Source organism: Psychrobacter sp. SWN149 (genome assembly GCF_015864565.1).
Classification (GTDB): Bacteria; Pseudomonadota; Gammaproteobacteria; order Pseudomonadales; family Moraxellaceae; genus Psychrobacter.
In genome coordinates this window covers 1-115343 of sequence record NZ_JADYWX010000003.1, presented here as the reverse complement: position 1 = coordinate 115343, position 115343 = coordinate 1, and the positions used below count along the sequence as shown (strand labels likewise).

Sequence of the window (115343 nt, the reverse complement as noted above, 5' to 3'; positions counted from 1 at the left end):
CTTTTAGACGTCAGCAATGGCTATTTGTGAATATTCAACACGTCCTAGTCATGCTATCATAACGCCACTTTACATCGTATTCTCCTTTATGTGCAGCAGCTGTTGCACTTTTTAGAGCAGTCATAAAACAACAAACCATCAAAGAGGGTAGTTATGTCGACACAGAATCAGGCAACTCGTACCGAAAAAGACACCATGGGCAACGTGGAAGTCCCAGCTGACGCTTATTGGGGTGCGCAAACCCAGCGTAGCCGCGAAAACTTCAAAATCGGTGGCGAGACTTTGCCACGTCCGATGATTGAAGCAATGGCACTGGTCAAAAAAGCTGCTGCGATTACTAATGCAAGCCTTGAGCGTATCGAAGATGACAAGCGCGATTTAATCGTACAAGCTGCTGATGAAATCATTAATGGTGGTCTAACGGATCAGTTCCCATTGGTTGTATGGCAGACGGGTTCTGGTACGCAGTCAAACATGAACATGAACGAAGTGTTGGCCAACCGTGCCAACGAAATCGCTGGTTCTGAGCGCGGCAGCTACACGCCCATTCATCCAAATGACCATGTAAACCATGCACAGTCTACCAACGACAGTTTCCCAACAGCGATTCGTGTGGCTGCTGCTCGTCAAATCAATAGCTTATTGATCCCTGCAGTAAAAGCACTACGCGACACATTAGCGGCTAAAGCTAAAGAATTCGATAGCATCGTAAAAATTGGTCGTACGCATTTACAAGATGCTACTCCATTAACGTTAGGTCAAGAGTTCAGCGGCTATGTTAGCCAACTGGATCACTCATTGGTACGTATTGATAATGCGTTGCAAGGTCTATATGAATTGCCACTAGGTGGTACTGCAGTTGGTACTGGTCTAAACGCTCATCCTGATTATGCCGTAACAGCGGCTGAGCAGTTAGCGACTTTGACTGGCTTGCCATTCGTAACCTCACCGAACAAATTCGAAGCACTAGCGGCTCGTGATGCAGAAGTATTTGCGTCAGGCGCACTAAAAACGCTAGCAGCTAGCTTGAACAAAATCGCTAACGACGTACGTTGGTTGGCATCAGGTCCTCGTTGTGGTCTAGGCGAATTGACGATTCCTGAGAACGAGCCAGGCTCTTCTATCATGCCGGGTAAAGTTAACCCAACTCAGTCAGAAGCATTGACGATGGTTGTCGCTCAAGTCATGGGTAACGATGTAACGATCAGCATGGCTGGCGCATCAGGTAACTTTGAGCTAAACGTGTATAAGCCAGTTATCGCGTTCAACTTATTGCAATCTATCAAACTATTGGGTGATGGCTGCAACAGCTTTAATGAAAACTGTGCCGTTGGTATTGAGCCAGTAAAAGATAAAATCGATGACTTCCTGCACAACTCATTGATGCTAGTGACTGCATTGAACCGTCATGTCGGTTATGAAAACGCTGCGAAAATCGCTAAAACTGCTTATAAAGAAAACAAAACATTGAAGCAAGTTGCGGTTGAGTTAGAGCTATTAACTGAAGCTCAGTTTGATGAGTGGGTCATTCCTGCTGATATGGTAAATCCTAAGTAAGCAGCAGACCAAATAGTGACCTGCTACAGTGTCAGACATTGCTTAATGTACGATAAGTACCATTTGCACTCGTCTTTCTGGTAGCAGCGTCATATTTGTTCCACTTAGAATTTATAAATAAAAAAGACGATAACCTAAATTGGAGTAAACAATGATTACCCATGTACCTGATATGACTTTTAAAACTCGTGTTCGTGATGACTCTATTGGAGGAGACAACCCGTTCACATGGTATGATCTAACCACAGATGAGTTATTTGCCAATAAAAAAGTAGTTGTGTTTTCTCTACCAGGTGCGTTTACGCCAACTTGTTCGACCAGCCATCTCCCTCGTTATGAAGCGCTTTATAATGAGTTTAAGGCATTAGGTATAGATGAAGTAGTTTGCATTTCTGTCAATGATGCGTTTGTCATGTACCAATGGGGTCTAAAGCAAAACCGTGAAAACGTTTTCTTACTTCCTGATGGTAATGGTGAGTTCACTCGTAAAATGGGCATGCTTGTTGATAAGAGTAATGTTGGCTTTGGTATGCGCTCATGGCGTTATTCGATGGTTGTCGACAATAAAGAAGTTAAAAAAGTGTTTAAGGAAGCTGATTTTGGTGACAACTGTCCAATAGACCCATTTGAAGTATCAGATGCAGACACTATGTTAGCGTATTTAAAAAGTAATGCTTAGATTCTATTGAGAAGTTAGAAATAAAAAAGACCTTGTCACGTTATGTGGCAAGGTCTTTTTTTGTTCATGCTTCAGTAGCTAGTTCTAGCTTTGCACTTTTATCTATTAATATATATGAGGCGATAGTCATATCCTACAACCCGATTAATGTTTCTAAGTATATGATATAAATGCTAGTATCCTAGAAAGGCTGATTATTACACCAATAAGGAATTAAGATGGCTAAAACTGATCGTATAGAAATACAATGTCCTCAATGTGGGCATAATGAGTTTGAGTATCCAGAGAACTTACAAGATAATGATTTTGTTAAGTGCAATAATTGTCACTTTGAAATCATGTTAGCTGATTTAAAAGAAGTAGGTTTTGAGCAGGCGAAAGATGTAGCCATACCTGAAGCGAAAGCAGAAGCTGAGAAAATATTCAAAAATTTATTTAAGGGCTTCAAATGAGCAAATTTGAAGTTTTAAGTCTAATTATCTCTATTTTAGCAGCAATAATTTCAACTATTTCCTTAGTTCGTACAAGAGAGCTAGCTAAGGAACAATTAGAGCTTGAAAAAGTAACAGCGGAGTTGTCTAGGCTTCAAATAGAAAGTATTACTGAGCAAAAAACAGAAAAAACGAAGCCTAAGTTTAATGTGAGCCTGACTAAGTTAGGAAAGGCTTATAATTTCTATATTTCTAATACAGGACAAGGTAGTGGATATAATGTTAATTTTGAATTGATTGACTGCGAAGACAGTCCTCTATTTACCTCCGAGCTAATGGAAATATTTCCTTATCAAGAAATGAAACCGAGTTCAAGAATTAAGCTCTTAGCCTCCCTACATATGAATAGTCCTAGCAAATATCAATCTAGAATAAGTTGGGAAGACGAAAGTGGAAAAAAGCATGATGAGATATTTTGGACTTCTCTATAGTAATTACTATTATGCACTTCTTTCAAATTAATTTTCCTTACATACAAGTTTGAATCAGCACATAAATTTTGCATTAATACTAATTCAGAATAGCGTAGAGTGAGGACCAGGCACATGTTGCAAGAGCTATATATTTTATCGGTGCGCTAGGCGCACCCTACAATTAAAGTTGTAAAAAAAGACCTTACTACATTACGCAGTAAGGTCTTTTTTTTATCAAAAATCTAATCTTAACTAGAACTTATAAAGCAAACCAAGCGTGGTCGTTGACTCAGTACGTGAGTCGACCATTGGGCTATCGTATTGCTCATTTGGTACATAGCTTAGGCTTTGATTGGCAAACCCTGCCCAGCGCTTATTGAAATCATAGTTGGCACTGATGTTCACATAAGGGTTCAAGCTTGAGTTGGATTTATAAGCGGCAACGCCTGTTTCTGCCGACTCTTTTTCACTGACGCCATAATAGTATTCGTTGTAGTCAGCATCATGATACTCAAAACCAATGCTTGGATAGACGGTGAGCTTGTCGTTGGTGATTCTGGCAAGATACGTCAAGCGAGCCGTGTTACCGCCGCTACGATCGAGCACGTCTGTACCTATCTGCGCGCGAAAGCCACCAATAGGGGTGCGGCGTTGATAGCTCAGACCTGCCTCTGCTGATGCCTTACGCTCATCAAGCCCTTGAAGCGCACCATTGGCATCATCAGGATCGAACTCAGAACCCGCAAGCTTGGCATAGGCAGACAACTGATTGACGCCATCATTGATCGCATAGACACCGGCTTGAGCACCGCGCAGATAAACTCGATTGTTGTCATAAAATGCCCCTGGCAGCACACGCACTTCAGTGTTGTCTTCAAGATCGTAGGCTGAGTTGACTGCCATGACATTGACCCCAACACTGAACTCAGCGTCCTTGTCAGTCGGTAAGTTTTCATTAAAAAGTGCGGCGTTAGACAAGCTAGCGACACTAAATAGAGCAGTAGCGGTTAACGCACTAAACATAGTACGTGTAGTGATGTTAGGGAGCGCGGCAAGATTTAACATAATTGGGTCTCGTGAGTGAGTATAGATAACTGAGTGAGGCGATTGGGAAAAACGTGTTCAAAATAGGAAGTAATAAAACGAATCAGTATGCGGTTTTCGGCAGCTATATAGCAATGATAGATAACTATGAGCATTTACTCAATGGCTTTTAGTACTTGTAGGATTTGCTGATGAATATCTTGCCACCACCAGACAAAGCCAATGCTGATAAGCAGCGTCACAATCCAAGGCAGTAGCTGCCAAATAAAAGAGGCTTTCTTCAGTGCTTTGGGTTTAATACTACTATTATGAGCCGCGCTATTATCTAACGATGAATGGATATCAGTCACGCTGTTGGCAGTATCACGATGCGTATTTGGAGTATTCAGATCATGGTCGTTAAACGCAGTATCTTGCTCGGTTGAATTGGTACCAAGGTGAGGCGACTGGTCATTATGTTCGGCATCATAATGCCCTTGATTGTTAAGTTGATCGCTATACTGGCCACTATATTGACTACTATACTGATAGCTGGTTTGATAAGGATTGAAATTACGCTGCTGAATCGCCGCGTTTTGCAGAGCAACGGCTAGACGCTGACGGTAACCAATCGCAAAAGCCAAGGCAATCACGAGCCCAGTGATTGCGCCGCCGATATGACCGGCATTATCAATCCCTGGTACAGCAAAACCATAAACCAAGTTAATGCCCATGATGAATATCAGGCTTTTGAGATTCAGCACCATGCCATTGACCGATATCTTGAATAGTGCCGCGATTAATAATGCTGCGCCAATACCCATGATGCCGCCTGACGCGCCAGCTGATATACCAGGCTGTCCGGTACCTGCGATGATATCCTGCCACGTAACATAGCTGTTGAGTAAGTTACCACCGATTGCCGCCAGTAAAAATAACGCCAAAAACTTGGCTGAGCCAAACATCGGCTCGGCAATCTGCCCAAAAAAATACATCGCAAAGCCATTAAACAATAAGTGCATGAGACCAATGTGCAAAAACGCACTGCTGACCAATCGCCAAGGTTGCTCCTGCATGGTGTAAGGCAATGCATTCGCGCCCCAGTTTAGCAGCGACTCCGTTGAGGGATTATTGGCATCGACGCCTGTCAGTATCTGCATGATGAATAACCCAATAAAACTGGCTAATAGCAGGGTAGTGATAGGGGCTGTCTTTAATAATTGTTGAATGGTCATAAAAGCGAGATATCATTAGAATGTTATCAATACAGTATAAAGGGTATGGTCAGATAATGTCATACATCTGCATGACATTATGAGTTAAGGAGTAGTGTTCTTGATAGTTTTTTTAATGACAGTCTTAACGATGAGTAACGTTGAGGTTCTCATAAGTACCTTTTATCAAGATGTCCTCTTTGACCTTATTGATATCGGTATGTCCGCAGAAGGCCATCGATATATCACACTCTTTATAGAGGATCTCAAGCGCACGGCGTACCCCATCTTCACCATAAGCGCCCAGTCCATATAGGAAGGCGCGACCAATCATGGTGCCTTTTGCTCCCAGTGCCATGGCTTTTAGCACATCTTGACCAGAGCGAATACCACTGTCTAACCACACCTCGATATCGCTATCCTCAGCCTGGACGGCTTGTACAATGTCCGACAGCGCAGAGATAGAGGAGGGCGCGCCATCTAATTGACGCCCGCCATGGTTAGAGACCACCAAGGCATCGGCACCGCTACGGGCAGCCATGATGGCATCTTCAGGATCCATAATACCTTTGACAATGAGCTTACCGCCCCACATGTCTTTGATACGTGCGACATCATCCCAGCTCAACCGTGGATCAAATTGCTCCTCTGTCCACGAGCTCAATGAGGACAAATCCTTAACGCCTTTGGCATGACCGACGATATTACCAAAGCTGCGGCGTTTGGTGCCGAGCATATTCATGCACCATTGCGGCTTGGTCATTAGGTTGATGATGTTGGTCAGCGTTGGCTTAGGCGGTGCAGATAAGCCATTTTTGATGTCCTTATGGCGTTGGCCCATGACCTGCAAGTCGGCAGTAAGGATGAGCGCAGAACAATTGGCGTCTTTTGCCCGTTGAATCAGATTGGCCATATAGTCTTGATCGCGCATCACATACAGCTGAAACCAAAATGGCGCACTGGTATGGGTGGCAACATCTTCGATAGAGCAGATGCTCATGGTTGATAGCGAGAAGGGTACGCCGAATTTTTCAGCTGCTCGCGCCGCATGAATCTCGCCATCTGCCCACATCATACCAGTAAATCCAGTGGGGGCAATGGCGACTGGCATCTTGACAGATTCACCAATCATTTGTGTCGCCAGACTGCGATTGTCCATATCGACCAATACCCGCTGTCGCAGTTTGATACGGTCAAAGTCGGTTTCGTTACTGCGATAGGTGGTCTCAGTCCATGAGCCTGAATCGACATAATCATAAAACATACGCGGCACTTTACGCTCAGCGACACGGCGTAAGTCTTCAATTTCTGTGATATTTTTTAAGACAGGTTTTAATGCTTCCATGATTTGTCACCACCTCGTCATTGTAATAGGACATCTTTATTATATAGTCGAACCACTCTTAAAGTGTTAGGGCGTTAGACTCGCTTAGCCTACGACTGTAGTACTTGCGCTCGTCTGCCTTGTACTATTTTTAACATTGATTGACTATAAGGTTGATATTATTGAGTGAGCAGCTGCTGCAAATCCATGACCGAAAACGGATAGTTTAAGCGCTTTGAGGGTGTCAAAATCACAGGAATGGTCGTGGCAAATGCCATCATCAGCGTCTCATCAAAGTCTGCAATATCGACTTTTTGATAGCTAATCGGTTGTACCGCCTGAAACTGGGTGATTATTTGCTCAGCGATGTCACATAAATGACAGCCTGATGTGCCCAGTAGCCACCAATGCTTGCTATTCTCAGTGGTGCCGAGGCTGGCATTGGTTGCAATAATCTGTGCCCGTAGTGCATCTATATTATTATCATCGTGCATGACTATTCTCTCATCTTAATATTCTCTTATATCAAAATTCTTTTATTCCGATATCTGCTTAATATCCGTCCCAAAGCGCTTGGTGTCAATAGGTATTGATTCACCACTGATCGCAGATCTTGCTCTCAACGTACTTTAACGAATTCTGGGCTTATTACATCATAAAGAAGTGGGGTAAATAATGACAGCGATTGTGAGATTAGGTAAGATGACCTGCTGTTGGTGATTACTGATGACGGGCTTAGGGTCACGGATTCACACTTGCCAACAGGTCACCTATTTTAGCTTATTACTTTTTAACCAATCGGATATCGCGCATGACAAGTTTTGGCACATTCATCAAACGACTGTTATTAGCACTTATGTTGTTGGTCGTCGCCTTCCATATATTGGTCGTTGGACTGCTATTGATTTGGAAAACGCAGCCGATTAATAACAGCATGTTTATGTTGACCCATCGCCTCACAGGCGGCACGGTCACGCAGACGTGGGCTGAGTACGATGCTATCGCCAAGTCTGCTAAGCAAGCGGCGATTGTGAGTGAGGATTCGACGTTTAGTCAGCATAATGGCTTTGATTTTAAAGGTATTCAGGCGGCACAAAAGAAAAATGAGGAATCGGGAAAAAAGTCTGCTGGTGGCTCAACGATTACCCAACAATTGGCAAAAAACTTGTTTTTGACCTCGCATCGCTCTTATGTGCGTAAAGCGGAAGAGGCAGTGATTACCGTGATGATTGAGACGCTGTGGGACAAGCAGCGCATCATGACCGCTTATCTCAATGTGGCCGAGTTTGGTAACGGTATCTATGGGATCGATGCAGCGGCGCACCACTATTTTGACAAGTCTGCGGCCAATCTGAATCGAGATGAGTCAGCACTACTGATTGCGATGCTGACCAATCCCAAGTACTACCAAGACAATCAAGGCGACAAAGCCCTACGTAACAAGCAGCGCATTATCAAAAAACGCATGAAAAACGCGGTATTGCCGCAAGCGTCTTAGGGCGTCCTGCTATGCCATACCCGTTTAGATAGATGATGAAATATAAGATGATGGTGTATCGATAACGCAAAAGGAGTAGTGAGGTGATAGAGATGACTAACAATCAGAATAATAATGACGATACTAATGAGATGATTGATATGAATAGTGTTGATGACAGGGCTAACATCCTTATAGATGCTGACAGTAATACAGACAGCCCAATCGACATTCGAATCGACAGTCATCAGGTTAATTTGGCCGAAATCGACTGGCAACGCTCAGAAGATGGCAATTACTCGGCTAATAGCTATATCAATCGCGATTTGTCTTTATTGCAGTTTCACCTTCGTGTCTTAGCGCAAGCAGCCAGTCCTCGCCATCCACTGTTAGAGCGTTTGTTTTTCCTGATTATTTTTTCATCCAACCTCGATGAGTTTTTTGAGATTCGTGTTGCGGGTATCATGCAAAAGCTCAATATCGCTGATGTCTCCACTAGTGCTCATGGTATGCGCCCTAGCGAAGTGTTGAACGAGATATCTGCCATCACTCATGAGGCGATCAGTGAGCAGTATCGTATTTTGAATGAAGATATTCTGCCGGCCCTTGCACTTGAAGATATTCGCTACCTAAAACGCGAAGAGCTCAACGCGAAGCAGTCTGCATGGATGAAGCGTTATTTTACCGAGCAAGTATTGCCAGTATTGACACCGATCAGTATCGATCCGGCGCATCCGTTTCCTAGACTGGTCAATAAGAGCCTAAACTTCATCGCCACGTTGGAGGGCAAAGATGCCTTTGGACGTGATATTAATTTGGCGATTGTCCCTGCGCCTCGTAGTCTGCCGCGCGTGATCCGCCTGCCAGATGAGTTGACGGGTGGCAAAGAGCATCATGTCATGCTATCTGCGATCATTCATGAGCACATCGGTGAGTTGTTTCCTGGCATGAGTGTAACGGGTTGTCACCAATTTAGGCTGACGCGTAATGCCGATTTGGATTTGGCAGATGATGTTGAGGACATTGCCAAGGCATTAGAGGGCGAGCTTGAAAACCGCCGCTTCGGTGACAAAGTACGTCTAGAGGTCACTACCAATTGCCCTGCGCACATCAGTGACTACTTGCTCAATGAGTTTGAGCTGCATGCCAATCAGTTGTACCGTGTCAATGGTCCTGTCAATCTGACGCGCCTGTTGTTTGATTTTAATATTCCAAAGCTGCGCTATCAGCCATTTACACATATCTTGCCAAAAGCATTTCGCCGAGAAATGGACAAATCAGACAAGTCGACCAGTATGTTTGCTGCCATGCGCAAAAGCGACGTGCTGGTTCATCATCCTTTTCATTCATTTTCGCCCATTATTAATTTACTATGGCAGGCTGCCAGCGATCCTAAAGTCTTGGCAATCAAACAGACGTTATATCGCTCAGGTACCAATTCAGAAATCGTCAAGGCACTGGCTGCTGCTGCCCGCAATGGCAAAGAAGTCACGGCGGTTATCGAGCTGCGTGCGCGTTTCGATGAGGCGTCCAATATCGCTGTTGCCAACTATTTACAAGAGGCTGGTGCGGTCGTGGTTTATGGTATCGTGGGTTATAAAACTCATGCCAAGCTTATGTTGATCGTGCGCCGCGAGGACGACCGAATCCATCGTTACGTGCATCTGGGCACAGGTAACTATCATGCGGCCAATGCCAAGGTCTATACTGATTATGGTTTGTTTAGTGCAGATCCTGACATCTCAGAAGACGTTCATAAGATTTTCCAAGAGCTGACGGGCATGGGTAAGCCTGCCAACCTCAAAAAACTGCTACATGCGCCGTTTACACTGCACGAGAAGTTGATGAGCTTTATCGATGATGAAATCGCTCATGCCAAAGCAGGCAAGCGCGCTCATATTATTATTAAAGCCAACGCACTCACTGAGCGTCGCCTGATTGATAAGTTATATGATGCCTCGCAAGCAGGCGTCACCATTGAGCTGATACTACGCTCTATGTGTTGCTTACGTCCGCAAGTAAAAGGCCTGTCGGAAAACATCACGGTACGTTCTGTCATCGGGCGCTTCTTAGAGCATACGCGCATCTATTATTTCTACAATGGTGGCGATGAGCGTCTGTATTGTGGTAGTGCCGACTGGATGGATCGTAACTTATTCCACCGAGTAGAAGTGGCCTTCCCAATTGAAAACAAAAAACTGTTTAAACAGATTTACCAAGATGGGTTGCTCAATTACCTGAAAGACAATACGCAAGCGTGGGCACTCGATGGTACGGGCGTTTGGCAGCAGTTACAGCCAGCAGCAGGCGAGGAGTCACATGTTGCCCAAGAGTATTTATTAAAAACGATTAATCGTGTTGAAGAGTCTAGCTAACCTGCATCAGTGTTTTTAGCGAACGATTGACTATCTAACCAAGCACTGGTGAATACTGGTGCTTGGTTTTTTTGTGCTAACAAATTGCAAAAGTTACAAACTGTCTTGTAACCTCACATATATTCACACATTGATACGGCAGCACACTGGTACATGACGCAATATCCTACTTATAATTGATGTCACTACTAGCGTTGGTCAATACGAATCAGCTAACGCAGCAAGACTGACAAAACCAATTATAAAACTAGGAATGAGATCATGAGTACCACTAATAACGACACGTCAGATATCAAGAAAGCCGCTGAACAAGTAAATGGCCAAGAAGTCGAAAAAAATCTGAAAGAGAATAAAGACGTTGATGCCCCTGAGCAGCTTAGTGATGCTGAGCAGACCTCTTTTATTAACGATGAGCTACGCACAGATAAATAAGCATTCGAACGACATAACAAAAACGTAGAGTTAAAATACCTAACCAAACGCGTACAACTAATAATAATGCGAAGGAGACGCTATGACTATTAACGAACAGACAGACACTGAAGAAAAAGTGATGGTGGACGATCCAGCAGCTGTTGTGACAGAAAATCCGGAAGGCAGCTACGCGGGGCGTAAGCATAAGCCGGAAATAGATGGCCCTGAACAGGAATCACAAGAGACTGATGAAGTCTATGCCGATCCACGTAAACAAGAGAACCTCCCTGCTGGCGGTAAAGATGTCAGTGAATTGAACGCTTACGATCTAAGTCAAAAAAATAACTAACAGATGTTAGGGCGTGTTGAACATTCAAATATTAGGGCTGCTGATTGTTAAAATTGCACCAAACTAGGCGCAAACCGACGATAATGTCGAGACCTTAGCTAGGTTTGTAACAACGTTTTGGGTGATTTTAGCATCAGCCTTTCAGGGCAGTACTATTTTTTGCCAATCTATGGCGAAATTGTTTAACCTAGAATGACTAGGCTTCAAAAATTTCACTGCATATTGTCTAAAAAATAGTCACTGCCAGCACCACATTTGAATGTTCAACATGCCTTAATCGACAAAAAAAATATAAGGGTACTGTTATGAAGCCGTATGAAAATGCAGATAATGAGAGCGCAGAAAAATATACCACTACCAATAAAGGCACGGAGACATTTGAAGCTGGCATCGTAGGTTCAGAGCATGTGAATAAGAATGATGACCCTGCTCGCCAGCCTGACCGCCGTGACCAGCCAGGTAACGGTTTTGATGATAATATCAATGAAGAGACAGTTGGCAACGTATCGCCTAAAAGTAACGAAATTAATGATCTAAATCGTTATGCTACTGTTGATAATGCACAAAGTCGTACACTGAATACCGACCTAAAAGACTAACAAAATTCTTAATAGTAGACAGTAGAGCAACTCATTGATAATCAATCATGTCAGTTATTAACGACAATGAAAATAAAGTTCGACCAGACAGCAAGGAATGCCAATGAAGACGCAACAAGACAAAGATGACAGCACTGATTACAAACTAAAAGATTCGAACGACAATCATGGCATTGTACCTGATGATGCCTTGCAAAAAGTAAATCCAGCAGCGGCAGAAACAGCCACTGATGACCACGATCCGCATAATATTGCAAAAGACCACAAGCAGTATGACAGTACTTTAATGGAAGATGATAAGTAGGGTTTTAAATATGTTGATAGCGATTATATATAGTTATCAACAAAAAGGTACTGCGTTTGATAGAGGTTCTATACTCCTATCAAACGCAGTGCCTTTTTGTTGTCTTTACTATTTTTTTCTCTACTTCTCATAGCTAAAACAGCTATAAAAAGTAGTTATATACAAGATATAGAAAGCTTTTTTAGGCAGGTGTGCCGCTATGAAAGCGTAACTCAGTGTCAGGACTGCTTATCAAATCAGCCTCTACGTCTTTGAAGAACGCAACTCGTTCATCAATATTCTCGTCCGATAATGATTGAGCCAGCGCGAGATAATCCTCGAAATGACGGCTCTCTGATTTGAGCAGGTAGCGGTAGTATTTTGCCAGACGCTCATCATTGATGACCTCGGCCAATGCAGCAAAGCGCTCGCAAGAACGCGCTTCAATAAATGCCCCAATAATCAATACGTCGACCATCGCTGCAGGCTCATAAGTACGCTTGTGTTTTAGCATGCCTTTGGCGTAGCGACCAGCACCTAGATATGCCCAGTCTTGCCCGCGCTCATTCATGATACCTAGCACTTGCTCATAGTGCAGCATCTCCTCACGTACGAGCTGCGCCAACTTACGCTGCAAATCATAAGAAAACTCATAACGAAACATCAAGTTCATGGCAGTACCAGCGGCCTTTTTTTCGCAGTTGGCATGGTCTTGAATAATCATCGGCAGGTTTTCCATCGCAGCATCTACCCATGCTTGTGTGGTTCTAGCACCTAAGAAATTATAAACAGGGGATAAATCGACTTTGATAGGCGTGCGTAGATGCGTGATATCGATGCTGTCTTCTGTCGTATCGTCAGAATGGATAGTGTCTATTGATGATTGCATGAGGGAAGAATCTTGCTGATTTATAGTCATAGTTTAAAGGGGCTTTGTTTATGAATGAAGGTTTTATCATCGTTTGGAGGATTATATTACTTATATAATCATATGACAAAGGCAGTTGATAGGGCTTAGGTATGCGCGTCATCGACCTATGTGTTCAATAGATGGCTTTTGTTTCTAGTTGGCTGTATCGGCCTAACAAGTGGGCGTGAAGTTTGCTCGATCATATGCCAAATGGTGGTTATAGCGCCTAGCGCTTACGAGCTATACAGTATCATTATTATACAACCCCAACATTTACTTAATAAATGGCGATTCCTTGTTTATTTTATTATTTGATAGTAGGATAATATTTTACGCTCTAGGGCATCTGTCTTATGAGTAAGCATTATTGAGCAGTCGATAACCACTGTCTGATAGCAGAGAGTATATCAATTGCCAATAGGCTATCAAAATATAAGATGTATAAAAATGCCTTATATAAAGGCTGTTAAAGTTATTGCTACTATGCTGATTAGACACCATAAAATTGAACAGATACCATAAAAATAGCCGTCAAATAGTGTATACGTTACTATTATAACTTCGCTATGGTAGCAGTTGAACACTACGACACTTCACGAATAGATAAGGATCACAACATGGGCCAGTCTTCTAACGCCAATCGCATTCAAAAAGGCATCCTTGCCATCGACCAGCAGTTATATGACTTTATTGAAAATGAAGTGCTACCAAAGGTCGGTTTTGATTCAGACAAATATTGGTCAGGTTTTGAGAAGGTCATTAAAGAATTTACGCCGCGTAATAAAGCACTGCTTGCGACTCGTGACACCATTCAAGCACAAATTGATCAGTGGCATTTGGATAACCCTGCAAAAGAAGGCACTATCGATTACCCAGCCTATAAGGCATTTTTGCAAGAAATTGGCTATCTGTTACCAGAAGGCGAGGACTTTACGGTCACTACCGAAAACGTAGATGACGAGGTGGCTCTGATTGCAGGACCGCAGTTGGTTGTACCGGTACGTAATGCTCGCTATGCACTGAACGCGACCAATGCCCGTTGGGGTAGCTTATACGATGCCTTATATGGCACCGATGTCATCAGTAATGACAATGGTCAAGAGGCGACAGGTGGCTATAATCCGACTCGCGGTGCTGCGGTTGTGGCATATGCCAAAGCGTTTTTGGATGAGCATTTTGCACTAGCATCAGGGTCATACAATGATGTGACTGGCTTTAAAGTGGTCGATGGCAAGCTTGAGATCGTACAAGGCGATAGCAGCACCGCGCTAAAAGACAATAGCAAGTTTGTCGGTTTCGTTGGAGACGCTGAGCATCCTACGGGCGTACTACTAAAGAATAACGGCTTACATGCTGAGATTCAAATCGATAGCGACCATCCGGTAGGCAAAGACGATCCAGCCCATATCAAAGACGTCTTGCTTGAATCAGCCATGACAGCGATTCAAGATTGTGAAGACTCAGTGGCTGCGGTAGATGCAGAAGAAAAAGTAGAAGTCTATCGTAACTGGCTTGGCTTGATGAACAGCGATCTACAAGAAACCTTTGAAAAAGGTGGCAAAACGCGTACTCGTAAACAAAATCCAGACCGCGAATACACCACGCCAGATGGCGGCAAGCTGATTTTACCTGGCCGCTCGTTACTACTCATTCGTAACGTTGGTCACTTGATGCAAAACCCAGCAATTTTGGTGGATTTGGGTCATGGTCAAGAGCCAATATTTGAAGGCTTAATGGATGGTCTGATTACGCCGCTATTGACGCTTAATGATCTCAAAGGTAAAAACGAGCTATCGAACTCACGTAAAGGCTCAATGTATATCGTGAAGCCAAAAATGCATGGCCCTGAAGAAGTCAAAATTGCCAATGATTTGTTCAATGCTTCAGAAGATCTGCTAGGTCTAGAACGCAACGCACTCAAAATCGGCATCATGGACGAAGAGCGCCGCATGACGGTCAACCTAAAAGAGGCGATTCGCCAAGCAAAAGAGCGCGTTATCTTTATTAACACCGGCTTTTTGGATCGTACTGGTGATGAGATGCATACCAGCATGAATGCAGGCCCGTTCGTGCTAAAGGGTGAGATGAAATCGCAAGCATGGCAGCCCGCTTACGAGCAGTGGAACGTCGATATCGGTTTAGAGACAGGTCTGCAAGGCCGCGCCCAAATCGGCAAAGGCATGTGGGCAAAGCCGGACGAGATGAAAGAGATGATGGACACCAAAGCGGCGCATCCGAAGTCAGGTGCCAGTACCGCATGGGTACCTTCACCAACAGGGGCAACGCTGCATAGCATACACTATCATCAAGTCAATGTGGCTGACGTTCAGGACAATTTAAAATCACGCCAGCGCGCAAGCCTAGATGATATTTTGACCATTCCATTGGCAAAAAACACCAACTGGACGGATGAGGAAAAACAGCAAGAGCTTGACAATAATGCACAGGGTATCTTGGGTTACGTCGTGCGCTGGGTGAACCAAGGTGTTGGTTGCTCTAAAGTGCCTGATATCGACGACGTCGGTCTCATGGAGGATCGTGCAACGCTACGCATCTCTAGCCAGCATATCGCCAACTGGTTGCACCACAGCGTGGTGAGCGAGCAGCAAGTGATGGATACGATGAAACGTATGGCAAAGGTCGTTGATGAGCAAAATGCAGGCGATGATGAGTATCAACCGATGTCAGATGACTTAGACGGCTCTTATGCGTTTAAAGCAGCCTGCGATTTGGTCTTTAAAGGTCGCGAACAGCCTAGCGGTTACACTGAGCCATTGTTACATCAAGCGCGCTTAGATCTAAAGAAAAACGCTTAAAATGATAGATTGAGTATCATCTTTTAGGCAGACTTAAGCAAGTGAGCAAGATGATATATTATCCTATCTTGCTCGTTTGTGACTGTCATATGTAATAAAAATAAGACCATCAATATTTTATGAGCGCTATTTATTTCTATATAAATAGCGCTTTTTTTGGTTAATTACTGGATATTCGTTACTGCTATTTAAGATTGTCAGTAACGATATTAATCAATGTTTTCTGTATCTTATTGAGTCCATAGAAGTTTTTTTAGTGATTGCTCAAATATAATTGAATGTTAGTTATTCGATAATGGATGTATCGAAAAAGCAAAAAAACATGTTGCAAATTATGTCAAAGTTGTTATGCTTGTACTCGAAGTATGAGTTTGGTAACGGATGTTACGCAATGGATTGGTAAAGACGACAGATTACATGGCAGTTACGATATTAATCCCAGTTATGTAAATTATTGTTTTTCATCTTACTGTAATAAATATTCGCCACACTTGTTTCTGACTAATCTCGGTAGCCAGTTACACATTATATCTTTGAGGATTTGTGACGATACCATTATGGGCGCCAGCTAATAATAGCTTGCTCATTACTACAATTGTAAAGTGGAGATACCCCATGAAAAAACTACTTTTAGTTACAGCAATCGCAGCCCTATCTGTATCTGCAGCACAAGCAGCACCTACTATCTATGGTAAAGCTTTTTTAGCGGCTGACTATGTTAATGCTGAGTTTGATGGCCCTACTGGTAACATGTATGATGAAGATACAGTAGAGATTAACTCTCATGCTTCACGTATCGGCTTCAAAGGTTCTGAGGCGATGACTGCTAATACTGATGTTATCTATCGTTTAGAGTATGGCACTAGTCTTGATGGTGATAACGCTACTTTCAGTAACCGTGATACGTATCTTGGTATTAATAACAAGCAGTTCGGTGAGTTCCGTGTTGGTAAAAACCAATCAAGCCTAGCTCGTATTGACAACGTTGTTGTTAACCAAGGTTACTGGGATAACCTAGGTCAAAACAAAAATGAAGGCGAAGTAGTTGCAGCGCTAAACATGGCAGATAGTAACCGTATTGCAAGTTCAATCATTTGGACTGCACCAAAATACGACGGTCTACCATTACAACTGTCTGCAATGTATAGCTCTGATGATGCAAATAACAATGACAATGCAGGCTTCGGTGTAGCAATGTTGTTTGATCAAGGTACTGGCTTCACTGCTGGTGTTGCATACGACAAAGACCAAAACATCAATGGTGATATCATCCGTGGTACAGCGACTGTTGATCTAGGTAAGTACATGGCAGCTCCTGTTACTCTAGGCGCGCTATATCAAGTAGGCGATTATGATTACGGCTCTGAAAAAGAGAAAGGTCTAGTAATTAGCGCTCAAATGGGTCTAAACAACTTTGCTTATCCAGCTGCTGTATATGCACAGTACAACAATACTACCAATCTAGATGGTGATGATAACGCTGATTCAGATCAAATCGTTGTTGGTGGTAAATACATGTATAAAGACAACATAATTGCTCATGCCTATGCTGGCGTAAACAGTGCTGATAATGTTCCATACATGGGTACCAGAGGCGATGCTGATGTAGTGGTAGTTGGTACTGGTCTAGAATACTTATTCTAGTAACAACTAGCATTTGATTCTAAAAAAACTCACCCTTCGGGGTGAGTTTTTTGTTATGTAGCATTTTAATACTAAAAAAATGTTTATCACTGGCACGAAAAAATAAGAGTTTCAGCTAGTTTGCATTTTTGCCCTATATTTTATGGCGTATTTTTAGTAAAATCCTTCTTTACCAATTACCGACAGAGTACTATGACCAAGTTTATATTCGTGACCGGTGGGGTAGTGTCCTCACTAGGAAAAGGTATCACCGCAGCGTCTCTTGCAGCGGTCTTAGAAGCACGTGGCGTGACCGTCACGATGACCAAAATGGATCCGTATATCAACGTTGATCCAGGTACGATGAGCCCGTTTCAGCACGGTGAAGTGTTCGTCACCGAAGATGGCGCAGAGACCGATTTGGATTTGGGTTATTACGAGCGCTTTTTACGCCACTCAAAAATGAGTAAAAGTAATAACTTTACCAGTGGTCGTATCTATCAGAACGTTCTTAATAAAGAACGCCGCGGTGAGTATCTGGGCGGTACGGTACAGGTTATTCCGCATATTACGGATGAGATCAAAAGCAAAATTCTTGCCAGTGGTGAGGGCTATGATATTGCCATTATCGAAATTGGCGGTACGGTTGGTGACATCGAGTCACTGCCATTCATGGAAGCCGTACGTCAGATGCAAGTAGAGCTTGGCCGCAATAGAGCCATGCTCATGCATCTTACTTTAGTGCCTTATATTGCCAGTGCTGGTGAGACCAAAACCAAGCCAACACAGCATTCGGTAAAAGAGCTGCGCTCTATTGGTTTGCAGCCTGATATCTTAATCTGTCGCTCTGATCATCATATCTCACAAGACAACCGTCGTAAGATTGCGCTATTCACCAATGTCGAAGAGCGCGCGGTCATCATGTGTGAAGATGCACAAAGTATCTACCAAATACCGCGTACGCTACACGAGCAAGATCTTGATGATCTCGTCTGTGAGCGTTTCGGTCTTGATGTGCCAGAAGCGGACTTGAGCGATTGGGACAAAGTGGTTGAAGCACAGTTGAATCCGGAAGGAACAGTTACTGTTGCGATGGTCGGCAAATACGTTGAGTTGCCAGATGCTTATAAGTCAATCAATGAAGCATTACTACATGCTGGTATCACTCACAAGGTAGACGTCAAGATTGATTATATCGATGCGGAGCGTCTAGAGAGTGATGATAGCTTATTGGCACAGTTAAACAATGCCAATGCGGTATTAGTGCCAGGTGGTTTTGGCGAACGCGGCACGATGGGTAAGATCAAAGCCATTACTTATGCTCGTGAAAACAACGTGCCATATTTGGGCATTTGTCTCGGTATGCAGTTGGCTGTGATCGAGTATGCCCGTAATGTACTGAACATTAATGCCAACTCTTCTGAATTCGATCGCAAAACGGCCGAGCCTATCATTGGTCTTATCACCGAGTGGTTAGATGAGCGCGGTGAGCTACAGATTCGCAGTGATGATTCAGATCTTGGTGGCACCATGCGTTTAGGCGCACAGCAAGCTGAGCTAGTGTCTGGCAGCAAGCTTAGCCAAATCTATGGCGCAAACAATATCACTGAGCGTCATCGCCATCGCTATGAGATGAATAACCGCTATATCGAGCCGTTAGAGCAAGCAGGGATGACCATCTCTGGTTATTCTGCCAAGCAGCATTTGGTAGAGTCGGTTGAGATTTCTGAGCATCCATGGTTTGTGGCAGTGCAGTTCCATCCTGAATTTACCAGCTCGCCACGCGGTGGTCATCCATTGTTTAACAGCTTTGTAAAAGCGGCGAAAGATAACAGCCAAACTAAATAATCGCTCAGATGTAATGCGCAAGCATTATGACTATCAAAAAAGACTGATCTTCGGATCGGTCTTTTTTTGCTTAGTGTTAAATAATGGCAACTATTCTTTAATATACACGTTTACTATTGATATCTAATTACGCTTGCACACTTTTTTTAATCGGTCTATCGGTTACAATATGGGACAAAGATATTCATAACAAAATAGAGGATAATGGTTTAATGGAAAATTTACTGACCGCACAATCACACATCGCGCTTAACACACCAGATAATAAAACCATCAATATCGGCAATGACCAACCCTTTGTATTATTTGGTGGCATGAATGTTTTAGAGTCAAAAGAGTTAGCTTTTGAGATTGCTGAGCAATACGTAGATATTTGCCAACGTTTGGGTATCGACTATGTGTTTAAAGCCAGTTTTGATAAAGCCAATCGTTCAAGCTTGCACTCTTATCGAGGCCCGGGGTTAGAGAAAGGCATTGATTGGTTGGGTCAAATCAAAGAAAAATTCCAAGTACCAATTATTACGGATGTACATGAGCCGCATCAGGCAGCACCAGTCGCTGAAGTGGCCGATATTATTCAATTGCCTGCGTTTTTGTCACGTCAGACGGATTTGGTGCATGCAATGGCCAAAACGGACGCGATTATTAATATTAAAAAAGCACAGTTCTTGGCCCCTCATGAGATGCGTCATATCGTCAATAAATGCTTAGAGGGCGGCAATGACAAGCTGATATTGTGTGAGCGTGGTAGTGCCTTTGGTTATAATAACTTGGTCGTTGATATGCTGGGGTTTGACACCATGAAGCAAATGGATATCCCTGTATTTTTTGATGTGACGCATAGCTTACAACAGCCAGGTGGCCGTAGTGATAGTGCTGGTGGTCGCCGTGAGCAGATCACCACGCTGGCACGTGCTGGCATGGCAACAGGGATTGCAGGATTGTTTTTAGAGGCGCATCCAAGTCCAGAAACCGCCAAGTGTGATGGGCCTTGTGCGCTGCGTATGAGCCAACTAGAGCCATTCTTGCATCAGCTTAAGCAGCTTGATGACTTGGTCAAAGGTTTTGAGGTATTAGACACTCATTGAGACTAAAATTGATTGGAGGTTTTAATAATGGCTATTCAAATCGCTCAAGTCAGTATCGAAAATATCGATGACGAGGAAGGTCTAGATAGCGTCATGACTGCTCTGAAAAACATTTCAGGCGTGACGGCGATAGATCTCGATCCTATTCATGACATCGCCACGGTGAGTTATGAGGATACAGATACTAGTATCCATGCTTTAACCGCAGCGATTAGCATGGTGGATTATGTGACTCAGCCATTTCCGATTGATTCACCGAAAAACCTGCACCATGACGATTAGATCGTAGGCTCATTTGGATGAGTAATCATTTAAATGAGCCAAACCGTTAACACATAAATATAAGGAGCCTAATATGGCCAATCAAACACAGCTTATTAAAATCGACGGTATGACTTGCGGTGGCTGCATTGCCAGCGTGTATAGCGCAACGGCCGATATCGACGGCTTAGATGATATTAGTATCGAGCTGATAGACAATCAGGCAACGGTAACCTTTGATGATAGCAAAACCGATATTGAGGCAATTGTCTCTGCTATCGAGGATGCTGGTTTTGATGCGACTGTTGTCCAATCATAAGTATGGTTTTCCACTGAAAAAGACCAGCTATCTAGGCTGGTCTTTTTCATGATTGACGTTTTCAACAGACCCTAACCAGACCCTGCCATACCGAGTTTTATTTATGAACAATGCTACCCATACCAAAAATGACGATTCTTACCTTGTTGACACAGATATTGAGTCTAATACACCGCTTACGCCGCAGCGTGCACACCTGCAACTCGCCATTGACGGTATGAGTTGTCAGGCTTGCGCCTCACGAATCGAGAAGGTACTTAATAAAAAACCTGCAGTATATGAGGTGAGCGTAAACTTTGCTGGTGAGACCGCCAATGTGGATTATGATCCAGCGCAGACGACGCCAGAGCAAGTCACGGAATGGGTAAACAAAACGGGGTTTGTCGCTAATCTACAGGCAGCGGATCGCTTATTCGTACAGGCAAATGAAGACACGGCTACCCAATACCCATGGCGCTTGATTGGCCTATGGCTATGTTTGGTACCTTTCTTGGTTGGTATGGCAGGCATGCTGACAGGTTTTGGTATGGCGTGGATGCCACCCATCTGGATTCAGTTTGTTTTAGCCACGATTGTACAGTTTGGATTAGCGCTACCCTTCTATAAAAGCGCGTGGGCCTCTATCAAAGGTGGGCTTGCCAATATGGACGTACTGGTCGTCATTGGTACCCTAACAATATGGGCCTACTCGACCTATCTGTGGCTCACGCATGGTGATGGAACGTTAAACAGTCTGTTGCAAAGCGGTCACGTGGGCGGACACGATACTAGTAACAGCCCAGCCGTGTATTTTGAAGCAGGGGTGATGGTTATTGCTTTTGTGCGTACGGGTAAGTATCTTGAAGAACGTACCAAGAAACATAGCCTAAACAGTATTGATTTATTACTGTCATTGACGCCTGATCAAGTCGAGCAGCAGCAGCTAAATGGCGATTTTCATAATGTTGCACTGTCTGATGTGCAAGTCGGTGATATTTTGCGTGCTAAGCAAGGTAGCCGAGTAGCCACTGATGGTATGGTTATCGGTGGCAGTGGTTGGTGTGTGGAGAGTCATTTGACGGGGGAGTCAGTCCCACTCAAAAAAGAGCAGGGCGATGAGCTACTGGCAGGGGCATTGGTAGAGAACGGCAGTCTACTCTACCGTGTCAGTGCCAAAGGTAGTGATACAAAGCTTGGTGATATGGTACAAGCGCTGAGTGATGCGCAAGGATCAAAAGCCAATCTGGCGCGTCTCGCTGATAGGGTTACCGCTGTATTTGTTCCGATTGTGGTTGTCATTGCTTTGGTTACTTTTGGTTTGACATGGTGGCTAACTGGCATGGTTGATATCGCCTTAATGCATGCGGTATCGGTATTGGTCATTGCCTGTCCTTGCGCCCTTGGACTGGCAACGCCAGCAGCTATTATGGCTGGCATGGGTGTCGCCGCACGTCATGGCGTTTGGTTTAAGGATGCCCAAAGTTTAGAGGCCGCAGGAAACATTGATACGGTGGTACTCGACAAAACCGGAACATTAACCCTTGGTAAGCCGACCATCGTCGATCATGTCATGGTGGATAAATCACTTGCCGTAGATGATGTATTACAGATTGCGGCCAGTGTCGAGGCGCACGCCAGTCATCCACTAGCCACTGCTTTGGTCAACACTGCCCAAGATCGCCAGTTGTCTCTATTTGACGTGAGCGATATCAGTGTTATCAAGGGTGCAGGTATACAAGCAAAAATAGAAGGGCTTGGACTGATTAAAGTGGGTACGGCAGAATTTGCAAACCTAGTATTACCAAAATTTATGCCAAAAGCATGGCAAATTGCCAGTACCGTTGCGATTAGTATCAACGATGAACCACTAGGGGCTTTTGCTTTAGCGGACGATCTAAAGCCTGACACCCCTCAGGCTATTACCGCGCTACAAGATGCTGGAATTAATGTGATCTTGATGAGTGGTGATAAGCAGTCAGTGGTCAACCATGTGGCAGGGCAGCTAGGGATAGACAAAGCCTATGGCAAGATGAGTCCGCGTGATAAGGCGAGTCAAATAGCCTTATTGCAAACGGCTGGTCACAAAGTAGCGATGGCAGGAGATGGCGTGAATGATGCGCCAGCGATGGCCACTGCGGATGCGAGCTTTGCCATGTTTGAAGCGACAGACGTCGCACAGCATAGTGCTTCGGCCCGTTTGATGGGCGAATCGCTTATGCACATCGATGCTGCGCAAAAAATTGCTCAAGCCACGCTACGAAATATCAAGCAAAACCTATTCTTTGCTTTTATCTACAACTGTATTGGTATTCCACTTGCTGCGTTTGGTTTTTTGAATCCTATGATTGCCGCTGCTGCTATGGCACTCAGTTCTATTTCAGTCTTGATGAATGCCCTACGATTAACACGGTTTAAGACAAAGGTTGAGCTGAAAAATACAGTCTCGACCTCGCCTATTGATAGCGAGCCTTTGGTCAAAGTATAGATATCTCGTCTGCCATGTTATTCGATAAACCTAAACGAGGCATCTTTCGTGTATATCCCTTGTTTATATCCCTAGCTATGATTGTCTTTATGACTGCAAGTCAGTGTAAGATAAGGGAAGTTTGATAAAATATATGCTATGATGCCACACACTATAGCCAGTCATTGACCAGCCTAATAAACCTTTAATCACTATGTAAGCATCGTCATATGATAGAAAGGTTTGCAGGGGTTTTAAGGTCAGGTGCTATATGATATTTTGCTCTATCTTTTTTGTATGCTAGCTGCCGTTATCCATCTCACAAACTTGGCATGACCAAAGGAATTAACAGACATTATGTACGCTGAAGAAACCAACAACGTCACCGCAATTAAAGACATTCGCGCTCGTGAAATTTTAGACTCGCGCGGCAATCCAACCATCGAAGCCGATGTTATCTTAGCTGATGGCACTATCGGACGTGCTGCTGCACCAAGTGGCGCATCAACAGGCTCACGTGAAGCGCTTGAGCTACGTGATGGCGACAAAGCTCGCTATATGGGTAAAGGCGTCAAAAAAGCCGTCTCTAATGTCAATAGTCAGATTCGTAGCGCCTTGATGGATAGAGACGTGACTGAGCAGCAAGGCATTGATGACGCGATGATTGCGCTAGATGGTACCGAAAACAAAGGAAGCCTTGGTGCTAACGCCATGCTAGCCGTGTCACTGGCTACCGCTAAAGCGGCTGCTAAATCACAGAATCTGCCATTGCATCAGTATATTGCTAACTTGCGTAATCAGACGTCGTTGACCATGCCTGTGCCGATGATGAATATCTTGAACGGCGGCGAGCATGCGGACAATACCGTTGATATCCAAGAGTTCATGATTGAGCCAGTCGGTTTCACTAGCTTCTCAGAAGCACTACGTGCGGGTACCGAGATTTTCCACAGTTTAAAATCTGTATTGAAATCACAAGGTCTAAACACAGCCGTTGGTGATGAAGGTGGTTTTGCACCAAACCTACGTAGCAACGAAGAAGCCATCACGGTTATCATGCAAGCGATTGAGCAAGTCGGCTATAAAGCTGGCGAAGACATTCATCTTGCACTCGATTGTGCGGCTAGTGAGTTTTATAAAGACGGCCAATACATTTTGGCAGGCGAAGGCAATAAGTCTTTTGATAGCCAAGGATTTTCAGACTACTTAGTGGGGCTGGCACGTCAGTATCCTATTATCTCTATCGAAGATGGTCTTGATGAGTCGGATTGGGATGGTTGGAAATATCTGACCGAGCAGATTGGTGATACTGTCCAGTTGGTTGGTGATGATCTGTTTGTGACCAACCCTGCTATCTTGCAAGAAGGCATTGATAAGCATATTGCCAATGCGATTTTGATTAAGTTCAATCAAATTGGCACCTTGTCAGAAACCTTAGATGCGATCTATATGGCGAAGAAAAATGGTTATGCAACCATCATCTCGCATCGTTCAGGTGAAACGGAAGACAGCACCATTGCAGATTTGGCAGTGGGCACAGCAGCAGGCCAGATTAAAACAGGCTCGTTATGCCGCTCAGATCGTGTTGCCAAATATAACCAGTTGCTACGTATCGAACAGCAAGTACGTGCAAGCTACCGTGGCCGCCAAGAGTTTATTGGCTTACGTGGCTAATAGGCTCGTAGGATTTTCAATGTATAAAGTACGTTGAAAATCCTCAAGTCACAATCGTAATCACAATCAAAGCCAGGCACTAGATAAACGTTTATCTAGTGCCTAACTAGCTTAGACTCTTATCTCATTTTCTATGTTGTTTGGCGTTGTCCTCTTATGAAATATTTTAGCCAATTTATACTACTTGCTTTAGCCGTTGCCGTGCTCTTAGGGTTGCAATATCAGTACTGGTTGGGTGAAAATGGACGGTTTGAGCATCATAAATTGACGACTCAAATTGAAGAGCAACAACATTTGAATGACAATCAAGTGGCCGCAAACAACTTACTACGTACAGACGTCCAAGACTTGAAAAATGGACTAGAAGCGGTAGAAGAGCATGCCCGTCTAGACTTAGGTTTGATCAAGCCAAACGAAACTTTCGTCCAAGTATCTACTGCCCCAACGACACACAGTAGTCAGTAATTTTGATGACAGGTATCACTTACGATTACCTATCTCAAAACTATCTAGCATATCTATTTTTTCTCACTTTCATCCCCATATTTAACCACACCATCATGGGTTCAACCATGAATACGACATTATGAATACAACCCCTACTTTACACGCAATGATTGTGGCAGCTGGTCGCGGCAGCCGTTTTGGTGCGTCTATTGCCAAGCAGTATACGATGCTACAAGGCCAAACGCTACTACAGCATAGCGTGGCAAGACTGGGCACTAGCGCCTATATTGATAAATGTCTACTGGTGGTGGCAGCAGATGACAACACCGTGCAAACGCTGAATTTTTCAATGCCTATCCATTGTGCCATTGGCGGAGCAGAGCGTTGGCAGTCAGTACAGGCAGGTGTTGAGGCCATTATTCAGTCAGGTGCGGATGATTCAGATCTAGTGCTGATTCACGATGCGGCGCGTCCTGTTGTACCTAGCCGTGATATCGACAATGTCATTAGAGCCGCGATGCTAGAGCCTTATGGTGCTATCCTAGCAACCCCGGTGGCTGACACGCTAAAGACAGCATACACGCAGTCTATAGAGAAGGGTAGTGTCTACTATTATGCTGAGACTACGATTGATCGTAGCACGCTATGGCAAGCACAAACCCCGCAAGTATTTCGCCTAGCTCAGCTAAAAAAAGTGCTAGAGCATGTGTCCAAGCACCAACTCACTATTACAGATGAAGCCAGTGCGTTTGAACACTTAAAGCTACCAATAAAACTGGTGACTGGCAGCCGCCAAAATATTAAGCTTACTTATCCTGATGATGCTGATTTATTAGCCGCTATCCTCACTATTCAATCCTGAGCCCTTTCCATAATTTGTAATACTCTCTCTTATACTCGATTCGTCCTATAATCGATATCGTATATACTTGTCCTGTCATACTGCTCCTAAAATATGCTTTCAAGCATTTGTGAGCAAGACATTGCAATGTATTACTGATGCAAGAGCATTACCATCCATCTATGTCTTGTCTACAAATAGCTAAATGACCATCAGTACCTATTTATGAAAGCGTAGACACGTTCATTGTCAGTAAATTGACGAATAAAAGCCTTTCATCAGTGCACAAAGCCGCTGACCAAGAATAGGTTGCTTTGATGACGAAACTAACCTATGATGTAACTAACTTAATACAATTAATATAAAAACTTATAAAATCAATAATATATCAGGCTAGCTAGTTATCTAAGGTTGCCTCGTCTTTATGTTTTTTCTGAAGTGAGTATGATTGTTTTAGCAATGTTTATCGACAATGGGAGAGACTGATTGTCAACAATCAATGGTTCAACAAATCCAGTGACAACAAGTATGTATCAGCTTGTATATATAAGCCGAATTACTTCAACTGGTCTGTCAAGCCCTAGTACCCTGAATGATATCTCAGAAGGTGCACTTGAGCGTAACCGAGCCGATGATATTACAGGTATTCTTTGTTACGGCAATGGATACTTCTTACAGTGTGTGGAAGGATCAGAACAAGCGTTAACCAATCTTAAAAATAGATTGCTGGTCGATGAGCGACACAAAGAATTGAAGATTCTAGATTTTTCAGAAATTACGGAGCGCCGTTTTGCCAGTTGGTCGTTACGTTCTATTACGCTTGAGCGCTGGATGAACAAAGATTCTGAACTCAAAAAGCTAATGCCATTTAAGCCATATGCTTGGGAAGCCAATGAATGGCAGCAGTTTTTAGACATTTTGCAAAACTATTATGAAGCGCAAAACAAAGCAGGACACACTGATACGCCACCTGTCGAATATAGCACGCTAGGCGTCACTCTAAGTAAAGTGGTGGGTCAGCATCAAGCGTTCTTTTTGATTCAAACTGTACTAGGGTTGATGATAGCAGCGACGTTATTATGGCTGATGCTGTAACCAATCAATGATTTCCACAAAAATAATATAAATACGATGATAAGCTGCTAAAAGTACAGATAGCATGTTAAAAAGTCAGCATTTATTGCTGGCCTTTTTGTGGAGTAAACAATATAAATAGCGCAAACACACGCTATCATTATGATTTCAGAACAGACATAAAAAAACCCAATCATAATATATTATGATTGGGTTTTGGGTGGTGCAATTATCAGTCTAATCTCATGCTAAGCAAGAGTGCTAATAAGTGACGCCAAATAGTGGCGTCCCCAGGGGGATTCGAACCCCCGTTACCGCCGTGAAAGGGCAGTGTCCTAGGCCTCTAGACGATGGGGACTAGTTCTAACGCTTCAGCTGCTTTCACCTTTATGCTGAAGTGGTGCGTATTCTAATAGCCTCTGCGTTTTCTGTCAAGCCTTTTTCTACGTCTTTTTAAAATTAAATATCTTTTTTTGATGGCGCGGCGAGGATGCAAGTCATTTCGCTTTAAATGATATCGAATCCACAGAGAAGTACACGCGCTAATGGTCAAAGCAAGCAGCATATAGCCGATGATGGTTCCCCATAACTTAAGTTGTGGATCCATAACAAAGTCCCTCCTATGACGTCTTGATAGTGTTGGCTACCAAGGCAGGGTGAGCAACTTAAATCATCTGTAGAATATAACTGCGTGGACCAAAAGGATACTCTACCATTAGGGTGTTTGCTCAAGTCAGCTGAATGCATAACACCTAGAGTCTGATAAAATAATGCCATTTACTAGTCATAATACCAATCATATCCTTATTGATTGTTAGATCAAGATGTCAAAGTCATCAAGTATTACAAATAGCACTATTACGTATCATTGGCAACATAGGATATGTGATTTATTTACGATCGACATCATCATCCAATGCTTCTTTATCGTCTTCAGCGTGCATGGCATTGGCCAGCATAGGATAGTGATTGAGAATATAACAGAACAGCTCAGCCGTCTTTTGGGTGTCATACAGTGCTGAGTGAGCATTTTTACCATCAAAATCCAGTCCTGCAGCTTTACAAGCGCGTGCGAGCACCGTCTGGCCAAATGCTAGCGCCGAGAGTGTCACGGTATCAAACACCGAAAAATTGTGAAAAGGATTGTGGCTCTTACTATTGGTTCGTACTACTGCGGCATTCAAAAATGCCAAGTCAAAATGGGCGTTATGCCCAATTAGGACGCATTGACGGCAGTCCTCCTCACGTCGTACTTCTTTTAACCCCTTAAAAATACGGCGCAGTGCGGTCTTTTCGTCTTCGGCAATGGCTTTTCGCATCGGATTGTTGGGGTCGATGCCGGTAAAGGCTAGCGCACTTGGTTCTAGGTTTGCGCCTTCAAAAGGTTCAACATGAGCATTGAATGCCTCACCGGGATAAAACACACCATGCTCATCAAGTAGTACAGGAATACAAGCAATCTCTAGTAGCGCATCTGTCTGTGCGTTAAACCCTGCTGTTTCGACATCAACGACGACTGGCAGAAATTTACGAAAACGCTCTTTTAAGCGCATAGGTGCTTGTTCTCCTACCGCATCGCTTTCAGTAGCAGTATTCGTTACGACGTCGTGGGCTGTTTCTGTGTGGTTCAATGCGGCTTTTTCAGGCAATGTTGCTGTGTTTTGATGGGTCATATCAAGTTCAATCGCTTTTATCAGTCGTGCTGGCATATTAAATGGCAAATAAGCATCCTATGCTGACAGCCATGCCACTTGTTAAAAAGGACAGGCTGCCATCACAGGATAATGTTGAGGGTTACTGAATGGATGCTACGCTTTAAGGGACCAAGGTAACATCTCGCCTGCCATTAGTGGCGTCAGTGATGCACCATCGAAATAAGGATAGTCAGTCGGCACTTGCATAGGAGTATTGATGAGAGTGATGGTACTTTCATTGACTGGCAAGCCATAGAACTGGGCACCAAAACGGCTGGCAAAACCCTCTAGCTTGTCTATCTTGCCCACACTATCAAAGGCTGTTGCATATAATGGCAAGGCAGTAGCAGCGCTATAACAACCGGCACAACCACACGCCGCTTCTTTTTTATCCGTCGCGTGCGGAGCAGAGTCAGTACCTAAGAAGAACTTCGGATTGCCGCTGGTCGCCACATCTAATAGTACTTTTTGATGGCTTTCACGCTTTAAGATAGGTAAGCAATAAAAGTGCGGCTTGATACCACCAACCAGCAGATGATTGCGGTTAAACATCAAATGCTGCGGCGTGATGGTGGCAGCCACGTGGTTGCCCTGAGCCAATACAAAGTCTGCAGCGTCACTGGTGGTGATGTGTTCTACAACTATTTTTAGGGTAGGGAATTTGACGATAATTTGTGCGAGTACTTCGTCTAAAAAACGTTTTTCGCGATCAAAGATATCTATGTGGTCTTGCGTCACTTCACCATGTATCAGCAGTGGTAGATTATGCTTTTCTAATGCTTCAAATACATCGACACAGGCGTTGATATTGGTGACGCCATCTGCCGAGTTGGTGGTCGCGCCAGCAGGATATAGCTTGACGGCTTGCACAAGACCTGACAGTGCCGCCATTTCGATATCTTTGGCAGTGGTCTGATCGGTCAAGTATAAAGTCATACGTGGATCAAAGGCTGACTTGCGCTCAAGGCTCAAATCGCTGTCTGATAAATGCGCCATAATACGGGTGCGATAGGCAAGAGCGTCATCAACGTTCTTGACTGGTGGAACAAGGTTTGGCATGCAAATAACACGGTTAAAGCTGCTTGCTGCATGCGGTACGGTCGTACTCAAAGCTTGATCATCGCGCAGGTGAATGTGCCAATCATCTGGCTGAAGGATAATCAATTCTCTAATCGAATCAGTCATAGTGTCAAAGCGCTCTATATCGTCAAATAAAGGAAACAAAAGGGGATGGTGTTATGTGACCATCATAACAGATTTGCCCATCTGACTAAATATGTCGCTAAATATCTGTACATAATTGATGGGACACGATATCTCTCATCATGTTCATAGGCATCACTGCTTACATTGTTATCAATACTGATATTATAGGGTTATAAGTTGCAGGCTAAATGACAGTGACACAAAATAATTTCGTTCAGAATTTATAGCAAAACCTCAAGCCTTATGGCAGTTAGACTTTTGCCTATAGTAAATATGATGTACACTGAGCAAGTAACTGGCTTTCGATTTGATTTTAGCGCTTTTTTTTATACTACATTCTCATAATAGGAGTTATTCATGGCTCAACTTGATCCAAAAAACATCAATAAAATCGTATTGGCATATTCAGGTGGTCTTGATACCTCAATCATCGCTAAATGGCTCAAAGAGACTTATGATGCTGAAGTGATTACCTTTACTGCTGACATCGGTCAAGGCGAAGAAGTTGAGCCAGCACGAGCCAAAGCGCAGGCCATGGGTATCAAGCATATCCATATCGAAGATTTGCGCGAAGAGTTCGCTCGTGATTATGTCTTCCCTATGTTCCGTGCCAATGCTATCTATGAAGGTGAGTACTTACTTGGTACTTCTATCGCCCGCCCATTGATTGCCAAGCGTTTGGTTGAGATTGCAAAAGAACACAACGCCGATGCCATCAGTCATGGTGCGACTGGTAAAGGCAATGACCAAGTTCGTTTTGAGCTGGGTGCGGTTGCTTTGTCACCAGACGTAGTGACCATTGCGCCTTGGCGTGAGTGGGATCTATCAAGCCGTGAAAGCTTGATGAAATATGCCGAAGAGCATGACATTGCCATTGATTATGCGGGCAATAAGAAAAAATCGCCGTACTCAATGGATGCCAATCTACTGCATATCTCTTATGAAGGTGGCGTTTTAGAAGACCCGTATGCTGAAGCCGAAGACGACATGTGGCGCTGGTCAGTCAGCCCAGAACAAGCTCCTGACGAAGCACAGTACCTAGAGCTAGAATACGAAAAAGGCGACATCGTTGCTATTGATGGTGAGGTGCTTAAGCCTTTTGAGCTTATGATTAAGCTGAATGAGATTGGTGGCAAGCACGGTATCGGTCGTTTGGATATCGTTGAAAACCGTTACGTCGGTATGAAGTCACGTGGCTGCTACGAGACACCAGCGGGTACGATTATGCTAAAAGCGCATCGCGGTATTGAGTCGTTAACGCTTGACCGTGAAGCGGCACATCTAAAAGATGAGCTGATGCCACGCTACGCAAAAATCATTTATAACGGTTATTGGTTCAGCCCTGAGCGTATGATGCTACAGGCTTTAATTGACAAGTCACAAGAATATGTCAACGGTACGGTACGTTTAAAACTGTACAAAGGCAGCGTAAGCGTTGTGGGCCGTAAATCAGATGATTCATTGTTTGATGAAAAAATCGCGACTTTCGAAGATGATGCAGGCGCTTATGATCAAAAAGATGCTGAAGGCTTTATCCGTCTAAATGGTCTACGTTTGGCTATCGAAGCCAGCCGTGGGCGCGATTTGTCTAAGTAATCATTTAAGCGAATCATCGCTAAATAAAACTTAGATTGTATGCAAAAAAAAGAGGCGCTATATTCATAGCGCCTCTTTTTTTATGGCTGATAGAGAATTGTCAAAATAATTTCGCTAAAAATCACCATGTCGCGCGCGAATAGGTCTACTTTGTTTATTCTACTTTGGTATCAGTATCATCTACTCTGACGATAGCCACATCTTGTTGTTGACGATCCTCAATGGTGTCTTTATCGAAACTCTCTTGGTTTGCAATGAGGGCGTTATCAAGTTGTTGTGATTGATACTTAAAGGTAGCAAGCGCGCCCAGCACCCCAACGACCAATATGATGATGAGAATTACAGGGTTTTTCCAAAGGGGCGTGGATGCCTCATATTCAATGGGTTTTTCACTGGTTGTTGCTGGCGTATTGTCACTATTACCACCGATTAACCCCAAGCTTACGAGTGGTGGTTTGGGTGGATTGGTAGGTTCAGAGTTGATGCGTAGACGGTTACGGCTAAGATAGATATCAGAGATTTTTGCCAGCTGTAATAACCAGCGTTGATGTGGCAATGCAATAGCAGGCATCTCTGCAAAGACCAGCATGTCATTATGACGACCTTGCGGCAAGTTATCAGGTGAGCGGCCAATGGCTTTTAGATAGTTGCCCGTTGCCAATTGCATGTCTTGCGTAGGTTCATAATTCTCAGGTTTAAACCCAGTCAGCTCGTACCAGTGAGTATCAAAAATGGGCGGCGTGCTTGAGAGCTGCTCAGTATCTAGTAGCCTGCGCTCTGTGGTATCTTCTGACTCAATGTCCGAATGCTCGGATACTGGTTCGGCAGTCGTATCGTTAATGCCATCGCTGTTCTCCTTTTCTGCCTCAGTAGACAAGGCAGAATCTGTACTAAAACGTGCTGCTGATAAAAACTGTGGCTGCAGGGCAAACCACTTATTGATCTCATCGCTATCTAATTGGCTATATTCTGCCAAAATAGCCAATTCACGAAGCACAATCACGCATAAAGAGGTCAGTAATATTTGAACTTGCTGTGTCGTGGTACTCATTTGGGCGGCGATATGATCGCTCGCTTTGATAACACGGGCACTGTCATTGAATATGGCATCAGCCGCATCATGACGATGATATAGCGTCGCACTAATGGTCGCAAAGTTCATGGAATTGTACTGTCGTAGCTCCTTGACAGCACTACGGCCAAACAGCTTTTTGCTAATGGCTTGCCCCTGATGGCGCTGCTGGTAGGCAAGCAGTGCGCTCACAATCGCCTGTAGACTGGCATCCATTGCTAAGCGTGCTTGCGGTAATGATAATTGCGCGGCATCAGCCAAAAGAGACAGCATAGGCTGAGTATCATGATATAGAAAGTCATACATCGACACACGTGTCGGTGAAATAGTCGTCATAATCTGCTAGCATCAAAAAGTGTGCCCCTATATTACGGTGCCAAATGCCTTGATACAATCCCTTAATAATAGAAATTTCCAATCATTTTATGGATGACTTTGATAGTGACCTTATAAATACTTGAATAAATACCTGATAACTGGACACCTATATGACAAATAAGAAGACTCATGATACAGAGCTGGTGATTAATATCGCTGAGCAAACACTAACAATCTATCAACAACAGACCGAGGTTGGTCGATATACGGTATCTACGGCCAAAAACGGGATAGGGAGCTTACAAGACAGTGGCTGTACGCCGCTAGGCATGCATACCATCGCAGAAAAAATAGGCGGCAGTGAGCCGATGAATGCAGTGTTCATCGGTCGTGTGCCTACAGGTGAGATTTATGATGCAGATCTTGGCGCGTTACATCCTAAGCGTGATTGGATATTGAGCCGTATCCTTTGGCTGAGTGGCCTTGAAGATGGCTCAAATAAAGGATGTAATGAGCAAGGCGGCTGTGATACGTATCAGCGTTATATCTATATTCATGGTACGCCAGACACAGAACCGATGGGTATGCCGCTCTCACATGGCTGTATACGTATGCGCAACGAAGATATCGTGGCGCTATACGAGCAAGTAAAAGCAGGCATGCCAGTGACTATCGTGGCTGAATAAACAAACCATTAAAAGCAGCTGTTAATAAACATCACCAAAATATTGAGCTGTCTCTGAATTTGGCCAAGTGTTTTGCAGTCGGATCGTAGTCATGCTCCAGTGTGGCTGTGAACCAACCAGCACCATATAGCGCATGAGCATCTGTCGCTGACTTTAACTCATAGCATTGCTGATATCTACTGTCAGCACTGTGTTGCTCCAGTGCTATTTGTGCTTTTTTCAGGCGTTTTAGCCAGCGTGTGGTCTTCTTCTTAGTTTTTTTCTTACGTAATAAGGATGCTGAGAACTCACTGATATAAAGTAAATCTGTTAGATGATTACTTAACCTATATTCGGCTTGGTTGTCATCATCGGTTATATCGTCACTATCAAGCTCAGCGTCACTGCTTTCATCAGGTTCATTATCACTCTCAAAACACTTTTCGTACTCTTTAGAGAGGATTTTCTCTAGCTTATCGTGGGCTAGATGATCGGCTTTAGGTTCGATACTAGGATCGCTCATGGCAAAGGCAATCAGCTCTAGCAGAGTAAGCTGAAAGTCGTTGGCTCGTACGGCATCGATGGGAGTGACTTTGATAGCATCAATATCTGTGGCCCAGTCAACAGTAGGAGCGCCATAGGTTTGCAGCAGTGGCTCAACGTGTGAGACCACATGAGCAAGCTGACGATAGTCATCAAGCAACACAGCTGTCTGTTGCAGTATCGGTAGCCAGTCCGGATTAATCTCATCAGAAAAATCTGCGAATGCTTTTAAAGCCGCCAGCAAGCGCTTAATACCAGTATGCAACTGCAACACATGCTCGACCTCTGTGCTTCCAGCAACGATAGCGCTGCTATTCGGTAGTATCTGTAGTAGGCAGTTATGTACCGCTGCTCGTACAAAGGCTGGCATGCTACTGTCTTTACTTACTTGTAGTTGACTGAGGTTAGCACTGACGGCTGGACTGTGGTCTCGTCCATTGATCAGTAGGCCGCCGCGCTCGGCCTTGGTCACAGTAGATAAGCAAAGTTTATAGCGTTTGCACCATGTCTTGGCTGTCAAAAATAAAAAGTCCAAGTCTCCTGAGACCAGCTCAAACTCTATCTCTTGGATAGCTTCTCGTTGAGAATCGTCTGTACCGTGAATAATCTCTCCATAATCGTAAGCTACCTCAAGACAGTTATTGGGATCGTCATTATCATCTTCTATAAGCGACCGAGTGGTACGCTGTACATCAGTCACATACAGTCGGGTCAACTGCTTGGCCAGTTTTTTGAGCTTAAAATCAGCTAGGGCAGTGGCTATAGAAGTATCTTTATAAATAGTAAGATCAGGCATCAGCTCGTTATTATCGAGCATGTCCTGTACTTGCTCATTATCTAATACCGCATTATGCTCTAAGCGCGCAGCCAAACCATCGCCACCCGCTTTTATCGTCTGCACCCACGTCTCGCCTTCTTTGCGAATCCGCAGACCGATACCGGCCTGTGCCAGCTGCTGGTCAGGCGTATCGTAATAGTGTGCAGCCAGTTGGGTCACTTGTGAAGATTTGACTTTTGCTTGACGCATCAAACCCTTTAATCGCGACTCTGGTACCAAAAACTTCAGCTCTATCTCTTGCATATTAGCTCCTAATAATTCTGACTGATGGCTCTGATCAATGATTGTGATTAACCATTATTAGTCTACCATTCTCTGATTATTTAAACTGCAATAAAAAAGCCGCCCTACATGATGTAGGGCGGCTTTTGGTAATAATGATGTCGTTATTTATAACGAATCAATCATTTAATAGGAGTCTATTTGAACTGATCCATGGTGTTTTTACCACCACCAGCTTTCAGAGCGTTGTCACCAGAGAAAATCTCTTTGTGATCATCGCCAAGGTCAGAACCAGCCATTGCTTGGTGCTTAACACAAGCGATGCCTTCGCGGATTTCTTTACGTTGTACACCAGCTGCATAAGCAAGCATGCCTTCTTCACCGAAGTAGCCTTTAGCAAGCTCATGTACGCTAAGCGCCGTCGTGTGATAAGTAGGTAGCGTGATTAGATGATGGAATACACCTGCTTCACGTGAGGCATCTTTTTGGAAGTTTTTAGCCGCTTCATCAGCTGCTTTGTCCAAATCAGTACCATCATAATCAGCACTCATCAAATCATCTTTATTGTATGCAGAGATATCTTTGCCTTCAGTTTCCCACTGTGCGATAACTTGCTTACGGAAGTTAAGCGTCCAGTTGAATGATGGGCTGTTGTTGTATACAAGCTTCGCTTTTGGCTGCTGCTCTTTAATACGGTCAACCATCATTTTGATGTGTTCAACGTTTGGCGTTGGTGTTTCAATCCATAGTAGATCTGCACCGTTTTCTAGAGCCGTTACACAGTCGAGTACAACGCGGTCGATGTTGGTCTCTTCACGGAATTGATATAGACCGTTTTGCAAGCGAACAGGGCGTACTAGTTTGCCGTTGTGCTTAAGTAAGCTGTCGTTTTCGTTGGCATTTTCTAAAGTAACTTCTTCCATTTCGATGAAGTCGATGTATTTAGAAGCTAAATCGCCTGGCTCATTTGATACTGGGATTTTCTGAGTTAATGATGCGCCTTCAGAGTCAGTACGAGCAACGATGATGCCGTCTTCAACACCAAGCTCTAGGAATGCATAACGGATGGCGTTTAGCTTAGAGATGAAGTCTTCATGCGGTACAGTGACTTTACCTGCTTGGTGACCACATTGCTTAGCATCAGATACTTGGTTTTCAACCTGAATAGCACAAGCACCGGCTTCAATCATTTGCTTAGTCAATAGGTAAGTGGCTTCTTCGTTACCGAAACCTGCATCGATATCAGCAATGATTGGCACAACATGCGAATCAAAGTTTTCGATTTTAGCTTGGATTTCAGTCGTGTCTTGACCCGCTTCTTCAGCAGCGTTTAGCTCACGGAAGTAGTCGTTCAATACTTTAGCATCTGCTTGACGCAAGAACGTGTAGATTTCTTCGATTAGCTTAGGTACTGATGTTTTCTCATGCATTGATTGGTCAGGTAGAGGACCAAACTCAGAGCGCAATGCTGCAACCATCCAACCTGATAGATAGATGTACGTTTTAGCGGTAGTGCCAAAATATTTTTTCTTAGCATACATGGTTTGCTGTGCAACAAAACCATGCCAAGCACCTAGAGACTGTGTGTACTGAGACGTATCGTTATCATAGTCTTCCATATCTTGACGCATGATTTTTGCTGTATATTTTGCAATATCTAAACCAGTTTTGAAACGGTTTTGAGACATCATACGTGCCGCGTCGACTTCACTGATATTCTGCCAGTTGCCGTGTTTTTGCTTTAATTCACGTACTAGATCGATCGCTGATTTATATGCAGTTGACATCTATAGTCTCCTTGGTGGGGTGTAAAAATAAATTGAATGTTGAGATAATAATTTTATTTTGCTAAAGCATTTTATTAGACTAAAAATCGTCTGTTCATATTTGATATTGGCACTGTCGGTATCTTATATAGCGTAAATATGAGAGTACATAACCAATCTATGTCTTCTTTACCCTAAACAAACTTTGTGACGAATACAACAATATTACTGAACTTGGGAGTTGATAAATAACTGTTAAATTATCTCACTTATGTGTCTTTAAAGCGCTTTAGCATTTAGTAAATAGTGGTGTCATAATTGACCGTAAGAGATGTTACAATGACGATGCCAGCTAGCAGTATTTCATTGCTGATAATACATCCTAGTCTGCGACCAAATCCTACTGTTAAGCTGAATATGATCCGCTTATAAAACTCATATTTATCGTCTGCGTTACAATCTCTTTATGGGATTTACTATAACTGCCTTACCAAGATTTATCTAATTTATGATAGTTATCTTTGGTATTTCCATAGGTTATAAACTATATATAACAGTACCTTACATCGACTAAGATGAGTTATACTTAGTATATGTTCGAATAAGTTAGACAGAAATTAGTGAAAATAGGCTGTTATTGGTCGTCACTCGTCATAACAACACAGAAAATACCAAGCTTGTCGAGGTATTTACTTAAAGTCCAAGAGAATTACATATGAATTTGCAGCGGGTTGATTTAAATCTATTAGTCCATTTAGATGTGTTGTTACGGGAAAAAAACGTCACTCGTGCAGCTGAGCAGCTTGGTATCACCCAACCTGCTATGAGCAATATTTTGCGCCGTCTGCGCAAGTTGTTTAATGACCCTCTGTTGGTTCGCTCGTCTGAAGGCATGACGCCGACAGAGCGTGCGCTTGAGTTGCAGCCGCGTATTCGTGAGATATTGGCTGATTTGACGCAAGTGCTAGAGCCGCGCACTGAATTTAGACCTTATAGCACCTCGCGTGTATTTCGTATCATGACCTCAGACTATGCAGAAGCGACCCTAGTGCCTAAACTAGTGAAAGCATTGCGTTCTGAGGCACCCAATGTTATTTTGGATTTTTTGACGCCATCAGACGTCTCCTACCGTGATATGGAGCAGGGGCGCGTTGATCTGGCAATTAACCGCTTTAATGAGATACCACAGAGCTTTCATCAGGTGCTGGTATGGCGTGATACCTTTACGTGTTTGCTATCCTCTGACAGCCCTTACGCCAATCGGTTTAATTTAAAAAACTATCTGAAAGCGCAGCATGTTTGGGTATCAAAAACTGGTATGGGCGTGGGCTTTGGGGTCAATCCAGAAAAGTCAGGTGGGCTAGGATCTATCGATCAGGCATTGCAGCGCTTAGGACAAAAACGTCAAATCAGTGTCTTTACTCGTCATTATCAGATGCCAGCCATGCTTGCTGCCAACAAGGATTTGGTAGCAACGCTGCCAACCCGTGTGGCAAGAATGCAGGCCAATAACGACAGTATTAGGATGGAAGAGCCCCCATTCTTTATTCCTGAATTTGAGCTGACAATGGCGTGGTCCCCGTTATTGCAACATCATCCAGCCCATCGTTGGTTGCGCCAACTGATCATGCATGTGGCTCGTCAAATCGTTGACGAAGAAGAGAACCCACCGCAAGAGATACCTGTGATTAATCATTTGTTTTGATCTGATAAAAATGTCATAAAGCCCCTATGATTATTTATGGGCTACTGTATCCATGATGTACTATATTAGCCACTTCTAGTCATTCTTAACTAGAAAAGCCAACCTAAGCGTTGGTTTTTTTTGGTTTATTAAAACGTCCTATAGGTGGTGAACTTTGGCAAATGGTTAGCAGTTTTCATCCTAACTAACATTTAATTATCAGACTAAGGGCATGATCTAATATTTAGACATACTTAATCAAACAGTCACACTCTTAACATCTTCAACACACTTCACAATATATTGTAAAACTCTGAGTAAAATATCTTGTTATGATAATCGCAGTTAAACAATGGCCCATCGAAATATTGAACCGTACAAAAGGTTATTCGATGGAAGCTTATAATTTAATAAAAGCATTATGATATTAACGATACAAACAACAATATTAAATATATATAAAATCAAATAACAAGGACAATAACATGTCAGATATCACTACTATCAACCCAACCACGGGTGAAGAGATTAAACATTACGATTACATGAGCGTAGAAGAAGTTAATAAGATCGTTGATGCCTCACATGAGGCCTTTTTGGCATGGCGCACTGTGAGCCACGAAGAGCGTGGCCGAGCCATTAAATCTATCGGTGATAAACTGATTGAGCATAAGGAAGAGCTGGCTAAGCTGATGACTGAAGAGCGTGGTAAGTTATATAGCCAAAGCCTGCAAGAGATTGATCTGTGTAAAGCAATCTGTGACTATACGGCCGAAAACGGTATCGAAGCACTGGCTGACGATGTACGTGATATCGAAGGCATGAGAAAAGGATTGGTTAGCTATCAGCCTATCGGCATTATCTATGGTATGCAGCCTTGGAACTTCCCAGCGTATCAGGTATTCCGCTACACCATCGCCAACTTGATGGCAGGTAACAGTGTTTTGCTAAAACACGCATCTAACGTGACAGGCTCTGGTCTATTGATTGAAAAAATATTGCATGAGTCTGAACTACCAAATGATCTTTTCCGTACCATTATCATCGGTCACGACCAGTCAGAAGATTTAATCAACAACGATAAAGTACGCGGTGTAACGCTCACAGGTAGCGATAAAGCAGGTGTCATCGTCGGTCAACAAGCGGCAAAAGCCATCAAAAAAGCAGTATTAGAGCTTGGCTCAAATGATGCTTTTATCGTATTAGAAGATGCTGACTTAGACATAGCAGTAGAGACTTGTGCACAAGCACGCCTAATCAACAATGGTGAAACTTGTGTTGCCGCAAAACGCTTCATTGTAGTCGATAGTGTATATGATGAATTCCGCAAGCGTATCGTTGAGAAGTTTGCAGGTACGAAATCTGGTGATCCTATGGATGACAGCTCAGATATCGGTCCATTGGCTCGCAAAGATCTACAAGAACAGTTACACGAGCAAGTAGAGCAAAGCGTGGCCAAAGGCGCAACAATCGCGGTCGGTGGTAAAATTCCTGATAGTAAAGGCAGCTTTTATCCAGCTACTATTTTAGAGAACGTTGAGAAAGGTCAACCTGCCTATGATGATGAGTTATTTGGTCCTGTGGCTTCGCTCATTCGTGCAAAAGACCAAGACGATGCTTTACATATCGCTAACGACAGTCGCTATGGTTTAGGCGGTGCAATCTTCTCAAAAGATACAGACAAAGCGGTACGTCTAGCACGTGAAGAGTTTGATACTGGTATGGTCTATATCAATGGTTATGGTCTAGCCAATCCTGCATTGCCATTTGGCGGCGTCAAAAACTCAGGTTATGGCCGTGAGCATGGCGGTTTTGGTATCAAAGAGTTTGTAAACATCAAGGCCGTGCATGTCTTTTAATGGCGGTTGATATTGCTGTTAGATATTAATATGGTCGTCATTAGATGACCATTGAAAAAAAAACCCAGTCACTCGTTATGAGTTGACTGGGCTTTTTATTGCATTAAATAGAACGGTAAAACAGGCAATTTGATAAGCTGAAACTTCTAAGTGTTTATAAACAGCTGTAATGGCAAAGCTGGCAAGTAACTTGTCTTAATTTCGTTGCAGGTTTCATTGCTGACTTCATTACTAGTATCCAGTGACAATACTTTATTTGCTAATAGCAAAATTGTCCAAGGCAGCAATTTATGCTCAAGTTTTTGCACACGTACTTGTAAGCTATCAGCCGTCTCTGTTTGATTGATCTCTAACAGCGCTTGAGTCAAAACAGCACCCGCATCGAGCTCAGCAGTGACGACGTGAATACTACAGCCATGGTGACGCTCTCCTGCTTGTATCGCTCGCTGATGGGTATCAAGCCCCTTGTAAACAGGCAATAGAGAAGGGTGCAAGTTAATCATCGGTGCTGGCGCATTGTCGATAAATGCGCCACTTAGTACACGCATAAAACCGGCCAACACAATCAGATCAGGTTGCCATGCTGTCAGTTGCTCGCTGGCATGAGCTTCAAAAGTTTTGATGCCCATACGTTTGCCGTTAGCAACGTGTGATAGTACTGCGACTGGAATAGCAGCATCATTGGCACGAGTGATGGCATAAGCGTCATCACGATTGCTGATGACACCTACTATATCAATCGGTAGTGCGCCAGCTTGCATGGCATCGATCAATACTTGTAGATTACTACCACTACCGGATACCAGAACGGCGATACGTAATGGTTTGATAGGTTGGTTTGACGTATCAGATACCATTAACGGTACACCACTGCATCCGCTTCGCGTGTGACCATCTCACCCAAGTTCCATGCTTTTTCGCCAGCGTCATTCAATATGTTGATGGCTGCTTCAGCTTTGTCTTTAGGCACGACGATGACAAAACCGACGCCGCAGTTAAAGGTGCGGTACATCTCGCTTTGTTCGATGTTACCTTGGGTTTGTAGCCAAGTGAATAGCTCTGAGAACTGCCAGCTGGCTGTATCAATGCTTGCTGCTAGCGTTTCAGGTAGTACGCGAGGTAAGTTATCTGTTAAGCCGCCACCAGTGATATGCGACATGGCGTGCAGGGCTGAACTACCAAGGGTGTCTTGTAGCGCTTTAATGGCTTTAACATAGATGCGAGTAGGAGCCATTAGTGCGTCTTGGATAGGCTGACCGTCTAGCTGTTCATCGCTAGTCGTCACATCAATACCGCTGACCTCGATGACCTTACGTACCAATGAGTAACCGTTAGAGTGTGCGCCACTAGAAGCCAGTGCGATCAATACATCACCTTCTGCAACATTTTCACCAGTAACCACTTCTGCTTCTTCAACCACGCCGACACAAAATCCAGCTAGGTCATAGTCGTCGTCTTGATACATGCCTGGCATTTCAGCGGTTTCGCCGCCAATAAGGGCACAGTTAGCGAGCTTACAGCCATCGCCAATACCTGTCACGACAGTCGCTGCTACATCGACATCGAGCTTACCCGTTGCATAGTAATCTAAGAAAAATAATGGCTCTGCACCGCAAACCAACAAATCGTTGACGCACATGGCAACCAAGTCGATGCCGATCGTGTCATGACGATTGAGCTGTAAGGCCAATTTAAGCTTGGTGCCCACGCCATCAGTGCCCGAAACCAATAATGGAGATGTATAACCTGTTGGGATACGGCATAGTGCACCGAAACCGCCCAGTCCACCCACGACTTCAGGACGAGTAGTGGCTTTTGCCACGGACTTGATTCGCTGAACCAAAGCATCGCCTGCATCGATATCAACGCCGGCATCTTTGTAGCTTAAAGAAGGCTTGTTACTCATGGTCATCTCACAAATTTTATAGGGAATGAAGGTCTATCAGTAGAAAAGCTGGTCGGTTGTGTTAATTGCGCACATAGTGGGCGCATTATACCCAAAAACAGACCCTACTCGCAAAGCAACTTACGAATATTTGGCTGATATTTAGTGAAGACTTGCCTTAAGTGGCAAATAAGTTGCTTAGAAACAAAAAATGACGGATTTTTTGCCGTACTCTGCGATAATGAAACGCTAAATTTATCGTTAAATGTTGCCTAATATAGTTGTTTAAATATTCTTATTCGCTAAGTGTTAATTTAATAAAGCAGATTATCTACCAAGAAGAGCAATGGATACATTTTAGAGAGCGACGCATTTAATGAATCACTGATGACGATTGTGCTTTATTGTGTGGCAGATTTTTTATCTTGTATTAATTTCACCGCGGTATTTTTCTAAATCAGCTTAATCTAGGACTACTTGTCATGATCAAACAACCAATAGATATCTTTTTCCGGCGTTTATTTATTGTCGTTGCCTTAGTTGTGGCTCTGGTTTTACTATATTTGATGCTGCCTGTTATCGTGCCATTTGTCGTGGCGTTCATGCTGGCTTATCTATTCAACCCGTTGGTAAAGCGACTGTCAAAATATATCAAGCGTTGGATGGCGATTATCATTGTTTATGCCACCATTACCTTGGGAATGGCGTTATTACTCTGGTGGTTGGTACCAACATTGTGGCATCAGCTACAAGCCGCTTGGGATTATTTGCCCAAGATATTTAATTGGTACAACCAAGTGGTGCGTGATTGGCTGGTCAACAATACCCGTATTCGACTGCCTGAATTAGAATCCAAAGCCTTTTCAGAAACACTCGTTGACTATATGCAGACGAATTATGAGTTTGCTGATGCTAGCACTATGATGAGCCAAATACTGACTTCTAGTATGAATTTCATAAATAACGCAGGTCTCATTGTATTAGTGCCTATTCTGACCTTTTATTTCTTATTTAATTGGGATCAGCGTTTGAAGACATGGAAGATGGCAATACCCACTGCTTACTGCCAACAAGTCATTGAAATAGTCAAAGAGTGTGATTTGGCCTTGATGGCGTTTATCAAAGGTCAGTTTTTGGTGATGGTGTTACTGGGTGCTATCTATGCGATACAGCTGCAGCTCATTGGGTTAGAGCTTGGTCTGATCATTGGTATGGTAGCGGGCATTGCCAGCTTTGTCCCTTATTTAGGTTTCGGTATTGGGTTCATTGCGGCGATCATTGCCTGCTTATTTCAATTTGGATTGGATTGGACCTACCTGTCCTTGATTGTTGGTGCGTTTTTAGTAGGGCAAGCCGCAGAAGGTTATATTCTGCAGCCATTACTACTTGGTGATAAGATTGGCCTATCACCGCTATGGGTGATATTTGCCGTATTGGCAGGGGCCAGTTTATTGGGTTTCGTAGGAATGTTGATCGCGCTGCCGGTGTCCGCTGTGCTGAATGTATTGTTTCGCCATGCATATGCGTACTATCGTACGACTGACTTTTATAAAGGTCGTAAGCAGTTGTTACTGTTTGAAAATAAATAAATGCGCTAACGCCCAACATACCCAGATAGATAGAGTGCAGATAGGAATAATGCGGTGAGGGAGTAACGATTGACAAGGCTTAGTAGGTAAAAGACTTGTCAGTCATTTTGTAAATATGTTATATATAGGCGCAGTATCAATGGTATGCGCTATTACTGTGATATTTTTACGTATCCTAGTGACATCTTTGCTCATGCAGGTTTTAAAAAAAATATGGCTGCCATGTCCCTCATTTTAAGCTTCAGAATCTAAATGATGACATGCCCTTAAGTTGCAATAGATTTTATGCCCAGTAATACCGACGCTAGCTCATATTGATTTATTTTACTTTTATCTTTTTATTTTTATTGCAATACGCAAAACGAGTTGATGATTCATGGCAGAAGCACAGCTAAGTCTCAACCTAGACATTAAACATGATGCAAGTCTCAGCGACTTTGCAGGTCCCGGTTGGATGTCGATTATTGATGCAGTGCGGCAACTTCATGTCGGCCTGATTGGTCAGCTATACCTGTTCGGTAGTCCTGCGACGGGTAAGTCCCATCTGCTGTCTGCTATCTGTGAATCGTTTATTGAGATGGACAAATCTGCGATTTGTTTGTCCCTTAATGAGCTGATCCAAACCGATGTGCATGTACTATCGTCTTTAGAGAATTTTGATCTCATCGCGATTGACGATTTAGAGGTGCTTGAGCAAAGCAGCCAATGGCAAGAAGCATTGTTCCATCTGATCAATCGTAGCCGTGAAGGGCAGCGTCAACTGTTGTTTGCCGCCAATAAACCCGCCGATGATTTGCCTTTTCAGCTGAGGGATTTATTAACCCGTTTGGCACAAGCGCCCACTTTTAAAGTACCTACAGGTCACGATTTAGCAGATCGTCAGGCATTATTACAGTCTATCTTACGTCGTCGCGGTTGGCAGTTTGATGATCGAATCCTCAATCATTTGCTGACAGAAGGCCCTCACCGTATCGGTGCAATGATGGAAGTGCTCAATTATATCCAGCCGATGTTCTCTAACCTTGGACGTAGCAATATATCTAAAGCAGTGATTAGCGATGCGCTACGTACCATTGACGAACAAACATTGGCAGCAGAGCTTGCTGACATCGCTCAAGAGACACAAGTGGATAGCGATTCGGCTATTCAAGACCAACATACGATGCCACTTGATTTTTAATCTGTCGCGCTAGCTGTTTCTGTGTTGAGTTGAGTCAACGATATTAGGAATCTATTAGCAAGAACACGAATCCTTTCATCCAATATGCTTTTACTATTAACGGAATAATTTATGAAATCGAATGCTTCTTTGTTAAAAAAATTGACCATTGGATCATTGTTGGTCGGTGCTACTTCGGTCTCTATGATGTCACAAGCCGCAGTGACGTTATTGGTCGATGATCATATTAAAGTAACCGCTATCAATGGGCAGGAGGTTCAACAGAGCGCTTTTCAGCCATTGACAAAGACTTTCACTCTCGAGCCGGGTCAACACGCTATCACTGCTAAATATGACCGCTTGTACAACTTGGCTCGTGATGAGCATGACTATTTGCGTTCAGGTAATGTCAGTGTGACGGCACAATTGGCTGACAATCAAACCTATCGTTTGACGATGCCCGATCAGCCAGAAGATTATGAGACTGCTAGAGACTATGCTAAACAGCCAACGCTCGCCGTACAGCAAAACAATACCGTCATTGCTAGTCAGCAAGGTATGGCTGGCAACCAGAGTGGCTTGTTTTCAGGGTTGGGTAAAGCATTGGGCGGCGTATTCGGCGGTGCAGGTGATGCAGAACTACAAAACCAACGTGCGATTGCCGCTATAGGTCAGCCAGCAACTACTGCCTCAAGTAATACCAACATGGCATCAGCAGCACCTATCAAGCAGGTTACGAGTGTGAATGCCTCTACCAATACGTTAGATACCTTTATGCAGATTTGGCTACAAGCAACCCCTGCTGAACGTGAAAAAATGCGCCAATGGATGCAAAAGTAGATCAGAGGTCTATAAGATACTGATCATAAAAAAGCACCCAGTTGGGTGCTTTTTTATGATCTAGATTTTAGTAGTTACTTAGATTTACTGGCTTAGATAGATTTAACTGGTATTAACCTAAAAATGCGTTATACATCCACACTAGTTTTTCTTGTTCTTGTACATAGGCATCTACCAAGTCGGCTGATCCTTGATCTTCGCTTTCTGCAGCGAGCGATGATACTTGACGCTGCTCTGTAATTAATGATTGCAACCCAGTGACCACGCCTTTGACACAGCTTGTGCCGTCTTTGACGTTTTTGTCTTCACTGATGCTCGTGTGCTGAGTGAAATCACTATAAGCGTGAAGCGGCGTACCACCCAAAGTCAAGATACGTTCAGCAATTTCGTCGATTTGTAGTTGTAGTGACGTATATAGCTCTTCAAATTTTGGATGCAAAGTAAAAAAGTGCTCACCTTTTACGTTCCAATGGTAGCCACGTACATTTAAATAGAACACGTGATACGTTGATAATAGATTATTCAATTGTGCGATGACTTCGCTCATGTCTGCTTTTTCTAGACCGATCTGGTTAGTAGCGTTATTAGTATTACTCATAGTATTGTCCTTATAGTGTGAGTGTTATTATGCGAGATTGAATAAAGAAGCGTCGTAGCTGTAAATAAATCGAAGTCATAATTCACATCTTCTAATTGTGACCCTATTGGTATCAGCTGTCTTTCTTCTTTTGATGCTTATAATAATAGCAAACTATTATTAATAAGTTAATTTTAATAAATACAATTTTATGATTGGTTTTATAAAACTATAATTAGCTTTCTCTACCATTACTATCGATGATAGAGAAATGCTTACCTCTATTATGCTGGTGGCTGCAAGTTTTCAGGGTTCAGACCTTTAGAAGGAATCACTTCTAGTAAATGCTGACGTACTGTATCGATCGGGAATTTCTGTGCTTTCAGACGTTTAGGCACGATTTGACTGCCTTGTTGACCCTTTAGCTCAAACATCATAAAAATATAGTCGTCAGTCTCATCCCAGCTTTTGATAGCAGTCCATGGAATAACGGCTTGCTGCATGCTACCAGCTCGCATTTGCATACCGCGCATTTGCGAGTTTTTCATCATATCAGGCTGATTGCTTGGCATCGCCATGACGAGGCCATGTTTTTGTACGCCGAGCTTCATTTGGCGCATCTCATCTGGCATTTCTTGATCAGCCACTTGTTTTTCGAATTCTCTTTTTACGTACCACTTAAAACCTAAAGTACGAGCCAATAGATAAATCACCACACCAGCGAGCATCAACCAAAAGATGATGGTTGAGTAGCCTGTCACAAAGATAAGTCCTGCAATAGCAAGTACCACAACCACTGCCATGATGATCCATTCTTTATTCTTAAAGCTTGATAGACCAAAAGAGGGGCTGGCACTGGCAAACAATTCATACTGTGCTTGATGAAATTCAGCCTCAGTTATGTTTAAGGCGACAGGTTGGAGCGTATAAGGGTACAGGGCCATAAAGGTTTCTCAAATACTTAGATTAAAAGTGTTGGATTTAAATCGCCAAAGCGGAGCGGCAATGCTTTACTTGGCTGAAAGTAAAAAAAGGTATGCGCTTATCTTACCGAAAAGTATCCCTAAATGAAACATATAAGCCGTTCTGTGCACTGATAGAGGCGATATTAATGATTTTAATAAAGAGGGGCGAGGCTTGTGGGCGCGAGCTAAGCGTCCAGATAGGCATTTGAGGCCAATATAATGGACGACAGACAATGAAAGTCATCAATGAAAATGCAATCAGCAGAGGTCAAAACATGGCCAAATCTGCTGCGTCTTGGTATTATAGCGGCTACCAGACATATTGATGCAAAACATAGCGGTGCATGCGCTAGGTAATTATTAATAATATTTTTTAACCCTTTTACTCACCTTTAGTGTTACAGGCAACTATTATGATTGATGCAAAACTCTTACGCGGCGATTTAATCGACTTACAACAGCAACTGGCCACTCGTGGTTATGCACTTGACATGGATTTTTGGCAAACGGTTGAGTCAGAGCGTAAATCTTTGCAGATCACAACTGAAGAGTTACAGTCGCGCCGTAATGCGGGTGCTAAGCAAGTAGGCGCGCTAAAAAAATCAGGCGAAGACGCCAGTGAGCTATTGGCTGAGATGCAAAGTGTCAGCGGCGAGATTAAAGCGGCTGAAGATGAATTGCGCACTTTGCAAGAACGCATCACAAAAGCTGGCATGCAAATCCCTAATATTCCAGCAGCCGATGTGCCAGTGGGTACCTCAGAAGATGATAATGTAGAAGTGCGCAAGTGGGGCACGCCGCGTACGTTTGATTTTGAGATTCAAGATCACACTTATATTGGCGAGACACTTGGTATGCTAGACTTTGAAGCTGCGACCAAGCTGACTGGTAGTCGCTTTAACGTGCTAAAAGGACAGTTGGCTCAGATGCATCGCGCACTGATTCAATTTATGCTGAATACGCATACAATGAAGTACGGCTACCTTGAGACCTATGTGCCTTATATTGTGAATTCAGACAGCCTCAAAGGTACAGGGCAGCTGCCAAAGTTTGAAGATGATTTGTTTAAGCTAAAAAATCACACAAACAATGAGGACATGGACTTTTATCTCATTCCTACTGCTGAAGTGCCAATGACCAACTTGGTACGTGGCGAGCGTTTGGATATCAAAGAGCTACCATTGAAATTCACCGCGCATACGCCTTGTTTCCGTAGTGAAGCTGGCTCACATGGCCGTGATACTCGTGGCCTGATCCGTCAGCATCAGTTTGAAAAAGTTGAGATGGTCAATATTGCCACGGCTGAGCAGTCTGACGAATTGCTAGAGGCAATGACTGGACAGGCCGAATATATCTTGCAGCAGCTTAATCTGCCATACCGCACCGTTCAGTTATGTACGGGTGATATGGGCTTTGCCGCACAAAAGACTTATGACATCGAAGTATGGTTACCGAGCCAAGATACTTACCGTGAAATCTCAAGCTGCTCTAACTGCGGTGATTTCCAAGCGCGCCGCATGGGAACACGTGTCAAAGATGGCAAGCAAACCAGCCTAGTACACACGCTGAATGGTTCAGGTTTGGCAGTTGGTCGTACACTATTGGCAGTCATGGAAAACCATCAAAACGCAGATGGTAGCATCACGATTCCAGAAGTATTGCGTCCGTTTATGGGCGGTGCTGAGACTATTTCAGTTTAAATGGTTATTTTGCTGTAATGATTTACAACGTATTACTATGGGTATTTTGATAAAATTGATATAAGTTACTGTGAAATACTCATCGCTAAGCCATGCCATTTTTTGGCGTGACTTGCATCAAATATGTTAATATTGCACTTTGATTTTATAGCCAACACGGTAAGGGCGCATTTTGCGTCCTTATTTTATTACCCTTTGAGTAAACTCTCCTCTTATCAGCCATACCCCTCATTTGAATATTAGGACACTCTATGCCAGCTCCAATTAGCGAACGTAAATTAGCCAATGCCATTCGTGTACTGTCGTTTGACGCGGTACAAAAAGCCAACTCTGGACATCCAGGTGCTCCGATGGGCATGGCTGATATTGCTGAAGTTCTGTGGCGCAAGTTTTTGAAGCACAACCCAACCGATCCACAGTGGCACAACCGTGATCGCTTTGTATTATCGAATGGCCATGGCTCAATGCTTATTTACTCATTGCTGCATTTATCTGGTTATGACGTCAGCGTTGATGACCTAAAAGGTTTCCGCCAACTGCATTCAAAAACGCCAGGTCATCCTGAGCTTGGCTATACACCAGGTGTCGAGACAACTACTGGTCCACTAGGTCAAGGTATTGCTAACGCAGTCGGTTTTGCTATCGCTGAAAAAACCTTAGCCGCACAGTTCAATCGTGACGGCCATAACATCGTTGACCACAACACCTACGCATTCTTAGGCGATGGTTGCTTGATGGAAGGTATCAGTCATGAAGTTTGTTCATTGGCTGGCACGTTAGGTCTTGGCAAACTAGTATTCTTCTATGATGACAACGGTATCTCTATCGATGGTAATGTTGAAGGTTGGTTCACAGATGATACGCAAGGGCGTTTTGAGTCTTACGGCTGGCAAGTTATCAAAGTAGATGGTCATGATGCCGATGCGATTACTCAGGCAACTGAACAGGCGCTTAAAGAGACTGCTAAACCAAGTCTTCTGATTTGCAAAACTACAATTGGTGCTGGTAGCCCGAACAAGCAGGGTCTAGCAGCCAGTCATGGTGCACCACTAGGTGATGACGAAATCGCCTTGACTCGTGATGCGCTGTCTTGGAAGCACGCCCCATTTGAATTAGATGACAAAATCTATGAAGCGTGGGATGCTAAAGCCAAAGGCGATGTACAGCAAAAGAACTGGGAAGCGGACTTTGACGCTTATAAGAAAGCCTATCCTGAACTGGCGTCTGAGTTGTTACGCCGTTTAAATGGTGATTTGCCTGCTGATTTTGATAGCCAAGCACAAGATTATATTCAGCAAACGCAAGAAGCGGGCGGCGATGTTGCTAGCCGTAAAGCCAGTCAAAACGCTATCAATACCTTACAGCCATTATTACCAGAATTGCTAGGTGGTTCAGCGGATTTAGCTGGCTCGAACCTTACGCTATTCAAAGGCGCTAAAGGTATCGAAAAAGACGCTGACGGCAACTATATCTATTATGGTGTACGTGAGTTCGGCATGACTGCGATTGCCAATGGCATCGCATTGCATGGCGGCTTTATCCCTTACGTAGCGACGTTCCTAATGTTTATGGAATATGCTCGTAACGCGGTACGCATGGGCGCACTCATGAAGCAGCGCGTCATCCATGTCTATACGCATGACTCTATCGGTCTGGGTGAAGATGGCCCAACGCATCAGCCAGTTGAGCAGTTGACTAGCCTACGTACCACGCCAAATCTACGCACATGGCGTCCGTGTGATGCGACTGAGTCTGCAAGTGCTTGGGTAGAAGCAATCAAATCTGAAAACAACCCATCAGCATTGATCTTTAGCCGTCAGAGCTTGCCACATCAAGCACGTGATAGCGAGCAAGTAGTGAACATCACTAAAGGTGGTTATGTACTAGCGAAAGAGCAGGGCGAGCTACAAGCCATCATCATCGCTACTGGTTCAGAAGTTGGCCTTGCGATGGAAGCGTATGAGACATTGAGCGCAAATGGTGTTGGCGTCCGTGTGGTCTCTATGCCATGTGCTGAGATTTTCGTAGAGCAAGATGCTAGCTATCGTGAAGCGGTATTGCCTGCCAATATCCGTGCCCGCGTCGCTGTAGAAGCGGCGCATGTGGATTACTGGTATAAGTTTGTTGGTCTAGATGGCAAAGTCATCGGTATGACCACTTATGGTGAATCTGCCCCTGCAGATCAGTTATACAAAGAGTTTGGTATTACGACTGATGCTGTGGTTGAAGCGGTAAATAGTTTAGTGTAATAAACCTAACTTAGTTAGCGTTTAAAAAAAGAGTTGCCGGAGAAATCTGGTGGCTCTTTTTATGGTTTAATCTTTGGTTTTTCTTTTGGTCTGCTTTCATCAATATGGTTATTGGTAAAATAACTGATGCAATCAGTACTAAATTCTGTGCCTCAACATAATGATTTAGTGGTAAATTAGAATAGATTGATAGCTCACAAAGTCACATTTTACGTCTTGTGCAGCTCTCATATAAAAATAAATTATATGACTACAGAACTGGAAAAATTAGATGGATAGTATCGAGCTGGCAACAATTATCACATGGCTAAAACAGATTGGACTAAGCGAAGGCTTGATAGCAGCCTGCATAATCGGAATATTTGGACTATGCGGTATTCTCATTACTCAGAAATCTAAACGCAAAAGGGAGTATGAAGCCTTTTTGAGAATAAAGTTTGAGGAAGTGGCTTTTAGACTGGTTGATTTTGCAGCCATTATTCAGGAAATTCAATCCAAAAGTTTTTCAATCAATGGCGATGAAGCTTTAGCTGTGGATGAATTTTACAGAGAAGGTGGCAAGATAGAGATATTGATAGCTTTATATTTTCCAGAGCTTGAGAAAAAATATGAGTTGTTTTTAATTGCAGGTGGAAACCTGATAAATGCACAGCATGAATATGAAACCAATCCTAGCGATAGTACTTTAGAGGTACTTAAACAGTTTGATGAAGAGTATGATCGGGTTTATAAGAGTTTTTATAAACATATCAGATCATGTTCTTCTAATTATTCTAAGTCTTTAAAGCGTCGTAAGAGAGTGCTAATTAATTAAATTTAAAGAGTCTCATTAGTACGCCTAGTACATTCTATAACCATTCTAAAGATCGCTATTATGTCCCTAAAATCCACCTTCAAAGGTGTCCTAGGCGAAACTGTCATCAACGTCGCCATGTGGTTAAAACTAGAAAAAAACGTCTATCACCGATTAAACGGTATTACCTTGCCAAGAGACAATGGCGGCAGTACCCAAATCGATCATATCATCGTCTCTGTATACGGCATCTTTGTGATTGAGACCAAAAACTATAAAGGCTGGATATACGGTAGCGAGACACAAAGACAATGGACGCAATCATTCCCAAATGGAAGTAAATTCAAATTCCAGAACCCACTGCGCCAAAATTATCTACATATCAAAACGCTCGCAGATTTATTAGGATTGGAGCTGAACTACTTCCATTCTATGATTGCTTTCATCGGTGAGTGCGAGCTGAAAACCCGTGATGAGTTACCCGAACACGTATTGACAGGTGGTATGGTGTCTTATGTGAAGAAAAAGCAGGATGAAATACTGACTGAAGACGAGGTTAAGTCCATCGTTGAGCAGATTAATAGCAACAGATTTAGTAAGTCTTGGCGCACCAATCGAGAGCATAAAGCCTATCTAAAAGACAAGCATAGCCCCTCAAGCAAACAGCCTAGCGGTAACGCTACTGATAAACCAGTTGCTAAAATGGCAAATAAACTTGCAGCAGAGTCGATAGCAAAAGAGCCCGCGAAAAGAGCTACGCTGAAAAGCCGAGAAGTGCTGCAATGGTCTGGTCAGACTGAGATTGAATCTAGTGATTTACCTATTGACAGTCTGAATACTCAGCAGACAAACACACCACATGTCAGTATATCGCATGATGTTGCTGATAAAGTGTTTTTTACGCCGTTTGAGGTTATAGAGCCTGAGCCACAGGTGGAAGCACCTGCAATATTTGAGGCGACAAACCATACTGCTAATTTGGTCCAAGCGCCAACTTGCCCGAAATGTAACAGTGAAATGGTTGAACGCATTGCAAAAAAAGGCCTGAATCAAGGTCAGGCCTTTTACGGTTGTAGTCAATTTCCTAAGTGCCGAGGTGTAGTAAATATAGCTTAACCGTTAGTCACATTATCCATATATTTCTTCCAAGCGTAAACAAGCGACCAATCGACCGTCCCATTCGCGCAGTTGTGGCTCTATCTCGCTGCATTGCTGCTTGGCATATGGGCAGCGTTTGTGTAGGGCGCAGCCACTTGGTGGGTTGAGCGGACTTGGTAGCTCACCTTGTAGCGTCAAATCATTTTTATGGCCATTTACCGTTGGTGCAGCAGCCAATAGGGCGATGGTATATGGATGTTTTGGCGCATTATAAATCGCTTCTTTCGGCCCGTGCTCGACGGCCTGACCTAAATACATGACCATCACATCATCAGCGACGTGGCGCACGACCGATAGGTTATGCGAGATAAAAACGTAAGCGGTACGATATTCATCCTGCAAATCCATAAATAGATTTAGTACTTGCGCCTGAATGGATACATCGAGTGCGGAAGTCGGTTCATCAGCGACGACGATTTTAGGATTGAGCATCATGGCGCGGGCGAGGGCAATACGTTGGCGCTGACCACCCGAAAACATATGCGGATAACGACCAGCATGTTCGGGACGTAGACCAACATTTTTCATCATCTCGTTGATTTTGTCACGCTTTTCTTCTTTAGACAATTTGGTATGAATATCCAATGGCTCAGTCAACTGATAGCCGATAGTATGGCGCGGGTTCAAGCTGCCATAAGGGTTTTGGAAGACCATTTGAATTTCGGTACGTAAATCTTTGAGCGCCTTTCTACTATAGCCAGTGGTGCCTTCATCATTGATAAATAGCTCACCATGTGTAGGCGCTTCGATCAGCGTCAGCTGGCGGGCAAGGGTTGATTTACCGCAGCCTGACTCACCAACGACTGCCAATGTCTTCCCAGCTTCAAGCTCGAACGAGATACCATTGAGCGCTTTCACGTATGCTTTTGCTTTGCCCAGACCTTGTGATACTGGGTAGTGCTTGTGTAGGTTGTCTGCTTTTAAGACCACTTTGTTACTCATACTTGGGACTCCAAAGTAGCAGCGTGAGAGGGGCGAGAAGTAATATTAGAATCAATACAACGCACCTTGCCATTGGGCGTATCTAAAATAGGTGGCGGAACTTCGCAAGCGGGCTCCTTATACGGACAACGCGGAGACAATAGGCAACCACTTGGACGATCATATTGACTTGGTACGACCCCGGGCAAGCTGTTTAGACGGTCTTGACCGATAGCGAGCTCTGGGATGGCTTGTAGCAACGCCTCAGTATAAGGGTGAGCAGGATGTTGAAAAATCTCTGGCACAGTACTGGTTTCAACCACTTGTCCGGCATACATGACCGCGACATCACGTGAGTTCTGTGCGACCAGTCCCAAGTCATGAGTGATCAATACCATCGCCATTTGCTTTTCGCGTTGCAATCGGCTCAGCAAGTCCATGATTTGCGCTTGTACGGTGACATCCAGAGCCGTAGTCGGTTCATCAGCGATCAGTAGTTTTGGCTCACAAGCAATCGCCATCGCAATCATAACCCGTTGGCTCATACCACCTGATAGTTGATGCGGATATACCTTGAGACGATTCTTGGCATCGGGCATCTCAACCAACTCTAGCAGCTCTAATATGCGCGTCTGTACTGCTGCGCCTCGCAAACCAAGATGCTTGCGTAGTACTTCGCCCAGTTGCATCTCAACGGTGAAACTTGGATTTAGGCAAGACATCGCATTTTGAAAAATCATAGAGATGTCTTTACCAATGATGCCGCGCTTTTCTTTGGCTGGCATGCTAAGCATGTCTTTATTGTCAAACACCACTCGCTGTGCGCGCACGGTCGCAGAGGGTGGCAACAGTCCCATTAGCGCCATCATAGTGACGGATTTACCGGAGCCAGATTCACCGACGACGGCGATGACCTCACCTTGTGTAATCTTTAACGACACATCATCGACTGCACGAAAGGCGCGTATCCCTTGACCGAAAGTAACCGAAAGATTTTCAATATCTAATAGTAAGGGTGATTCTTTTTTTGATGCGCCATTCATAGAAGTATGGTTGATAGGGGTTTTAATTAATGGTTCAGTCATCTTAGGTCACCTGCTTTAATTTGGGATCTAGTGCATCGCGTAAGCCATCACCAGTCAAGTTAATCGACAGGGCAGCTAAGAAAATAGCGACACCCGGCCAAATAGCGAGCCAAACATTACTCTGAATATATTGGCGTGCCGTACCTAGCATCGCACCCCATTCAGCATCAGGTGGCTGTACGCCAAAGCCTAAGAAACCAATTGCACCTGCTTCCAAAATAGCAGAAGAGAAAATCATTGTTGCCTGTACGATAAGCGGTGCCATACAGTTGGGCAAAATGGTGATGAATAATAAACGCAGTACGCCAGCCCCCATTACTTGTGAGGCAATAAAGTATTCACGTTGTAGCTCTACCATTGCCGTAGCACGAGTCAAACGAATAAAAGGCGGCGTACAGACCAAAGCGATGGTAATAATCGTATTGGTCATAGAAGGCCCTAAGATGGCGGCAATGATGATGGCCAATAGTAAGCTCGGGTAAGACATCAAGATGTCATTGACCAGCATGACCGCTTTGCCCCAGACCTTTGGCCAAAATGCAGCACTAAGTCCTAGTGAAATACCAACGATCATCGCCAAAGTGGTGGCGCTTAGACCAATAAACAACGAATAACGCGCGCCATACATCACTCGAGACAAGGTATCCCGTCCAGCATCATCCGTGCCTAGCCAAAACATCGTATTACCACCATCCAAAAAGGCAGGGGGTAATTGCTCTTGACCGGTGAATAACTCATAAGGATCGTGAGGGGCAATAGCGGGCGCAAGTATGGCCACAAGCACCATCAGTGCCAGTACAATAAAACCAAGTACCGCGCCTTTGTTACGGCAGAACGTCGATAAAAATAGCTGCCAAGACGAGGGCGGCGTGAGAGCCGCCAGCTTAAGATCAGAGGGAACAACAGAAGGCTTCATGAGCATTTCCTACAGTGGCGAACGCGTTGCAAATATGTAGAGTCGCATTTCTAGCAATCATTTAAAATGTGCTAAAAAGTCACTCAGAATCATGCAATCGCTATTCGTCACTATTTATAATATGAGTATTTATCAACGTTAGATTAAGAAGTATGTCGAATACGTGGATTGATCAGACCATACAAAATATCAATAAATAAACTAACTAAAATCAGGGCAGTGGCGACCAATAAAATACCGTTTTGTACAATCGGATAATCACGAGTGAAAAACCCATCGAGTAGCCAATTACCAACACCTGGCCAACTAAAGATGGTCTCGGTGATAATCGCACCAGCGAGCAAGGTCGCCATCTGTAAGCCAACCACGGTAACTACAGTGATCAAAGCATTACGCATCACGTGCACCATAATCACGCGGTGTGGTGATAAGCCTTTGGCACGGGCTGTACGCACATAATCTTCATCCAGTACTTCTAGCATTGCTGAGCGCGTCATCCGTGCAATCATGGCAAGCGGAATAGTCGATAAGGCAATAGAGGGCAAGATAAAGTGTTTGACCACGTTCCAGAATGCACCAGGTTCGCCTGATGTGAGAGAGCCGAGTAGCCATGAGCCATATAATGGTTGCACATCTAAGAACTGCGCGACAGAGATCACCCCAGCGACAGGCAACAGGCCTAAATAGTGAGCAAATATTCCTGTGAGGATGGGCCCTAATAAATAGATAGGCATGGAATAACCTGCCAGCGCACCTGACATGAGGGTGTAATCAATCCAAGTGCCCCGTCGCAGCGCGGCAAAGATGCCTAAGCTCACGCCAATGATACTAGCAATCACAATGGCGCATAGTGCCAGCTCTAGGGTGGGTACAAAATGGGCAAAGAAATCTTGTAATACTGGGGTGCGAGTACGAAAAGACTCGCCAAAATCACCGGTCAATATACCAGTCAGATAATCCCAATATTGGGCGACAAGCGGTTTGTCTAAACCAAGTCTTTCTAATGCGCGAGCATGTAGTTCTGGATCGACCATACGTTCGCCCATCATGATCTCGACCGCATCTCCAGGCACGAGACGAATCAGAGTGAAGGTCGATAGGGTCAAGCCAAGGTAGACAGGAATGAGAATAGCGATTCGACGCAGAATATAAAGTAGCATGGGCTGCTCAATAGTTGTGATTCAATGATAAGAGAGGGTGCAATGATGAGGGTGTCCGTGACAATGCGTTTAATGCAGATGAATACGGCTGGTGCAGGAAGTCTGACCCAGCCGAATATAAATTAAACCATTATGTATGTCGTATCGGATCTAATCAGTGAGGATTATTCGACCTTCACACCATCGAAACGTATTGAGCCAAGCGGACTGATTTTGTAATCGACCACACTAGGTGCCGTGAATACTGTCACAACCGAATGCGCCATCGTTGTCCAAGGCAACTGCTCTTTGAATATCTGCTGCGCTTGTACATATTCGCTCACGCGCTCATCTTGATTGTTAATCTGACGGGCATTGGTGACTAAGCTGTCAAAGTCTTTATTACACCAGCGCGAGTAGTTGTTACCACCGACTGCGTCACATGATAGTAGCGAACCAAGCCAGTTGTCAGGATCTCCATTGTCACCTGTCCAACCCGCTAGAATCACATCAGGCTCGCCTTTCGCGGCGCGTTTTAGGTACTCACCCCATTCATAAGTCACAAGCTTGGTATTGATGCCAATTTTGGCCCAATCTGCTTGCAGCATTTCAGCCATGAGCTTGGCATTAGGGTTGTACGGTCGTTGCACTGGCATATACCATAAGTCGATGGCAAGGTTGTCCGCGCCCGCTTCTTTGATCAGGGCTTTTGCTTTTTCGACATCATAAGGCGCATCTTTAAGCGATTCGTCGTAACCCCACTGCGTTGGCGGCATTGGATTGGTGGCTTTTAACCCTTCGCTCTGATAAACCGCATTGATGATGGCATCTTTATTAATGGCCATGTCCAATGCTTGACGAACTTTAAGATCGCTCAATTTAGGTTTTTCGACGTTATAGCCGACGTAGCCGACGTTAAAGCCGGGTTGATCAAGTACCGTTGCCTTACCAGATTTTTTGACCGCTTCAATCTCAGCAGGCTTTGGATAGGCAGAGACATGACATTCGCCAGCTTGAACTTTTTGCGCGCGAACGGCTGAATCTTTTGTGATGACAAACACCAAGTTATCGATATGGATGTCGTCTTTGTTCCAATAGTCTGGGTTTTTGGTATAACGAATCTGTGCGTCTTTTTGATAAGAGGTAAAGACGAAAGGTCCGGTACCTACTGGCTTGGTATTAATATCAGCGGCATTACCATCCGCCATCAATTTGTTGGCATATTCAGCAGAGTCGATATAAGCAAAAGGCATCGCTAGGTTTTGTAGAAATGGGGCGTTGGTCTCGCTTAGCGTAACTTTTACCGTATAGTCATCCACTTTTTCGATGTTAGAGATGATGTCTGGCAGTCCCATGCCCACAGAATACGGGAATTCAGCAGGATAGGCTTTATTAAACTCAAACTCTGGGTTGGTGATACGCTCTAGCGTAAAGAGGATGTCGTCCGCATTAAAATCGCGAGTCGGAGTAAAGTAATCAGTCTTACCGAATTTGACCCCTTTACGTAGATTAAAGGTATAGGTTTTGCCATCTTCGCTGACATCCCAGCTCTCAGCCAACCCTGGCTGGATTTCGGTACCGGCTCTTTTGAACTCTACCAAGCCATTATAGATAGGGAAGGCGCTCGCATCAAAATCAGTCCCTGACGTATACTGTGCTGGATCAAAACCAGCAGGACTGCCTTCTGAACAATAAAGCAGCGTTTTGGCCGCTTTGGCATCTGAGCTGGCAGCAGAGTCGTCAGTGGTTTTATTGTCGCCACCACAGGCACTAACACCTAATATGAGCGTCGCTAACATCGTAAGTTTGAAGAATGATTTTTGCATGATTACGTTCCATGTAATGATAAGTAGTTGCCAATATAGTGAGGGTTATATATCCAATTCACGAGTATGGCTGGCGAGCTTTTGTTTCTCTGCAAATTAGTTATTTATATAAGGCTCTCGATAGTAAAGTCATATTGTGCTTTTGGTCATATGAGCTTCAATCTAGAGTGATAAATAACATCAATATAAATAAGCCGTTCAAATATACCTTGTTAAATAGCGATAAAGCAAGACATCTGTAAGCTAATTTTATAAAAAGTATGCCATATTGAAACATTTACGACTGAATATATTAGTTTTGCTTAACGTAAGTTAATTCGTTGATATATGCTGAGATTTTATCTATAGCTCCAAAACACATGGTGCTAAGTCACCTATGTTTTATTACATGAGTACAGAAAAATTACTAAACTAATGCTCATGCGACAGAAGCATGATTTTCTTTAATCATATCTGCCAATTTTTCGGCTATCATAATCGTCGGTGCATTGGTATTGGCGCTAATCAATGTTGGCATGATTGACGCATCGATGACTCGCAATCCACTCACGCCGCGCACTTTCAATTCTAAATCGACTACAGAGCGTTCGTCTGAGCCCATTCGGCAGGTACCTACAGGATGATAGATGGTGTCTGACTTGTTACGGATATAGCCGAGCATGCCGTCTTTTTCGATATAAGGGGCAGGGTAGTCTTCGGTGATATATTCGGCTATTGGCGACTCTTGCATGATGGCACGAGTACGTTCGGCACCCGCCACCATATACTCCACGTCTTTTGGATGTGATAGATAGTTTGGGTCAATCAGTACAGCATCAGATGGATTGGCAGAGTAAAGCCTGACCGTACCGCGGCTCTCAGGACGTAGATAGCAGCTGTGGCAAGAGACGGCATAGCCGCGTCTGAGGTCACGACCGTGTTCGATTACGCGAGATATGACAAAATGCAATTGGGTGTTTGGCCACTCTTGTGGGTCATCACCGACGCTGAAGAATGCACCGGCTTCGGCATAATTGCTCGACAGTAATCCCGTGCCGTCTTTTTTCCACTGGCGAATGCTTTTGGTCAAGGTTGAAATCGAGGCCATACCAATGCCGATGACATCAGTAGTGTTAACCTCGTAGTCAAAGACCACGTCTAAGTGATCTTGTAGATTGCCACCGACATCAGGGGCATCTACTACTACGTCAATACCATGCGCCTGCAAGTGCTCGGCGGGGCCGATACCTGATAGCATTAATACTTTGGGTGAGCCAAATGCGCCACCTGACAAGATGACTTCATGGTTTGCCATGACCGTATGCTCGACACCGTCTTTTTCATAGATCACGCCAGTGGCCTGTTTGTCTTCAATGATGACACGGTTGGCTTGCGCGTGGGTAATAACGGTTAGGTTCGGGCGGCTTTGTACTGGGTGTAGATAAGCGGCAGCGGCAGAGCAGCGTTGGCCTTGTTTTTCGCCATGGAAGTGCGTAACTTGATACAATCCTGTGCCGTCTTGCTTTTCGCTATTAAAATCTGTGTTGTGATCCAGACCATTGAGAACAGCAGCTTCTACGAAGGCTTTTGAGATGTCCCGTGGACTGAGTAAATCGCTGACATGCAGCGGTCCACTATCACCATGTAGCTCGTCACTACCGTGAATATTGTTTTCAGCCTTTATAAAGTAGGGAAGCACATCATCAAATCCCCATCCAGCACAGCCTTGCTCTACCCAGCGCTCATAATCCAGCTTACTGCCACGCGTATAAATCATGGCATTGATAGCAGACGAGCCACCCAAGCATTGTCCACGTGGCTGAAAACCACGTCGGTTATTTAGATGAGTTTGAGGGGTGGTATGGAAGCACCAATTATTGAGTTTGAGTGGTTTGCCGGGGACTAGCAGAATCAGAGCAGCAGGCACACGCACTGCAAGGTCTTTACCATCGCCGCCATATTCTAATAAGCAGACACTGATATCTGGGTTTTCGGTGAGTCGGCTAGCAAGTACACAGCCTGCAGAACCGCCGCCCACGATGACGTAATCAAATGTTATGTCAATTTCCATTTTATATTCCTTATAGCATCCATGCTAATCAAAACGAGCTTTTCAAAGTAAGCTATCTTTTACAATATCCATTATTTCATTGGAATAATAAAATAAAAATGACTAAGCGGTATTAACCACTTAGAGCTCTGTTGATCACGAGATAATTTATTCAAATAAAGTTTGGCAAATAGTTAGAGCATGATTGGCTTGGTTTTGACAATCTTAAGGCGCTAAATATACGGTCTACTTGATAATGTCATTTATATTGAGCAGATTTCTGAGCGTACGATAAAGCGTTTACCTTCTGGTATTTCTAGCGAAAAACTGGCGCCGCGCCCATCAACCACATCAATGGTCAAATCCGTATTTTGCCATAATTGGTGCTGAGCTTTGCCCATATAAAATGGACAACCAGCAATCTCACCGATTAACACATCTTGACCACCCACTTTGAATTCACCTAGTGGATAGCACATGGGTGAGCTACCATCGCAGCAGCCACCTGATTGATGAAACATCAGATCACCATGCTTGGATTTCAAAAGCTCAATCAGTGCCTTACAGGCCTCTGTCGTTGTCACTTTCATCATTAACTCCTTACGTTGCCATTCTCTAAAAAAGATAAAAAATGGCGGTTAAGTGGCTTGCCAAAGTAAAAATGCAATCTACCTTGCGACAGATTGCATATTCTTTTACAGTGCCTTTTTACGTATCGTCAAAAATACGATTAGAAGAAACCCATCGCTTTAGGACTATACGATACCAGCATGTTTTTGGTTTGCTGATAATGATCTAGCATCATCAGATGGTTCTCGCGGCCAATACCAGACTGCTTATAACCGCCAAACGCCGAATGCGCAGGGTAGAGGTGATAGCAGTTCGTCCATACTCGGCCAGCTTTGATGCCACGACCGAAACGATAGGCACGAGTACCATTACGTGTCCACACCCCAGCACCCAGACCATATAACGTATCATTGGCGAGAGTCATCGCTTCTTCATCGTTTTTAAAGGTAGTGACAGCAAGCACAGGGCCAAAAATCTCTTCTTGGAACACGCGCATGTCGTTGGTGCCCTCAAAAATAGTTGGCTGTACATAATAACCGTTTGCCATGTCGCCATCATGTTTGGCAAGCTCTCCACCGACCAAGACTTTAGCGCCTTCTTTTTTACCGATATCGAGATAAGATAGGATTTTCTCTAGCTGATCTGAGCTGGCTTGTGCCCCAATCATAGTATCAGTATCGAGCGGATTACCCATTTTGATGGCTTTGACGCGAGCGATACAGCGCTTCATAAATTCATCATAGATGCTTTCATGTACGAGGGCACGCGATGGGCAAGTACAAACCTCACCTTGGTTGAGTGCAAACATCACCAAGCCTTCAACGGCTTTGTCTAAGAAGTCATCGTCTTCATCCATCACATCAGCAAAAAAGATGTTCGGGCTCTTACCGCCCAGCTCTAACGTGACTGGAATGATGTTTTCACTGGCGTATTGCATGATTAAGCGACCAGTGGTGGTCTCACCAGTAAAGGACACTTTATCAATACGTGGATTGGACGCGATTGGTTTGCCTGCTTCAACACCGAAACCATTGACGACGTTTAGGACGCCTTTGGGAAGAATGTCAGCTGCGCCTATCACTTCTAGCATATACAAAACAGAGGCAGGGGTTTGCTCAGCAGGTTTTAGTACCACACAGTTACCCGCAGCAAGGGCAGGGGCAATTTTCCAAATCGCCATGAGGATAGGGAAGTTCCAAGGAATGATCTGACCAACGACGCCTAGTGGCTCATGAAAATGATAGGCGACAGTGTCTTCATCAATTTGGCTGATACCGCCTTCTTGCGCGCGAATCACACCAGCAAAATAACGCAAATGGTCGATGGCAATTGGAATGTCAGCGGCGAGGGTTTCACGAACGGGTTTGCCATTCTCATAGGACTCAGCAATCGCGATGGCCTCTAAGTTGGCTTCGATACCGTCGGCAAGTTTAAGCAATATATTAGAGCGTTCAGTGACGCTCGTTTTGCCCCATGCATCTTTTGCCGCATGAGCTGCATCTAATGCCGCTTCTACATCTGCTTCTTTTGAACGCGCGATCTGACAGAAAACTTTACCATCGATAGGACTTGAGTTGTCAAAGTACTCGCCATCGATGGGCGGCGTCCACTCACCATTGATAAAGTTGTCGTATTTTTCGCGGAATTGGACGGGACTGTTTTCAGTATTGGGATAAGCGTATAACATTAACCACTCCTTGTTGTGTATGATGACTATCTAAAATAAGGCTATATAGATGTAGCCCCTTAAAATAGTCGGCCTTCCTGACCAAGTAATCATCCTATCGTACTGAGCTTTGGTGCAGAACGATAATGACTTTTTATAATGATATACTTTGTATCACATAACTTTAAGTTATATGATCTGTAACGGTTAAAATGGTCCGCAAAGCGAATGCAGCTGTTATAATTGTCACCCTCTATTTTGGCTTGCCTCGACTATCGACTCTGTCATCGCAGCTTTCTTTTTATACTATTGGTTGGTTTGGATTTATGCGTCAATCTTCTGCTCTTGATATCTTAAAAACAGGTCAAAACGTCTTTTTGACAGGCTCCGCAGGGTCAGGCAAGACTTACACTCTCAATCAGTACATCGATTATCTGCGCGCCCGCCGTGTACCAGTTGCTGTGACAGCCAGTACAGGTATCGCCGCCACCCATATGAGTGGTACCACTATTCATAGTTGGTCGGGTATCGGCATCAAAGATGAGTTGACAGATCGTGATTTGACCACCTTATCACGCAAGCAGTTTTTGGCCGATAGATTAAAAGATACCGCAGTACTCGTCATTGATGAGATATCGATGCTACATGCCAAGCAGATTAATTTGGTCAGCCAAGTGCTCAAGCATGTGCGCAAAAATGACAAAGCGTTTGGCGGTATACAAGTAGTGGTCGCAGGAGACTTTTTTCAGTTACCGCCCATTGGTAGTAAGGGTGAGAGTAACCGTGAAAAATTTGCCTTTATGTCTGAGGCATGGCTCGATGCCAAATTTCACATCTGCTATTTATCGGAACAGCATCGTCAGGTGAGTGATGCGGCCAATGGTGGGCTAGATTTGGACGATATTCTCAACCAAATCCGCCGTCAGGAAGTGACCTTTGAATCGATTGCCGCGTTAGAAGCCACCTATGATCAAAGCGTCGATATAAAACGCACACGCCTTTATACCCATAATCTCAACGTCAATAAAATCAATGATAAAGAGCTGGCAGCGCTAGACGGTGAGATGATGCGATTTGAGGCCACCTCTGTCGGTGACAGTAAACTGGTTGAGACGCTCAAAAAAACCGTACGGACCCAAGATGAGCTGATTCTCAAAGTGGGTGCTAAGGTCATGTTTATCAAAAATAACACCGAGCTTGGCGTCTCTAACGGTACGATGGGTGAGCTGATTGGTTTTGCAGCGGTTAAGGTTGATGATAGCAAAGACAGTAGCGATGAATTAATAGAAGAGGATAGCAGTGCCAATGATGGTGCTGATGATAAAGGCGCTGAGGCTAAAGACAGCACTAAAAACAAAAAAAGCGCTGCTAAAAAAGAAAAACCAAAAGTAAAGAAACCTACGACCCAAAAAATGCCAGTGGTCAGGCTTAATTCAGGACGTGAAGTCATTGCTGAGCCTGAAGAGTGGATCATCGAAGACGAGACTGGTGAGGTGCTAGCCAGTTATGAGCAAGTGCCGCTTTGTCTGGCATGGGCGATTACCATTCATAAGTCGCAAGGCATGACACTGGATGCCGCTGAAATTGATTTGTCGCGTACTTTTGAGCTTGGGCAAGGCTATGTGGCATTATCAAGGCTTAAGTCGCTAGCGGGTTTGCAGCTGCTGGGTATGAACGACATGAGCTTGCAGCTCGATCCACTAGCGCGCGGCGCAGACAAGCGGTTTTTAGCGCTGTCTGAGGAAGCGGATGCCAATTATGCGATGCTCGATGAAGAGAGTATGACTCAGGCACATGAGAAATTCGTTCTAAAATCTGGTGGTACGCTCAGCAAGTCAGTCATTGATGCTTATGCCAATTTACAGAAAAAGCGCCGCGAGCAACAACAGTCGCAGCTAAATAAAAAACAAAAACTCGGCAATCAAGTCTCTGATAAATCAGACAGTACATTACTAGCGACCAGAATATTATTAGAAGAGAGTCTGTCCATTGCAGAAATTTCGGAAGCCCGTCAACTGTCACAATCCACTATCATGCGTCACATTGGCGAGCTAAAGTCCCAAGACCCAAGTTTGGCTTGTGATCACTTGCGCCCAGATGATGACGTGATGACGGCGGTGGGTAATGCTTACGTAGCGATTAAAGTTGCCAATAACCCAAATGATTTTAATGATGACGGTAGTATTAAGCTACGTCCGATATTTGATCATCTCAAACAAAGTATCGACTACAACACCATTCGCTTGGCACTGATTTTTATCACACCTTAGTTTTTTATAGCGTATCAGCATGTCACTTACCATTAAAAACATCTGATACAAGCCAGAGCGTGCTGCACGTATCGCGCTCAATTTTATATGTCCTTTTATAGCGATAATTTGTTATGCCTGATTTTTCTAGCGCCACTTATCAATTAACGTCTGACCCAGTCGCAGCATTTCATACGACTGGCGAGCACACACAGCCACTGAGAGTTGCTATCAATGGTTTTGGACGTATAGGACGCAATGTACTGCGCGCTTTGTTAGAGCGATTTGAAGTGCTAGGCCGTGCGATTCATGTGGTAGCGATTAATGATTTAGCGGAAGCCGATATCCTACTGCATCTATTAAAGTTTGATAGTACGCATGGTCGCTTAAGTCGATTGGGCGTTAGTGCTGAGATGGTGGTGAGTGGTATCGATGCTGATGCTAGAAAAACCCAGCTCTGCCTGACTAAAAATAATCTAACGTACTGCATTAACATGCTGTCAGAGCCTGATCCAAAAAATCTCCCATGGCAGGAACTCGGTGTTGACGTCGTGCTAGAGTGTACGGGGCATTTTCGCTCTTATGAGCAAGCGCAACAGCATATTAATGCAGGTGCACAGCAAGTAATTATTGGTGCAGCGCCTTTTGATGATGTGGATGCTTGTATCGTGATGGGTGTTAATACGGACGAGTTAACGCGTGAGCTGCCGATTATATCGAGTGTTTCGTGCACCACGCAGGCATTGGTGCCACTGATTGACACACTTGATAAAGCGTTTGGTGTGACATCTGCCATGATGACAGAGATTCATGCGGTTACCGCTGACCAGACGGTACTGGATCAGGCGCACCGTGATCCAAGACGGGCGCGAGCGTCTGGCTATAACATTATCCCAACCACCTCTAGCAGTATCGCGGCGACAGAGCGTGTGCTACCGGCCATGGTAGGTAAGATAAACGGCCATTCGATACGAGTGCCTACCATTGATGTAGCAGCTATTGATGTCACTTTTGTTTTTGATACGCCTGATGTCACGGTTGAGGCAGTCCGCGAGGCACTCAAATCTGCCAGTCAGGCACATTTGCGTGACATCATGGCTTATACCGATGAGCCACTGGTATCCAGTGATTTTATTCATCAGACCGAGTCTTTGATCATTGATGGTCAGCAGCTCATGCAAGTGGGTAGCCAGTACAAGGTTTTTGCATGGTATGACAATGAATGGGGTTATGCCAATAGACTGCTAGATATGTGCTTGCATCTGGCTTCTAATAAAAGCCTATAGCCAATCCTTTATAAAAGCGTGACAGCGTCAACCTCGCTTGAAGTATCACATAGACATATGCACGCAGTTGTCTTGACTCTCTTTAAAACTGAATCAGCGATAGCATCAAAATAATTTAAATTCGTTCCATTAATTGCTTGCATTATCATGTTATATCGCTATAATAGTCCACCAATGGAGACGNATTTTATATCGCTATAATAGTCCACCAATGGAGACGTGGCAGAGTGGTTGAATGCACCGGTCTTGAAAACCGACAAGGGTTTGTAGCCCTTCGAGAGTTCGAATCTCTCCGTCTCCTCCAAATTCGAAAGCCGCAATCATTATTAATGATTGCGGCTTTTTTTGTTGCATTTTTATTTTATATCGCTATAATAGTCCACCAATGGAGACGTGGCAGAGTGGTTGAATGCACCGGTCTTGAAAACCGACAAGGGTTTGTAGCCCTTCGAGAGTTCGAATCTCTCCGTCTCCTCCAAATTCGAAAAATCCCCAATCTTAATTGATTGGGGATTTTTTTATGGCCTGCTTAAACTGAAATATCCATCACGCAATAGTGATAAGGCTGACTATTTCACCATCGATTGATCAAACACAATTTCCTGCCCATCAGCTAAGACAAGCGTGCCCTTACTAATCTCAATGGTCATGTCTTTGGTGTTTCTAATCGCTCGCATGACATTGATGTCTTCGATGCTACTCTCGATGATGATTTTGCCAGATTGCTCTGGTTCAACCAATGGCTCAAATTGCGTCAATGGAACATTGAAGTTTTTGCCTTGTGCAAGTTTGGCATCTTGCATGGTCAGCGTACCTTTAAAGCTCTGTATCGCAACGTCGCCGTGATTGGATAGCATGAACTGCATCTTGACTTGATTGAGACTGTCGCTATCACTGGTTTTGACAGGCAACAAGGCAACAGGATAAGTCTGTGCGGTCGCTGCTGCCTGACTGGTGACAATAAGGCTTTTTTTGCCTGTTGGATTGTTTGGATGCAAACGTTCATATTCACGCTGCTGTATAAGCGCCTGTTCAATGGTGGTACGCGGCATTGCTCCTGATTCGTAGGCCTCACTGAGTTTCATTCGGAGCATATATCGACTGAGCAATTGCTGATCTGATTTGGGCAGTTGCTCAAAAGTTGGTTTCAGCTGTTCTTGCCATTGATCGGAATCAGTCGGTATGGTTTGTTTATTTGGATCCGCTTGCGGTGAGGAGCAGCCAGATGCAGCGGTTAGCATCGCTATCATGATCGCTGACCAAAGCGCTTTGTTTAAATATTGACGTACACCCATTATCGTAACCCTCCTTGTAGATCTTTATTAGGATCAACTCTCGCAAATAGTCGCGACTATTTACTTAATATACCGTGTTTAAAGATAGGTTGTGTTTAATTATGGCTAACTAGGGCGTGTCTTCATTTCAAAAATGGTGATAAAAATGAGATAAATTGCCGTCAAACAAGGAAAATAGCGCAGATAATATTGGGATATTAACCAGCTATTTGACGATGTTTGGCAAGATTTAACCATTTTTAGCCCATTGAGATGACTATCGAGTGAATTGAAGACACGCCCTAGGGTAGCGAACGTAGTATCGTGCCAAAAAGCATCAGTGCTTTGGAATATACAAGGACAATGAACAAGGGGGAGAGATTTTAAAGCGTATCGTTGGTGTTTTGGTCTTTATAACCGCCATAAAAAAAAGACCAAGTTTGCATAAGCAAATCTGGTCTCTTTTTGAGCATAATATGTTGTCATGCTACTAATCGTTGTCTTGTAACTCAGATAATGGATGAGTGATATTATTATTGTGTGTCACTACAATGGCTTCATCAATGATGTGCTGGCTGACACCGCGTTTGCGTAGCGTCTCGATGAAGACTTCATCATGTGCGAGCGTATAATCCTGATGATCGCGATCCAAACCCTGACGAATATACAGACGAATCAGACCCTGAATGCGTTTAAAACCTAAGTCTGATGACGTCGTCCCTAGTAGCGAGATCATTTCTTCAGACAGACGGATGCTGATCGGGCGCATGATTTTTTGCGGATGATCAGAAAATCTATTTTTTATACGTACAGGTATCATAATAAACCATTACTTTTAGTGAGTAGGAGCAAAGCACTCAGACACAAACGAACCTAGTCATGACTATCCTTACCATACAACAAAAATGTTCAAAAGAACACCGCAGCTATATTAATATTATTGACAGTAAATATAAAAGAGACAACAATAAAAAAACCTCCATCAGAGAGTGATGAAGGTTTTTAGTATATGGCTCTCCAACCTGGGCTCGAACCAGGGACACACGGATTAACAGTCCGTTGCTCTACCAACTGAGCTATTGGAGAATAGATGGTCATAACAGCAAGTTATTTACGCTTTATACAAGAGCAATTACTTGGCTTGTTTGCGTTATGTGGGGCACATTTTAGCCAAGTCACTAGAGGCTGTCAACCTTATTATGCGATTAATCATAAATATTATCGAAATATCGTAATAATAAGCCTCTATCCCTTATTAGATGGGCTATTTGGATCTAAATAACGGCGAACCCTAGACGCTACTATATATAAATGGTTCAAGGCATTTGCAAACGACGTCATTTATTAGAGAAAACCAGAGAGCAGATAGCTAACTTAATGACCAATCTTTCTCTAAGAATAATCTAACCACATAGAATGTCTATTTTGTGCACAGACCTGGTCTCTACACAGTCTGAAACAATAAACTGGACAACAGTGCTTCACATTGCTGGATTATTTTTGTAAAATACCGACCATACGGTATCTTTTATGTGATTGCTGCTTGGTTATGTCTGATTAAGACTGATACTCAACCAAGACTGACACTGAGTCTAAAAAGTATGCTGAATCCAAGATAGGTGTTTTAAATATGAGCCCTACCGCTATTGCCTATAGTTATCTCGCAATCGCTATTATTTGTGAGGTCATAGGAACGACTTTCTTAGTAAAGTCAGAGCAGTTTACGCGACCAGTACCGACCTTAATGATGGGTGGGCTATATGTTATCTCATTTTATTTATTGGCCCAAACGCTAAAGACCATACCGCTTGGGATTGCCTACGCGCTGTGGGGCGGGTTAGGAATTGTGCTGACATCACTGGTAGGCTTAGTATTTTTTAGGCAAAGCCTTGATACGGCAGCCATGGTAGGTATTGCTATGATTGTCGGCGGTGTCGTGGTGATGAACTTACTTTCTAATTCTGTGGTGCACTGATAGAGAGATAAAAATGGATGTTGAGACAAAAATGAAATCAGAAAACGCCTATAAACGTAAAAAGCAGCCGGAGTTTGTCCGTCGCTCACTCCTCGATCAGGCAGCACGCATCACATTAGAGCAGGGCTTATCCAAGGTGACCTTTCAATCCGTTGCCGATGCTGTTGGCGTGACCAAGGGCGGTGTCATGCATCATTTCGCGACCAAAAATGCATTGGTTTTAGAGGTGTTTCATGATGCGATGGCCAAGTTTGAGTCAGAAGTCCATCACGCGATGGCAAAAGACCCTGTCAGTTACGGCTCGTTCACCCGTGCTTATATCGATGCCACCATCAGCCTAGGCGAAAAAGGGCAGGCAGAGTTTGACAGTCAAGCGACACTATATGTGCTGATGCTAGGTGATCGTGAGCTGCGCGAGCTTTGGGCTAAGTGGGCAAACGAGCAATTACAAAAGCACGAAGCCACTGACAATACTGAAACGTTATGTATGGTCCGTTTGGTCGCTGATGGTATTTGGCTCTCTGACTTTTCAGGTATCAATATCTCGGACAAAAAATCTTTACGTGAGCGGTTAGTGAAGATGACGCAACGTGAGAACGAATAGAGCTTCATGATTTACTAAACAAACAGTTCACAACAGACACTAGTTAGATTTTTAAAACTTAAACAATGACGACGTTCTTTGGTATTAATTTTTTATAAAGCTTTTGCCAATCGTCTCAAAGGACATTTATGACCATTTCAAACGACATCAAAAGTATCATCGATTTAGAGCAAATCCAAACCGCTTACATCAATGGCCGTTATTTGGCAGTTGATGACTCATCATCTACTTTTGAAGACATCAACCCAGCGACAGGTGAAGTGCTAGCGACCATTCAGCAAACCAGTAGTGAGCAGATAGATGAGGCGGTAAAAGCGGCACATAAAGGTCAAAAAGTTTGGGCAGCGATGACAGCGGTTGAGCGCGGTCGAATCCTATCAAAAGCAGTCGAGATACTACGCGAGCGTAATGATGTACTGGCATTGCTCGAAACGAAAGACACTGGCAAAGCGTACTCTGAGACAAAATATGTTGATATTGTCACGGGCGCTGATGTGGTTGAGTACTATGCGGGTCTTGCACCAATGATTGAGGGTCGTCAGATTCCATTGCGTGATACCAGCTTTGTCTATACTCGCCGTGAGCCACTTGGCGTAGTCGCAGGTATTGGTGCATGGAACTATCCAATTCAAATCGCGATGTGGAAGGCTGCACCAGCATTGGCTGCTGGTAACGCGATGATCTTTAAGCCGTCAGAAGTGACACCGTTAACTGCATTGAAACTGGCAGAAATTTTGACAGAGGCAGGCTTGCCAGATGGCGTATTCAACGTTGTGCAAGGGAATTATGAAGTGGGAGAGGCCTTAACTCAGCATCCTGATATCGCCAAAGTCTCGTTTACCGGTGGCGTGCCGACAGGTAAAAAAGTCATGTCGAGCGCGGCATCATCGTCTCTTAAAGACGTGACATTAGAGCTGGGTGGTAAGTCACCATTGATTATCTTTGATGATGCGGACATCGATACGGCGGCGGACATCGCGATGATGGCGAACTTCTATAGCAGTGGTCAGGTATGTACCAATGGTACGCGCGTGTTCATTCCTAAAGCCATGCAAGCTAAGTTTGAGCAAGCAATTTTGACGCGTGCCAATCGTATTAAGCTGGGTGATCCAATGGATGAAAACATCAACATGGGCCCACTAGTTAGCTTCCCGCATATGGAAAGAGTACTTGGCTATATCGAGCAAGGTAAAGCCAGTGGTGCACGCTTGCTAACAGGTGGTGACCGTGTGACAACAGGCGAATTGGCAAATGGCGCATTCGTTGCCCCGACGGTATTCACTGATTGCACCGATGACATGACTATCGTACGTGAGGAGATATTTGGCCCAGTGATGTCCATATTGACTTATGAGACTGAAGAAGAAGTTATTCGCCGCGCCAATGATACCGAGTATGGTTTGGCAGCTGGGGTCGTGACTGCTGACTTGACCCGAGCACATCGAGTCATTGCTCAAATTGAAGCGGGTATCTGCTGGTTAAATACGTGGGGCGAGTCGGCAGCACAGATGCCAGTCGGCGGTTATAAACACTCTGGTATTGGCCGCGAAAACGGTATTGAAGCGCTTGATCATTATACTCAGACCAAATCTATCCAAGTAGAGTTGGGCGCGTTTGAATCAGTCTTTTAATCAATCTTATTGAGAAAGTTTTTGATCAGTTTTTTAATCAGTAAAGTAGTTCAGTAGAGCTAATTTGTTTTTTGTTCGACTTTACTGATAGTAAATGATTTATTTTTCAATATTATGGAGTATGTTATGACATCAACCACACCTGAGTATGACTATATCATCGTTGGCGCAGGCTCAGCGGGCAATGTACTGGCCACGCGTTTGACCGAAGATGCCAATATTAAAGTGCTACTGTTAGAAGCTGGTCGTCCAGATCACCGTTTGGATTTTCGCACGCAGATGCCAGCCGCGCTTGCCATGCCGCTACAAGGAACAACTTACAACTGGGGCTACAAAACAGATCCTGAACCGAACATGAATAATCGTGTCATGGACTGTGGTCGCGGTAAAGGGCTTGGCGGCTCGTCATTGATTAACGGCATGTGCTATATCCGTGGTAATGCACTAGATTTTGATGACTGGTCTCAGCTAAAAGGCTTGTCAGATTGGACGTATTCTGACTGCCTGCCGTATTTTAAAAAATTAGAAAACCGTGATGCGGGCGAAAACGACTATCATGGTGTGGGTGGCCCTGTTGAGATGACCACTTCAAAACCAGGGGTCAATCCACTGTTTCAAGCGATGATTGAAGCAGGTGTGCAAGCTGGCTATCCAAGTACCGACGATTTAAACGGTTATCAGCAAGAAGGCTTTGGGCCAATGGACCGTTTCGTGACGCCTAATGGTCGCCGCGCTTCAACGGCTCGTGGTTATCTTGACCGTGCTAAGCCGCGCAGCAATATCACGATTTTGACGGGTGCATTGACTGATGTAATCTTGTTTGATGGTAAGCGTGCTATCGGTGTCAAAGTCGAGCATCAAGGTCAAACCAAGAACTTTCATGCCTCTCGTGAAGTCATTGTCTCCTCTGGTGCGATTGCTTCACCACAATTATTGCAGCGCTCTGGTATTGGCCCTGGTCAATGGCTAAAAGATTTAGGTGTCAATGAGATTCTGGATTTGCCAGGTGTTGGTAATAATCTGCAAGATCATTTAGAGCTGTATATGCAGTATGAATGTAAGCTGCCAGTGTCGATTGCCCCTGCCAATAAATGGTGGAACAAACCAGCCATCGGTGCTGAGTGGTTATTCAATGGTACGGGTCTTGGCGCGTCAAATCAGTTCGAAGGTGGCGGTTTTATTCGTACCGATGAGAAGTTTACCCATCCGAATATTCAGTATCACTTCTTGCCATTAGCAGTACGTTACGATGGTCGCAGCGCGGTTAAATCGCATAGCTTCCAAGCGCACGTGGGCTCATTACGCTCGCCCAGTCGAGGCCGTGTCAAACTGACTTCAAAAGATCCAAGTGCTCATCCGAGTATCTTGTTTAACTATATGTCTCATGATCAAGATTGGCAGGAGTTCCGTGCTGCCATGCGTACAACGCGCGAAATCATGCATCAGCCAGCGCTTGACCCTTATCGTGGTCGCTCGATCGCACCAACCGATGATCTAGTGACCGACGCGCAGTTGGATGAGTATGTCCGTAATCATAGCGAGACGGCTTATCATCCATCTTGTACTTGTGCGATGGGTGAAGACAATGATTCGGTCGTCAATGGCGAAGGTTTGGTACACGGTATCGATGGTCTGCGAGTCGTTGATGCCTCTATCATGCCAAATATCATCAGTGGCAATCTCAACGCAACCACGATTATGTTGGCAGAGAAAATCGTTGATAAGATGCGCGGCGTACAGCTACCACGCTCTACGGTAGACTATTATGTCGCCAATGGTGCACCATTGAGAGCTGAGCCAATGCGTGCTTATGGTTCTGTTTAAATTAAATATTAATAAGAAGGCCTTTTTATAAAGGTCTTTTTTATCCCCGCTCATGTTTTAGAAAATGAATACCATTAAGATTGATTTCTTAATGACTTACCTTGTTGCTTAAGTGCTAATTATTGAAGTAGTAATTACTGAAATGGTCATTACTTGAGCAGCAAATCTTTATTTATTGGTACTACTTTGTGCGTCATGCGGTTATATATACTTTGGGTGACTACTTAGGTAACTATAAGTCATAAAGTTATGACGGACAAAGCAATATCAGACCCTGTTTAATTTACCTATTGAGGTCTTTTATGTACAGCTCGCCATCAAAGGATGCGACAAAACCCCTGACTCTAAATAAGACGGTTTTTTTAGGCTCAGCTATTATTTCTATTTTATTGATAATTTGGACGATTGCGTTTCCAACTTATAGTGAGACATTGTTAGGCTCAAGCATGACTTGGGTATCAGATAAATTTGGCTGGTACTACATGCTGGTGGTTGCCGCTTATAGTATCTTTGCTTTGTTTGTCGGTTTTTCTAAGTATGGTGATATCAAGCTTGGGCAAGATCACGAAAAAGCACAGTTTCCTTTCCTAGCATGGGCGGCGATGCTGTTTTCCGCTGGTATCGGTATTGACTTACTGTTCTTTGGTGCCTCTGAGCCTTTGATGCATTATTTGACACCGCATACTGGTTTAGAACCTGCCAGTGCGGAGGCTATGCGTGAGGCACTCGCGCAGACCTTTTTGCATTGGGGTCTGCATGGTTGGGGTATTTATGCCCTAATCGGTATGGCATTGGCATACTTTGCTTATCGTAAAAACATGCCATTGGCGCTACGTTCGCCGTTGACACCTATCTTTGGTGAACGCTTAATCAAAGGCTGGCTTGGTGATGGTATTGATACCTTTGGTGTTGTTTGTACACTCATGGGTATCGCCACCAGTTTAGGTATTGGGGTATTGCAGGCCAATGCTGGCTTGACCCATGTGTTCGGTATTGAGTCTAGCAAAACAGTTCAAACGATCATCATCATTGGTGTTGTTGCCGCGGCAGCTGTCTCTGCGATGACGGGTGTCGAAAAAGGCGTACGTCGTCTGTCTGAATTTAATATGCTATCGTCGATATTGCTACTAATTGCCATATTGGTGATGGGCAATACGGTTTATCTGCTTAATACCTTTACTCAAAATATCGGTCAATATTTCCAAACCATCATTTATAAAACCTTTGACGTTTATGCTTATGACGGTGCTGCTGGTGCCGAGTGGAAATCTTGGTGGACGATATTTTTCTGGGCATGGTGGGTTGCTTGGGCACCATTTGTCGGTCTGTTTATCGCGCGTATTAGCCGTGGCCGTACGTTACGCGAGTTTGTATTTGGCGTGATGTTCATTCCGCTTGGGTTTATTTTTGCATGGTTCTCTATCTTTGGTAATTCAGCGATAGATTTGGTTGCCAATGGCGCAACAGAGCTTGGCGAAATCGCGGTCAATGATGCTGCAATGGGTATGTTTGCGTTGTTTGAGTATTTTCCTTACAGCGATATTTTATCATTCGCTGGTGTGATTATTGGCCTTATCTTTTTTGTGACCTCAGCTGATTCAGGCGCGTTAGTACTAGCGAACTTGAGCTCACGTGGCATGACCAATGATACCGATGCTCCTGTTTGGTTACGTCTGTTTTGGGCAGCAGCCACTGGTCTTATTACCTTAGGATTATTGTTTGCAGGTGGTTTTTCTTCACTACAGTCCGTCTCTGTCATTGCAGGTTTGCCATTCTCTGTCATCCTTGTGCTCTATATGGTGGCGATGTGGAGGTCATTAAAAGAAGAAGGCAATAAACGTAAGGCCAGTACGATTGGTACAGCTAACGTGCTAGATAGTGGTAAGAGCTGGAAAGCACGCTTGCAACGTATTGTCAGTTTCCCTAAACATGCACAAGTGGAACAGTTTTTACAAAATGTGGTCAGACCTGCCATGACGGAAGTTGAAAAAGAGTTTGCCGCAGGCGGTCTAAAAACGTCTTTGGATATCCGTAACCCTGCACATATCGGACAAGATATAGATGAAGGTATGGATGAGAGTAGTGGTCAAATAGATGGTCTAAAATTGCGAGTTGGACATGGCGATGAAGATGACTTTATTTATGAAGTTAACTTGATTAAAGCGGAGCGTCCTAACTTTACATTGAGCACCTCAACTAAGAATGCAGAGTATTATTATCGTGCAGAAGTGTTCTTGAGCGAAGGCTCGCAAGAGTATGACTTGGTTGGCTATTCCAAAGAGCAAGTATTGGTCGATATCTTAAATCAGTACGAGCGCCATTTGCAGTATCTACATTTAGAGCGTTAATTGGTTTACAAACACGTTCTGAATATTTAAGTAAAAATATTGTAAGAAATAACCCCATAAGTTGAATTCAGCTTATGGGGTTTGTTTATGCCTCACAACCTAAATGATGACACGCTCTAATAAAGCGCACCAATATAAGGTAAAATTCATTTAGACCGCGTCGATACGTGGTAACGCATCAGTAAAGGATAGGTTCGTGACCAAATTAAAATACATCGCTCATTATTCTGAGCAAGTTCAAACCCAAGCCGCGCTACTCATTAGCGATGGTAACTTGGGCGCCTATCTAGAAAAAAAGTATCCCACTCAGCACCAAATAAAAAGTGATAAGGCTCTTTATCAGTATATCAATGATATTAAAAACCAGTATATGCGCAAAGTGGGACAGCTATCGAATGTCAGCTATAGCAGCAAGTTAAAAGTTCTCAAACATGCGCTAGGTATTCATACCACCCAGTCTCGCATACAAGGCAGTAAGCTGAAATCGCACAACAGCATTACGGTAGCGAGCTTGTTTCAAGAAGCGCCACCTGAGTTTTTACGCATGATTGTCGTGCATGAATTGGCGCATTTTAAAGAGCATGAGCATAACAAAGCGTTTTATCAATTATGCTGCCATATGGAGCCTGAATATCACCAGTTTGAGCTAGATACGCGGCTTTGGTTGCACTGGCGAGAGTTGTAGCCTCAATAGCAACCCTAATAAGGTTCATAGCAATCTTAATAGTAATCTTAATAACAGCCATATAAATATCGTGTCCTTTTCTGTAGCATCATCTGAGCCGCTAGGGCGTGTCCTCAATTCAATTGAGCATATCTAAACGGGCTAAAAATGGCTAAATTTTGCCAAACATCGTTAAATAGCTGGTTAATATCCCGATATTATCTACGCTATTTTCCTTGTTTGACGGCAATTTATCTCATTTTTATCACCATTTTTAAAATGAGGACACGCCCTAGAATTACGTTATAATCCTAACCAAATAATCTATACCCCAAGTCAATAAAAGGTTGTAAGCAATGATTAATACCAAAATATATAAATCTATTTATAAATTGGCAGAAGAGTTACTAGAGGCTGACCGTATCGGTAATCAAGAAAAATTTGATGCGTTTTATGCTGAGCTAAAAGCCATCTGTACGGATAACGAAAACACAGACAAAGATCATCCAGAGCAGTGGGAAACGCTTGCTGACTTTACAGAAGATTTGGACGAAGCACTGGTCATTTATGACAAAGCACTAGCCAAAGCCACGGCGATCAATTCAAAAGATCATCTGTCGTCGATTGCTTTTTCTATGGCGGTATTACAGCTTGAGACAGGTAACAAAGAAGCGGCTATTCAAAGTCTACAAAACGCCAAAATCACGGCAAATAAGATTGAAGATAAAGAGTTTAAAGTTGAGATAGATGAGATGCTGACTAAGTTGTTGGCTGAGTAGTTTTGCTCGAACAATTTTGATCGAGTAGTCCTGATTAAATGTACTTAATGAGATAGGACAAATTTGATATGCAAGAAGTACCTATTGCGATTATCGGCGGTGGTTTGAGTGGGCTATATGCTGCGTTTTTATTAGACCAAAAAGGCATCGACTATATACTGATAGAGGCTCGTGATAGATTGGGTGGGCGTATCACTGTTGCCAAATCATCAGTGGGTCAGAATGTTAGCGGTCAAAGTGTCGATCATGATAAATCAAACGATGGCTTTGATTTAGGGCCGTCGTGGTTTTGGCCAGAGTATCAGCCGCAGTTGAGCAGTCTTATCGAAGCATTAGGTTTACCACGTTTCGCTCAGTTCGAAGAGGGTGATATGATGGTTGAACGTGGTGCCAATGAGTTGCCTATTCGTGCGCAAGGTTATCAGAGTTCGCCACCATCTATGCGCCTCGTGGGTGGAATGACGGCGCTAACTGATGCTTTATACGCTCGCTTGGATGCCAAGCGTATCGTAACGGGACAGACAGTAAGGCGCTTAACCAAGGCTGGTCAGCATATTAAAATAGACAGCGAATATGGCTCTGAACATATCAACGCTGGTCAAATAATCACTTATCAAGCGCAGCATGTATTACTTGCGCTACCACCGCGGTTGGCGGTTAGTAATATCGTATTTGAACCTGCTTTACCGCAAGATTTAGCGATAGAGTGGCAAGAGACCGACACTTGGATGGCACCACATGCCAAGTATGTGGCAGTCTATGATTCGCCCTTTTGGCGAGATAATGGTCTCTCGGGTGCAGCACGAAGTGTGATAGGGCCGCTTACTGAGATTCATGATGCCTCGTCAGAAAAGGGCGAAGGCGCGGTGTTTGGTTTCTTTGGTGTTCCCGTTAATGTGCGTCAAAGCGTTTCAGAGATGGAGTTGAAATCACATTGCCGCGCGCAGATGGTACGCCTATTTGGTGTGCAAGCAGACAAACCAAAGGCTGAATATATCAAAGACTGGTCTCAAGATGTATTTACCGCGACAGCTGCCGATGCGAGTGGCTCAGGGCAGCATGCTGTAGCCCCGCCATCAAAACCAAAGACAGGCGAGTGGCAGGACTGTCTAACAGGTTGCGGTAGTGAGTGGTCAGTGCCGTTTTCTGGCTATGTCGCTGGGGCTATTGACGCGGCAAGCAAAGCGGTACAAAGCTTATAGGATCGTTGATGAGTGAGTCTGCGGAACAGCAAATATCTCGCAACCGAAACACATGGCTGATTCCTTTTGCTTGCTTGTTGACTGGTGGGGCACTCACTGGTATCTCGACCAATGTGGCAAAGTACGCTATCGATGTCGGTCTCACCCCATTAGGATTTTTGTTTTGGTCGATTACTGGTGCTGCTGTTATTTTATTACTAGTAGCGCTCATCAGAAAAGAACTCCCTCCTCTTAATGCTCGTAGCTTAGAGTATTATTTTGTTGCGGCGCTTGTCAGTGTCGCGGCCGCCAACTTATTATTATTCTCTGCCATTCCTCATGTGGGCGCAGGTTTTGTCGCCTTAATCCTTTCATTACCGCCACTGCTAACTTATCTTGGCGCGCTGATACTACGTATAGAGCAATTTTATATTGTTCGTGCGCTTGGGGTCATCGCAGCACTCATCGGGGCAGGAGCATTAGCCGTGCATAAATTCTCTGCGCCAGATTCTAGTGTATTTTGGATTTTAATCGCGCTTTGTGGTCCAGTGCTACTCGCTATGGGCAATATATATCGGACGTTACGCTGGCCTGATAATGCGTCTTCTGGCGCACTCGCTCCAGGTATGTTGATGGCGGCAGCGTTGCTGCTAGGGTTATTTAGTATGATGTCAGATTTCTCTATTGCTGTACCTTTAGAGAATTGGCTACCGCTAAGCATGATAGCTATACAAGCATGCGTATTTGCTGGACAGTTTTTACTGTTATTTTTATTGCAAAAGACAGGTGGGCCCGTGTTACTAAGTTTGTTAGGTGCGGTAGGGGCCATCGTGGGCGTACCCGTCGCTATTTTTTTGCAAGGGGAGAGTCCACCAGAGGGTTTATTTTTAGGTGCGACTTTAATTGCTATTGGCGTGTCGTTGGTGACATGGGGCGGTGTAAAAATGACAGCACTCAAAAAATAACCGTGCTAATAGAGCCGTTATTAGGTACCGTGCCATTGATATCTCTATATCCTTGCGAGTATCTTTTATCCTGTTTTGAGGGTTGGTGTCTAGATGATAAATACTTGCTAGGGCCTAATAATTGGTTACGATTAACTTAAATCACTTTTTGTGGATACGACAAAAAAGGAGTATAAGTATCGTGGTTATTGTTGTCATGGATTCAGGCTATGAATGCAGCCGCGCGTTATCGCTTACTGAACAATTTTACCATTCTCATTAGTGTCATTGGGGTAGCTATTGCTTTGTTGGATAGTGGTTTTACGCTACCGACATGGCTACAGCAAGTATTCCATATTTTTTATTTGGTGATTATTTTTATCGGTCTTGTGGTGACTGTTGGTCGCTACATATATACAAAAAAGCCGCTGACCTTTAATAAAGTGGCTGTCTTTGACGCGCTGACCAGCATTGCGATTGTCATTTTATTGACCGCGCATTTCACTGACTTAGTACGCTCAGGCTTGGATGCTGCCGTTGATGGTTTTGTCGCGATAAAGATCGCCGTATTTGTCACCTTTATTCGCGAACTCTCCGATCATAATTTCAACCTCAATCGTACCTTTCTACATCCTGCCCAATTCTTTATTCTAAGCTTTTTAGCCGTCGTGCTGGTTGGTGCCTTGCTATTGATGATGCCCAATGCGACGACGCAGCCGCTGTCTTTTGTTGATGCGCTTTTTACTGCGACCAGTGCGGTCTGTGTAACGGGACTAATCGTCGTAGATACGGCGACCTATTTTACGACTTTTGGGCAAGTCATCATTATGGGGCTGATACAAATCGGTGGCCTAGGTATTTTGACCTTTGTGACCTATTTCAGCTACTTTTTTAAGGGCGGTGTCAGTTACGAGACGCAAGCAAGTATCAGCGAGATGTCCTATATGCATGGTATGAGTGATGTGGTATTGACACTCAAATCCATCTTGTATGTTACCTTTGCGGTCGAGGCGGTGGCAGCAGCGCTGATCTATATCAGTATTTATGACATGCCCAATATGGATTGGTCTGAGCAACTCTTCTTTTCTGTTTTTCATGCGATTTCTGCTTTTTGTAATGCGGGGTTTTCTACATTTACGGCAGGCTTGTATGATGATTCCTTACGCTTTAATTATCCGCTTCAGTTGATTATCGCCATGACATTTATCTTTGGTGGCATGGGCTTTACCATCGTGGTCAATGTACTGCGGTATCTGCGCCACCGTGCTGAGCGGCTGATCTATCGCCATGACCAACGCTATATCTATCAACCTTGGTTACTCAATATTAATAGCCGTATTACTTTGATCACGACAGGGGCGTTGTTGCTGATTGGACTGATTGGTGTGATGATATTTGAATACAATCATGTGCTCGCTGACCATACCAGTTTTTTTGGTAAGCTAGTGACGGGCTTCTTTACTGCAGCGACGCCGCGTACAGCAGGATTTAATGTCGTTGACATGGGAGAGCTCACGTTTCCAACGATTATGCTGACGATATTTCTGATGTGGATTGGTGCATCGCCAAACTCGACAGGCGGTGGTATCAAGACCAGTACCTTTGCCATTGCGCTATTAAACACGTTGAGTCTGGCACGTGGGCAGACCAAGATAGAGGTGTTCAAACGGCAGATTGCTGAGATTTCCGTCCGCCGCGCGTTCTCTATTATGTGGTTGTCGTTACTCGTCATCGGTACGGGCGTGACACTTATTAGTTATGACCAGCCAGAGCTTGATTTGATTAAAGTAGTGTTTGAATGTTTTTCAGCCTACAGCACGGTGGGGTTGAGTGTGAACTTGACGGCGGACTTATCTGATTTTAGTAAAGTGGTGGTGTCGGTCATTATGTTTGTGGGTCGTGTCAGTATGCTCACGATATTTATTGCGCTGCTCAAAAACATGCGCCAACGCAACTATCGTTATCCCACTGAAGAGATTACCATTAACTGATTCGTCGCAAACAGTCTGTTACCCTCTTAAAGTGAGCAAAGACACACTGACAAACAAGCATTAATAAATAAGTGCTAATAAACAGACACTAGCAAAAAAATACTAAAAAAAGGTCATTAAGATTATGAGATATATCATCGTAGGATTGGGGAACTTTGGGGCATCGCTAGGATCGGCGTTGACCAGTCAAGGTCATGAAGTGATTGCGATTGACAGCAGTATGCAAAGGGTCGAAGCTTATAAAGAAGTCATCTCACACACCCTATGTATGGACGCGACAGACGAGTATACCGTCAGCGGCTTACCCATCATTGATACCGATATTGTTATCGTGGCCATTGGAGAAGACCAAGGCGCAAACGTCATGGCAACCGCGCTATTCAAGACCCTAAAAGCGAAACGTTTGATCAGCCGCAGTATCAATCCGCTGCATGAGAAAGTTCTGCAAGCCATCGGTGTTGATGACATTATTCATCCTGAAAAAGAAGCGGCCACTCGCTGGGCCAAACGCCTGTCGTTACGCTACTTTATTGATTCATTTGAGCTGAGTGATAACTTCAGTATAGTAGAGATTAAGATTCCAAACGTTTTGATTGGTAAGACCGTTGATGAGTTACAGTTAGAGCAAAAGTTCAATATCCGATTGCTTAGTACATTGCGCTATGAGTATTATGAAGACAGCTTTGGTCGCACACAGAGTAAGCCTAGTATTCAAGGTTTGGCAATGCCTGAGCAAGTATTGCGAGACAAAGATGTATTAGTTATTTATGGATATAACAAACACATCAACCAGTTCTTACGTAGTGTGGGTGTGAAAATCAAATAACGGTATGCAATAGCGCTAAGAAGATAACATACAGGGGAAGTTTATGAGTCAATACCGCATATCTGTTCTACTAATCGCTATGACAGTATTGTTATCAGGGTGCGATAAATCAGCACAAGACCCGAACGTGATGTTTTCAGAAAAGCACCAAGACCCGATAGCTGAGCTTGCGGTGACTGATAAACCAGATCATAGTAAACTGGGCTATCAACAGACTTTTTATGTGCCTATCTATTCCGATATTTATTCTGATAGTGAGAACCAAAAAGTATTGTTGTCTGCCACGCTTAGCATACGCAATACCACCCTAAAAAACCCCCTGTATATCAATAAAATTGACTACTACAATACCAATGGCGATTTTGTAAAATCATACATCGATAGCCCGATCAAGCTACCACCAATGGCGACGTTGAATTATATCATTGAAAAAGAAGACGATAGTGGCGGCTCTGGTGCCAATTTTATTATTGATGTCGAGGGTGTGGATGACACTGTCAAACCAGTGATTGAAGCCATTATGATTGGTAATTTTAGCAATAAAGGCTTTGCGTTTAGTACAGAAGGGACACCAGTAGCACCCTAACTAATATAGTCAATCCTCTGTCATAAAGTGAACACAGTATTAGGGCGTGTCATCAATTAGCACATTCATACATGTAATGGCCTTAAAATGGCTCAGTTTTGCTAAACATCGTCAGTAATTTTGTCAATCTGTTCATATCAATAGGTATTCATGGAAGCAAAATATTCATACAAGGAAGTGTTATGTCTGCAACCAAAGAAGAAATCAACGCCTTTATGGCACTCGAGTTCCCACAAACCAAATGCATCGTCGAGACTGTCAATGAAAAGGGCGCGACCTTATCACACGATATTGGCATAGATGAGCTGCGTCCCGGTGGCACCGTCTCAGGACCTGTCATGATGGCCGTTGCTGATGTCGCTATCTACGTCGCTATCCTCGGAAAAATCGGCATTGTTCCATTGACCGTCACCACGAGTCTGACCATCAATTTTTTGCGTAAGCCCTCAGCAGAAGCGCGTATTATCGCCAAATGCACCTTAATGAAAGTAGGGCGTACGCTGATAGTTGGGGAGGTCTCTCTCTATTCAGAAGGATGTGATGATATGGTGGCTCATGTGGTCGGCACGTATTCTGTCCCGCCTAAATAAATTTGAGTTGCAACTTGTTTATTCACTAGGATCAGATCCGGGTGGAAATTCATGACGCAGCTGTGCGACATTAGCAGCAGTCACTATATCCGTGAAGGTATTTAAATCGCTATGCACGTATTGCGTGACGGCTGCTATTTGCTCGTCGCTCATCATACGATGAAAAGAGGGCATACCGCGCAGGCCATTGATAACGACACTAATAATATAATACTTTGATTGCATCTTGCTGTTGTTAGCAAGCGGTGGATAGTAGCCTGCGCCTTGTGCACCTTCGCCTTTTTGCATATGACAACCTGCACAAGAATCGTCGTAGAGCTTCTTACCATTGGTAGTCAAGAACCCCGTCTTGCCTTGTATGCTTCCTTCAAACTTAGTAAGCCACTGCTGCATGCTAGCATCATCGAGCATTTTTGGTATTGAGTCTACATCGACGATGTTGCTGGTGGGTTTCGCCAATGCTTGTTTTGACATATAGACACCGCCCCATGCACCCTGATGGCGACTGGCCTGATTGTCGAATACCATTGGCGCTGTTCGTGGGCTGGCTATAGTGGCTGCGTTCCCCGCCTTATATTGACTGCAGCCTGACAACGTTGTTAACGCTATCGACCCACCAACAACGAGCGTCATTATCGCTTTGCCTGAACTGAGTGGGCTAAATGGTTTAATTGGGTTTGATGTCACGATGTTTACGGTTTTCCGCGATATGCCTAATGTCCTTACTCTCATTATTATCATCCTTGCTTGAACGGCAGAGTTATTATTCAAAGCTCATTACTCAAAGCTCATTATTCAAAAGCTGGCTATCCAAGTTTTTTGGCCTTTTGATGCAAACGTTTGGCAGCATCCATGCCAGATAGTATCGCGCCTTCTTGCCACGCAGGAATATGTGAGCAGTGCTCACCTGCTAACACAATCCGGTGGTCAATCTCGCAGAGTGTCTCGTAATACTGCTCACGACTGGACTCGCTCCAAATACCATAGCAGCCAAGCGACCAAGGGATACGGTGCCATGCGACTGAGGTGCCAGTGCGAAACTCTTTGGTATATTGCGGATGGATTCTTTTACCATATGCGAGAGCCGCGCTGATACGTTCTTTAGGTGTCAACGAGTTAAATTTATAGGAAGCTTCCCCAAACCCATACGCACCCAGTAGCACGCCTGTGCCTGTGGTAAACATGTCTTGTGACGGGTAGGAGATTTGCGAGATGGGCATGTCGGTATAGCTGATGCCGCCATAGATCCATTCGTCCTCTTCCCAAAATCGCCGATTGAATTCCAAGCCCACTTTATAAGAGCTCTCATAAGGGACGGCTGCCATCGCTTGTTTCATCGGAGCAGAAACGTTGATGTCGATTTGTGTCAATATCGACAGAGGAATCGTACAGATACACCAGTCCGCGCGCACGGTTTTGGCAGCACTATCAGGGCTACTGCTATCGACATAGCCAATGGTGACGCCCGTCTCGTCTTGATTGATTTTGGTGACTTTGGCATTGAATGTGATCATATCGCGGCACTCGCGTGTGAAAGCATCACCGATCTTTCCCATACCGCCAACCGGCTGAAACATTGCTGGTTGATGCACGTGCACGGTGTAGTTGGTATAGATGTCAGACCACATGCCAGAGTCTAATAACTTATCCATCGGTATGGGTGTTGATGGCTTGGCATCCGGCATCAGACCACCACCAGGGTATACGCTATAGCCGCGATGCTTACCAGTTTCAGGGCTTTTGACATAGCGATAGTTGGTATCTAGAACGCCCCAGCCTTTGAGGCCTTCGAGTAGTTTTTCTTTGTCTTCTTTGTTAACTGTATTGTCCAGACTGCCTTTGTTCACGGCTTTGGATAATAGCTCTGACACATAACCGCGAATATCGCTCTGTACTTCGCCTAGGCGCTGCGGCGCACCATCGAAGTGGTTGGTACGATGCAGATACGCGCGGTCATTGGTCTGGATAAAGGGCTGCAATGCCACCCCAAACTTTTTACAGTAGTGAAAAACCGCGTAATGATGCACGGGCAATCGCCACGGTCCGCCATTAAAGTAATTGCCTTTTTTAAAGTCACAAGTGACCGTCGCACCGCCAAGCTCTGTATATTTGTCACCACTATTGAGTGTCCAGCTACGTCCACCGCCACGGTTTTGATATTCGAGTACAGTCACTTTGTAGCCCGCTTTACGTAGCTCGTAAGCAGCAGTAAGACCGCTCAATCCTGCGCCCAAAATCACGATGCTGGCACCAGCTGGTGCGCCTTTGAGCATCATTTCTTGCTGAAAGCTCGACTCGGAGGCAAACCCCAACGTGGTCATCGCTTGATACATCGCGGTTGCGCCTGCCGTCTTGCCGATCATTGAGAGCAGTTGTCGCCGTGTGGGGGATTGAAGCAGGTCATTCATATGATTATCCTCATCGTGCTGGTCTTTGCAATATGATAAAAGGCAAAGATTAAGGCACATTTTTTATAATTAGTTTTATAGCTAGCTTTTTTCTTTTATCACGCGGGTCACATCCGCTGCGCTGACATTGCTGCTTGGCAGACCGCCAAACGTCACTCGTACATAGTTGGTGATGCTAGCAATCTGCGCGTGGCTTAAGTCTTTTGAGAAGCCGGGCATTTTTGGTGCTGTGTTAAATGCGCCTTTTGCGCCAAATGCAATCACGCCAATGAGCGCGTCAGGTTTTACGCGGCGAATGCTACTCAAACCCACAATAGAGGCATAGCGGGCATCTGGCTGAGCGTAACCATCGACGCCATGACAACTGGCACAATGAGCTAAATATAAAGATTTTGATGAATTACTATTTTCCATTCTGCTGTTTTGACTAATAGTGACATGAGACGTATTGGCTTTTGCCTTAGCTAAATAGTCTTTTTGCTCTAGCAAGTCGTAGGTAATGGAGTCGCTAACTGGCTGTGGTAGGCGAGCCACATTGACTGGTATTAGGTAATCATCCGTCTTGATGGCTGGGACCACTTTTAAATAAGATGCCATCGCACTCAGATCTTCATCAGTGAGATAGCGTGTGCTATGGGCCACGGCTTCTGCCATTGGTCCACCCGCATAAGCACGCTTATCAAGCATGCCTGTACGCAGGTAGGTTACAATATCCATCTCGCTCCAGAGACCGATACCCGTATCGTTGTCCGGTGTGATATTTGGTGCAAACCATTTGCCGAGAGGCGCACCTGATAAGTAGCGGTCTTTATCGAGGCCTTGGGTCAAGTTACGCGGAGTATGACAGGTGCCGCAGTGCTCTAGATTATTGACCAGATACTCACCGCGCTGCTGGGTTTGGGTCAGGCCTGAGCGGTTTTCGGTAGACGGCACATTGATGACATTCCATGCCAGCATGAGGCTCCTGATATTTAATGGGAAAGGCAGATGCGTGGTTTTTTCAGGTGGTTTGTCTACGATAGGTACTGTCTGAAAATAGGCGAATAAGGCACTGATGTCCTCATCTGTCATGCCATGATAAGACGGATAGGGCATGGCAGGATATATCTGATGATTTGGGGCACGGCCTTTGCGTAAGGCTTTTTTAAAATTTGCCTCGGTATAGCTGCCGATACCATAGCGCGTCGATGGGGTGATATTGGTCGAGTAAATATTGCCGATAGGTGTCTCAATCGGTACGCCGCCACTGTAGTCTTCGCGGTGACAAGCCATACAGTCAGCGCTGCGAGCCACGTACGCGCCGCGGTTGGCAAGCGCGCTATTGGCCGGACTGACATTGGGTAGGCTTATTCGACTGGGCAAAGTGTTTATTGGAAGACTGACCGTATCTGCCATTGCTATCGTAGAGGTTGCGCTAAGCCCCAATGTTAGTGTCATGGCCAAAGAAAACGACCATGCTGACATGCCTATAAAAAGTGGCTTCATAATATCCTTATGGTGCTGATTAATCATTACTATTCCCTTTTTGAGCACTCTACAAATCGCTACTGGCCTCTATCAGAAAACAGTGTTGCAATATTAAAATCGCTATTGTCTGGCGGCTTCAACTTTAATATTTAAGTTAAGGTTTTTGGTCAATCCAAACCAGACAAATTTGTTTATATTCCATTTGGTACGATCAATCGTCGCGGTGAAATTGCCACCGCAAATGTCTTTTTTGAGACTGGGATTTGTGCCACATTTGAACTTAGTGGCAGTTAGGCTAATAGGGTGGGTCTCACCATGCAATGTCAGCTGACCATCTACTCGCGTTACCTGTGGCTTTTTATCTTGATTAAAATACCATTTCGTCGACTTAAATCGCGCCGAGGGAAAATTTTTTGCATCAAAAAAATCAGGCCCCGTCAGGCTGTTATTAAAAGAGGAGTTGCCGGTATTGAGGGAGTCTATCGGTATGATTAGTGAGATGTCACCTGTCCTTAGGCTCGGGTCGTATTGTAATTGACCTTTGATATCATAAAAGCCACCAGTAGTAGAGGTTTTAAAGCGTTCAATCACAAATCTTATGTGGGTGCTGGTAGGATTGATGGCATAACTGGCGGCATGACCGTCACCTATAGTGCTGACAAGCAGTAATGGGATAATCGACAAGGAGTAGATATGCGGGAGTTTTTGTCCAATGCATGAGGGGTGCATAGCTACATTCCTTTGCGGGCTATCGATATATAGAATTTCATTAACGAGCACCATCCATAGTTCTGCTTAATAATAGGTGGTCATTGTTCATTATTTATACATTATTTTTCAAATACTTAGTAGTGCTATTTTGGTAAACCCATCGTCGTCGATTACGTTTATACCAACAAGTCCATTTTAAGTGTTGGATGTTTCAATGCTAGATAGGTTGCTGTTGGCATGTCTTTTATTGATGCTGGCGCTTTTGGCTTTTTTCATTATCGAGTCTTTAAAGAAAAAGGCAGCGAGCGCACACACTATTGTCAGTGATAGCAGCATCGAGACCAAAGTATGACTAAAGAAATGATCACCAAACAGCATTTTATATAGTCCCATCGTCCATCCTAAGACCGTGACTGCTGTCAATATCTGATAGCGGTATTTTTTTAGCGTCGGTAAAAAGGCCAAGCCATATAAAGAAAATCCTGCGCTGGCATGCGCCGCTGGAAAGCATCTGGCTGGCGTTGCTGCTACGATGTTTTGCCAAAGATTGAGGTAAGGCAAGTCACCATTGAACATAACCAAGTCATTTGGGCAGCTGACATGAGTGACCCCTTTGAGCGTGGCAATGGTGGTCGGGACAATCGCCAATATAATCAGTAGATAGCCAATCTCACGAACGGGTAAAGGAATCAAAAATCGATCAATGTTATTGTGCTGCTTTGAGGCAAGATCAGGCAAAGGTTGTCTATACTTAACGATTAGAACGACTATCAAATATACAGCCAGTAGGATCAGCAATGCTTTGGGCAAATCATAAAAAATAAAGGCATAAGGCTGCGCGCCTTTTTCTAATAGCCAGTGTCCATTGTTATAAAAAAGCGCGCTGATGCGTATATCTAACTGACTGTGCTCGAAAATCAATGTGGCGATGAGGGTCACGCACAGTAATTTTAGCCAGTCCCAAGTCGTTGAGTGTTTTTCTAAAGTCATTGAGCCACCTGATAACGTATATTAAGTGGTGATAAATACTAGCGTGACCATTGAGAGATGCCTTATCTAACATTGGCTTGGCACGTAGTAATACTTAGTTGTGATACTTATAGGTGCGTATGCACTGCGCGCCACTATAAAAAGGCAAGTAACTGTAAAAATATAGGCAATTATAAAAATACAGACAGCGCCATTAACCATAAGACGGTCAAGAGACCCAATGCCAAAAATTGCGCAGCAGAACCGACATCTTTAGCGATTTTTGCGAGAGGATGCTTGGCGGTTGAGGTATGGTCGACACAGGCTTCGATACCGGTGTTAAGCAGCTCGACAATCAAGGATAAAAAAGAAGCGACGACAAGCATCATCTTTATACCAAGCGCAAAAGGCATGACGATGACCGCCGCAAGCAGTGCCAGATTGAGCCAAACCACTTGCCTAAAAGCGGCCTCAAATTTATAGGCAGCTCTAAACCCGTCTAGAGAATAACTGGCAGCTTTTATAATGCGATAAAGACCGGTGTTACCTTTGGCATGACTGGCAAAACTATCAGGTGCTAGCCCATCATTGAGAGCTGTTTGTTCAATATGAACAGTTTCGATGCGACTGCGCTGTTCTGGGTTGTGATCAGCTGTCTCGTTTTTACTGATAAGCGTCATAGGAGTGATGTGATTCATATGCATTCTCAATGGTCTGTGAATATCAAGCCACATTGGTTTTAGGTGATTGAACAGACAGTCACACCAAATCAATATCGTTTGAGTATAAGACGCGCGAGATTAAGAAAGCGTTAAGAGATCAAAACCAAGTGAGATAAATGACGATAATAGCCACATAGAGAAAAACGTGGTAGCTATTTATAATAAAGGGCTACTTATAATAAAGGGCTACTTATAATAAATACTAAAGGTGCTGCCACCTGATGAGTTGGCTCGATGCGTTAGCTGCCAGCCCATATGGGACATGATGCGCTGTACGATACTGAGCCCTAGACCTGAGCCTTCAACTTTGTGATTGATATCCTGCTCTGGCGACAATGTTGTGCCTGTCCCCTCGTCTTGATAGTCATGCGTTAATCGCTCAAACCGCTCATATAATAAAGGCATCATTACCTCAGGTATGCCGAGTCCTGTATCCGTTACCGTGATTTTTTGGTCATCAATAGTCACGATTACCTCACCATCATCGGTGTACTGAAATGCATTTTTTATCAAATTGCCCAATGCCATTTTTAGGAGCTCAGGTCGCACATAAGCGCTATATTCTTGCTCAGCGATGACCTGACAAGTGACGGTCTTATAGCGCAGCAAATAATTCAGTCGCTGCACTTCGGCTACCGCAATGCTATTGATGGATGTTTGCGGTGCATCTAACTTTTCGGGCGCGCGTGATAGCAATAGCAAGGCGGTGATAATCTCAGAGGTTTCTTTGGCCGTATTACTGATACGATTGGTAAATTCGTTTAGATGGCTGTCTGCTGCTAACTGTGATGCTAGCACTTCGGAGGCACCCATAATGATGGTCAAAGGTGTACGCAATTCATGACTGACATCACCTGTGAACAGCTGCTCACGTTTGAGGTATTGCTCTAGTTTATGGTTTTTTTCATCGATGGCTCGTGCCAACACACCAACCTCAGAAGGCAAGTGCGTCAGCTCCGTTAAGTTTTTATGATCGGTCTCGACAGCTTGTTTTAAGTCGAGTAGCGGCTTAATGATTTGTTTGGCGGACAACTGAGAAAAGATCGCAGCAATCAATAAACTCAAAACCACAGCGACTCTGAGCGTATCGGCAAATATGTCTTCTAAATGCTCAAATATCGCCAAGACAGGATAGTTTTTCATCACTATCTCATTGTTTTCTAGGTAGGTCAAAATATACGCTTGATCGCCTTGCTGATACGCAAACAGGTGAAGGTTGGTACGAGTTTGACTCTCCCCTTTATGGATAGTGACGGCTGTCTCTTTTACGGTGTCAGTTGCGATCGCTTGTAGATTGGCGGGGGCAGCGTCGTAGCGGTAAATCTTGATGCCTGGATCGGCAGTATAAATAGGCTGATCGCCGTACTTTTCTTGACTGAGATCAAGCTGCTGCAACAGACGAGCCTTGACCAAATCCTGCTCTATTCGGCTTTCTGCGTACAAAAAAATGCTGACAAAAGCACCGCATAGTAACAAAGCAAAGATGAAGTAGGACAGTCGAAACTTATTGGCTATCGAGTCTATATTGAACATAGTATGGAGGTACTTAATAGAAGTAGGCGGTCGTTATGGTGAGTGATAGCAAGTCGTATGAGGTGCTATCCTTTCAGTCATACTATAGCGCTTTCTGATTTATTTGGATCTATCACTTGGTAACCAACACCTGGCACAGTGATTATCATGGGCGTATCGAATGGTTTGTCGACCTGTGCTCTCACGCTATGCATATGGGTGCGTAGCGCATCACTACTAGGGATATCCTGTCCCCATACTTTTTCTTCGATTTCCGTCTTACTCACGACGCGAGGTGCTGCATTCATTAGAATATGTAGTATTTTAAACCCAGTTGGTGTGAGTTTGAGGGCGTTGCCTTCGCGCATAATGGTATGCTCACTATTGTTCAGCGATAGCGCACCCACAGCAATACTGTGTATAAAGTGCTCGTCATCGGTGCGACGTATGAGTGCTTTAATACGGCACTCCAGCTCAACCAATGAAAAGGGTTTGACCAGATAGTCATCAGCGCCACTATCAAACCCTGCTACTTTATCCGAAATCGTATCGCGCGCCGTGAGCATCAGTACAGGGGTTTTATCATGCAACTCCTCTCTGAGTTTTTTGCATAGCTTAGTGCCATCCATGCCGGGTAGCATCACATCCAGCAATATCACGTCATAACGATTGTTTGCCGCCAGTGTGAGTCCGCTATAGCCATTGTGCGCGTTGTCCAACTCAAAACCCTTGGGCTCAAAAAAAGCATAAATATTGGCCACGATATCGGGGTTGTCTTCAATGACGAGTATCTTATACATGAGAGTGACTACCTAAAAGATGGCTATTACCTAAAACGATAAAGCAATATAAAAACGGATCTAGTTATTCATTTTAAAAAAGGTCGGTGCTGCTTTAACTTCATCGGTTGTGATACCAAAAAATGTCAGCAATGTCGGTGTGATAAAGTCATGCGACACGGGTGCATTTACCATGCTAGAGAGGCTATCTGCATCGATATGATTGCTATTGGGTGACCAAATGACCGCAGGCACATGTTTTTGGGTATCTGGAGCAAACTTATAGGGTAGGCCATGCAAGTAAATATTGTTTTCACCCAAGCTCTCTCCATGATCACTAATATATACCATCACCACATCATAATCTTGCTCATAAGGTTTTAAAGTATCAATCACGTTATTTAAAAAATAATCGGTATAGCGAATGGCATTATCGTAGCCATTTATCACAGACTGCGCATCACATTTAGAGAGCTCATTGGTCATACAGACCGGTGTATATTCTTCAAATGCTTTAGGGTAGCGCTGATAATAGGCGGGCCCATGATTGCCCATCTGATGCAATAAGATAAGCGTGTCTTTGGGTGTCTCTTTCTGTGAGCTGCCTAATGTCACAAGCTTGTCAAAACCATCGAGCATACCGATATCTCGGCACTCGACATCACAGTCAGGGTTGGTTTCTGATGATTTATAATCCTCAAAAGTGACACGGTCGGCCACGCCTTTAGAGCTGGAGTTGTTGTCTCGCCAAACGACATTGACCCCTTGTTTATGTAGGGTGTCGAGTACGTTTTCATTGTATTCGGCGGTATCGATATCATAACTTTCTCGATTTGCATAACTGAACATACAGGGCACAGAGTAGGCGGTAGATGTGCCGCAAGAGACCGCATCCTTAAGGCTATAAAGGTCTGATTGCTTTGCGAGCAGCGGTGTGGTGTTACGTGCATAGCCATTTAAACCAAAGTGATCTGCTCGAGCCGTTTCACCAACCACAAATACCATAAGTTTGGGTTTGACGCTGTTATTGATACTGTTCGCAGGGGCGACTCGCTTTGCATCTGTCGCATGCAGCGTAAAGGTATCAGGACGACGCAGCTCATCGACATAATTTTGACCAAGTTTGATCATAGAATAAATAGGCGTGATTGGGTTAGCATAAGAACGGACTTCTTTATGCTGACGAAAGAAGCTGGCGTACTGATCACCAAACGGTAAGAGACAAGCCGCGATCAGTGCGATAGACAGTATCAACGTGGCTGTTTTTTGTAGGATACTGCGTTGCCAAGTAAAGCGCTTTAGATGAATTTTGCTAATAATAAATGCCGGTAACACGCCCAATATCAGCAGTCGAATCAGCATACTGGGTGCGAATAATCCCATGGCCTCTGCTTGATCGGTCTCCATACTATTGATCAGCATGTTAGTGTCAAATATCGTCCCATAAGCATCGGTAAAATAACTGCAGATGGCGGCAGTGACCAGCAGCACAATTAAGACTGGCTTGACAATCGGGCGATAGCAAAGCAGCTGCAATACCAGCCACATCAGTCCAAATAATAAGCCTGTAATCGACAGTATAAAGCCGATATTTTGTCCAAATGGATAGACAGTGAGTACCTGCTCAAAAAAACCAATATTGGCAGTCGCCACCAAATATAAGGCAACGATGATCAGCAGATAACTGAGGTTTACCTCACGATTATAGAGCTTACTCAGATAGCTGTTTTTTTTATTGGTATTTGGTGCTCTGATTTTTAGCACATTGGTCTTGATGACTTGAGATATTGACATACACATACTTCTCAACAGAATGGTAGGAGGGGCCATTCCTTACCATAACAAGGGGGCTGTTAAGAAGATGTTAAGGTTGCTGTGCTGATGTTGATAACAGTGCTAATGTGCGAAGTGTTGGGTGTGTTTCTTAGCTATTTTTTGCTGTGCGAGCAATGACAAATTTTATCGCTATTTTTATTATGCAGGATTCATCATCGCCATTAATTGAGACTTGTCTTTTATCGTAATAAAACCATAGTGCATGTCGATGAGTGATTGCTGTTGCCACGATTTAATAATTTTATTGATGGTTTGTCTGGTCGTGCCAAGCATAAACCCAAGCTCTTCTTGCGATAAACGCAGATCTATTTTGATGTCATCGCCTATCTGTTTGCCATAAGCCTCGATAAGACCAATGACCATACCGGCCAATCGTGCTGAGGTATTTAGTGAGGTCGCATCATCGATCCATTCAAATGCCCTGCGAATGCGTGCACAGGTGATGAGTGCAAGGTGCTTATATAAAATCGGATGTAGCTGTGCGGTTTGAATAACCACATGCCTAGGGATAGAAATCAGAGTGACTTCGTTGATGGTCCACGCATCATGAGTACGCGGATTGTCATCGATAATAGATATCTCGCCAAACCATTCGCCATCAGATAAGTGCGTCAATGTCATGGCGTGTCCGCTCGCGCTGACATTACATACTCTAATCGTACCTGCCAAAATAAAGTGCAGCGCTGCATCTTTACTATCGCCAATCGCATGAATCATTTGACCTTTTTGGTATGTTTTCAGCATCGCAGCATGTGCCAGTAGCAGCTGTATACCGGCTGGTAACTGAGTAAACCATGGGTCTGCATGTAAATGATGACTGATATTCATAAGTGTAAGGTTCTTGACAGATTTGGGTATAAAAAATGGTGTAGAGTATTCATTCAGGATATCTAAAAACGTAAAGGATGACACTATGCAAACAGCTATGCAACACACCACAATACAAACAGATTCAACATCGAGTGTACACCATAATATGAGCGAACAAGAGTGGCAAATGCGTGTAGATCTTGCTGCCTGCTATCGCATCATTGCCTCCTATGGTTGGGATGACTTGGTATTCACGCACATCTCTGCCCGTGTACCTGGCACTGAAGATGAATTTTTAATCAATCCTTATGGCATGCTGTTTGAGGAGATTACTGCCTCTAGTCTGGTCAAAGTCAATAAAGCGGGCGAAAAAGTAGCACCATCAGAATACAACGTCAATCCAGCTGGATTCATCATTCATAGTGCTGTGCACGAAGCCCGCCATGACGCCCATTGCGTCATCCATTTGCACACAAACGATGGTGTCGCGGTTGCAACCCAAGAGCAAGGCCTACTGCCTATCTCGCAGCAGTCATTATTTCCGCTCTCCAATTTGGCTTATCACAACTATGAAGGTGTCGCCTTGAACCCAGAAGAAAAAGTTCGTTTGGTTGATGATTTGGGTGATGCACACTTTATGATTCTGCGTAACCATGGCCTGCTTACTTGTGCGGATACGGTGGCAAATGCGTTCTTATATATGTACCTCATGCAAAGAGCCTGTGAGATTCAAATCAAGGCGCAAAGCGGTGGCAGTGCACTGACACCAATACCGGCACAAATACTGGCAGGTATCAAAGCGGCCTCAGAGCAAGTGACCAGAGGCGCCAACGGCGATATCGCATGGCCTGCATTACTCAGAAAATTGCGTCGCACTGACCCATCATTTGAGGGGTAAGTCCACAATGATTACCTTGAATGAATGGGAGCAGCAGGGGCAATACGAATCAATTCATGGCCATCAAATATTTACGCGTCGTGGTGGAGATCCAAGCGCACCCGTGTTGCTATTGATTCATGGTTATCCCAGTGCCAGTTGGGACTGGGAGGGCATGTGGCAGGGGCTTACTGAGCGCTATTATGTGGTCACGCTCGATATGCTAGGGTTTGGGTTTTCAGACAAACCCGAAGAGGCGTGTTACTTAATCCGCGAGCAGGCCGATATTTATGAGGCGCTGTTGCATCAGTTGGATGTTCATGAATATCACATACTAGCGCATGATTATGGCGATACCGTGGCGCAAGAGCTATTGGCAAGGCAGGTGGACGGTAATAATTATATGAATATTGCCAGCATGTGTTTCTTAAATGGCGGTTTATTTCCTGAAACCCACAGACCTATATTGATACAAAAACTGTTACTGTCACCGCTTGGGCCACTGGTATCAAAACTCATCAATAAGCAAAAGTTTACGGGCAGTCTACAACGCATATTTGGCCCTAATACTCAGCCAACTCCTGAAGTGATCGATGCGTTATGGCAGTTGCTGACACATAATAATGGGCTGGCTGTGATGCATCGGCTGATCAATTATATCCCCCAACGTCAGCAATACCGTGAGCGTTGGGTAGGGGCTATCATCGATAGTACGATACCCGTCAAGCTAATCGCTGGCGCAAAAGATCCAATCTCAGGTCAGCATATGATGGATCATTATCGTAAGCTGATACCCAACGCTAATGTCACTGAAATGCCAATGTTGGGACACTATCCGCAAATAGAAGATGCGGATGCGATGACTGCTGCATACTTGCAGTTTAGAGACACAATCAGTCCGCTATAGATTGAATACGGTGTCAGCCTCGCTTAGTTGGCTATTTGTCGTACTTTAACTCGGTTTCCTTGTATCGACATTATATGGAACCGACTGTAGCAGCAGCTATAGTCAGCGAACTACTAAACCGCTACGGTGTTACCCTCCCTAGAGGTACTATATGTACAATCTGTGGTCGGCTGCCTTGTAGCTGTTTTAGACTTCTTTGACTATAAACTATCAAATATTTTAATAAAAAAGCAGGGTATCTATGTATATCATGCTTTTTTATTGGGTAACTGCTTAGTAAAACATTTAACTTTTTAGATGCATATTCTCCGATTCGTACTTACTGATATTGATCAGAAAAGCGCATGACCTTTAAGCGGATTGGCCTTGATTATTTACTAAAAGATATTTATCCAAGTTTCGGACTGGAGTATTTTTAGTTCGACTACTTCACAGAGCTATTAGAGTTATTAAAATGGTCAGAGCGCTTAAACCTCATTTTATTTAGGATAAAGTTAGCTGATGTCATACGGCCAAAGGCTTTTTCCTCAGCTTGATTTTTATGTTTGCCAGTAGCAATCCTGACAGTATCAACATCATCGCTAGCATCTTCCACCATGTCACCACTTCTCCTGTGAGAAGCACCGATGTTGTCATACCAAATACTGGCACTAGCAGTGCAAACGGCATAATTTTGGAAGCCGTGTTTTGACTCAATAGATGTGCCCACAGTCCAAAGCCAACCAGCGTTGAGATGTATACGATAAACCCAAGCGATAGCCAAGACTTGAGAGAGGCTTGTGTGAACGTCGCCATCTGCCATGCATCAGCCTCAAATATGAGAGACGATAACGTCAAAATCACACAGGCAATGAGGCCACCCCAGACGACCAGTGTCAGAGCAGATAATGCAGAGGCCTTATTGCTCCCCGTAGTCAGCGAGACAGTAGAGACATCTGCGCCTTTCAGCGTTACCTTCTCGGCGGCTTGCGTGGATGCCTGCTTTGATGCGATGTTGCCAAAACTCCAACCGATGGCCGCAATCAAAATACAGACAAACCCAGATAATGGCATATCACCGCCTAGATTCAGTGCTATCACGCCAAGCCCTAGTACACCGATCAGCATACCGATGAGTTGCATGCGACTCACAGATTCACCCAACATCACAAATGCCAGTAATACCGTGATGAAAATCTGAATTTGTAGCAATAGTGCCGTTAATCCTGCCGATGCACCCAAATGCATGGCCGTGAATACAAAAGAATATTGCATGACAAAGGTGCCAATGGCATAGATAAATAACGTACGATTAAACTTGGGCGGTTTAAGCAAAAAAACCAGTGGCACTGCCGTAAAGAAAAAACGTAGTGCGGTGAGCATCAGTGGTGGAAAGCTCTCTAACCCCCATGCAATAAACGTAAAATTCACGCCCCAAATAAAGGTGACCAGTACAGCCAATACCGTGTATAAAGGAGTCATATAGTTGGCCTGAGAAGTGATGACTTTTGATGAACATTCTCACTTGTTTGAGAGGATGTGAGCACTGTATAGAATGATGCGATAGTATAAGTTTTATCCCTAATACAACATACATTTGTAGGTTAAAAATTTAGCCACACTAAGAGTACCAAATGTACGAATGAATGAGACGCCCGAATTACAGGTTGGTTAGAACAGGATATGTAGGTTTCTGATTATCATGATAAGACCACTGATGACCATGAGTATGAGCAGCATTATTCTAAACTGACTGATACTGATGCCTGCCAAAAAGCGTTTGCCAATGATATTACCAATCACGGCGCCCAGTCCCAATACAAGACCATACACCCATATCTTGACGGTGAGTATTCCAAAAAAGGTGTAGCTGACGATTTGTACAATACCTACAAAAAAAGAATTGGCCGTTTTGGTCGCAATAAGGTTCTCTTTTTCTAGTCCAGCATTCATATAAAAAGGGTTAAGAATAGGGCCGAGGCCACCCACTAACGTGCTCATAAAAGCAATGGCAAAGCCCACAGGTATAAAGCCTGCTTTTGGCATATCAAACGTTTTACTTACTTTACCAAACTTGTATTGGAAAATAGTAGAGACTAAAAACGCACCAACCAATAACTGAATCCAGTCTGCATCCAAACGACTGAATACCAATGCGGCGAGCCACGCCCCTATGATCGCGCTTGGTACATAGTATTTGGTCAATGACCAATCAATATCATGCCAAAATAGATAGAGCCGTGAGGCATTACTCATAAAGGTAGCCACGTTGATCACAGGTGGTGCAATCGCTGTCCCTATCATCGAAGAGGTGACGGGTATCAGTAGCATCGCACCGCCGCCGCCAGAGATGGTAGAGACAATAAAAGCGACCATGCCAGCGAAAAACAAGCCTGCTAAATGCCAATTCGGTATGGTTTGCAATAACTCTAAAACGAGGGACACTATAAAATCCTATTTTATGAGTGATATTAAGTAGGGAGGCTTCACACATTTTGGATGACTAATAAAAGCTTTACTAACGTAACGTTTCTCTTTATTGGTTGGAAATAGAAGATGTCATTATCCAAAAAAACGGTGGTCACACATAGAGTATGACCACCGTAGAAACAGCATATATAGTTAGAGAACTACTAAACTGCTACGGTGTTAGCCTCTCTAGATGTACGTCTTGTACAATCTGCAGTCGGCTGCCTTGTAGCAATTTTAGAATTCTTTGACTATAGAGCATAGACTGACTAAAAACTAAATAGCTGTCTTTTTATAACGCTTACGATATACGCTGCGGATGATGGGCATGAATACCATTAAGATAGCCAATAACCATAGAACGACAGTAATAGGGCTGCTCCATAAGATACCCAAGTCTCCCTGAGAGATGGACAGAGCACGTCTCAAATTAGACTCCATTAATTCACCCAGTACATAACCTAAAATCAGTGCGGATAATGGGAAGTTTAATTTGCGTAAGAAATAACCAAAGACACCCAGTGCGACCATAAATACTAAGTCAAATGTGGTGCTATGGATTGAATAAACCCCTACAAAGCTGACAGCAGCAATGGCTGGTATCAATATATAGTTTGGCACATCAAGCAGCTTGGCAAATAGGCCAACCAACGGAATATTCATGACTAACAAAATAACGTTACAGATGAATAGCGAGGCAATCAAACCCCAAACGATATCAGGCTGCTCAGTAAACAACTGCGGACCTGGTGTGATGTTATATAAGGTCAATGCGCCCATCATGACCGCTGTCGTACCAGAACCTGGCACACCCAAAGTCAACATCGGTACAAATGAACCACAAGCTGAGGCATTGTTTGCTGCCTCTGGTGAAGCAACGCCGCGAAGATCGCCGTCACCAAAGGTACCAGTATCACCAGCGATTTTACGCTCACTGGCATAAGTCATGGCACTGGCAATCGTCGCGCCTGCGCCAGGCAAAATACCAACAACGAAACCCATCAGACCACTACGGAGCATAGCGCCAAAGGCAAAGGTAAATTCTTTAAAGTTTAGTAAACTGCGCTTGCCTTGAGCAATGACTTTATGCCCAGTTGTTGTTTTTTCTAGTAAGATTAAAATCTCACTGACACTGAAAAAACCAATAACGATAGTCGTAAACTGGATACCATCAGACAGGTTAACGGAATCAAAGGTAAATCGATAAATACCCGTAACTGCATCAACGCCCACGGTTGCAAGACCAAGACCAATTAATGCCGCAATACCAGTTTTAACGGGTTGGTCACCGACTAATCCACTTAAACAGGTGATCGCAAATACCATCAGTACAAAGTATTCAGCGGGTCCAAATGAGATTGCCCATTTGGCAAGTAAAGGGGCAAACAGCACCACGCCGATGGTAGCGATAGTCGCACCAACGAATGAGCTGACAGCCGACAAAGACAGCGCAATACCCGCCTTTCCTTGCTTTGCCAGTGGATAACCGTCCAACGTGGTCATAATGGCACCAGCATCACCGGGTACATTGATGAGAATGGCGGAAATACGACCACCATACTCACACCCGAGATAAACGGCTGCTAACAAAATGAGCGCGCTCTCTGGTGGTAATCCAAGTGCAAAGGCGAAGGGCAGTAAAATCGCCACACCGTTGATCGGACCTAGACCGGGCAACATGCCTACAATCGTGCCTAAAAAAGCACCTATAAGTGCAATCAATAAGTTTTGCGGGGTAGATGCGATAGCAAAGCCATGCATCAAAAAATCAAAAGTATCCATATTGGCTATCCCATTATCCCTGATAACAATCCAAGTGGTAATTTGACGTCTAAAAGCGTGTCAAATAAAACGTATAAGCCAATACTGATTAACACTGAAAAGATAAAGCTTTTTAGAGGATTACCTGCAAACAGTAAACCTACCGCAAAAGACATCAGAATAGTGGCAAGAATAAAGCCCAACACTTCAAAAATAAGACCATAGACCAATAAAGCTAGCGCACAAAGTATCAAGTTTCTAATGATAGGTTTAGTCAGCGCCAAATCAATAGGCTTAGTAAAACTTGCTGGACGAAAAGCGACCACTAGAGCACCAAATGCCAGCAATGAAAAGATTAAAATAGGATAAGGACGAGGACCGATTGGATCATAGGCAATAGGGGCAACGTAGCCAATGGCTAAGTATATTAAGAACAAACTAACCAGTGCCATGAGCCCAGAAAATAGACGTTCCATTGTCATAGTATGATTCCTAAAAACTGAAGTTAAAAGGCTGGCAGGTAATGGCCAGCCTTTAAAAAATACAATGAAAATTTAGCATTCAATTATTAAGACTGTTAAGTTTCAATGTGACTATTTGGCGGTAGCGTCAACAAGACCGTATTCAGCAGATAACTCACGTAGCTCACCAGTACGTTTATAGACGTACGCTTGTAGCTCTTCTCCAGTCATAGAGAATGGCAGTAATTCTTGCTGCTCACGTATTTCAGCAAATTTTGGATCAGCAAGCATTTTGTCAAAGGTTCCTTTCCACCAGTCATAGGCTGCAGGACTCACATCTGGACCCATATAGTATCCGCGAACCACTGGCCAAGTGACATCATAGCCTTGCTCTTTGGCAGTTGGGATATCGGTCATCGTGCCGCCCAGTCTCTCATCTGCAAATACAGCTAATACGCGTAATTTACCCGCATTGGCTTGTGGCATAATCTCAGCGATACCCGCACTAACAACGGTAATATGGTTACCCATGACCGCTGTAATTGCTTCACCGCCACCTTCCATCGCAACATAGGTCATGTCGTTCGGATTGACACCAACAGCTTTGGCTAAGATCGCGGTTTGCATCCAATCTTGACCACCGACACTACCACCAGCACCAAAACTGATAGATTTTGGATCTGATTTTAATGCAGCGACCAATCCCGCCAAATCTTTGATAGGTGACTCTGCATTGATCGCAATAGCGCCATAGTCAGTACCGACACCCGCCAACCATTTCACGTCTTTCTCAGTGAATTTACCGAATTTGCCTTGCGATAAATTGAGGATAGAACCCGTTGAGAACGCGATAATCGCATCATTATTGTCACGATCATTGGCAACGATTTTGTTATAAGCAACCGCACCAACACCGCCTGGCATATAAGTAACACGCATAGGTTCGGTCAAAAGGCCAGTATCTTTTAGGCCAGCTTGAGCAAGCTTACACGTCAAATCAAAGCCACCACCTGGTTTTGCTGGGGCAATACATTCTGGACGCGAAGGGGCATCATAACTGGCTTCAGATGCAGTCGTTTCGGTCTTGTTACATGCGGCAAGGGTCAGTACAGAAAGGCCAAGAGCCAGATAGGATAATTTTTTCACACGACACTCCTTGTGTGTATTGCTGATTAAAAAATTCAATAGAATTCTGAGTCAGACTAGAATTATGAGATACAAAGTTTAGGCAATCGTAATAGAGGTTGCTAAACTTCATAAAAGTAGAGTTTTTAGCGTTTTGCAAAAGTAACAGAATATTATAAAAATAACAAGAAACATATGTATGTATACATGAATTTTATTTTAAGGTACTATCACAACGATTGATGAAAAATCTTTCTGTGTCAATTTTAAGTAAAAAATGACACAGAAAGATTTTCCGAATATATGATGGTTATGTCAATGAAAGCTAATAAATTCAGTTATTTACATGTATTTATAAACATGAGGCATATGTTAAAAACATGCTAGGGTAGGTTGTTGCGGATAAGGAAAAGCGCTAACGTGGTAGATGAGGTTGGTGAGATGAGACTAAGCGCTATAAAACGATACGAAGGGTGATTCAATAGTTATTTAAGACATATAGTTATATGTGTCAGTCGATAGACAGTAGTGTCAAAACTGTCTTTTGGAAGGGATTTTCTTAAGGGTTTTGCTTAAGGGTAGGTCGTGTTCCCACGCTCAACATAAGCACACATGCTAGCTAAAATATCAGCTGGATAAGTAAAATGGCTAGTATACCGATACCAATATCTAAGGGCACTGCTTTGAATAACAGCGCATTGAACAGCTTGTTTTTCTCGATGACCACTTGAGACGCCCCTAACATGAGGCTGCCTCCTGATGAGAAAGGAGAGAGCGAGGAGCTTTGCGCCCCCACCACAATACAGGTAAATAATAACAAAGGGCTCAGTCCAGAGGCGACGGCTAGGGGCAGTACCATAGGAAATAGAGTAGGGGCGACCACGCCAAGTGTACTAGCAAAGAGGGACATGATTGCACTGATAACGAAGATAAGGATTGGTATCAGCCAGATAGGAACGTTGGTACTTAGCCATTCTGTTAGCTCGTAGATAACACCGATTTCAACGCCGAGGCCGATCAACATACCGACCCCACAAATCATAATAAGCGTATTCCAAGGTATTAAAGCGATCACCTTTTTTTCGTCACCCAATTTTAACAATAAGCTGATTAAGGCGAAGAAAATAGCAATAAAACCAATGTCAACTCGAGCGTTCAAAAACTGAATCGCTTCTACGTTAGGCATGAGCAAGTTTGAGATGGGTATAATGAGCACAATGGCCATCATTATAAAAATTAGGATGATAGATTGTTTTTGCTTACTATTGAAAGGCTCTGGAACTATCGTTTGAATCGCAATTTTGCTATTTTTCGCATTGAAAAAGCAATAAATGCTTAAGACGATCACTGGTATCAAAAAGGTAACCGCGAAGACACCTAAAACATAGGTAAAGGTATTATCATTTGCGACGCCTGCCCCGCGCATCAGCTCTCTAAAGATGACACCGCTCTGTGAGGTGATAAAGTTAGCACCAGCTAATGCACCATAGTTCACAGATAAAGTAGCAACGACCAGATTTAAATTAGTGCGTTTAGACAACAGCAGAATCATAGGTGCCATCGTGGCTAAGACAGTGTAATAACCAGCCCCTAAGCCTGCAACGATGGTAGCGGCGAAGAAAATAACCAACGGCAATAATTCGGGAAAGTGACGACATCTATAGATTAAATGATTCGATAGCTTTTCTAAAGCACCGTTCGCCAGAGGAAAGTTGTAAAAGAGCGTCACAGCAAAGATAACAAAGAAGATTTTGAGAGGCCATAGCTCAATAATCTCATGAGTTTTCAGCCCCATACCAAAACAACCGATAAGGTATGAGAAGGCAATGGCAAACAGACCAATATTGATTTTGGTGGTATAGCCCAATATGATACATATGACTATAGCGGCTAGAATATAAAGAGTCATGACTGCCCCTGATCTCAACTGTATGAATTCTATAAAAAACCATAGCAGTTTTTACAGAGTAAAGCGCATTACGCTAATAGTGACGAGTAATTTCGTAAACGAGATGCTTGTAGCTCGTCCTATAAGCCCGTCTGGCTCAGTAGAATGATAGCAAAAAAGGCCATGTCAATTAGACAAGATTGTTCATAAATGTCTAATGATTTAATATTAATTTGATATACATTGAAGTTACTTAAAACTGAAGGTGCTTAAAACGTCAGACAGGTTGATTAGGGATAATTTGGTTTTACGTCAATAGCAATATTTGACAAGATGGATGCAGTTAACAAAAACTTTTCTGTAATGGTGAAAAAAATGTTGAAAGATTTACAAAGTTTTAAATTGCCACGGTACGAGCAAGTACGCTGGCATATTCTAACGCTACTGACAGAAAGTAAGTGGGATGAAAAAACACCTTTGCCAACTGAGCAGGAATTTGCAGATAAGTATCAAGTATCGGTTGGCACCGTTCGTAAAGCAGTCGAAAAGCTGGTCGACGATGGGGTGTTGACTAAATACCAAGGCCGCGGCACTTTTTTAAAGCGTCCAAATTTTGAGAGCTCATTATTAAGGTTTTTCAAATTCCGTGACAAAGATGCTTGCTATGCCACACCGACAGGGGTGGTTAAAAAGCTGATGGTGATAGAAGGTATTGAAGAGATTAACGAAAAACTAGATATAAGTAAGAACAAACCACTCATTTATATAGAGCGTGTGCGCCTCATTGAAGGAAAAGTATCACTCAGTGAAAAGATTTGGCTGCCTAAGAGTCGCTATCAAGCTTTTATTGATCTAGAGCCTGAAGATTTTGAAAATTTGCTATATCCGTTCTACTATACCAAATGTGGTCAGTTTGTCTCGTCTGCCGTAGAGACGCTATTCTTTATCGCTGACCACGTCGATCCTTATTTGGGCAATACTACGCGAGAAAACCTCGTAAAAGTATGCCGTATCGCCAAAAACCTATCAGGTGACCCTATCGAATACAGAGAGTCGTATGGGCTAGCAGAGAAGTTCAGCTATGAGGCGCATATTATTTAGTGAACTGCCCTATAGCGATGTGGCTGAGTGGTAGCAGCCTCGTTATTGGCTGGCTGCTAAGACCGCTTAGACCCTCGACCTTTTGCAGGGCGCTTGCCGTTGGTGGTAGGTTTACCATTGCCTCCAGATTTGCCATTACTCCCTGACGGCTTACCACGACCAGCAGGACGTCCATCTCTACCTTTAGAACCAGCAGGTTTTCTAGCATCATCCTTGGCGTAATGGTTACGTCCTTTGGTCGCACCCGCTGATTTTGACGGTGATTTCTCTTTTAAGGTATCGCTACGAGGTTTTTTTCGTGGTGCATTACGAGACTTTTTACCTGAATGACTGTCTTGCGAAGAAGAGTCTTCTACAGACTTAAGTAAAACAGACAGCTCTTTTGGGGTTAGGTCTCGCCAGTCTCCAACGGGCGTACCCTTGAGACTCACATTCATAATCCGCGTACGCTCAAGCTTCACGACTTCATAGCCAAAATGCTCACACATACGGCGAATTTGACGATTCAGACCTTGAACTAGCGTAATGTTAAACACATTAGGCGCTACTTTAGTCACTGGGCATTTTTTCGTCATCTTGCCAAGCATCGGCACACCGCCCGCCAAACCCTCAATAACACTATCCGTTAACGGCTTATTGACCGTGACCAAATACTCTTTTTCATGGTTATTACCAGCACGTAATACTTTATTGACCAAATCGCCATTGTTGGTCAAAAAGATTAACCCTTGAGAGTCTTTATCCAAACGACCAATCGGGAAAATACGTACCGAATGTCTCACAAAATCGACAATGTTGTTTTTCTCTGAGCTTTCTGTGGTGCTCACAATGCCCACCGGCTTATTCAAGACGATAAAAACAAAATCATCGGCCTCTCGTGGCTCAATCAGCTGCCCATTGACTTTTACCGCATCTCCAGCGACCACTTGCGCACCTACTTGCGCACGCTTGCCATTGATGTATACATTACCTTGTTCAATAAAGCGATCCGCGTCTCGTCTGGAGCAGATACCACTTTCGCTGATGTATTTATTTAAACGAGTCGTAGAAGCGTTAAACATAAAGCACCGTTTTACCTGATAAAAAGCTTTTTTTTAAAAGCCTAAATTGAATGGATTATCAACAACGAAATGGCTCACATTATATAGGAAGTTCAGGGCTTCTTTGATGAGAGATCCGCGAAAACCTACAAACATATCCAGCGTTGTATCAACCAGAATGGCGTCGAAATCACTTCTTTATGATGTCAAAGGGTCAAAAAGCTTAGGGCGTATTCTAAAACGTAGAAGGCGTACTGCCGTTGGTCTACAATCACAGCGCCGACGCTCGCGCTTAGGTTCTGTAAAGTATTTTGACCACATGCCAGCCGAATTTGGTTTTCACTAAATGCGGGGTGTAGAGTTCACTGTTGAAGCAGACTTTATCAAATGCCGGTACCATGTCGCCTTTTTGAAACTCGCCTAAGCTGCCACCTTTCTTACCTGATGGGCAGTTTGAATGTTTTTTAGCCAGCACATCGAACTTAGCGCCTTTTTTAAGCTTGACGATAATGTCTTCAGCCACTTCTTTATGTTTTACTAAAATATGTAATGCGTTAGCGGTACGAGCCATGATGTAAACCTGTCATAAAATATCGATTATCGGGGTATTATATCATTACTTGCCTTGGTTGCTCACCTCACTTGTAGGCGTGGCTTCATCAGCAGTCATTATCTTAGTGGCTCACACACTTAGAACAGCTGACAAGCATCAAAAAATATCAGATAAAAATGGGCAGCGTCGTTTTCTGTATGACTTTTCTCACGGATAAATGGGTATGTATGTCTTTCACGCTGGTCAGCTTATGTAATTTACGAGTGAACTCTTCATAACCATTGAGATCTGGGCTTACCACTTCCAATAAATAATCGTAAGGGCCCGAAACAACATGTCCATTGATGACCTCATCCATCTCGGATAACGCTTGTTCAAAGGCGGTAATCGATCCTTCTTGATGGTTGCTCAGACTGACTTCCACAAAAAAACTCATCGCAATGCCAGCTTTGGTTTTGTTTACGTTCGCTTGGTAGCCCTCTATATAACCTTCATCTTCTAAACGCTTCAAGCGTCTGGCACACGGCGAGGGTGACAACCCCACACGCTCGGACAATTCAGCTGTTGATAAGCGTCCTTCTTGTTGAAGCACTTCCAAAATATGACGGTCGATTTTATCCATACATTACCTTTGTGGTGTTTTCAGCTGAATATCTTGCTTTATTTGGCATTATCCACCAAATTATCATAAATTTGCAATAAAAAAATAGAGATAAAAGCGCAATTTTTGATTGATAATTAGGCTTTATATACAAGGATAAGCCATCCATATGAATACCATCTCTCAGCCCTCATCACGCAAAAACCCCTTGTTTGCCCTGTCTCCGCTGATGAAAGGTTATGCGGCAATGATGGTTGTGATATTGATTTGGTCAGGCTTTGCATTGACTGTGAGGGCAGTTGGGGCATCGTCGTTAAGCATGGCTGATGTCATGCTCATTCGCTTTAGCGTGCCACTACTGTTATTGACGCCTTGGGTATTCTCTAGTTTGAAAGAAATCAAAAATATAAGAGGGGCTGATGTCATTTTTATTTTATTTGGCGGTGCGCCCTTTCTCTTGCTCGCCACTTTTGGCGCGAGCACTGCCCCTGCCGCTTACGTCGGTACTATTTTGACAGGAACGCCCGTATTCTTTGCCGCACTCTTATCCTTTGTTTTTTATCGTCAGCGAATCTCACTAAAGAAATTTTTGGCATTCATGATTATTTTCTTTGGCATAGCCACGATGATGGTGGGGAACGCAGGGCCAACACCTAGTAGTCTGCTACAGGGGATGGCTTTTTTACTTATTGCGAGTTTGGTATGGGCAGGTTACACCTTAGGCCTGAAAAGTACGAGTTTGAGTCCAGTTGCTGTTGCTATCGTATTGTCTTACACCGCATTTTTTATGACATTAGTGATGATTTTATCGGGTCTTTTAGAGACCAACCTCGGGGCTGTCTCTTTTGACGATGCGCTACCTTTTATCTTAATACAGGGCGTTGGCGTTGGTATCGTCTCAACCATTGGGTTTTCTTATGCAGTCAATAAACTAGGTTCCATTCGCACCTTGCTGCTTGGCTCCTTGTCTCCTGGATTAACCGCTTTACTCGCAGCTTTGATACTCAATGAGTCTTTATCAATCGCAATGATGTGCGGCATCGTGTTAAGCACAGTTGGTGTCATTTTATCCAATCGAGCGCAGTAAATTAACATATGTCTTCCTTTTAAAAATAAAGATAAAAGCAAGGTCAAACTACCAGCCCTTACGCTATGCTTACTATAGATTTCTCAACTGCTCAATCAACCAACGATGTATACCACTGTCAGTAGTGCGTGGGTGCCATGCCGCGATGACTTTAAATGTCGGTGGCAATGCTTCAACCTTAAGCTCTTTGACCTTATTGTTCGGCAATAACCGCGAAGGATAAAACGCAATCATGTCAGTCGTGTGCAAAATATCTGGTACAGCCGAAAAGCTAGGAACCGACATCACAATATTGCGTTTTAGACCTTTTTCTGCAAACCATTGATCATGAGAGCCACGTAAATTGGCACGCGAGGGTGACACGACGAGCTGCGCGTGTACAGCCACTTGCGCCAGCGTTAATGGCTCTGTGGCAAAGGTATTTTCACAACCCGTCACGCATAAATGTTGCTCTTCAAACAGAGTGATATACGATAAGTTATCTGGGATAAATTCAGGAAATGTAATCAACAAATCAAGCTCACCTGCTGCTATCAGCTGATTGATATTGTCCGAGGCAAAATCACGGACGATCAGCTTCAAATCTGGCGCGTCGCGTCGCGTAATATTAAACAATTGCGGTAATAATGCCTGCGTTGCATAGTCGGTCGCACTAATCGTAAAGACGCCCTTGTATGTGTGCGGCATAAAGACTTCTGGCTCTAACAAATCTTCCAACTGTTTTAGTATATCGTTAAGGGCTTGCTCCATCGATAAGGCCTTTGGCGTTGCTACCATGCTATTGCCTTGACGAATAAACAGGCGATCATCAAACACCTCACGTAACTTACGCAGTTGCTCACTGATGGCTTGTTGGGTCAGCCCCATTTTACGTGCGACTTGTGACAAGTTTTTTAGATCAAGCAGTGCTTGTAATACTCTAAGCTGCTTAATATCGAGCCGATTCATTCCATTCATCATGCATACCATTAATAGTTGTATCTTAAACAATAACTGGTTGTTTCTAATTGTACCCTCAAAACGCTATGCTGACCATATTGCTTACCTAATCATTAGATTGGTTAAGCATCAAAACAGGCTCAATACCTTTAATAATAAGCCATCAGCTGCTTTAAAAGAGACACTTATGACACAAACCATTCTCAACACAAATACACTATTTTCCTCTGTAGCACTTGGGCCTTATACGCTTAAAAACCGCATCGTGATGCCACCGTTGACACGCTCTCGTAGCACGCAACCTGACAATATCCCTAATGACTTAATGGCAAGCTATTATGCACAGCGCGCGTCAGCTGGATTTATGGTGACTGAGGGCACGCAGATTGAACCAAGAGGCCAAGGTTATGCGTGGACACCCGGTATCCATTCACCAGCCCAAGTTGAAGGCTGGAAAAAAGTCACGCAAGCAGTACATGACAAAGGCGGTATTATTTTTGCTCAGCTTTGGCATGTGGGCCGTGTGTCGCACATCAGCTTGCAGCCTAATGGTGCTCAGCCAGTAGGGCCTTCTGATATTACTGCTGATAACGTAAAAGTATTTATTGAAACAGGTCCAGGTGAAGGTGCATTGGCCGATCCAAGCGCGCCGCGTGCACTCAGTACCGATGAAGTTGGTGAGCTGGTAACGATGTATGCTCAGGCTGCACGCAATGCATTAGAGGCGGGTTTTGATGGGGTAGAGCTGCATTGTGCCAATGGTTATTTGGTCAATCAGTTTATCTCTGAGCATACCAATCAGCGTGATGACCAATATGGTGGGTCGTTGACCAATCGTCTGCGCTTCTTAAAAGAGATCGTCGCTGCTGTCAGTGATGTGGTCGGTGCTGATCGTTTGGGCGTGCGTTTTGCGCCATTATTTGCCAGTACCACTGAGACACGTGTGTATTTGGGCTTGGTAGAGTCAGATCCCCATCATACGTATGTCGAAGCGGTCAAAGTGCTGGAACAAGCGGGCATTGCTTACTTGTCTATTGCTGAAGCCGATTGGGACAATGCGCCTGATTTGCCAGACACGTTTTATCAAGCGGTCAGAGAAGAATTTTCGGGCCGTATCATTTATGCTGGCAAGTATACGGTACAAAAAGCCGTGAACATTTTAGAAAAAAGCTACGGTGATTTATTTGCGTTTGGTCGTCCTTTTATCGCCAATCCAGATTTGCCAGAGCGTATCGCCAATAACTGGCCATTGAATGAGGCAGACCCTGCCACTATGTATGGTGGTACTGATGTTGGCTATAGTGATTATCCTTACTATCGTCAATCCTCTATAAAAGAGGGACAGCGTTAACCTCGCTTGAAGTATCACCTATACATCTACACTCGGTTGCCTTGACTCTCTTTTAGACTGAATCAACGATATCAAGAATAGCAAAGCACATAAACAGTGAACAAGATAAGGCCATTAATACTAATGGCCTTATTTTTGTTTATAAATTTGGGACTTGTAGGACATTCCCAAACAGTCAATCATCAAGCGACAATTATCGTTTTTGTCGCGTAAAGATTTTTCTTTTATCCATAGGTAGTAGGCAATGAATCAGAATTCTAAAGACAGACTGATACGCATATTGGTAGGGTATGTCGGACTTTATCCAACGCTCCTGATCGTATTGACGTTATTGAAGCCTGTGACTCAAGGCTTAAGCCTACCAGTAGTGGTATTAATTGAAGCTATCATACTGGTTCCGCTAACACAGCTGGTGTCGTTTCCGCTAGCAGGTAAGCTGATTGATATGCTGAGAAAAAATAAATAATGGTTGTTTACGTCTTTTTTAGGTTTTGATATCTGAACAGCCCCGACTTTATCGTAAGTTGACTTACTTAGGTCAGGCAGAGATGCCTGACAGAGTTGAATTATCATAATATCGCTTTTCAAGTTCAAAAGTTGATACATAATCAATCGTGCTATGTAGATGAGTTTTGTGGAACCTGAAAAACATTAAAAATTGATTGATTATCGATTTAGCTTTGCAAGACGAAATCTGTGCTCGAAGTACCGCCCATTCAAAGGTTGCTAGTTCAACATCATTTACACTATTCCAGCTCTGCTTTAGGTATTTAATCACCTCAGACTTATACAGTCTCTTGCTCATTTCAACCAGTGCGGTATGATATAAATCACCAGTCGTGCCCATAAAAATGATAACCCAAAAGATATCATTCGCTATGATGAATCACACCTTTGGGGTTATTTCTGTCTGCTATACATTGATTTAATGCTGCCATCACCATATTGGTGTTCATAAGATTAGATACTTTTCATCCAACGATAGCGTGAGCAAACACATCAATAATAAAAGCGGTATACACCCAGCCACTCGTTGTTTTGATATAAGTGAAGTCTGCAACCCACAGATGGTTAGGACGATGAGCATTAAAGTTATGCTTGACTATGTCATTTGCAGGCTTTTGGTCATCACGACTGTGAGTTGTTATTTTCCCTTTACCACGCCAAACCCCTTACAGCTCATACTGAGTCATTAACCGCTCTACCGTACAACGAGCCACATGAATGCCATCCGCTTTCCTCTGCTGCCAAACCTTACGAGCACCATAACGATATTTGCTGTCCTGCCAAATATGTCTAATCTCACTGAGATAAGACTCGTCATGCTGTTGGCGTAAAGAGCGCTTGTTTGAGTTGTCACTTAAGTCTTTAGCACGATAATAAGTTAATGGGGCAGGAAAACGTGCAAAAGCTACAAGCATTAGAAATGTGCATAGAATTCGTTTGCATAGTGAGATTAATTATATGTTAGATGTTGAGTTCGAAAAGCAGTATTGTAATAGTACTAACCTGTTTGCCATTGCTACCTGACTCAGGTAAGTTACATCTCCGATGTAGTCGGTGGCAGTTAAACCTGATGAGAGGTCGAAAACAAGTTATGAGCAGCTAAAGTAGACTTACTCTTTTACTATAGTATTATAAACATATAATTAATGTTTACTTAATCATGAGTTTGCAAAGATGAATGGTATCAGTATTAAAGCTTTGATTTATAGAGGGTTTAACCACTGATGAAGCACCACTAATAAAATAAAATGATAAGATAAGATAAGATTGTGAAGATATTACTGAAAAATACTATTGCCATCATTTTGCCAATAACTTTATTTAGAATGTCTTCTTACGCTATTGCTGATGGTATAGACAACGATGGTGACAATCGTCGTATATAAGGTATTATAAAGTTATCATCGATCTCGAGTTATTATTTGAGAGGGATCAATCTATTTTACGTCCAGAATACTATGCCAAAATAGCTGAATTGGCAGCATTTATGAAGCAATATCCTAACACGTTAGTAGCTATCTAAGGGCATGCCGATAGCAGAGGTAGCAAGAACTATACCCAAGTATTGTCATAACGCCGAGGAGGTACAATCAAAAGAGTTTTGATCTCGCAGTTTGGAGGCAGTACTGAGTGTCTTGCCGGCATTGGTTATGGAGAGTTTAAAAAAAGAAATAGTAGTGATACGGTAGAAAGGTGACAGTTGAACCGTCGAGTCGTGACTGTGATAGAAAAACGTAATCGATAATTGTGTTTTCCTTCGATGAATTAGGCTACCTGATAATAAGCTAACTTAGACAACATATTTAAATATTGAATTAAATTAAATTGAAAGGTGAAAACATGAATACGATTATAGTAAAAACTAACGATGCCACTCAGACTATCAGCCAAGTACAAGTAGCGACCAAGGATGGCACGCCTACTATTATTACCGCTATGGATAGAGTGAACTACGAGTTCCATGATACTGCTATTGGTCATGCACCTAACCATATTATTACTAAGCGTATAAAAAATGACTTGCATGTCTCTTTTGAAAAAGACGGTCAAGAGAGTGATTTGATCATAGAAGGATTCTATGACGAACCAGATAGTGCCTTGATCGGAATCGCTGAAGATGGTGAATATTATTATTATATTCCTGATACTGGTGAGACTTATGATTATGTCACACAGTTAGAAGTTGGCGATGTTGAGGGACAGGCTTTAGGTGGTGAGGATTATGTCGCTGTCGCTGCTATACCATGGTGGATTCCTGCCGCAGCTGCATTAGGCTTAGCAGGTATAGCTGCGGCGTTAAGTGGAAGAGGGGATGACAATGTCATAGCGCCTGTGAACAATGCCCCTGTGGCAACCGATGGTGCTATCAGCACCCCAGAAGGTACGGCTATCGCTGTACCGCTGATTGCCAGTGACATCGATGGCGTGGTTGAGGGCATCACCCTCACCACCTTGCCAGATGCTGCCCAAGGCGTCCTAAGTTACACCAATGCGGCAGGGGACAGTGTGCCTGTCGTCGCGGGTACCTCGCTGAGTGCTGCTGAAGCAGCCACCGTGCGCTTCACCCCAACTGAAAACTTCAATGGTGCGGTGGACGATATCGAATTCTTCGCCACCGATGATGATGGCCTAGACTCAGCGCCTGCCACCGTGACGGTCA

Annotated in this window: 101 protein-coding genes and 4 tRNA genes; 56 read left to right on the top strand and 49 right to left on the bottom strand. The window is 43.8% G+C overall.

All coding sequences use genetic code 11. From position 1 onward, the window contains the following. Nucleotides 1–153 precede the first annotated feature (153 nt). From fumC to I6E86_RS05960, 4 genes are all read left to right on the top strand, one after another. On the top strand, nucleotides 154–1557 hold the full coding sequence (gene fumC, locus I6E86_RS05975; RefSeq protein WP_197134523.1) for a class II fumarate hydratase: 1404 nt from the start codon (nucleotides 154–156) through the stop codon (nucleotides 1555–1557). Between the two features lie 151 nt (nucleotides 1558–1708). Next, the gene (locus I6E86_RS05970) at nucleotides 1709–2236 is read left to right on the top strand and encodes a peroxiredoxin (RefSeq protein WP_110923162.1); all 528 of its coding nucleotides are present in this window, start codon (nucleotides 1709–1711) and stop codon (nucleotides 2234–2236) included. A 218-nt stretch (nucleotides 2237–2454) separates the two neighbouring features. Further along, on the top strand, nucleotides 2455–2688 hold the full coding sequence (locus I6E86_RS05965) for an ECs_2282 family putative zinc-binding protein (RefSeq protein WP_197176124.1): 234 nt from the start codon (nucleotides 2455–2457) through the stop codon (nucleotides 2686–2688). Beyond that, complete coding sequence (locus I6E86_RS05960) at nucleotides 2685–3158, top strand: hypothetical protein (protein WP_197176123.1); 474 nt, start codon at nucleotides 2685–2687, stop codon at nucleotides 3156–3158. Before I6E86_RS05965 ends, I6E86_RS05960 begins: the two co-directional genes overlap by 4 nt. A 234-nt stretch (nucleotides 3159–3392) precedes the next feature. Here the strand turns inward: I6E86_RS05960 and I6E86_RS05955 are convergent, their stop codons facing one another. From I6E86_RS05955 to I6E86_RS05940, 4 genes are all read right to left on the bottom strand, one after another. Then, on the bottom strand, nucleotides 3393–4205 hold the full coding sequence (locus I6E86_RS05955) for a MipA/OmpV family protein (protein WP_197176121.1): 813 nt from the start codon (nucleotides 4203–4205) through the stop codon (nucleotides 3393–3395). A 134-nt stretch (nucleotides 4206–4339) separates the two neighbouring features. After that, nucleotides 4340–5398 (bottom strand): rhomboid family intramembrane serine protease, encoded by a 1059-nt coding sequence (locus I6E86_RS05950; protein WP_197176119.1) that lies wholly within the window; start codon nucleotides 5396–5398, stop codon nucleotides 4340–4342. A gap of 124 nt (nucleotides 5399–5522) precedes the next feature. After that, nucleotides 5523–6722: an alpha-hydroxy acid oxidase gene (locus tag I6E86_RS05945; RefSeq protein WP_197176118.1), complete on the bottom strand. Its 1200-nt coding sequence runs from the start codon at nucleotides 6720–6722 to the stop codon at nucleotides 5523–5525. Between the two features lie 158 nt (nucleotides 6723–6880). Then, a complete protein-coding gene (locus tag I6E86_RS05940) occupies nucleotides 6881–7195 on the bottom strand; it encodes a glutaredoxin family protein (protein WP_197176116.1) in 315 nt (104 codons plus the stop codon). A 317-nt stretch (nucleotides 7196–7512) separates the two neighbouring features. On the opposite strand from I6E86_RS05940, the gene mtgA reads away from it, so the two are divergent. The 6 genes from mtgA (at nucleotide 7513) to I6E86_RS05910 (ending at nucleotide 12219) form a co-directional block, all read left to right on the top strand. Further along, nucleotides 7513–8199 (top strand): monofunctional biosynthetic peptidoglycan transglycosylase, encoded by a 687-nt coding sequence (gene mtgA / locus I6E86_RS05935; protein ID WP_197176114.1) that lies wholly within the window; start codon nucleotides 7513–7515, stop codon nucleotides 8197–8199. Nucleotides 8200–8291: 92 nt separating this feature from the next. Then, on the top strand, nucleotides 8292–10553 hold the full coding sequence (gene ppk1 / locus I6E86_RS05930; protein ID WP_197176112.1) for a polyphosphate kinase 1: 2262 nt from the start codon (nucleotides 8292–8294) through the stop codon (nucleotides 10551–10553). Nucleotides 10554–10814: 261 nt separating this feature from the next. Beyond that, nucleotides 10815–10985, top strand: a complete 171-nt coding sequence (locus I6E86_RS05925) for a hypothetical protein (RefSeq protein WP_197176109.1) — start codon at nucleotides 10815–10817, stop codon at nucleotides 10983–10985. 82 nt (nucleotides 10986–11067) lie between these two features. Continuing rightward, complete coding sequence (locus tag I6E86_RS05920) at nucleotides 11068–11316, top strand: hypothetical protein (protein WP_197176108.1); 249 nt, start codon at nucleotides 11068–11070, stop codon at nucleotides 11314–11316. A 305-nt stretch (nucleotides 11317–11621) separates the two neighbouring features. Further along, nucleotides 11622–11915 carry a hypothetical protein gene (locus I6E86_RS05915; RefSeq protein ID WP_197176107.1) on the top strand — a complete coding sequence of 98 codons (294 nt, stop codon included), beginning with the start codon at nucleotides 11622–11624 and terminating at the stop codon, nucleotides 11913–11915. 103 nt (nucleotides 11916–12018) lie between these two features. After that, the gene (locus tag I6E86_RS05910; RefSeq protein WP_197176106.1) at nucleotides 12019–12219 is read left to right on the top strand and encodes a hypothetical protein; all 201 of its coding nucleotides are present in this window, start codon (nucleotides 12019–12021) and stop codon (nucleotides 12217–12219) included. A gap of 181 nt (nucleotides 12220–12400) precedes the next feature. Here the strand turns inward: I6E86_RS05910 and I6E86_RS05905 are convergent, their stop codons facing one another. Continuing rightward, nucleotides 12401–13087 carry a tRNA-(ms[2]io[6]A)-hydroxylase gene (locus tag I6E86_RS05905; protein WP_197176105.1) on the bottom strand — a complete coding sequence of 229 codons (687 nt, stop codon included), beginning with the start codon at nucleotides 13085–13087 and terminating at the stop codon, nucleotides 12401–12403. A 638-nt stretch (nucleotides 13088–13725) separates the two neighbouring features. On the opposite strand from I6E86_RS05905, the gene I6E86_RS05900 reads away from it, so the two are divergent. From I6E86_RS05900 to I6E86_RS05850, 11 genes are all read left to right on the top strand, one after another. Continuing rightward, complete coding sequence (locus I6E86_RS05900; protein WP_197176104.1) at nucleotides 13726–15924, top strand: malate synthase G; 2199 nt, start codon at nucleotides 13726–13728, stop codon at nucleotides 15922–15924. Nucleotides 15925–16539: 615 nt separating this feature from the next. Beyond that, nucleotides 16540–17568, top strand: coding sequence for a porin (locus I6E86_RS05895; protein WP_197176103.1), 1029 nt, complete (start codon nucleotides 16540–16542; stop codon nucleotides 17566–17568). Between the two features lie 192 nt (nucleotides 17569–17760). Then, nucleotides 17761–19395 carry a CTP synthase gene (locus tag I6E86_RS05890; protein WP_197176102.1) on the top strand — a complete coding sequence of 545 codons (1635 nt, stop codon included), beginning with the start codon at nucleotides 17761–17763 and terminating at the stop codon, nucleotides 19393–19395. A 212-nt stretch (nucleotides 19396–19607) separates the two neighbouring features. Beyond that, nucleotides 19608–20483: a 3-deoxy-8-phosphooctulonate synthase gene (gene kdsA / locus I6E86_RS05885; protein ID WP_197176100.1), complete on the top strand. Its 876-nt coding sequence runs from the start codon at nucleotides 19608–19610 to the stop codon at nucleotides 20481–20483. A gap of 27 nt (nucleotides 20484–20510) precedes the next feature. Then, nucleotides 20511–20765 carry a hypothetical protein gene (locus tag I6E86_RS05880; RefSeq protein WP_197176098.1) on the top strand — a complete coding sequence of 85 codons (255 nt, stop codon included), beginning with the start codon at nucleotides 20511–20513 and terminating at the stop codon, nucleotides 20763–20765. A gap of 73 nt (nucleotides 20766–20838) precedes the next feature. Continuing rightward, nucleotides 20839–21063 carry a heavy-metal-associated domain-containing protein gene (locus I6E86_RS05875; RefSeq protein WP_197176097.1) on the top strand — a complete coding sequence of 75 codons (225 nt, stop codon included), beginning with the start codon at nucleotides 20839–20841 and terminating at the stop codon, nucleotides 21061–21063. A 103-nt stretch (nucleotides 21064–21166) separates the two neighbouring features. Continuing rightward, nucleotides 21167–23527: a heavy metal translocating P-type ATPase gene (locus tag I6E86_RS05870; RefSeq protein WP_197176095.1), complete on the top strand. Its 2361-nt coding sequence runs from the start codon at nucleotides 21167–21169 to the stop codon at nucleotides 23525–23527. Nucleotides 23528–23863: 336 nt separating this feature from the next. Then, entirely contained in the window at nucleotides 23864–25180 is a 1317-nt protein-coding gene (eno, locus tag I6E86_RS05865) for a phosphopyruvate hydratase (protein WP_194364876.1), read from the top strand. 156 nt (nucleotides 25181–25336) lie between these two features. Then, nucleotides 25337–25645: an FtsB family cell division protein gene (locus I6E86_RS05860; RefSeq protein ID WP_197176093.1), complete on the top strand. Its 309-nt coding sequence runs from the start codon at nucleotides 25337–25339 to the stop codon at nucleotides 25643–25645. Between the two features lie 121 nt (nucleotides 25646–25766). Continuing rightward, complete coding sequence (gene ispD, locus I6E86_RS05855) at nucleotides 25767–26489, top strand: 2-C-methyl-D-erythritol 4-phosphate cytidylyltransferase (protein ID WP_197176085.1); 723 nt, start codon at nucleotides 25767–25769, stop codon at nucleotides 26487–26489. A gap of 507 nt (nucleotides 26490–26996) precedes the next feature. Further along, nucleotides 26997–27563, top strand: a complete 567-nt coding sequence (locus I6E86_RS05850) for a BLUF domain-containing protein (RefSeq protein WP_197176084.1) — start codon at nucleotides 26997–26999, stop codon at nucleotides 27561–27563. 261 nt (nucleotides 27564–27824) lie between these two features. Here I6E86_RS05850 and I6E86_RS05845 read toward each other — a convergent pair. From I6E86_RS05845 to pyrC, 4 genes are all read right to left on the bottom strand, one after another. Next, nucleotides 27825–27900: transfer RNA gene (locus I6E86_RS05845), tRNA-Glu, on the bottom strand. 51 nt (nucleotides 27901–27951) lie between these two features. After that, nucleotides 27952–28149 carry a hypothetical protein gene (locus I6E86_RS05840; protein ID WP_197176083.1) on the bottom strand — a complete coding sequence of 66 codons (198 nt, stop codon included), beginning with the start codon at nucleotides 28147–28149 and terminating at the stop codon, nucleotides 27952–27954. A gap of 283 nt (nucleotides 28150–28432) precedes the next feature. Then, nucleotides 28433–29095, bottom strand: a complete 663-nt coding sequence (rnt, locus tag I6E86_RS05835; RefSeq protein WP_197176584.1) for a ribonuclease T — start codon at nucleotides 29093–29095, stop codon at nucleotides 28433–28435. 255 nt (nucleotides 29096–29350) lie between these two features. Beyond that, nucleotides 29351–30421, bottom strand: coding sequence for a dihydroorotase (pyrC, locus tag I6E86_RS05830; RefSeq protein WP_197176082.1), 1071 nt, complete (start codon nucleotides 30419–30421; stop codon nucleotides 29351–29353). Between the two features lie 378 nt (nucleotides 30422–30799). Here pyrC and I6E86_RS05825 point away from each other — a divergent pair, with 378 nt between their 5' ends. Then, nucleotides 30800–32038, top strand: a complete 1239-nt coding sequence (locus tag I6E86_RS05825; protein WP_197176081.1) for an argininosuccinate synthase — start codon at nucleotides 30800–30802, stop codon at nucleotides 32036–32038. Between the two features lie 154 nt (nucleotides 32039–32192). Here I6E86_RS05825 and I6E86_RS05820 read toward each other — a convergent pair whose 3' ends face one another. Next, entirely contained in the window at nucleotides 32193–33446 is a 1254-nt protein-coding gene (locus I6E86_RS05820) for a hypothetical protein (RefSeq protein ID WP_197176080.1), read from the bottom strand. Between the two features lie 152 nt (nucleotides 33447–33598). Here I6E86_RS05820 and I6E86_RS05815 point away from each other — a divergent pair, with 152 nt between their 5' ends. Continuing rightward, on the top strand, nucleotides 33599–34114 hold the full coding sequence (locus I6E86_RS05815) for a L,D-transpeptidase (RefSeq protein WP_197176079.1): 516 nt from the start codon (nucleotides 33599–33601) through the stop codon (nucleotides 34112–34114). A 31-nt stretch (nucleotides 34115–34145) separates the two neighbouring features. Here the strand turns inward: I6E86_RS05815 and I6E86_RS05810 are convergent, their stop codons facing one another. Both I6E86_RS05810 and I6E86_RS05805 read right to left on the bottom strand, forming a co-directional pair. Then, complete coding sequence (locus I6E86_RS05810) at nucleotides 34146–35717, bottom strand: CYTH and CHAD domain-containing protein (RefSeq protein WP_197176077.1); 1572 nt, start codon at nucleotides 35715–35717, stop codon at nucleotides 34146–34148. 176 nt (nucleotides 35718–35893) lie between these two features. Further along, complete coding sequence (locus tag I6E86_RS05805; RefSeq protein WP_197176076.1) at nucleotides 35894–37483, bottom strand: isocitrate lyase; 1590 nt, start codon at nucleotides 37481–37483, stop codon at nucleotides 35894–35896. A 694-nt stretch (nucleotides 37484–38177) separates the two neighbouring features. Between I6E86_RS05805 and I6E86_RS05800 the strand changes: the two genes are divergently transcribed. Continuing rightward, complete coding sequence (locus I6E86_RS05800) at nucleotides 38178–39167, top strand: LysR family transcriptional regulator (protein ID WP_194364886.1); 990 nt, start codon at nucleotides 38178–38180, stop codon at nucleotides 39165–39167. Nucleotides 39168–39631: 464 nt separating this feature from the next. After that, nucleotides 39632–41005, top strand: coding sequence for an NAD-dependent succinate-semialdehyde dehydrogenase (locus I6E86_RS05795; protein ID WP_197176074.1), 1374 nt, complete (start codon nucleotides 39632–39634; stop codon nucleotides 41003–41005). A gap of 146 nt (nucleotides 41006–41151) precedes the next feature. On the opposite strand, the gene purN is transcribed toward I6E86_RS05795, so the two are convergent. Together purN and purM are read right to left on the bottom strand one after the other, a co-directional pair. Further along, nucleotides 41152–41862, bottom strand: coding sequence for a phosphoribosylglycinamide formyltransferase (gene purN, locus I6E86_RS05790; protein WP_197176072.1), 711 nt, complete (start codon nucleotides 41860–41862; stop codon nucleotides 41152–41154). Continuing rightward, nucleotides 41862–42911: a phosphoribosylformylglycinamidine cyclo-ligase gene (gene purM, locus I6E86_RS05785; protein WP_197176070.1), complete on the bottom strand. Its 1050-nt coding sequence runs from the start codon at nucleotides 42909–42911 to the stop codon at nucleotides 41862–41864. Before purM ends, purN begins: the two co-directional genes overlap by 1 nt. A gap of 461 nt (nucleotides 42912–43372) precedes the next feature. On the opposite strand from purM, the gene I6E86_RS05780 reads away from it, so the two are divergent. The 3 genes from I6E86_RS05780 to I6E86_RS05770 all read left to right on the top strand — a co-directional run bounded on the left by I6E86_RS05780 (nucleotide 43373) and on the right by I6E86_RS05770 (nucleotide 46478). Next, a complete protein-coding gene (locus I6E86_RS05780) occupies nucleotides 43373–44479 on the top strand; it encodes an AI-2E family transporter (protein WP_194364890.1) in 1107 nt (368 codons plus the stop codon). Nucleotides 44480–44855: 376 nt separating this feature from the next. Continuing rightward, nucleotides 44856–45659: a DnaA regulatory inactivator Hda gene (gene hda, locus I6E86_RS05775; RefSeq protein ID WP_194364891.1), complete on the top strand. Its 804-nt coding sequence runs from the start codon at nucleotides 44856–44858 to the stop codon at nucleotides 45657–45659. Between the two features lie 111 nt (nucleotides 45660–45770). Beyond that, nucleotides 45771–46478, top strand: a complete 708-nt coding sequence (locus I6E86_RS05770) for a DUF2057 family protein (RefSeq protein WP_197176069.1) — start codon at nucleotides 45771–45773, stop codon at nucleotides 46476–46478. A gap of 112 nt (nucleotides 46479–46590) precedes the next feature. Here the strand turns inward: I6E86_RS05770 and I6E86_RS05765 are convergent, their stop codons facing one another. Together I6E86_RS05765 and I6E86_RS05760 are read right to left on the bottom strand one after the other, a co-directional pair. After that, nucleotides 46591–47076: a Dps family protein gene (locus I6E86_RS05765; protein WP_197176068.1), complete on the bottom strand. Its 486-nt coding sequence runs from the start codon at nucleotides 47074–47076 to the stop codon at nucleotides 46591–46593. A 263-nt stretch (nucleotides 47077–47339) separates the two neighbouring features. Continuing rightward, on the bottom strand, nucleotides 47340–47999 hold the full coding sequence (locus I6E86_RS05760; protein ID WP_197176067.1) for a YcxB family protein: 660 nt from the start codon (nucleotides 47997–47999) through the stop codon (nucleotides 47340–47342). Nucleotides 48000–48433: 434 nt separating this feature from the next. On the opposite strand from I6E86_RS05760, the gene serS reads away from it, so the two are divergent. The 4 genes from serS (at nucleotide 48434) to I6E86_RS05740 (ending at nucleotide 53878) form a co-directional block, all read left to right on the top strand. After that, nucleotides 48434–49720: a serine--tRNA ligase gene (gene serS / locus I6E86_RS05755; protein ID WP_197176066.1), complete on the top strand. Its 1287-nt coding sequence runs from the start codon at nucleotides 48434–48436 to the stop codon at nucleotides 49718–49720. A 251-nt stretch (nucleotides 49721–49971) separates the two neighbouring features. Further along, entirely contained in the window at nucleotides 49972–51969 is a 1998-nt protein-coding gene (gene tkt / locus I6E86_RS05750) for a transketolase (RefSeq protein ID WP_197176065.1), read from the top strand. A 271-nt stretch (nucleotides 51970–52240) separates the two neighbouring features. Next, complete coding sequence (locus I6E86_RS05745; RefSeq protein WP_197176064.1) at nucleotides 52241–52783, top strand: hypothetical protein; 543 nt, start codon at nucleotides 52241–52243, stop codon at nucleotides 52781–52783. A gap of 60 nt (nucleotides 52784–52843) precedes the next feature. Next, complete coding sequence (locus tag I6E86_RS05740; RefSeq protein WP_197176063.1) at nucleotides 52844–53878, top strand: NERD domain-containing protein; 1035 nt, start codon at nucleotides 52844–52846, stop codon at nucleotides 53876–53878. Nucleotides 53879–53890: 12 nt separating this feature from the next. Here the strand turns inward: I6E86_RS05740 and I6E86_RS05735 are convergent, their stop codons facing one another. The 8 genes from I6E86_RS05735 to I6E86_RS05700 form a co-directional block, all read right to left on the bottom strand. After that, complete coding sequence (locus tag I6E86_RS05735) at nucleotides 53891–54862, bottom strand: peptide ABC transporter ATP-binding protein (protein ID WP_197176061.1); 972 nt, start codon at nucleotides 54860–54862, stop codon at nucleotides 53891–53893. Further along, nucleotides 54859–55926, bottom strand: a complete 1068-nt coding sequence (locus tag I6E86_RS05730; protein WP_197176059.1) for an ABC transporter ATP-binding protein — start codon at nucleotides 55924–55926, stop codon at nucleotides 54859–54861. Before I6E86_RS05730 ends, I6E86_RS05735 begins: the two co-directional genes overlap by 4 nt. Nucleotide 55927: 1 nt before the next feature. Then, a complete protein-coding gene (locus I6E86_RS05725) occupies nucleotides 55928–56842 on the bottom strand; it encodes an ABC transporter permease (protein ID WP_010196425.1) in 915 nt (304 codons plus the stop codon). 143 nt (nucleotides 56843–56985) lie between these two features. Beyond that, complete coding sequence (locus tag I6E86_RS05720; RefSeq protein ID WP_197176057.1) at nucleotides 56986–58002, bottom strand: ABC transporter permease; 1017 nt, start codon at nucleotides 58000–58002, stop codon at nucleotides 56986–56988. Nucleotides 58003–58166: 164 nt separating this feature from the next. Further along, nucleotides 58167–59807: an ABC transporter substrate-binding protein gene (locus I6E86_RS05715; protein WP_197176055.1), complete on the bottom strand. Its 1641-nt coding sequence runs from the start codon at nucleotides 59805–59807 to the stop codon at nucleotides 58167–58169. Between the two features lie 418 nt (nucleotides 59808–60225). Beyond that, complete coding sequence (locus tag I6E86_RS05710) at nucleotides 60226–61857, bottom strand: GMC family oxidoreductase (protein WP_197176053.1); 1632 nt, start codon at nucleotides 61855–61857, stop codon at nucleotides 60226–60228. 242 nt (nucleotides 61858–62099) lie between these two features. Next, a complete protein-coding gene (locus I6E86_RS05705; RefSeq protein WP_197176051.1) occupies nucleotides 62100–62426 on the bottom strand; it encodes a DUF779 domain-containing protein in 327 nt (108 codons plus the stop codon). Nucleotides 62427–62566: 140 nt separating this feature from the next. After that, nucleotides 62567–64093 carry an aldehyde dehydrogenase family protein gene (locus tag I6E86_RS05700; RefSeq protein ID WP_197176050.1) on the bottom strand — a complete coding sequence of 509 codons (1527 nt, stop codon included), beginning with the start codon at nucleotides 64091–64093 and terminating at the stop codon, nucleotides 62567–62569. 305 nt (nucleotides 64094–64398) lie between these two features. Between I6E86_RS05700 and I6E86_RS05695 the strand changes: the two genes are divergently transcribed. From I6E86_RS05695 to I6E86_RS05680, 4 genes are all read left to right on the top strand, one after another. Continuing rightward, nucleotides 64399–66342 (top strand): AAA family ATPase, encoded by a 1944-nt coding sequence (locus I6E86_RS05695; RefSeq protein ID WP_197176048.1) that lies wholly within the window; start codon nucleotides 64399–64401, stop codon nucleotides 66340–66342. A 113-nt stretch (nucleotides 66343–66455) separates the two neighbouring features. After that, a complete protein-coding gene (locus I6E86_RS05690) occupies nucleotides 66456–67607 on the top strand; it encodes a type I glyceraldehyde-3-phosphate dehydrogenase (protein WP_227680557.1) in 1152 nt (383 codons plus the stop codon). A 213-nt stretch (nucleotides 67608–67820) separates the two neighbouring features. Beyond that, nucleotides 67821–67911: transfer RNA gene (locus I6E86_RS05685), tRNA-Ser, on the top strand. A gap of 83 nt (nucleotides 67912–67994) precedes the next feature. Next, nucleotides 67995–68085, top strand: a tRNA-Ser gene (locus I6E86_RS05680). Between the two features lie 91 nt (nucleotides 68086–68176). On the opposite strand, the gene I6E86_RS05675 is transcribed toward I6E86_RS05680, so the two are convergent. From I6E86_RS05675 to I6E86_RS05665, 3 genes are all read right to left on the bottom strand, one after another. Continuing rightward, nucleotides 68177–68902 (bottom strand): hypothetical protein, encoded by a 726-nt coding sequence (locus I6E86_RS05675; protein ID WP_197176046.1) that lies wholly within the window; start codon nucleotides 68900–68902, stop codon nucleotides 68177–68179. A gap of 469 nt (nucleotides 68903–69371) precedes the next feature. Next, nucleotides 69372–69701: a CopG family transcriptional regulator gene (locus tag I6E86_RS05670; RefSeq protein WP_194364911.1), complete on the bottom strand. Its 330-nt coding sequence runs from the start codon at nucleotides 69699–69701 to the stop codon at nucleotides 69372–69374. Between the two features lie 190 nt (nucleotides 69702–69891). Next, nucleotides 69892–69967: transfer RNA gene (locus I6E86_RS05665), tRNA-Asn, on the bottom strand. Nucleotides 69968–70511: 544 nt separating this feature from the next. Between I6E86_RS05665 and I6E86_RS05660 the strand changes: the two genes are divergently transcribed. The 13 genes from I6E86_RS05660 (at nucleotide 70512) to I6E86_RS05600 (ending at nucleotide 84824) form a co-directional block, all read left to right on the top strand. Next, nucleotides 70512–70856 (top strand): DMT family transporter, encoded by a 345-nt coding sequence (locus I6E86_RS05660; protein ID WP_197176044.1) that lies wholly within the window; start codon nucleotides 70512–70514, stop codon nucleotides 70854–70856. A gap of 13 nt (nucleotides 70857–70869) precedes the next feature. Beyond that, on the top strand, nucleotides 70870–71460 hold the full coding sequence (locus I6E86_RS05655; protein WP_227680556.1) for a TetR/AcrR family transcriptional regulator: 591 nt from the start codon (nucleotides 70870–70872) through the stop codon (nucleotides 71458–71460). A gap of 128 nt (nucleotides 71461–71588) precedes the next feature. After that, nucleotides 71589–73091, top strand: a complete 1503-nt coding sequence (gene betB, locus I6E86_RS05650) for a betaine-aldehyde dehydrogenase (protein ID WP_197176042.1) — start codon at nucleotides 71589–71591, stop codon at nucleotides 73089–73091. Nucleotides 73092–73217: 126 nt separating this feature from the next. After that, nucleotides 73218–74915, top strand: coding sequence for a choline dehydrogenase (gene betA, locus I6E86_RS05645; protein ID WP_197176040.1), 1698 nt, complete (start codon nucleotides 73218–73220; stop codon nucleotides 74913–74915). Nucleotides 74916–75217: 302 nt separating this feature from the next. Then, on the top strand, nucleotides 75218–77263 hold the full coding sequence (gene betT / locus I6E86_RS05640; protein WP_197176031.1) for a choline BCCT transporter BetT: 2046 nt from the start codon (nucleotides 75218–75220) through the stop codon (nucleotides 77261–77263). Between the two features lie 196 nt (nucleotides 77264–77459). Next, nucleotides 77460–77948 (top strand): M48 family metallopeptidase, encoded by a 489-nt coding sequence (locus I6E86_RS05635; protein ID WP_197176029.1) that lies wholly within the window; start codon nucleotides 77460–77462, stop codon nucleotides 77946–77948. Nucleotides 77949–78283: 335 nt separating this feature from the next. After that, on the top strand, nucleotides 78284–78706 hold the full coding sequence (locus I6E86_RS05630) for a tetratricopeptide repeat protein (protein ID WP_197176027.1): 423 nt from the start codon (nucleotides 78284–78286) through the stop codon (nucleotides 78704–78706). A gap of 68 nt (nucleotides 78707–78774) precedes the next feature. After that, nucleotides 78775–79908, top strand: coding sequence for a flavin monoamine oxidase family protein (locus I6E86_RS05625; RefSeq protein WP_197176026.1), 1134 nt, complete (start codon nucleotides 78775–78777; stop codon nucleotides 79906–79908). Between the two features lie 8 nt (nucleotides 79909–79916). Further along, a complete protein-coding gene (locus I6E86_RS05620; protein ID WP_197176022.1) occupies nucleotides 79917–80852 on the top strand; it encodes a DMT family transporter in 936 nt (311 codons plus the stop codon). 209 nt (nucleotides 80853–81061) lie between these two features. Further along, nucleotides 81062–82822, top strand: coding sequence for a TrkH family potassium uptake protein (locus tag I6E86_RS05615; protein WP_197176020.1), 1761 nt, complete (start codon nucleotides 81062–81064; stop codon nucleotides 82820–82822). Nucleotides 82823–82946: 124 nt separating this feature from the next. Then, nucleotides 82947–83648, top strand: coding sequence for a potassium channel family protein (locus tag I6E86_RS05610; protein ID WP_197176018.1), 702 nt, complete (start codon nucleotides 82947–82949; stop codon nucleotides 83646–83648). A 43-nt stretch (nucleotides 83649–83691) separates the two neighbouring features. Next, a complete protein-coding gene (locus tag I6E86_RS05605) occupies nucleotides 83692–84234 on the top strand; it encodes a DUF3124 domain-containing protein (RefSeq protein ID WP_197176016.1) in 543 nt (180 codons plus the stop codon). Between the two features lie 182 nt (nucleotides 84235–84416). Then, nucleotides 84417–84824 carry a PaaI family thioesterase gene (locus I6E86_RS05600; RefSeq protein WP_197176014.1) on the top strand — a complete coding sequence of 136 codons (408 nt, stop codon included), beginning with the start codon at nucleotides 84417–84419 and terminating at the stop codon, nucleotides 84822–84824. An 18-nt stretch (nucleotides 84825–84842) separates the two neighbouring features. On the opposite strand, the gene I6E86_RS05595 is transcribed toward I6E86_RS05600, so the two are convergent. From I6E86_RS05595 to I6E86_RS05550, 10 genes are all read right to left on the bottom strand, one after another. Continuing rightward, nucleotides 84843–85457, bottom strand: a complete 615-nt coding sequence (locus I6E86_RS05595) for a c-type cytochrome (protein WP_197176012.1) — start codon at nucleotides 85455–85457, stop codon at nucleotides 84843–84845. Nucleotides 85458–85630: 173 nt separating this feature from the next. Further along, complete coding sequence (locus I6E86_RS05590; RefSeq protein WP_197176009.1) at nucleotides 85631–87232, bottom strand: flavin monoamine oxidase family protein; 1602 nt, start codon at nucleotides 87230–87232, stop codon at nucleotides 85631–85633. Nucleotides 87233–87313: 81 nt separating this feature from the next. Then, nucleotides 87314–88717 carry a cytochrome c gene (locus I6E86_RS05585; protein ID WP_197176008.1) on the bottom strand — a complete coding sequence of 468 codons (1404 nt, stop codon included), beginning with the start codon at nucleotides 88715–88717 and terminating at the stop codon, nucleotides 87314–87316. A 102-nt stretch (nucleotides 88718–88819) separates the two neighbouring features. Beyond that, on the bottom strand, nucleotides 88820–89428 hold the full coding sequence (locus tag I6E86_RS05580) for a YceI family protein (protein WP_197176006.1): 609 nt from the start codon (nucleotides 89426–89428) through the stop codon (nucleotides 88820–88822). Nucleotides 89429–89605: 177 nt separating this feature from the next. Next, entirely contained in the window at nucleotides 89606–90400 is a 795-nt protein-coding gene (locus I6E86_RS05575; protein ID WP_197176004.1) for a PAP2 family lipid A phosphatase, read from the bottom strand. Between the two features lie 170 nt (nucleotides 90401–90570). Beyond that, nucleotides 90571–91077: a diacylglycerol kinase gene (locus tag I6E86_RS05570; protein WP_227680555.1), complete on the bottom strand. Its 507-nt coding sequence runs from the start codon at nucleotides 91075–91077 to the stop codon at nucleotides 90571–90573. A 210-nt stretch (nucleotides 91078–91287) separates the two neighbouring features. Next, nucleotides 91288–92634: a sensor histidine kinase gene (locus tag I6E86_RS05565; protein ID WP_197176002.1), complete on the bottom strand. Its 1347-nt coding sequence runs from the start codon at nucleotides 92632–92634 to the stop codon at nucleotides 91288–91290. A gap of 77 nt (nucleotides 92635–92711) precedes the next feature. Then, nucleotides 92712–93413 carry a response regulator transcription factor gene (locus I6E86_RS05560; protein ID WP_197176000.1) on the bottom strand — a complete coding sequence of 234 codons (702 nt, stop codon included), beginning with the start codon at nucleotides 93411–93413 and terminating at the stop codon, nucleotides 92712–92714. Nucleotides 93414–93473: 60 nt separating this feature from the next. Continuing rightward, entirely contained in the window at nucleotides 93474–95186 is a 1713-nt protein-coding gene (locus I6E86_RS05555; RefSeq protein ID WP_197175998.1) for a phosphoethanolamine transferase, read from the bottom strand. Between the two features lie 180 nt (nucleotides 95187–95366). Continuing rightward, complete coding sequence (locus tag I6E86_RS05550; RefSeq protein ID WP_197175996.1) at nucleotides 95367–96056, bottom strand: Crp/Fnr family transcriptional regulator; 690 nt, start codon at nucleotides 96054–96056, stop codon at nucleotides 95367–95369. Between the two features lie 85 nt (nucleotides 96057–96141). Here I6E86_RS05550 and I6E86_RS05545 point away from each other — a divergent pair, with 85 nt between their 5' ends. After that, nucleotides 96142–96936 (top strand): class II aldolase/adducin family protein, encoded by a 795-nt coding sequence (locus I6E86_RS05545; protein WP_227680554.1) that lies wholly within the window; start codon nucleotides 96142–96144, stop codon nucleotides 96934–96936. Nucleotides 96937–96943: 7 nt separating this feature from the next. Continuing rightward, nucleotides 96944–97822 carry an alpha/beta fold hydrolase gene (locus I6E86_RS05540; protein WP_197175994.1) on the top strand — a complete coding sequence of 293 codons (879 nt, stop codon included), beginning with the start codon at nucleotides 96944–96946 and terminating at the stop codon, nucleotides 97820–97822. A 504-nt stretch (nucleotides 97823–98326) separates the two neighbouring features. On the opposite strand, the gene I6E86_RS05535 is transcribed toward I6E86_RS05540, so the two are convergent. The 6 genes from I6E86_RS05535 to I6E86_RS05510 all read right to left on the bottom strand — a co-directional run bounded on the left by I6E86_RS05535 (nucleotide 98327) and on the right by I6E86_RS05510 (nucleotide 105544). Next, on the bottom strand, nucleotides 98327–99283 hold the full coding sequence (locus I6E86_RS05535) for an EamA family transporter (RefSeq protein WP_197175992.1): 957 nt from the start codon (nucleotides 99281–99283) through the stop codon (nucleotides 98327–98329). A gap of 189 nt (nucleotides 99284–99472) precedes the next feature. After that, on the bottom strand, nucleotides 99473–100246 hold the full coding sequence (locus tag I6E86_RS05530; protein ID WP_320158521.1) for a sulfite exporter TauE/SafE family protein: 774 nt from the start codon (nucleotides 100244–100246) through the stop codon (nucleotides 99473–99475). A 300-nt stretch (nucleotides 100247–100546) separates the two neighbouring features. Further along, nucleotides 100547–102052, bottom strand: a complete 1506-nt coding sequence (locus I6E86_RS05525; RefSeq protein WP_194363783.1) for a tripartite tricarboxylate transporter permease — start codon at nucleotides 102050–102052, stop codon at nucleotides 100547–100549. 5 nt (nucleotides 102053–102057) lie between these two features. After that, a complete protein-coding gene (locus I6E86_RS05520; RefSeq protein ID WP_194363784.1) occupies nucleotides 102058–102513 on the bottom strand; it encodes a tripartite tricarboxylate transporter TctB family protein in 456 nt (151 codons plus the stop codon). Between the two features lie 111 nt (nucleotides 102514–102624). Continuing rightward, entirely contained in the window at nucleotides 102625–103638 is a 1014-nt protein-coding gene (locus I6E86_RS05515) for a Bug family tripartite tricarboxylate transporter substrate binding protein (protein WP_197175990.1), read from the bottom strand. Between the two features lie 598 nt (nucleotides 103639–104236). Next, on the bottom strand, nucleotides 104237–105544 hold the full coding sequence (locus I6E86_RS05510; protein WP_413786989.1) for an SLC13 family permease: 1308 nt from the start codon (nucleotides 105542–105544) through the stop codon (nucleotides 104237–104239). Between the two features lie 336 nt (nucleotides 105545–105880). Between I6E86_RS05510 and I6E86_RS05505 the strand changes: the two genes are divergently transcribed. Next, nucleotides 105881–106606 carry a GntR family transcriptional regulator gene (locus tag I6E86_RS05505; protein ID WP_197175987.1) on the top strand — a complete coding sequence of 242 codons (726 nt, stop codon included), beginning with the start codon at nucleotides 105881–105883 and terminating at the stop codon, nucleotides 106604–106606. A gap of 56 nt (nucleotides 106607–106662) precedes the next feature. Here I6E86_RS05505 and rluF read toward each other — a convergent pair whose 3' ends face one another. From rluF to I6E86_RS05490, 3 genes are all read right to left on the bottom strand, one after another. Then, a complete protein-coding gene (rluF, locus tag I6E86_RS05500) occupies nucleotides 106663–107667 on the bottom strand; it encodes a 23S rRNA pseudouridine(2604) synthase RluF (RefSeq protein ID WP_197175986.1) in 1005 nt (334 codons plus the stop codon). 271 nt (nucleotides 107668–107938) lie between these two features. After that, a complete protein-coding gene (locus tag I6E86_RS05495) occupies nucleotides 107939–108217 on the bottom strand; it encodes a peptidylprolyl isomerase (protein ID WP_197175985.1) in 279 nt (92 codons plus the stop codon). A 148-nt stretch (nucleotides 108218–108365) separates the two neighbouring features. Next, on the bottom strand, nucleotides 108366–108821 hold the full coding sequence (locus I6E86_RS05490; RefSeq protein ID WP_194363790.1) for an Lrp/AsnC family transcriptional regulator: 456 nt from the start codon (nucleotides 108819–108821) through the stop codon (nucleotides 108366–108368). 148 nt (nucleotides 108822–108969) lie between these two features. Here I6E86_RS05490 and I6E86_RS05485 point away from each other — a divergent pair, with 148 nt between their 5' ends. Next, nucleotides 108970–109887: a DMT family transporter gene (locus tag I6E86_RS05485; RefSeq protein ID WP_227680553.1), complete on the top strand. Its 918-nt coding sequence runs from the start codon at nucleotides 108970–108972 to the stop codon at nucleotides 109885–109887. A 72-nt stretch (nucleotides 109888–109959) separates the two neighbouring features. Here I6E86_RS05485 and I6E86_RS05480 read toward each other — a convergent pair whose 3' ends face one another. After that, nucleotides 109960–110844 carry a LysR family transcriptional regulator gene (locus tag I6E86_RS05480; RefSeq protein ID WP_197175984.1) on the bottom strand — a complete coding sequence of 295 codons (885 nt, stop codon included), beginning with the start codon at nucleotides 110842–110844 and terminating at the stop codon, nucleotides 109960–109962. Between the two features lie 169 nt (nucleotides 110845–111013). On the opposite strand from I6E86_RS05480, the gene I6E86_RS05475 reads away from it, so the two are divergent. After that, complete coding sequence (locus I6E86_RS05475; RefSeq protein ID WP_197175983.1) at nucleotides 111014–112177, top strand: alkene reductase; 1164 nt, start codon at nucleotides 111014–111016, stop codon at nucleotides 112175–112177. Nucleotides 112178–112421: 244 nt separating this feature from the next. Continuing rightward, nucleotides 112422–112643: a hypothetical protein gene (locus I6E86_RS05470; protein WP_197175982.1), complete on the top strand. Its 222-nt coding sequence runs from the start codon at nucleotides 112422–112424 to the stop codon at nucleotides 112641–112643. A gap of 505 nt (nucleotides 112644–113148) precedes the next feature. Here I6E86_RS05470 and I6E86_RS13875 read toward each other — a convergent pair. Both I6E86_RS13875 and I6E86_RS05465 read right to left on the bottom strand, forming a co-directional pair. Then, nucleotides 113149–113283, bottom strand: coding sequence for a DDE-type integrase/transposase/recombinase (locus I6E86_RS13875; RefSeq protein ID WP_413786990.1), 135 nt, complete (start codon nucleotides 113281–113283; stop codon nucleotides 113149–113151). 66 nt (nucleotides 113284–113349) lie between these two features. Continuing rightward, nucleotides 113350–113598, bottom strand: coding sequence for an IS3 family transposase (locus I6E86_RS05465; RefSeq protein ID WP_197175981.1), 249 nt, complete (start codon nucleotides 113596–113598; stop codon nucleotides 113350–113352). A gap of 925 nt (nucleotides 113599–114523) precedes the next feature. Here I6E86_RS05465 and I6E86_RS05460 point away from each other — a divergent pair. Continuing rightward, on the top strand, nucleotides 114524–115343 hold an 820-nt coding region (locus tag I6E86_RS05460), incomplete at its 3' end, for an Ig-like domain-containing protein (protein WP_197175980.1).

Coding starts and splice junctions, on each gene's coding strand:
- I6E86_RS05535 (WP_197175992.1), bottom strand. CDS start 99,283: ATGACTCCTTTATACACGGTATTGGCTGTACTGGTCACCTTTATTTGG.
- I6E86_RS05690 (WP_227680557.1), top strand. CDS start 66,456: ATGCCTGATTTTTCTAGCGCCACTTATCAATTAACGTCTGACCCAGTC.
- I6E86_RS05490 (WP_194363790.1), bottom strand. CDS start 108,821: ATGGATAAAATCGACCGTCATATTTTGGAAGTGCTTCAACAAGAAGGA.
- I6E86_RS05610 (WP_197176018.1), top strand. CDS start 82,947: ATGAGATATATCATCGTAGGATTGGGGAACTTTGGGGCATCGCTAGGA.
- I6E86_RS05820 (WP_197176080.1), bottom strand. CDS start 33,446: ATGACGACTATTTCACCGACACGTGTGTCGATGTATGACTTTCTATAT.
- I6E86_RS05615 (WP_197176020.1), top strand. CDS start 81,062: ATGAATGCAGCCGCGCGTTATCGCTTACTGAACAATTTTACCATTCTC.
- I6E86_RS05560 (WP_197176000.1), bottom strand. CDS start 93,413: ATGTATAAGATACTCGTCATTGAAGACAACCCCGATATCGTGGCCAAT.
- I6E86_RS05810 (WP_197176077.1), bottom strand. CDS start 35,717: ATGCAAGAGATAGAGCTGAAGTTTTTGGTACCAGAGTCGCGATTAAAG.
- I6E86_RS05735 (WP_197176061.1), bottom strand. CDS start 54,862: ATGAGTAACAAAGTGGTCTTAAAAGCAGACAACCTACACAAGCACTAC.
- I6E86_RS05715 (WP_197176055.1), bottom strand. CDS start 59,807: ATGCAAAAATCATTCTTCAAACTTACGATGTTAGCGACGCTCATATTA.
- I6E86_RS05590 (WP_197176009.1), bottom strand. CDS start 87,232: ATGAATGACCTGCTTCAATCCCCCACACGGCGACAACTGCTCTCAATG.
- I6E86_RS05765 (WP_197176068.1), bottom strand. CDS start 47,076: ATGAGTAATACTAATAACGCTACTAACCAGATCGGTCTAGAAAAAGCA.
- I6E86_RS05900 (WP_197176104.1), top strand. CDS start 13,726: ATGGGCCAGTCTTCTAACGCCAATCGCATTCAAAAAGGCATCCTTGCC.
- I6E86_RS05495 (WP_197175985.1), bottom strand. CDS start 108,217: ATGGCTCGTACCGCTAACGCATTACATATTTTAGTAAAACATAAAGAA.
- I6E86_RS05960 (WP_197176123.1), top strand. CDS start 2,685: ATGAGCAAATTTGAAGTTTTAAGTCTAATTATCTCTATTTTAGCAGCA.
- I6E86_RS05660 (WP_197176044.1), top strand. CDS start 70,512: ATGAGCCCTACCGCTATTGCCTATAGTTATCTCGCAATCGCTATTATT.
- I6E86_RS05770 (WP_197176069.1), top strand. CDS start 45,771: ATGAAATCGAATGCTTCTTTGTTAAAAAAATTGACCATTGGATCATTG.
- I6E86_RS05880 (WP_197176098.1), top strand. CDS start 20,511: ATGGCTATTCAAATCGCTCAAGTCAGTATCGAAAATATCGATGACGAG.
- I6E86_RS05805 (WP_197176076.1), bottom strand. CDS start 37,483: ATGTCAACTGCATATAAATCAGCGATCGATCTAGTACGTGAATTAAAG.
- I6E86_RS05760 (WP_197176067.1), bottom strand. CDS start 47,999: ATGGCCCTGTACCCTTATACGCTCCAACCTGTCGCCTTAAACATAACT.
- I6E86_RS05700 (WP_197176050.1), bottom strand. CDS start 64,093: ATGTTATACGCTTATCCCAATACTGAAAACAGTCCCGTCCAATTCCGC.
- I6E86_RS05890 (WP_197176102.1), top strand. CDS start 17,761: ATGACCAAGTTTATATTCGTGACCGGTGGGGTAGTGTCCTCACTAGGA.
- I6E86_RS05675 (WP_197176046.1), bottom strand. CDS start 68,902: ATGGGTGTACGTCAATATTTAAACAAAGCGCTTTGGTCAGCGATCATG.
- I6E86_RS05550 (WP_197175996.1), bottom strand. CDS start 96,056: ATGAATATCAGTCATCATTTACATGCAGACCCATGGTTTACTCAGTTA.
- serS (WP_197176066.1), top strand. CDS start 48,434: ATGATTGATGCAAAACTCTTACGCGGCGATTTAATCGACTTACAACAG.
- I6E86_RS05895 (WP_197176103.1), top strand. CDS start 16,540: ATGAAAAAACTACTTTTAGTTACAGCAATCGCAGCCCTATCTGTATCT.
- betT (WP_197176031.1), top strand. CDS start 75,218: ATGTACAGCTCGCCATCAAAGGATGCGACAAAACCCCTGACTCTAAAT.
- betB (WP_197176042.1), top strand. CDS start 71,589: ATGACCATTTCAAACGACATCAAAAGTATCATCGATTTAGAGCAAATC.
- ppk1 (WP_197176112.1), top strand. CDS start 8,292: ATGACTAACAATCAGAATAATAATGACGATACTAATGAGATGATTGAT.
- I6E86_RS05815 (WP_197176079.1), top strand. CDS start 33,599: ATGACAAATAAGAAGACTCATGATACAGAGCTGGTGATTAATATCGCT.
- ispD (WP_197176085.1), top strand. CDS start 25,767: ATGAATACAACCCCTACTTTACACGCAATGATTGTGGCAGCTGGTCGC.
- I6E86_RS05950 (WP_197176119.1), bottom strand. CDS start 5,398: ATGACCATTCAACAATTATTAAAGACAGCCCCTATCACTACCCTGCTA.
- I6E86_RS05795 (WP_197176074.1), top strand. CDS start 39,632: ATGTCAGATATCACTACTATCAACCCAACCACGGGTGAAGAGATTAAA.
- I6E86_RS05825 (WP_197176081.1), top strand. CDS start 30,800: ATGGCTCAACTTGATCCAAAAAACATCAATAAAATCGTATTGGCATAT.
- I6E86_RS05970 (WP_110923162.1), top strand. CDS start 1,709: ATGATTACCCATGTACCTGATATGACTTTTAAAACTCGTGTTCGTGAT.
- I6E86_RS05475 (WP_197175983.1), top strand. CDS start 111,014: ATGACACAAACCATTCTCAACACAAATACACTATTTTCCTCTGTAGCA.
- I6E86_RS05575 (WP_197176004.1), bottom strand. CDS start 90,400: ATGACTTTAGAAAAACACTCAACGACTTGGGACTGGCTAAAATTACTG.
- I6E86_RS05630 (WP_197176027.1), top strand. CDS start 78,284: ATGATTAATACCAAAATATATAAATCTATTTATAAATTGGCAGAAGAG.
- I6E86_RS05860 (WP_197176093.1), top strand. CDS start 25,337: ATGAAATATTTTAGCCAATTTATACTACTTGCTTTAGCCGTTGCCGTG.
- I6E86_RS05915 (WP_197176107.1), top strand. CDS start 11,622: ATGAAGCCGTATGAAAATGCAGATAATGAGAGCGCAGAAAAATATACC.
- I6E86_RS05720 (WP_197176057.1), bottom strand. CDS start 58,002: ATGCTACTTTATATTCTGCGTCGAATCGCTATTCTCATTCCTGTCTAC.
- I6E86_RS05705 (WP_197176051.1), bottom strand. CDS start 62,426: ATGAAAGTGACAACGACAGAGGCCTGTAAGGCACTGATTGAGCTTTTG.
- I6E86_RS05585 (WP_197176008.1), bottom strand. CDS start 88,717: ATGAAGCCACTTTTTATAGGCATGTCAGCATGGTCGTTTTCTTTGGCC.
- I6E86_RS05655 (WP_227680556.1), top strand. CDS start 70,870: ATGGATGTTGAGACAAAAATGAAATCAGAAAACGCCTATAAACGTAAA.
- I6E86_RS05555 (WP_197175998.1), bottom strand. CDS start 95,186: ATGTCAATATCTCAAGTCATCAAGACCAATGTGCTAAAAATCAGAGCA.
- I6E86_RS05600 (WP_197176014.1), top strand. CDS start 84,417: ATGTCTGCAACCAAAGAAGAAATCAACGCCTTTATGGCACTCGAGTTC.
- I6E86_RS05580 (WP_197176006.1), bottom strand. CDS start 89,428: ATGCACCCCTCATGCATTGGACAAAAACTCCCGCATATCTACTCCTTG.
- I6E86_RS05505 (WP_197175987.1), top strand. CDS start 105,881: ATGTTGAAAGATTTACAAAGTTTTAAATTGCCACGGTACGAGCAAGTA.
- rnt (WP_197176584.1), bottom strand. CDS start 29,095: ATGCGCTTAAAAGAGCGTTTTCGTAAATTTCTGCCAGTCGTCGTTGAT.
- I6E86_RS05875 (WP_197176097.1), top strand. CDS start 20,839: ATGGCCAATCAAACACAGCTTATTAAAATCGACGGTATGACTTGCGGT.
- I6E86_RS05925 (WP_197176109.1), top strand. CDS start 10,815: ATGAGTACCACTAATAACGACACGTCAGATATCAAGAAAGCCGCTGAA.
- I6E86_RS05465 (WP_197175981.1), bottom strand. CDS start 113,598: ATGCTTGTAGCTTTTGCACGTTTTCCTGCCCCATTAACTTATTATCGT.
- fumC (WP_197134523.1), top strand. CDS start 154: ATGTCGACACAGAATCAGGCAACTCGTACCGAAAAAGACACCATGGGC.
- I6E86_RS05670 (WP_194364911.1), bottom strand. CDS start 69,701: ATGATACCTGTACGTATAAAAAATAGATTTTCTGATCATCCGCAAAAA.
- purM (WP_197176070.1), bottom strand. CDS start 42,911: ATGAGTAACAAGCCTTCTTTAAGCTACAAAGATGCCGGCGTTGATATC.
- I6E86_RS05485 (WP_227680553.1), top strand. CDS start 108,970: ATGAATACCATCTCTCAGCCCTCATCACGCAAAAACCCCTTGTTTGCC.
- I6E86_RS05595 (WP_197176012.1), bottom strand. CDS start 85,457: ATGACGCTCGTTGTTGGTGGGTCGATAGCGTTAACAACGTTGTCAGGC.
- I6E86_RS05745 (WP_197176064.1), top strand. CDS start 52,241: ATGGATAGTATCGAGCTGGCAACAATTATCACATGGCTAAAACAGATT.
- I6E86_RS05840 (WP_197176083.1), bottom strand. CDS start 28,149: ATGGATCCACAACTTAAGTTATGGGGAACCATCATCGGCTATATGCTG.
- rluF (WP_197175986.1), bottom strand. CDS start 107,667: ATGTTTAACGCTTCTACGACTCGTTTAAATAAATACATCAGCGAAAGT.
- I6E86_RS05570 (WP_227680555.1), bottom strand. CDS start 91,077: ATGAATCACATCACTCCTATGACGCTTATCAGTAAAAACGAGACAGCT.
- kdsA (WP_197176100.1), top strand. CDS start 19,608: ATGGAAAATTTACTGACCGCACAATCACACATCGCGCTTAACACACCA.
- I6E86_RS05540 (WP_197175994.1), top strand. CDS start 96,944: ATGATTACCTTGAATGAATGGGAGCAGCAGGGGCAATACGAATCAATT.
- I6E86_RS05710 (WP_197176053.1), bottom strand. CDS start 61,857: ATGGAAATTGACATAACATTTGATTACGTCATCGTGGGCGGCGGTTCT.
- I6E86_RS05480 (WP_197175984.1), bottom strand. CDS start 110,844: ATGAATGGAATGAATCGGCTCGATATTAAGCAGCTTAGAGTATTACAA.
- tkt (WP_197176065.1), top strand. CDS start 49,972: ATGCCAGCTCCAATTAGCGAACGTAAATTAGCCAATGCCATTCGTGTA.
- pyrC (WP_197176082.1), bottom strand. CDS start 30,421: ATGACTGATTCGATTAGAGAATTGATTATCCTTCAGCCAGATGATTGG.
- I6E86_RS05910 (WP_197176106.1), top strand. CDS start 12,019: ATGAAGACGCAACAAGACAAAGATGACAGCACTGATTACAAACTAAAA.
- I6E86_RS05695 (WP_197176048.1), top strand. CDS start 64,399: ATGCGTCAATCTTCTGCTCTTGATATCTTAAAAACAGGTCAAAACGTC.
- I6E86_RS05605 (WP_197176016.1), top strand. CDS start 83,692: ATGAGTCAATACCGCATATCTGTTCTACTAATCGCTATGACAGTATTG.
- I6E86_RS05955 (WP_197176121.1), bottom strand. CDS start 4,205: ATGTTAAATCTTGCCGCGCTCCCTAACATCACTACACGTACTATGTTT.
- I6E86_RS05870 (WP_197176095.1), top strand. CDS start 21,167: ATGAACAATGCTACCCATACCAAAAATGACGATTCTTACCTTGTTGAC.
- I6E86_RS05520 (WP_194363784.1), bottom strand. CDS start 102,513: ATGACAATGGAACGTCTATTTTCTGGGCTCATGGCACTGGTTAGTTTG.
- I6E86_RS05625 (WP_197176026.1), top strand. CDS start 78,775: ATGCAAGAAGTACCTATTGCGATTATCGGCGGTGGTTTGAGTGGGCTA.
- I6E86_RS05725 (WP_010196425.1), bottom strand. CDS start 56,842: ATGAAGCCTTCTGTTGTTCCCTCTGATCTTAAGCTGGCGGCTCTCACG.
- I6E86_RS05620 (WP_197176022.1), top strand. CDS start 79,917: ATGAGTGAGTCTGCGGAACAGCAAATATCTCGCAACCGAAACACATGG.
- I6E86_RS05780 (WP_194364890.1), top strand. CDS start 43,373: ATGATCAAACAACCAATAGATATCTTTTTCCGGCGTTTATTTATTGTC.
- I6E86_RS05905 (WP_197176105.1), bottom strand. CDS start 13,087: ATGCAATCATCAATAGACACTATCCATTCTGACGATACGACAGAAGAC.
- purN (WP_197176072.1), bottom strand. CDS start 41,862: ATGGTATCTGATACGTCAAACCAACCTATCAAACCATTACGTATCGCC.
- I6E86_RS05525 (WP_194363783.1), bottom strand. CDS start 102,052: ATGGATACTTTTGATTTTTTGATGCATGGCTTTGCTATCGCATCTACC.
- I6E86_RS05850 (WP_197176084.1), top strand. CDS start 26,997: ATGTATCAGCTTGTATATATAAGCCGAATTACTTCAACTGGTCTGTCA.
- hda (WP_194364891.1), top strand. CDS start 44,856: ATGGCAGAAGCACAGCTAAGTCTCAACCTAGACATTAAACATGATGCA.
- betA (WP_197176040.1), top strand. CDS start 73,218: ATGACATCAACCACACCTGAGTATGACTATATCATCGTTGGCGCAGGC.
- I6E86_RS05470 (WP_197175982.1), top strand. CDS start 112,422: ATGAATCAGAATTCTAAAGACAGACTGATACGCATATTGGTAGGGTAT.
- I6E86_RS05940 (WP_197176116.1), bottom strand. CDS start 7,195: ATGCACGATGATAATAATATAGATGCACTACGGGCACAGATTATTGCA.
- I6E86_RS05920 (WP_197176108.1), top strand. CDS start 11,068: ATGACTATTAACGAACAGACAGACACTGAAGAAAAAGTGATGGTGGAC.
- I6E86_RS05945 (WP_197176118.1), bottom strand. CDS start 6,722: ATGGAAGCATTAAAACCTGTCTTAAAAAATATCACAGAAATTGAAGAC.
- I6E86_RS05800 (WP_194364886.1), top strand. CDS start 38,178: ATGAATTTGCAGCGGGTTGATTTAAATCTATTAGTCCATTTAGATGTG.
- I6E86_RS05565 (WP_197176002.1), bottom strand. CDS start 92,634: ATGTTCAATATAGACTCGATAGCCAATAAGTTTCGACTGTCCTACTTC.
- I6E86_RS05730 (WP_197176059.1), bottom strand. CDS start 55,926: ATGACTGAACCATTAATTAAAACCCCTATCAACCATACTTCTATGAAT.
- mtgA (WP_197176114.1), top strand. CDS start 7,513: ATGACAAGTTTTGGCACATTCATCAAACGACTGTTATTAGCACTTATG.
- I6E86_RS05965 (WP_197176124.1), top strand. CDS start 2,455: ATGGCTAAAACTGATCGTATAGAAATACAATGTCCTCAATGTGGGCAT.
- I6E86_RS05740 (WP_197176063.1), top strand. CDS start 52,844: ATGTCCCTAAAATCCACCTTCAAAGGTGTCCTAGGCGAAACTGTCATC.
- eno (WP_194364876.1), top strand. CDS start 23,864: ATGTACGCTGAAGAAACCAACAACGTCACCGCAATTAAAGACATTCGC.
- I6E86_RS05545 (WP_227680554.1), top strand. CDS start 96,142: ATGCAAACAGCTATGCAACACACCACAATACAAACAGATTCAACATCG.